Source organism: Streptomyces johnsoniae (assembly GCF_031845565.1).
Lineage (GTDB): Bacteria > Actinomycetota > Actinomycetes > Streptomycetales > Streptomycetaceae > Streptomyces > Streptomyces johnsoniae.
On record NZ_JAVREV010000008.1, the window covers coordinates 285,842 to 373,560 of the forward strand.

70 protein-coding genes, 3 pseudogenes, 1 CRISPR repeat array and 4 riboswitches (1 of these 78 cut by a window edge) are annotated in these 87,719 nt (G+C 72.9%); of the genes and pseudogenes, 36 read left to right on the forward strand and 37 right to left on the reverse strand.

Going from position 1 to position 87,719, the window contains the following annotated elements:
* Positions 1-49, reverse strand: partial view of a multidrug effflux MFS transporter gene (locus RM779_RS16770; RefSeq protein WP_311618501.1) — the beginning only. Its footprint begins 1,271 nt before the window's first position; the window shows 49 of its 1,320 coding nt (coding positions 1-49); it begins with the start codon at positions 47-49; the stop codon falls past the left edge of the window.
* A 426-nt stretch (positions 50-475) separates the two neighbouring features.
* On the opposite strand from RM779_RS16770, the gene RM779_RS16775 reads away from it, so the two are divergent.
* Positions 476-1,327, forward strand: a complete 852-nt coding sequence (locus RM779_RS16775; RefSeq protein ID WP_311618502.1) for a PhzF family phenazine biosynthesis protein — start codon at positions 476-478, stop codon at positions 1,325-1,327.
* Here RM779_RS16775 and RM779_RS16780 read toward each other — a convergent pair.
* The 7 genes from RM779_RS16780 to RM779_RS16810 form a co-directional block, all read right to left on the reverse strand.
* A complete protein-coding gene (locus tag RM779_RS16780; RefSeq protein ID WP_311618503.1) occupies positions 1,317-1,586 on the reverse strand; it encodes a DUF1876 domain-containing protein in 270 nt (89 codons plus the stop codon). The two genes, RM779_RS16775 and RM779_RS16780, sit on opposite strands and share 11 nt — an antisense overlap.
* A gap of 20 nt (positions 1,587-1,606) precedes the next feature.
* Positions 1,607-3,109: a polysaccharide deacetylase family protein gene (locus RM779_RS16785; RefSeq protein WP_311618504.1), complete on the reverse strand. Its 1,503-nt coding sequence runs from the start codon at positions 3,107-3,109 to the stop codon at positions 1,607-1,609.
* Between the two features lie 97 nt (positions 3,110-3,206).
* On the reverse strand, positions 3,207-4,613 hold the full coding sequence (locus RM779_RS16790; RefSeq protein WP_311618505.1) for a glycosyltransferase family 2 protein: 1,407 nt from the start codon (positions 4,611-4,613) through the stop codon (positions 3,207-3,209).
* Complete coding sequence (locus tag RM779_RS16795) at positions 4,610-5,872, reverse strand: nucleotide sugar dehydrogenase (RefSeq protein WP_311618506.1); 1,263 nt, start codon at positions 5,870-5,872, stop codon at positions 4,610-4,612. The genes RM779_RS16790 and RM779_RS16795 overlap by 4 nt, the downstream gene beginning before the upstream one ends.
* A gap of 129 nt (positions 5,873-6,001) precedes the next feature.
* On the reverse strand, positions 6,002-6,358 hold the full coding sequence (locus tag RM779_RS16800; RefSeq protein WP_311618507.1) for an Asp23/Gls24 family envelope stress response protein: 357 nt from the start codon (positions 6,356-6,358) through the stop codon (positions 6,002-6,004).
* Positions 6,355-6,954 (reverse strand): Asp23/Gls24 family envelope stress response protein, encoded by a 600-nt coding sequence (locus RM779_RS16805; RefSeq protein ID WP_311618508.1) that lies wholly within the window; start codon positions 6,952-6,954, stop codon positions 6,355-6,357. The genes RM779_RS16800 and RM779_RS16805 overlap by 4 nt, the downstream gene beginning before the upstream one ends.
* On the reverse strand, positions 6,945-7,505 hold the full coding sequence (locus RM779_RS16810; RefSeq protein WP_311618509.1) for an RNA polymerase sigma factor: 561 nt from the start codon (positions 7,503-7,505) through the stop codon (positions 6,945-6,947). Before RM779_RS16810 ends, RM779_RS16805 begins: the two co-directional genes overlap by 10 nt.
* Positions 7,506-7,632: 127 nt before the next feature.
* On the opposite strand from RM779_RS16810, the gene RM779_RS16815 reads away from it, so the two are divergent.
* Positions 7,633-8,148, forward strand: coding sequence for an Asp23/Gls24 family envelope stress response protein (locus RM779_RS16815; protein ID WP_311618510.1), 516 nt, complete (start codon positions 7,633-7,635; stop codon positions 8,146-8,148).
* 126 nt (positions 8,149-8,274) lie between these two features.
* The gene (locus tag RM779_RS16820; protein WP_311618511.1) at positions 8,275-9,267 is read left to right on the forward strand and encodes a YihY/virulence factor BrkB family protein; all 993 of its coding nucleotides are present in this window, start codon (positions 8,275-8,277) and stop codon (positions 9,265-9,267) included.
* 13 nt (positions 9,268-9,280) lie between these two features.
* Here RM779_RS16820 and RM779_RS16825 read toward each other — a convergent pair whose 3' ends face one another.
* The 4 genes from RM779_RS16825 to RM779_RS16840 form a co-directional block, all read right to left on the reverse strand.
* Entirely contained in the window at positions 9,281-9,916 is a 636-nt protein-coding gene (locus RM779_RS16825) for a ScbR family autoregulator-binding transcription factor (protein ID WP_311618512.1), read from the reverse strand.
* 187 nt (positions 9,917-10,103) lie between these two features.
* Positions 10,104-10,874, reverse strand: coding sequence for an SDR family NAD(P)-dependent oxidoreductase (locus RM779_RS16830; protein WP_311618513.1), 771 nt, complete (start codon positions 10,872-10,874; stop codon positions 10,104-10,106).
* A gap of 259 nt (positions 10,875-11,133) precedes the next feature.
* Positions 11,134-11,823 carry a ScbR family autoregulator-binding transcription factor gene (locus tag RM779_RS16835; protein ID WP_311618514.1) on the reverse strand — a complete coding sequence of 230 codons (690 nt, stop codon included), beginning with the start codon at positions 11,821-11,823 and terminating at the stop codon, positions 11,134-11,136.
* 333 nt (positions 11,824-12,156) lie between these two features.
* Positions 12,157-13,482, reverse strand: a complete 1,326-nt coding sequence (locus RM779_RS16840; protein ID WP_394813313.1) for an FAD-dependent oxidoreductase — start codon at positions 13,480-13,482, stop codon at positions 12,157-12,159.
* 522 nt (positions 13,483-14,004) lie between these two features.
* Here RM779_RS16840 and RM779_RS16845 point away from each other — a divergent pair.
* The gene (locus tag RM779_RS16845; RefSeq protein ID WP_311618515.1) at positions 14,005-15,501 is read left to right on the forward strand and encodes a helix-turn-helix domain-containing protein; all 1,497 of its coding nucleotides are present in this window, start codon (positions 14,005-14,007) and stop codon (positions 15,499-15,501) included.
* Between the two features lie 442 nt (positions 15,502-15,943).
* On the opposite strand, the gene argS is transcribed toward RM779_RS16845, so the two are convergent.
* Both argS and RM779_RS16855 read right to left on the reverse strand, forming a co-directional pair.
* On the reverse strand, positions 15,944-17,707 hold the full coding sequence (gene argS, locus RM779_RS16850; RefSeq protein WP_311618516.1) for an arginine--tRNA ligase: 1,764 nt from the start codon (positions 17,705-17,707) through the stop codon (positions 15,944-15,946).
* Between the two features lie 170 nt (positions 17,708-17,877).
* A complete protein-coding gene (locus RM779_RS16855; RefSeq protein WP_311618517.1) occupies positions 17,878-18,549 on the reverse strand; it encodes a TetR/AcrR family transcriptional regulator in 672 nt (223 codons plus the stop codon).
* A 101-nt stretch (positions 18,550-18,650) separates the two neighbouring features.
* On the opposite strand from RM779_RS16855, the gene RM779_RS16860 reads away from it, so the two are divergent.
* The 3 genes from RM779_RS16860 to RM779_RS16870 all read left to right on the forward strand — a co-directional run bounded on the left by RM779_RS16860 (position 18,651) and on the right by RM779_RS16870 (position 22,340).
* Positions 18,651-20,114: an MFS transporter gene (locus RM779_RS16860; protein WP_311618518.1), complete on the forward strand. Its 1,464-nt coding sequence runs from the start codon at positions 18,651-18,653 to the stop codon at positions 20,112-20,114.
* 226 nt (positions 20,115-20,340) lie between these two features.
* Positions 20,341-20,598 carry a hypothetical protein gene (locus RM779_RS16865; RefSeq protein WP_311618519.1) on the forward strand — a complete coding sequence of 86 codons (258 nt, stop codon included), beginning with the start codon at positions 20,341-20,343 and terminating at the stop codon, positions 20,596-20,598.
* A gap of 335 nt (positions 20,599-20,933) precedes the next feature.
* Positions 20,934-22,340, forward strand: coding sequence for an ABC1 kinase family protein (locus tag RM779_RS16870; protein ID WP_311618520.1), 1,407 nt, complete (start codon positions 20,934-20,936; stop codon positions 22,338-22,340).
* A 10-nt stretch (positions 22,341-22,350) separates the two neighbouring features.
* Here the strand turns inward: RM779_RS16870 and RM779_RS16875 are convergent, their stop codons facing one another.
* Positions 22,351-23,409 (reverse strand): polyprenyl synthetase family protein, encoded by a 1,059-nt coding sequence (locus RM779_RS16875; RefSeq protein WP_311618521.1) that lies wholly within the window; start codon positions 23,407-23,409, stop codon positions 22,351-22,353.
* Between the two features lie 349 nt (positions 23,410-23,758).
* On the opposite strand from RM779_RS16875, the gene RM779_RS16880 reads away from it, so the two are divergent.
* The 9 genes from RM779_RS16880 to RM779_RS16920 all read left to right on the forward strand — a co-directional run bounded on the left by RM779_RS16880 (position 23,759) and on the right by RM779_RS16920 (position 35,829).
* The gene (locus tag RM779_RS16880) at positions 23,759-24,787 is read left to right on the forward strand and encodes a terpene synthase family protein (RefSeq protein WP_311618522.1); all 1,029 of its coding nucleotides are present in this window, start codon (positions 23,759-23,761) and stop codon (positions 24,785-24,787) included.
* 950 nt (positions 24,788-25,737) lie between these two features.
* Positions 25,738-26,649, forward strand: a complete 912-nt coding sequence (locus RM779_RS16885; RefSeq protein WP_311618523.1) for a phosphotransferase — start codon at positions 25,738-25,740, stop codon at positions 26,647-26,649.
* 21 nt (positions 26,650-26,670) lie between these two features.
* Positions 26,671-27,570, forward strand: coding sequence for a bifunctional helix-turn-helix transcriptional regulator/GNAT family N-acetyltransferase (locus tag RM779_RS16890; RefSeq protein ID WP_311618524.1), 900 nt, complete (start codon positions 26,671-26,673; stop codon positions 27,568-27,570).
* A 453-nt stretch (positions 27,571-28,023) separates the two neighbouring features.
* Positions 28,024-29,304 carry an MFS transporter gene (locus RM779_RS16895; protein WP_311618525.1) on the forward strand — a complete coding sequence of 427 codons (1,281 nt, stop codon included), beginning with the start codon at positions 28,024-28,026 and terminating at the stop codon, positions 29,302-29,304.
* Entirely contained in the window at positions 29,301-31,118 is a 1,818-nt protein-coding gene (locus tag RM779_RS16900) for an alpha/beta hydrolase family protein (RefSeq protein ID WP_311618526.1), read from the forward strand. The genes RM779_RS16895 and RM779_RS16900 overlap by 4 nt, the downstream gene beginning before the upstream one ends.
* Positions 31,119-31,123: 5 nt before the next feature.
* Positions 31,124-31,246: a hypothetical protein gene (locus tag RM779_RS16905; protein WP_290443918.1), complete on the forward strand. Its 123-nt coding sequence runs from the start codon at positions 31,124-31,126 to the stop codon at positions 31,244-31,246.
* Positions 31,247-31,338: 92 nt separating this feature from the next.
* Entirely contained in the window at positions 31,339-33,300 is a 1,962-nt protein-coding gene (locus tag RM779_RS16910; protein WP_311618527.1) for a RiPP maturation radical SAM C-methyltransferase, read from the forward strand.
* 24 nt (positions 33,301-33,324) lie between these two features.
* A complete protein-coding gene (locus RM779_RS16915; RefSeq protein WP_311618528.1) occupies positions 33,325-33,984 on the forward strand; it encodes a DUF5825 family protein in 660 nt (219 codons plus the stop codon).
* Between the two features lie 177 nt (positions 33,985-34,161).
* Entirely contained in the window at positions 34,162-35,829 is a 1,668-nt protein-coding gene (locus RM779_RS16920) for a serine/threonine-protein kinase (protein ID WP_311618529.1), read from the forward strand.
* A gap of 25 nt (positions 35,830-35,854) precedes the next feature.
* Here the strand turns inward: RM779_RS16920 and RM779_RS16925 are convergent, their stop codons facing one another.
* The gene (locus tag RM779_RS16925; RefSeq protein ID WP_311618530.1) at positions 35,855-38,911 is read right to left on the reverse strand and encodes an AfsR/SARP family transcriptional regulator; all 3,057 of its coding nucleotides are present in this window, start codon (positions 38,909-38,911) and stop codon (positions 35,855-35,857) included.
* A gap of 400 nt (positions 38,912-39,311) precedes the next feature.
* Between RM779_RS16925 and RM779_RS16930 the strand changes: the two genes are divergently transcribed.
* The gene (locus tag RM779_RS16930) at positions 39,312-40,643 is read left to right on the forward strand and encodes an alpha/beta hydrolase (protein WP_311618531.1); all 1,332 of its coding nucleotides are present in this window, start codon (positions 39,312-39,314) and stop codon (positions 40,641-40,643) included.
* Here the strand turns inward: RM779_RS16930 and RM779_RS16935 are convergent.
* Entirely contained in the window at positions 40,630-41,295 is a 666-nt protein-coding gene (locus RM779_RS16935) for a maleylpyruvate isomerase N-terminal domain-containing protein (RefSeq protein ID WP_311618532.1), read from the reverse strand. The genes RM779_RS16930 and RM779_RS16935 overlap by 14 nt on opposite strands.
* 185 nt (positions 41,296-41,480) lie before the next feature.
* Positions 41,481-42,158, reverse strand: a complete 678-nt coding sequence (locus tag RM779_RS16940) for a lytic polysaccharide monooxygenase auxiliary activity family 9 protein (RefSeq protein ID WP_311618533.1) — start codon at positions 42,156-42,158, stop codon at positions 41,481-41,483.
* A 448-nt stretch (positions 42,159-42,606) separates the two neighbouring features.
* Here RM779_RS16940 and RM779_RS16945 point away from each other — a divergent pair, with 448 nt between their 5' ends.
* The gene (locus tag RM779_RS16945) at positions 42,607-43,854 is read left to right on the forward strand and encodes an MFS transporter (protein ID WP_311618534.1); all 1,248 of its coding nucleotides are present in this window, start codon (positions 42,607-42,609) and stop codon (positions 43,852-43,854) included.
* Positions 43,855-44,081: 227 nt separating this feature from the next.
* Here RM779_RS16945 and RM779_RS16950 read toward each other — a convergent pair whose 3' ends face one another.
* Positions 44,082-46,406, reverse strand: coding sequence for a rhamnogalacturonan lyase family protein (locus tag RM779_RS16950; protein ID WP_311618535.1), 2,325 nt, complete (start codon positions 46,404-46,406; stop codon positions 44,082-44,084).
* 717 nt (positions 46,407-47,123) lie between these two features.
* Between RM779_RS16950 and RM779_RS16955 the strand changes: the two genes are divergently transcribed.
* The 12 genes from RM779_RS16955 to RM779_RS17010 all read left to right on the forward strand — a co-directional run bounded on the left by RM779_RS16955 (position 47,124) and on the right by RM779_RS17010 (position 60,943).
* On the forward strand, positions 47,124-47,273 hold the full coding sequence (locus tag RM779_RS16955) for a hypothetical protein (RefSeq protein ID WP_311618536.1): 150 nt from the start codon (positions 47,124-47,126) through the stop codon (positions 47,271-47,273).
* Positions 47,274-47,604: 331 nt separating this feature from the next.
* On the forward strand, positions 47,605-47,748 hold the full coding sequence (locus RM779_RS16960; protein WP_311618537.1) for a hypothetical protein: 144 nt from the start codon (positions 47,605-47,607) through the stop codon (positions 47,746-47,748).
* Between the two features lie 757 nt (positions 47,749-48,505).
* Positions 48,506-48,871, forward strand: a complete 366-nt coding sequence (locus RM779_RS16965; RefSeq protein ID WP_311618538.1) for an alpha/beta hydrolase — start codon at positions 48,506-48,508, stop codon at positions 48,869-48,871.
* An 86-nt stretch (positions 48,872-48,957) separates the two neighbouring features.
* Positions 48,958-49,383: a hypothetical protein gene (locus RM779_RS16970; RefSeq protein ID WP_311618539.1), complete on the forward strand. Its 426-nt coding sequence runs from the start codon at positions 48,958-48,960 to the stop codon at positions 49,381-49,383.
* Positions 49,380-50,903, forward strand: a complete 1,524-nt coding sequence (locus RM779_RS16975) for a family 43 glycosylhydrolase (RefSeq protein WP_311618540.1) — start codon at positions 49,380-49,382, stop codon at positions 50,901-50,903. The genes RM779_RS16970 and RM779_RS16975 overlap by 4 nt, the downstream gene beginning before the upstream one ends.
* A 179-nt stretch (positions 50,904-51,082) precedes the next feature.
* A riboswitch (cobalamin riboswitch) is annotated at positions 51,083-51,283 on the forward strand.
* A gap of 69 nt (positions 51,284-51,352) precedes the next feature.
* Positions 51,353-52,393: an ABC transporter substrate-binding protein gene (locus tag RM779_RS16980; RefSeq protein ID WP_311618541.1), complete on the forward strand. Its 1,041-nt coding sequence runs from the start codon at positions 51,353-51,355 to the stop codon at positions 52,391-52,393.
* Entirely contained in the window at positions 52,390-53,433 is a 1,044-nt protein-coding gene (locus tag RM779_RS16985; RefSeq protein ID WP_311618542.1) for a FecCD family ABC transporter permease, read from the forward strand. The genes RM779_RS16980 and RM779_RS16985 overlap by 4 nt, the downstream gene beginning before the upstream one ends.
* Positions 53,430-54,236, forward strand: coding sequence for an ABC transporter ATP-binding protein (locus tag RM779_RS16990; protein WP_311618543.1), 807 nt, complete (start codon positions 53,430-53,432; stop codon positions 54,234-54,236). Before RM779_RS16985 ends, RM779_RS16990 begins: the two co-directional genes overlap by 4 nt.
* Before the next feature lie 6 nt (positions 54,237-54,242).
* Positions 54,243-54,336: riboswitch (cobalamin riboswitch) on the forward strand.
* A 49-nt stretch (positions 54,337-54,385) separates the two neighbouring features.
* A complete protein-coding gene (cobN, locus tag RM779_RS16995; protein ID WP_311618544.1) occupies positions 54,386-57,994 on the forward strand; it encodes a cobaltochelatase subunit CobN in 3,609 nt (1,202 codons plus the stop codon).
* On the forward strand, positions 57,991-58,746 hold the full coding sequence (gene cobF, locus RM779_RS17000; protein ID WP_311618545.1) for a precorrin-6A synthase (deacetylating): 756 nt from the start codon (positions 57,991-57,993) through the stop codon (positions 58,744-58,746). The genes cobN and cobF overlap by 4 nt, the downstream gene beginning before the upstream one ends.
* A complete protein-coding gene (locus RM779_RS17005; RefSeq protein WP_449657299.1) occupies positions 58,743-60,227 on the forward strand; it encodes a cobyric acid synthase in 1,485 nt (494 codons plus the stop codon). The genes cobF and RM779_RS17005 overlap by 4 nt, the downstream gene beginning before the upstream one ends.
* Entirely contained in the window at positions 60,224-60,943 is a 720-nt protein-coding gene (locus tag RM779_RS17010; RefSeq protein ID WP_311618547.1) for a cobalt-precorrin-6A reductase, read from the forward strand. Before RM779_RS17005 ends, RM779_RS17010 begins: the two co-directional genes overlap by 4 nt.
* A gap of 239 nt (positions 60,944-61,182) precedes the next feature.
* Here the strand turns inward: RM779_RS17010 and RM779_RS17015 are convergent, their stop codons facing one another.
* The 4 genes from RM779_RS17015 to RM779_RS17030 are packed head-to-tail and all read right to left on the reverse strand — an operon-like array spanning position 61,183 to position 67,247.
* On the reverse strand, positions 61,183-62,127 hold the full coding sequence (locus RM779_RS17015; RefSeq protein ID WP_311618548.1) for a cobalamin biosynthesis protein: 945 nt from the start codon (positions 62,125-62,127) through the stop codon (positions 61,183-61,185).
* Complete coding sequence (locus tag RM779_RS17020; RefSeq protein ID WP_311618549.1) at positions 62,124-64,589, reverse strand: cobyrinate a,c-diamide synthase; 2,466 nt, start codon at positions 64,587-64,589, stop codon at positions 62,124-62,126. The genes RM779_RS17015 and RM779_RS17020 overlap by 4 nt, the downstream gene beginning before the upstream one ends.
* The gene (gene cobO, locus RM779_RS17025; RefSeq protein ID WP_311618550.1) at positions 64,579-65,193 is read right to left on the reverse strand and encodes a cob(I)yrinic acid a,c-diamide adenosyltransferase; all 615 of its coding nucleotides are present in this window, start codon (positions 65,191-65,193) and stop codon (positions 64,579-64,581) included. Before cobO ends, RM779_RS17020 begins: the two co-directional genes overlap by 11 nt.
* Complete coding sequence (locus RM779_RS17030) at positions 65,193-67,247, reverse strand: VWA domain-containing protein (protein ID WP_311618551.1); 2,055 nt, start codon at positions 67,245-67,247, stop codon at positions 65,193-65,195. The genes cobO and RM779_RS17030 overlap by 1 nt, the downstream gene beginning before the upstream one ends.
* A gap of 60 nt (positions 67,248-67,307) precedes the next feature.
* A riboswitch (cobalamin riboswitch) is annotated at positions 67,308-67,459 on the reverse strand.
* Between the two features lie 33 nt (positions 67,460-67,492).
* Here RM779_RS17030 and cbiE point away from each other — a divergent pair.
* On the forward strand, positions 67,493-68,740 hold the full coding sequence (gene cbiE, locus RM779_RS17035) for a precorrin-6y C5,15-methyltransferase (decarboxylating) subunit CbiE (protein WP_311618552.1): 1,248 nt from the start codon (positions 67,493-67,495) through the stop codon (positions 68,738-68,740).
* On the opposite strand, the gene RM779_RS17040 is transcribed toward cbiE, so the two are convergent.
* The 6 genes and pseudogenes from RM779_RS17040 to RM779_RS17065 form a co-directional block, all read right to left on the reverse strand.
* Positions 68,709-69,500 (reverse strand): cobalt-precorrin-4/precorrin-4 C(11)-methyltransferase, encoded by a 792-nt coding sequence (locus tag RM779_RS17040; protein WP_311618553.1) that lies wholly within the window; start codon positions 69,498-69,500, stop codon positions 68,709-68,711. The two genes, cbiE and RM779_RS17040, sit on opposite strands and share 32 nt — an antisense overlap.
* Positions 69,497-71,074 (reverse strand): precorrin-2 C(20)-methyltransferase, encoded by a 1,578-nt coding sequence (locus tag RM779_RS17045; RefSeq protein ID WP_311618554.1) that lies wholly within the window; start codon positions 71,072-71,074, stop codon positions 69,497-69,499. Before RM779_RS17045 ends, RM779_RS17040 begins: the two co-directional genes overlap by 4 nt.
* Positions 71,071-71,736 carry a precorrin-8X methylmutase gene (locus RM779_RS17050; RefSeq protein WP_311618555.1) on the reverse strand — a complete coding sequence of 222 codons (666 nt, stop codon included), beginning with the start codon at positions 71,734-71,736 and terminating at the stop codon, positions 71,071-71,073. The genes RM779_RS17045 and RM779_RS17050 overlap by 4 nt, the downstream gene beginning before the upstream one ends.
* Positions 71,733-72,593 (reverse strand): hypothetical protein, encoded by an 861-nt coding sequence (locus RM779_RS17055; RefSeq protein ID WP_311618556.1) that lies wholly within the window; start codon positions 72,591-72,593, stop codon positions 71,733-71,735. Before RM779_RS17055 ends, RM779_RS17050 begins: the two co-directional genes overlap by 4 nt.
* Before the next feature lie 57 nt (positions 72,594-72,650).
* Positions 72,651-72,836: riboswitch (cobalamin riboswitch) on the reverse strand.
* A gap of 141 nt (positions 72,837-72,977) precedes the next feature.
* A pseudogene (locus tag RM779_RS17060) lies at positions 72,978-73,406 on the reverse strand (DUF6069 family protein); the annotation flags it as partial.
* A 40-nt stretch (positions 73,407-73,446) separates the two neighbouring features.
* Positions 73,447-74,653: a CRISPR direct-repeat array (repeat unit 37 nt; unit sequence GTTGCGATCCTCGGCCGTCCCGGAGGACGGCCGCCAC).
* A gap of 632 nt (positions 74,654-75,285) precedes the next feature.
* Positions 75,286-75,449 (reverse strand): annotated as a pseudogene (locus RM779_RS17065) (hydrolase); the annotation flags it as partial.
* 100 nt (positions 75,450-75,549) lie between these two features.
* Here RM779_RS17065 and RM779_RS17070 point away from each other — a divergent pair.
* Positions 75,550-76,044 (forward strand): MarR family winged helix-turn-helix transcriptional regulator, encoded by a 495-nt coding sequence (locus tag RM779_RS17070; RefSeq protein ID WP_311618557.1) that lies wholly within the window; start codon positions 75,550-75,552, stop codon positions 76,042-76,044.
* 182 nt (positions 76,045-76,226) lie between these two features.
* Positions 76,227-76,340: pseudogene (locus RM779_RS17075) on the forward strand (5,10-methylene tetrahydromethanopterin reductase); the annotation flags it as partial.
* Positions 76,341-76,891: 551 nt separating this feature from the next.
* Here the strand turns inward: RM779_RS17075 and RM779_RS17080 are convergent.
* On the reverse strand, positions 76,892-77,389 hold the full coding sequence (locus RM779_RS17080) for a carboxymuconolactone decarboxylase family protein (RefSeq protein WP_311618558.1): 498 nt from the start codon (positions 77,387-77,389) through the stop codon (positions 76,892-76,894).
* Between the two features lie 166 nt (positions 77,390-77,555).
* Here RM779_RS17080 and RM779_RS17085 point away from each other — a divergent pair, with 166 nt between their 5' ends.
* The 3 genes from RM779_RS17085 (at position 77,556) to RM779_RS17095 (ending at position 79,913) form a co-directional block, all read left to right on the forward strand.
* On the forward strand, positions 77,556-78,563 hold the full coding sequence (locus RM779_RS17085) for a pirin family protein (RefSeq protein WP_311618559.1): 1,008 nt from the start codon (positions 77,556-77,558) through the stop codon (positions 78,561-78,563).
* On the forward strand, positions 78,560-78,898 hold the full coding sequence (locus RM779_RS17090; RefSeq protein ID WP_311618560.1) for a GNAT family N-acetyltransferase: 339 nt from the start codon (positions 78,560-78,562) through the stop codon (positions 78,896-78,898). Before RM779_RS17085 ends, RM779_RS17090 begins: the two co-directional genes overlap by 4 nt.
* 151 nt (positions 78,899-79,049) lie before the next feature.
* Positions 79,050-79,913: an SCO6745 family protein gene (locus RM779_RS17095; RefSeq protein ID WP_311618561.1), complete on the forward strand. Its 864-nt coding sequence runs from the start codon at positions 79,050-79,052 to the stop codon at positions 79,911-79,913.
* 688 nt (positions 79,914-80,601) lie between these two features.
* On the opposite strand, the gene cas2 is transcribed toward RM779_RS17095, so the two are convergent.
* The 7 genes from cas2 to RM779_RS17130 form a co-directional block, all read right to left on the reverse strand.
* Positions 80,602-80,892, reverse strand: a complete 291-nt coding sequence (cas2, locus tag RM779_RS17100) for a CRISPR-associated endonuclease Cas2 (RefSeq protein WP_311618578.1) — start codon at positions 80,890-80,892, stop codon at positions 80,602-80,604.
* Entirely contained in the window at positions 80,892-81,929 is a 1,038-nt protein-coding gene (cas1c, locus tag RM779_RS17105; protein ID WP_311618562.1) for a type I-C CRISPR-associated endonuclease Cas1c, read from the reverse strand. The genes cas2 and cas1c overlap by 1 nt, the downstream gene beginning before the upstream one ends.
* On the reverse strand, positions 81,926-82,591 hold the full coding sequence (gene cas4, locus RM779_RS17110) for a CRISPR-associated protein Cas4 (RefSeq protein WP_311618563.1): 666 nt from the start codon (positions 82,589-82,591) through the stop codon (positions 81,926-81,928). Before cas4 ends, cas1c begins: the two co-directional genes overlap by 4 nt.
* A complete protein-coding gene (locus RM779_RS17115; RefSeq protein WP_311618564.1) occupies positions 82,588-83,571 on the reverse strand; it encodes a type I CRISPR-associated protein Cas7 in 984 nt (327 codons plus the stop codon). The genes cas4 and RM779_RS17115 overlap by 4 nt, the downstream gene beginning before the upstream one ends.
* Positions 83,572-83,619: 48 nt before the next feature.
* A complete protein-coding gene (gene cas8c, locus RM779_RS17120; protein WP_311618565.1) occupies positions 83,620-85,410 on the reverse strand; it encodes a type I-C CRISPR-associated protein Cas8c/Csd1 in 1,791 nt (596 codons plus the stop codon).
* A 5-nt stretch (positions 85,411-85,415) separates the two neighbouring features.
* Positions 85,416-86,237 (reverse strand): type I-C CRISPR-associated protein Cas5c, encoded by an 822-nt coding sequence (cas5c, locus tag RM779_RS17125; protein ID WP_311618566.1) that lies wholly within the window; start codon positions 86,235-86,237, stop codon positions 85,416-85,418.
* Between the two features lie 409 nt (positions 86,238-86,646).
* Positions 86,647-87,555, reverse strand: a complete 909-nt coding sequence (locus RM779_RS17130; RefSeq protein WP_311618579.1) for a helicase-related protein — start codon at positions 87,553-87,555, stop codon at positions 86,647-86,649.
* Positions 87,556-87,719 lie beyond the last annotated feature (164 nt).

Genomic DNA, 87,719 nt, shown 5'->3' on the forward strand with positions numbered 1-87,719 from the left:
GGGCGGTGGAGTCGGGGGCGGCCGTGGCTGTCGGGCCGGGCTGGTTCATGAACCTCTCCGTGCTTGAGCGGGGAACGATCCGATCATCCCATGAATGGCCGGGCCGCCCCCACTCCGTTTCGCCCCCGCCGGCGCCCCGCGGACGGCCGGGAACGGACCCGGCGCGGACCGGTCGTGACGGCCGTGCAGGCGCACGAACCGGGCCCGTGGGCGCCCGGTCCCGCGCCGCCGTTCCGTGTGGAGCCGCTGGTCACGCGCCCGCGGACCGACCGCGTCCGCGGCGGGCACCGCGGGCCGTGGGACGCGGGGCGCGCGCCGTCGCGCGCCCCCCGGGGCGGGCAGGCCCGCGGCGGGCACCGGCGCACCCGGGGGCGCGCGACGTGACCAAGCACACGCCGGGCCGGCGAGCCCACGTTCCCTCGTTCGAGTGACGGAATAACGGAATACCCGTGACCGGCGGCCGGGTTGGCCCGGCATGACTCACGAGGTGCTCAGGTATGCGGCGTTCACGACCGACCCGGCGGGCGGCAACCCGGCGGGCGTGGTCCTCGACGCCTCGGGGCTCGACGAGGCGGCGATGCTGCGGATCGCGGCGGAGGTGGGGTACTCGGAGACCGCCTTCCTCGTGCCGCGGGGCGGCGGCTCCTTCACGGCGCGGTACTTCAGCCCGCGGGCGGAAGTGCCGTTCTGCGGACACGCGACGGTGGCGGCGGCCGTGGCGCTGGCCGAACGGGCCGGGACCGGCGGCCGCACGTTCCTGACCCGGGCCGGGGAGGTGCCCGTGACGGTGACCGCGAACGGCGGCGCGCCGCGCGCCACGCTCTCCAGCGTGCCGGCGCGGCAGGAGCCGGTGGCCGCGGCCGACCTGGCCGGGGCGCTGGCCGCGCTCGGCTGGCGGCCCGGCGACCTGGACACGGCGCTGCCGCCGCGCATCGCCTACGCCGGGGCGCGGCACCTGGTGGTGGCGGCGGCGACGCGGGAGCGGCTGGCGGCGCTCGACTACGACTTCGACCGCCTGGCGGCGCTGATGCTGCGCCTCGACCTGACGACCGTCTCGCTGGTGTGGCGCGAGTCCGCGGCCGTCCACCACGTGCGGAACCCGTTCCCCGTGGGCGGCGTGGTGGAGGACCCGGCGACGGGGGCGGCGGCCGCGGCCCTCGGCGGCTACCTGCGCGCCCTGGGCCTGGCCGCGCCCCCGGCGGTGCTCACGCTGCACCAGGGGCACGATATGGGCCGCCCGTCCCTGCTGACGGTGACGCTGGAGCCGGACGACCCGCGGGTGCACGTCTCCGGCACGGCGGTCGCGATCCAGGGCCCTACGGCTTGAGGTGCCGCACGGGCCGGTGGGTGCGGGACTCGATGTCCTGGACCGTGAGGTGCACCAGCTGATGCGACAGCTCCGACAGGGCACGGGCCACGGCGAGTTCGCGGCCGATGTCGGGAACGTTCGCGTCGCTGGGGTTGGCCCTGGCCGTGCCCTCGCTGACCAGGACGGTGTCCGGCTTGTCCTCCAGCCTGGCCTCGGCCCGCGTCAGCCGGCCGTCGGTGTCGATGGACACCCGTACGTGCCATGTCTCGGTCGGCATGCCCGTCCTCCTTTCCTCGTTCACTGCTCCTGCCCGATTCTTTCGACGCGAAGAGCGTCGATGACCGGCCAGGGGACGTCCCGGCCGGCGCGTGAGGCGGACACGGCGACGCCGCCGGTGCCGGGTGCGGTGTCCGCGGTGGCCGCCAGGCGCACCCGGCCGTCGACCACGACGGTGGTCCGGCCGCCCCGCACGGTCAGCTCGACGCGGTGCGCCGTGCCGCGCGGCAGCCGGCGTTCGGCGCGGGTGCTGCCGTTCTCGACGAGGCGGACGCGGTGGTGGGAGACGCGGACCTGGACCGGGGACCCGCCGCCGACGCGGGCGGCCAGGCCGAACGTCGCGCCGCCCGCGGTCAGGCCCGAGACGTCCGCGCGGACGGTGTAGCCGTCCCAGTCGGCGGTGGCGTGCGGGGCGTATTCGGCGTACTGGTAGCGCCCGGCGGCGGGCCTGCGCGGCCCGCCGCCGGGGAGCGTGCCGGGCGCGGGCGGCCTGCGGTCGGCGGCGATCCAGCGCTCCCGGTCGGCCAGCAGGTCGCCGCCTGGCGGCAGCGGGGTGCGCCTGGCCACTTCGCGCACGAGTGCGTCCGCGGTGGTGCCGGACAGCACTTCGAGGCGTTCGAAGCGCTCGCCTGGCGCGGACCTGCGGCTGGGCGGCAGCGGCCGGCCGGTGCGGTTGGTCAGCGTGGCGGTGAACAGGTCGCGGACCAGGGCGTCGGGGAAGCCGCGGGTCTCGGAGAACGGGTAGGAGAACAGCGCGGGCCTGGGCAGGCCGTGTGCGGCGAACGCGTCGAGCGACCGCCTCAGGTCCGTGCGCACGTCCTGCGCGCCGCCGCCGTCCGCGCCGCCGCCGTCCGCGCCGCCGCCGTCCGCGCCGCCGCCGTCCGCGCCGCCGCCGTCCGCGCCGCCGCCGTCCGCGCCGCCGCTGTCCGCGCCGCGGGTGTGCAGGTCGTGGGTGTGGCTCTGGAAGTCCCAGCGGCCCGAGGCGTGCATGCGGGAGATCTCCGGCCACGACAGGTAGTAGGGGCGGTGGCGGCCGACGCGGCCGGTGATGAGGAACGCCGAGCCGTGCGCGCCGTGCCGGGCCAGGATGCGGTCGGCGTGGACCCACAGGCCGTGGGTGCCGTCGTCGAACGTCAGCAGCACGCCGCGCGGCGGTGGCGGCCCGCCCTCGGCCCAGTCGGCGAACTCCTCGGCGGTGAGGGTGCGGTAGCCCGCCGCGGCGAGCGCGGTGAGGTGCGCGTCGAGGCGTTCCGGGGTGACGGTGTAGCGGTTGCCGGGGTCGTGCCCGATGTCGTGGTAGGCGAGGACGACGGGGGGCGTGCGGTCGGGGAGCGCGGCGCCGAGCGCGCGCCAGGCGGCGGTCGCGGCCGGGTCGGCGGCCGGTGCGGGGGCGGCGTCCTGGGCGGTGACGTCGCCGCGGTGCTCGTGCAGCTGCCAGGCGGCGGCGAACGGGGCGGCCACGACCGCCGCGGCGGCGAGGCCGAGCGCGGCGCGCAGCAGGCGGGCGTTCACGGCAGCGGCCACTGCGGCCACTGCGGCCACCGGCCGCGGCCGAGCACGAGCCCGTAGAGGGCGAGGACGGCGAGCGCGGCGGCGGCCGTCCGCAGGACACGCAGGGTTTTCATGTGGCGCTCCTGGACCAGACGTTGCGCCGGATCGTGAGCAGGGACCAGGGCAGCAGCCAGGCGAGCAGCGTCGCGGACAGCAGGCTCATCAGCGGCCGGTAGCGCCAGCGCGGCGTTCCCGGGTGGTCGATGCGGAAGGCGACGCCCCACACGACGCCCTTGAGGAGGACCCCGGCGAGGTAGAGCGCGGTGAGCGTCCACAGCCCGGCGGCCGGCGCCCACAGCAGGTGCCGCACGGCCATGACGGGCGCGGCCAGGACCCACAGGACGTGCCCGTAGTAGAGCGCGGCGGCGGCCGGGCCGCGGCGCCACATGAAGGTGCCGGTGAAGAAGATGTTGCGGATGAAGCTCTTCTTCCAGCGGATCTGCTGCCGCAGGAACGGCCGCAGCCGGGCGGGCACGGTGGTGCGGACCACGGCGGAGCGCACGTAGCCGGTGCGCCAGGCCCGTTCGGGGTGGTCGGTGCCCTGGACGAACGACGAGCCGGCGTGCCGCGCCTTGAGGCGGCGGCCGAGCCGGAACTGGCCGAGGACGTAGCCGGTGAGCTGCCGGTCGGTGGCGAAGCGGAAGTCGCGGCCGAGGAAACGGTCCTCGGCCCAGGCGGGCAGGTAGTTGTAGACGGCGTCGCGGCGGAAGACGGCGAGGGGGCCGGAGACGCAGGTGACGGCGCCGAATACGGCCTCGGCGGCCTTGGCGACGCGGAACTGCCCCTCGTACCAGACGTCTTGAACGCGGGTGAGGAGCGTGGCGTCGGCGTTCAGGGCGCGGGCGTGGCCGCTGACGGCGCCGAGTTCCGGGTGGCGGACGAGGGCATCGACGCAGCGGCGGAGCGCGTCGGGCGCCAGCTGGCAGTCGGAGTCGGTGAACGCCAGCACGTCGCCTTCGGCATGTTCCGCGGCCAGGACCAGGGCGCGCTTCTTGCCGACGTTGCGGTCGAGGAACAGCAGCCGGACGGGGAGTTCGGCGGCCAGGCGGCGCAGGATCGCGGGGGTGTCGTCGGTGGAGGCGTCGTCCACGACGACGAGGTCGAGTCCCGGGCAGTCGCTCGCCGCCATGGACCGCACGCAGGACTCGATGTGGTCCTGCTCGTCCTTGACGGCGAGCAGGAAGCTGACGCGGGGCGCGGGCGGCAGCGGCGGGAAGTCCGCGGTGGCGGCGGCCGGGCGGCGGCGCACGGTGCGCACGGCCGGGTCCTCGTAGTGGGCGTAGGCGAGGAACAGCATGACGGTGGTGACCGCGAGCACCAGGAAGCCGTAGCCGAGGACCAGCGGGCCGCCGGGCAGGCGCGGGGCCTGGGCGGCGAGCAGGATCAGCAGCGGGAGCAGGGCGAGCAGGGTGACCAGGCGGCGCAGGGCGTGCCGCACGCCGTCGTCGAGGCTGCCGTAGCGGGGGGCGAGACTCATACCAGGTACCGGCCCTTGGGGCTCTGAAGGCGGTAGGTCGCGTCGAGGACCGGCCCGCAGTCCTCCAGCCAGCCCAGGTCCTGGCCCGGGTGGACGGTGTGGACGACGACGAGGTCCCAGGGCCGTTCCGCCGGGTCGGCCCGGTGGTGCAGCAGTCGGCCGCCCACCGGCAGTTCGGGGATCAGCGGGTCGGTGTAGGCGACGTCGGCACCGGCCAGGAGCAGGTCCTCGATGAGGCGGAGCGCGGACGATTCGCGGTGGTCGGCGACGCCCGGTTTGTAGGCGACCCCGGCCACCAGGACGCGGGCGCCGCGGGCGGGGACGCCGCGGGCGGCCAGGATGTCGCGGGCGCGGCGGGCCACGGCGGGCGGGCGGGCGGCGAGCGCGGTCATCGCGGTGTCGACGAGCGGCGCGGGCACGCGGGCGGCGCGCAGCTGCCACAGCAGGTAGTGCGGGTCGCAGGGGATGCAGTGCCCGCCGGCGCCGGGTCCCGGCCGGAAGGGCATGAAGCCGTACGGTTTGGTGGCGGCGGCGTCGACGACCTCGGTGACGTCGAGGCCGAGGTGGCCCGCGATGGTGGCGAACTCGTTGGCGAGTGCGATGTTGACGGCGCGGAAGGTGTTCTCCAGGAGCTTCGTCAGCTCGGCGGTCTCGGGCGAGCCGACGACGTGGACGCGGGCGGCGACGGGCCGCAGCAGCGCGGCCGCGCGGCGGCCGCACTCGGGCGTGGCCCCGCCGACGACGCGCGGGACGGCGGCCTGCGGGCGGTCCGCGTTGCCGGGGTCGATGCGTTCGGGGGCGCAGGCGACGAAGACATCGCTGGCGGGGCCGAGTCCGCGGTCCGCGAGCGGGTCGAGGAGCAGTTCGCGGGTGGTGCCGACGTAGCTGGTGGAGGCGAGCACGATCGTCTGGCCGGCGGTGGCGTGGCGGACGACCGAGGCGCAGGCGGCGCGCAGGGCGCGCGGGTCGGGCAGCAGGTGGTCGTCGACGGGGGTGGGCACGCAGATGACGACCGAGCCCGCGGCGGCCACGGCGGCGGGGTCGCCGGTGAGGGTGAACGAGGGGCCCGCGGCGAGGGCGCGCAGCCGCGCGCGGTCGGCGTCCGGCAGGTCGACGGCGCCGCGCCGGACGGCATCGAGGCGGTGCGGGTCGGTGTCGAGGCCGATGACGCGCTGGCCGGCGGAGCACAGCGCGAGCGCGGTGGGGAGGCCGACGTAGCCGAGCCCGAGGACCGCCACCGGCCCTGGAGACCATCGCATGACTTGCCCATCTGCCGGTGGAGGGTGTCCCTCCGGATCGCTCAGAACATACCGTCACACTCCGGAAAATAAGAACATTTCCGACGGTTGCGTCCGACGGTTCCGCCGGTCAGGACCGCGGGCGGGGGCTCAGGCGATGCCGGTGACCGTCACGCTCACGGTGACGCGTCCCGCCGCCAGGTCCGCGGACCCCGTCTCCTCGCCGACGGCCCGGCGGACCGCGGACCGCACCGAACGCGTCACGTCGAGCGCGCGGTGCCCGCGCAGCGTCGCCAGCTCGACCCCGATCTCCCAGCTGCCCGGCGCGCCACCGCGCCTGACCCGCACCGCGCCCGCGCCGCGCGCTCCCTGGCCGGTGCGGCCGGACCTGCCGCGCAGCAGCCCGCTCAGCCCGGGCCGCAGGAACGCCACCCCCGGCACGGTCAGGACCGCAGCGGCGGCGGCGTCCCGTACCCGCGTTTCCAGATCTGCGGGGCGACCGTTCACCGCGTCCTCCTGTCCAGCGTGTCCACCAGGTCCACGACCGCGATGTCGATGGCCCGCACGTCGAGGCCGATGGCTTCCAGCGCGGCCCGTGCCACCCGTTCCCGCACCGCGTCGGCCAGGCGCGGAACGGTCCAGGTCAGCTCGGCCGTCACCGCAAGGCGTACCCGGACGGGGCCGCGTGATGTGCCGGACCCCGCGCCCAGCGGCTCGATGCGGCAGCTGCCCGCGCGCACGCCGGGCAGCGATTCCGCGGCGGCGCGGAAGGTCTTGGCCGCGGCGGCCTCCACGATCCAGGCGTCCTCGTCCGGCTCGCCCAGCGGCAGGCTGCGCCCCGGGCGCAGTTCGAGCCGCACGATGTCCATGACGCGGGCGGTGACGGCACGTGCGTCGAGCGTCTCCGCCGGCTCCGGCGCCGACCTGCTCTGCTCGACGAACTCGCCGAGCGCACGCAGCTCGTCGAGCGCGGCGGAACAGTGCGGGCAGGAGGCGTAGTGCGGGTCCTCGCCGGTCCTGCCCTCGTCCCAGGTCTCCCAGACGTCCTGCAGCGACCGGCCGCACGGCAGCTCCTCCGCTTCGAGCGGCTCGTCTAGCGCCATGCTTCCATCGCCTCCGTCAGGTAGCGCCTGGCCCTGAAGATCCGGCCGCGCACGGCCTGCTGGCTGATTCCCACCGTATGCGCGATGTCCTCGTAGGACAGCCCGTGGAACTCCCGCAGCACCCAGCAGGCGCGCTGTTCGGGGGAGAGCCCGGCCAGGGCGACGTGCAGCGCCATCACCGCCGCCGTGTTCTCGGCCGTCCGCGCGGGCGAGACCAGGTGTTCCGGCGCGGCCGGCTCGGCCACCGCCTCCAGCGGCGCGGTGGGCCGCCGGGCGCGCAGTTGGTTCAGGCAGCGGTTGGTGACGATCCGGTACATCCAGGTCCTGAACGTGGCGTCGCCGCGGAACTCGGGCAGCCGCCGCCAGGCCTGGACGAACGCCTCCTGAATGGCGTCCTCCGCGTCCGTGCCCCCGCCGAGCAGGTGGCTGGCCAGCCGCAGCAGCACCGGGCCGTGGCGCCGGACCAGCGTCTCGAAGGCTTCCTCGTCGCCCTCTCCGGCCCGTGCGGCCAGCAGTGCGTCGTCCGCCGCGGGCTCCGCCTCGTCGGGCACCCACCAACTCCTTCCGGTTCCCCGGAGAAAACCCGGGAAAAAGTGCGGAACCGCGCGTGACGATTCGCGCCGGCCCGTGTCCAACAGAGTGGCAGAGCACGATCGGGCCCCAACGGGAAGGTATGCCATGGCAACGAAGACAGCACCCGCGTCCGCCGCGCCCGCGGAGGAATCACCCCAGGCAGCCCGGACGGCGGGCGTCTCGTCCGAGGGCGTGACCACCGTGAGCGAGGGCGCCACGGGTCCGCAGGAGCCGGCGGCGACGCGCGGGCAGACGTCCATCGCGGCCGGCGTGGTCGAGAAGATCGCGGGGCTCGCCGCCCGCGAGGTGCCCGGCGTGCACGCGCTGGGCGGCACGCTGTCCAGGACGCTCGGCGCGGTCCGCGACCGGGTGCCCGGCGGCCGGGCGAGCGCGAGCCGCGGCGTGAAGGTCGAGGTCGGGCAGCGGCAGACGGCCGTCGACCTGGACGTGATGGTCGAGTACGGGGTGCCGATCAGGGACGTCGCCCGGGACATCAGGGAGAACGTGATCGCGGCCGTCGAGCGCATGACCGGTCTTGAGGTCATCGAGGTCAACGTTTCCGTCGTCGACGTCCGCCTGCCGGACGACGAGGTGGCGGACGACGAGCCGCGCGTGCAGTGATGTGCCGGGACGCGCGCATGCGCGGTCCGCACTGGGCACAACGGCCCTCCCCCGCCGTGGGGATCATCGCCGTCGCCGTCGCCGTGTGGGCGGTCGCGGTGCTGGGCCTGACGACGAGGTGAATTCATGCGTGACCGAAGGCCGCCCGCCCGGTGGGCGGTGGCGCTGCGGCGGACCCCCATGTCGCTGTGGCGCGACGACATCGACCACTGGGCGGCGGCCCTGACCTACTACTCCGTGCTCGCGGTCTTCCCGACCCTGCTGGTCGCGATGTCCGTGACCGGGCTCGCGCACCCGGCGGCGGCGCAGGAGCTGATCGGCGAGGTGACCTCGCTGCTCCCGGCGGGCTCCGGCTCCGAGGTGCGGGCCGCGCTTCAGGAGCCGGCCGGGCGGCGTTCGGCCGCCTGGCTGGTCATCACGGTCGGTTCGGCGAGCGCCTGGCTGTCGGCGTACAACTACCTGAGCGTCTTCCGGCGGGTGCTGCACGGCATGCACGACGTGGTGGACCGCAGGCCGCCGTGGCGGGCGGTGCCGCGCACCATGCTGACGGCGCTCGGGCTGCTCGGGCTGCTGGTGTGCAGCGCGACGGTGCTGATCCTGACGGGCGGCGCGGTCCGTTCGCTGGGGCGGCTGCTCGGCACGGGCGAGGCGGGCAGCACCGCGTGGAACGTGCTCAAGTGGCCGCTGCTGCTGGTGCTGGTGACGGGCCTGGTGCTGATGCTGTTCCGTACCGGCCCGGCCGGGACGCGCGCGCCGCGCCGCTCGGCGCCCGGCGGCGCGCTCGCCGTGCTGCTGTGGCTGTTCGCGTCCGCGGGCTTCGCGCTGTACGCGTCCAGCGTCCCCACCTACAACCGGCTGTACGGGTCGCTGGCGGGGATGATCGTGTTCCTGGTCTGGCTGTGGGTGTCGAACCTGACCCTGCTCGCCGGGGCGCAGTTCAACGCGGAACTGGCCAGGCTGCCCGCAACGCCCCCGCGGCACGCGGAAGAACGGGCCGGGGAACGGGCCGGCGAACAGGTCGGCGATCGGGCCGGCGAACGGGCCGCGGGGTCCGGGGCCACCGGCGGCCCCGCCCGCGCCGCGCCACCGGTGGCCTCGGGCCACGGCCGGCGCGGCTGATCCGGCGGGGCGCTCAGCCCTCCCCGGCCGCGCGCAGCAGCCGGGGCACCCGCCCGGGCGAGGTGTCGAGTTTGATCAGCACACTCGGCACGGCGATGCTCGGCAGCAGGAGATCGAAGAACTTCGCTATGTCCGTGGTCAGTTCCGGTACGGGGTCGAGCGTTTCCGAGACGAGTCCGACGCCTGTCCAGGCGCCGATGAAGATGCGGCCGGTCTCCGCGGGAATGATGTGCGGCAGCACTTCGCCGCGCTCCTGGCCGGCTTGGAGCAGGCGGGCGGCCACCTCGATCCAGTCCGGCCAGCGGGTGCCGAACAGCGTTCGCGCGTTCTGGTCGACGGACAGCCGGAGCGAGGCGCTGAGCAGCGGCTCGCGCGGCAGCCGGTGGGCGAGCAGCAGGCCGACGTCCACGAACTCCTGGAGCTTCAGCGGCTGCGGCCGTACCCCCTCGGTGGTCACGGCCTCGGCGAGCACGCTGCGCGCCAGGGCTTCCTTGGAACAGAAGTGGAAGTACAGGGCCCCGCGCGTGACAGCGGCACGTTCGAGAATCTGGGCAATGGTGGAGGCGCCGTAACCGTACTCGTTGAAAACCGAAGCAGCCGCTTCCAGAATCACCCTGCGCTTCAGAATCGCACGCGCTTGCCGCGCCAAAGTGTCCTCCCCCGCGCCACCGGCCGTTTGCTCGAAAAAAACCGACCAGAGTGTACCCTCCGCCGCTTCGAGCGGCACGCGCGTTTGTATGTACTCCGGGGCGGAGCCCCGGACTTGCCCCGGCCCGCTGGATTGCGGGCCGGGGACGCCGGGGGCCGGGGCGGCGGCACCGCCCCGATCGGCGGGCTCACTGGTTGACGAACCCCCCGTCCACCGGCATCACCACACCGGTGACGAACGAGGCGCTGTCGCTGCACAACCACGCGGCGGCCTCGGCCACTTCCTCCGGCTCCGCCGTCCTGCCCTGCGGCGTCGAGGCGTGCGCCTGCCGTTCGATCTCCGGGTTGCGCGCGAACCAGTCGTCGATGATCTCGCTGCGCGTCGTCCCGGGAGCGATCGCGTTGACCCGTATCCCCTGCCGCGCGTACTCGTCGGCCGCCGCGCGGGTCAGCCCGATGACGGCGTGCTTGGAGGCGATGTAGGGAGCCGCCGTCGGAATGGCGACCATGCCGCCCACGCTGCTGTTATTGACGATGGCGCCGCCGCCGTGCTCCAGCATCGCGCGGATCTCGTGGCGCATGCAGTTCCACACGCCGCGGACGTTGGTGTCCATGATGCGGTCGTACACCTCGTCGTCCATCAGGTGCAGCGGCGCCCGGTCGCCGCCCACCCCCGCGTTGTTGAAGCAGGCGTCCAGCCGGCCGTGGCGCTCCAGCACGGCCTCCACCGCGCGGGCGGCGTCGCCGGGCCGCAGCACGTCGCACACCACGTGGGACGCCAGGGCCCCCTCGGCTCGTAAACCGGCCGTCAGGGCCGCGAGTCTGTCCTCCCGGCGCGCGGCCAGGACGACCGCCGCGCCCTGCCGCGCGAACACCGCGGCCGCCGCGGCACCAATTCCGCTGCTCGCCCCCGTGATGAGAACGGCCTTGCCTTCTAAATAACGTGGTTCATTCTGCATGAGGAGCAGCGTACCCGGGCACCGGCCGATTCCCGTGGTGCTTTTTTGGACCTAATCCGGCGGCGAATATCGGCCTTTTTTTCTCGGTGCCCCGGCACCGCTGAATCAGTATCTTTTCTCTGATCCCGGGGCGAAGGGGGAATACCCGCGAAAAGACCGGGAGTGGCAGGGAGGGAGCGGGAGGGCCGGGAGGGTAAACGTGCGGGCCGCCGGGGGATTCGGCGGCCCGCACGTCTCCTGTCTCGTCGCGCCGCCGCCGTTACGCCTCGTCCCTGGGCGCGCCGTGCGCGGGCACGCCTTCCGCCGCTTCCGCCACTTCCGCCGCGTACCACGCCGCGGGCGGCACGGTCCGCAGTCCGGCGCGCGCCTCCTCGGTGGCCAGCACGGCCAGCACCAGGTGCCACATCGCCGCCGTCCGGTCCGCCACCTCGATCGCGGGCGTCCCGCGCCAGGCCATCGCCTCGGTGCCGGCGACGACCGCGGCCACCAGCGTCTCGGCGGCCTCCTGCGTCACCGACTCGTTCAGGCAACGCTCCGCCCGCGCCTGCCGCAGCAAACTCCAGGCGGCGGTCACGCACGTGACGTGGTAGTCGATGACGTGCTCCTCCTGTCCGGAGCGCTCCTGGCCGATGCGCAGGCTCGCCCGGACCGCGGGCTCGTCGGACAGCCAGCGGGCGAGCGCGTGCGTCAGGTCGATGAGCGTCTGGAGCGGCGAGCCGTTGACGCCGTGCAACTCGTTCAGCGTCTCGGTGAGCAGTTCGCGACTGCGCTGCTGCACCTGCATGGCCAGCTCGTCCTTGGAGGCGAAGTGGAAGTAGAGCGCACCCTTCGTCACCTGGGCATAACGGCTGATGTCACTCATCGTCGCCTCGGCGTAACCGAACTTGTCGATCACCTCGGCCGCAGCCGCCAATAACCTACGGCGGGTCCGCCCGGATCTCTCCTGCATCGCCCGTCAACTCTCCTTGTCCCGTGCCGATGTCGGAACCTCCCAGAATAAACCGTTCATGCGGTTTGTAAATCCCGCCCCTTCCCCGGTGGAACGGCGGGACCGAATGCCTCGTCCATGCCGCACCGACCGGCTCCGGCGGCATGCACGTGCACAAGCCCCCTCGCTCACCTGCGTACTTGCCTCTTCGCTCCAAACGAGCGCCCCCCGGCGCACGTCCACCGGTACACGCCCGGTGGTCACCGAGTGTCTGTTTCCCCATCCTGTTTTTCTTCACACGTGCCCCGACCCAACAACCGCCGTCTGTTTTCCCGGCGCGGAACGCGGGCGGGATCAGGCGGCCCGCCCCGCCCGGGAGCCGCCGCGCGAGGCGCGGAGCACCCTCCACAGGACCGCGGGCCGCATCAGGGACGACGCCGGGGACACCAGGGCCACCACCCGCAGATAGGCCCTGGCCACCTCCTCGTCGTACCGGGCGGCCACTTGGAGCCGCCGCACATAGGCGTGCCCGAGCCGTACGGCGGGCGGCCGCGGCCCCACCACACCGGGGAAGGCCAGGTCGGCGCTCGTCGTCAGGCGCCACGCCGGGCCGACGGCCCGGCGGGCCAGGTCGCGGAAGTACGGGCGGGGCCGCGGCAGCCGCCCGTCCGCCACGTGGTCGCGGAGGACCAGGGCGCCCAGCGCGGCCACCGTCATGCCCTGCGCGTAGGCCGGGTTGAGGCTGCACACGCTGTCGCCGAGCAGCACCAGGCCGCGGGGGAACCGGCGCAGCCGCTCGTAGCGGCGCCTGAGGTTCGCCGGGAAGCGGTGGCCCACCGGGGGGCCGACGGGGTCGAGGTCCTTGATCGCCTCGTAGGCGTCCGGCGCCTGGAGCGAACGGACGAACTCCAGGAAGCCGTCCGGGTCGGTCGGCGGGTGGTCGCCGAGCATGCCGTTGACGACGACCATGAGCAGGTCGTCCTCGGTCTTGACGCACATGGCGCCGCGCGGGCTCTCCACCGAGGCGACGACGGCGATCTCGCACTCGCCCCGCTCCAGGGTGTCCCGGGCCATGCGGTATTGGCGCGTCGCATAGCCGAGCCGGACGTCGAGCCGGTCCACCGCGGCCTCGGAATAGCCGAATTCCCGCAGCCACACCGGTGTGCGGGAGCCCCGCCCGGTCGCGTCCACGACGAGATCGGCGGGCAGCACTTCCTCCGCGCCCCCGCCGCCCGCGCCCCCGCCCGCCGCCCGGACCCGCACGCCGGTGACGCGGCTCGCGCCCGCGGCGGTCACGAGGCCGCAGACGTCCAGCCGTTCGCGGAACGTGACGTTCGGCAGCACCTGGACCCGCGCCCGCACGTGACGTTCGAGGAACGGCCGGCTCAGCGTCAGGGTCATCAGCCCGGAGGGCGAGTTGCGTATGCGTTCTCCGTCGAATATCAGCCGCACATTCGCCGTCATGTCACCGAGCGGCGCCCCGTCCTTGACCATTTCCTCGGTTATCCCGGGCAGCAGTTCCTCGATGACCGCCAGGCCACGGGCCTGAAGGCCGTGTGCCTGCCGCCCCTGCGGCACGCCGCGCCGCGGCCCCTCCACTCCCGCGAGTACGTCCCGGTCCACCACCGTGACGTCGGTGAACGCGTCGGAAAGCACCCGGGCCGCCAACAGCCCGGCCATGCCCCCACCCATGACGACCGCACGGCCGCCGACATGATTCCCCACTCGGGTCAGCTCCTCGAGTCCGTGAGCGTTTGCTCGGATTCCCCCGCGCATGCCTCGCGCATACCTCGCGCATCACACGCACATAACACGCGGAACGGCCGTGAATACACCTGCGGAATTCGGGCCGGATACGCCGGGGCGACGGACCGAAATGCGCGCTTCGGACCGCCCCGGCCGCGACCGTATCCGGTCCGCGCCGTGACCGGTCGCACGGTCGGCGCCGACGGTAGGCGATTCGCCGGGGCTTGAACGAACATCAAGCGCGCGCAGGCGCGTTATGCATTCCCGCCGGATCGCACTACGCTGCCCCTCCGTAACACGGTGGCGCTGCCGCTCCGCGGAATCCGCCAATCCGGTCCGCATTTCTGCCGGCGGGATTCCGCGGGGACACCGCCGCCCGTGCCACGGAAGGCTTGGCGGCCGGGCCCGTTGCCGGGCAAGCCGGCCGCCGGGGAGGGGGAGGAATTGCAGGGGGGCATGGAGACATCACCGATACCGAACGCGGCAGGGGCCGACCGGTTACTGGGGGAGCTGCGGCGCCTGTCGGCGCACGACCCGCGGACCGTGCCGCAGGCACTGATCGACTGGCTGGACACGGAGACCGGCGCGCGCGTCGCCTGGCTGGACGGCCACGGGCGCATCGTCCTGTCCTCGCCCGGCTTCCCGCCGGGCGTGCTCGATCCCGTCCGCCCGGTGCTCGCGCAGCTCGCCGCGGGGCGTATGGCCGCCGCGGTGACGCGGTCCGGCGCCCTTCAGATGCGCTGCGAAGCGCACGGCAGCGGGCCACTGCGCCCGGTGCTGGTCGTCGCGGGGCCTGTGCTCTCGCGAAGCGCCGCCGCACTCGTCTCGCACGCCGTTCCGCTGCTGGCCGCCCTGGTCGCCGCGCGCGCGGCCGAGACCGCGTCCCGCGGCTACCGCGAGAAGTCGGGCCGGCTGCGGCTCGCCGTGTTCATGGCGCTGATGTCGGGCGACCCGACGCTGGCGCGCCGCATGACGGTCGGCGCCGCTCCCCCGCTGCTCGACGCCGACCGGCTCCGGGTGCGGCTGCTCGCCTGCGCGCCCGGGGACCGCACGCGGCTGACCGACCGCTACCAGGACGCCGCGGGCTACCACGGCCGCAACCTCCTGGTCCGCTGCCCCGTCTACGACGACCACCTGATCTGCCTGACCGCCGAGGGCACCGGCCGCAGCAGCCGCCTCGCGGGCGAACTGCGCCGCCTGGTCGACGACAACCCCGGCTACGCGCTGGGTATCAGCGACCCGCACCCGCCGGCCGAGACCTCCGCGGCGTACGAGCAGGCCCGCCACGCGCTCGCGGTCGCCCGCGGCATGCCGGGGCGCGTCGCCGCGTACCGCGGGCAGGCGCCGCTGGAACGTTTCCTGCCGCGCGAGCCCGCGCTCGCCTGGGCCACGGAGTTCCTCGGGCCGGTGAGCGACGTCCCGAAGCTGACGATCGACGTGACGCGGCTGGCCCTGACGTTCTCCAACTCCGGGGTGGCGCGCCTGCTCGGGATCAGCCGCAACACCGTCGCGGCCCACCTGAAGCGCATCGAGGAGGCGCTGGGGCTCAGCCAGAAGAGCGTCCTGGCGCGCGCCACGCTGGCCCTCGCGCTGTCCATCACGGGCCCGCAGCACCCCGCGCCCCCGTACCCGGGCGCCGCGGGGCGGCGGGACGCGCCCGGTCTTGACGAGCTGCTGCGGACCCCGGCGGCGACCGCCTGGGCCGGGGCGGTCCTCAGCGACCTCGACGATCCGGCCGGCCGGGACCTGCGCGGCACGCTGCGGGCCTGGATCGAGACCGACGCGAACGCGCAGCGGACGGGACACCGTCTCGGGGTCAGCCGCGGCACGGTCGCCGCCCGCCTGCGGGCCGCCGAACGCCTGCTGAACCGCGACCTGTTGACGACGGGCGCCGGGGTGCACGACGTGGTGCACGCGCTGCGCATCAGCGGTGACCTGGCGCGCCCCGGCTGAGCCGACTTGTGCACTGTGCACAGCCCGCGGGCGATTCTGCGCACTGTGAACGGTGGCCCGCGGCCCGGGATCTCCCTAACGTCCTCGGTGAGCGCAGGGCCGCGGAGGAGTCCTGCGACACACGGGGGGGTGAGCCCGTAGGGGCAGGCCGGGGCCGGGGGGCCCGGCCTGCCCGCCCCCGTTCCCGCCCGTTCTCTGCCGTTCTGCCACGCCTTCCGGCCGCACCTTCGAGCACGCCTTCCGGCCGCGCCGGCCCGCGCCGGCCCGCGCCGCGCACGATCGCTGAGCGCGGGCCGGGGCCGCCGGGCGGCCCCCCGACCGCCCGGCACCCATGAGCTTGCTGGTGCGGCGCGACGCGGGGCAAGAGGTGGCGGCCGTCCCGGACAGACAGGACCTGTCCGGCCTGGTCAGCGCCCTGTACGGAACGGCGCGGCGCCCGTTCTCACATGCGGTCCGGTGCCTCGATGCCCAGCAGGGCGAGGCCCTGTGCCAGCGTTTCGCGCGTCAGACCGCACAGGGCGAGCCGGTTGGCGCGGACACCGGTCGGCACGCCTTCCTTCAGGACCGGGCAGGACTCGTAGAAGGTGGTGAACGCCTTCGCCAGGGCGTAGAGGTACGTGGCGAGCTGGTGCGGCTCCAGCGTCTCCGCGACCGCGTCGAGCGCCGCGCCGAACTCGTCGAGCTCCAGCGCGAGCGCGTGCTCGGCCGGCTCCAGGGCGAGGCCGGTGTCGAAGCGGGCGGTCTCGGCGCCCTGTTCACCGGCCTTGCGGATGATGGACGCGATCCTGGTGTGCGTGTACTGGAGGTAGACGCCGGTCTGGCCGTTGAAGCTGACCATGCGGTCCACGTCGAAGGAGTAGTCCTTCGTCCTGGAGGTGGACAGCTCCGCGTACTTCACCGCGCCGATGCTCGCCACGTGCGCGATGGCGTCCAGCTCCTCGGCCCCGAGCCCCGGGTCCTTCTCGGCGACGACCTCGCGCGCCCGCCGCAGCGCGTTGTCGAGCAGGTCGGCCAGGCGCACCGTGCCGCCGGAACGGGTCTTGAACGGCCTGCCGTCCGGCCCGTTGATGGTGCCGTTCGCGGCGTGCACCGCCCGGACCCCCTCGGTGAGCCACCCCGCCCGGCGGGCCGTCTCGAAGATCATCTGGAAGTGCTGCGACTGGCGGGCGTCCACAACGTAGACCAGCCGCGTTCCCTTCAGCTCCCGGATGCTGTACCGGATGGTGGCGAGGTCCGTCGCCGCGTAGCCGAAACCGCCGTCGGTCTTCTGCACCAGCAGCGGCACGGGCTGGTCGTCGAAGAAGACGGCCTTCGCGCCCTCGCTGTCCCGCAGGATGCCCTTCTCGCGCAGCTCGTCCACGACCTCCTGGAGCCACGGGTTGTAGAACGACTCGCCCAGCACGTCGTCGAGGGTGAGCAGCACGCCGAGACGTTCGTAGATCTGCTGGAACGCGGTCTCGGACTCGCCGACGATCTCCCGCCAGGCGGCCACCGTCTCCTCGTCACCGGCCTGGAGGGCCACCACGCGCCGCTGGGCGCGCTGCTTGAACTCGGGGTCGGCGTCGAACTCCTGCCGGGCGGTGCGGTACAGCGCGTCCAGCGCCGAGACCGCGCCCGCGGTCTCGCCCTGGCCGACCTCCTTGCCGCGCCACGCGGCTTCCGGGTGCTCGAACAGGTACTGGATCAGCATGCCGAACTGGGTGCCCCAGTCGCCCACATGGTTCTGCCGTACCACCTTGGCCCCGAGGAAGCCGAGCACGCGTGCCAGGGCGTCGCCGATCAGCGTGGAACGCAGGTGCCCGACGTGCATCTCCTTGGCCACATTCGGCGCCGAGTAGTCGATCACGGCGGTCTCCCCCGCCTGGCCGGCCGGCACCCCGAGCCGCGGGTCCGCGGCGCGGGCCGCGAGGCGGCCGAGCAGCGCCGCGTCGGAGAGCGTGATGTTGAGGAAGCCGGGCCCCGAGACCTCGACGGAGGCAAGCGCCGCCGCCCCGCTCACCCTGTCCCGCAGCTCGCCCGCCAGCTCCCGCGGGTTGCGGCCCAGGCGCTTGGCCAGCGACAGGGCGGCATTGGCCTGGTAGTCCGCCCGGTCGGAACGTCGCACGAGCGGGTCCTGGGTGGCGAGCTCGGGCGGCAGCACCTCCGCCATCGCCGCACGCACTGCCGCTTCCACCTCACCGGCCAGCGGTTGGATCTGCTCAGCCATGTTCGCGAACCACTCCTGTGTCCGAGGGACCGTAGTGCGTCAAGCATGACAGGGCGGCGGAGCCGCGGACGCGCGAGGTGGCGGCAGGCGGCCCCGCGCGGGCCGGGACCGCGGGTCTCGGAGCTCCTACTATTAATAGTAGGAGGTCACGGCGATGCCGCTGCGCGGCGCTACGGCGTCACGGGGGCGAGCCACAGGCCGATCAGTGCGTCGATCATCCCGGTCTCGTACTCGGCCCAGGTCGACCTGGCGGTGTGGGTGCCCTCGGCCAGGGCTCGTTCGCGCTCGGCGAGCATGTGCAGTTGCAGGTGCCGGGCCATGTCGCCGCGTTCGAGGCGAACGGGCAGTGGCAGCTCGGGCAGGCAGCGGTTGAGCCCGTCGACGGTCCGCTCCAGCGAGGGCCCGAAGGTCTCGTCGACCACGATGTCCCGCAGCTGCGGGTCGGTCATCAGCTGGACGACGAACCGCGCGTACCAGGTGGGGGCGCCCAGCTCGGCCAGGTGCCGGGTGCCGGGGCGTACGAGGCAGGACACCCAGTCGCGCACGTCGGTGGAGTCGCCGATCTCGTCGAGCATCGCCACGCGCAGCGTGTCCGTCCGCTCGCCGTGCCTGCGCACGATGGCCCGCAGCAGGTCGGTCTTGGTGCCGAAGTGGTACCCGACGGCGGCGTTGTTGCCCTGCCCCGCGGCCTCGCTGATCTGCCGGTTGGACACGGCGAACACCCCGCGTTCCGCGAACAGCCGCTCCGCGACGGCGAGGATCAGCTCCCTGGTGCCGCCGGCCCGGTCCGCTCTCGCCGACCTGCCGGATGCCCGTGCCGGGGTGCCGTGCGTGTGGTCCATCGTGCGCTCCCTTCGCCACCGGCGGCTCCGGACCAGTGAACGCGCCCTGTTACCTTTACGTCAAGCGCATGACTTAAAAGCCGACACGGAGGTCACCAGTGGTGACGAGTACGCCACCCCCGGCCGCGACGAAGTCCGCCAACAGCATCGTCGCGGTGCTCGCCCTTGCGGGAATCGTCGTGTCCCTGATGCAGACGATCATGATTCCGCTGGTGCCCGAACTGCCCCGGCTCCTGAACGCCTCGTCGTCCGACGCCGCCTGGGCGATCACCGCGACGCTCCTCGCCGGAGCCGTCGCCACCCCGGTGACGGGCCGTCTCGGGGACATGTACGGCAAGCGGCGCATGCTCCTGGTCAGCCTCGCCCTGCTGATCGCCGGCTCGGTGATCGGCGCGCTCAGCGACAGCCTGATACCGATGATCGTCGGACGTACGCTCCAGGGCCTTGCCGCGGGCGTCATCCCGCTGGGCATCAGCATCATGCGCGACGAACTGCCGCCCCACCGGCTCGGCGCCGCCACCGCGCTGATGAGCGCCTCGCTCGGCATCGGCGGCGCGCTCGGCCTGCCCGCGTCCGCCTTCCTCGCCGAACGCGTCGACTGGCACGTCCTGTTCTGGGGCGCGGCCGGCATGGGCGCACTCGCCACCGCGTTCGTGGTGCTCCTCATCCCCGAATCCGGGGTCCGCGGCGGCGGGCGTTTCGACCTGGTCGGCGCCGCCGGGCTGTCCGCGGCGCTGGTCTGCCTGCTGCTCGCGATCTCCAAGGGCGGCGACTGGGGCTGGACCAGCGGGCTCACCCTCGGCCTGTTCTGCGCCTCGGCCGCCATCCTCGCCCTGTGGGTCTCGTGGGAACGGCGCGCGGCCGAACCGCTGGTCGACCTGCGCACCACCGTGCGCCGCCAGGTGCTGCTGACCAACCTCGCCTCCGCCGTCTTCGGCTTCGCGATGTTCGCGATGTCGCTCGTGCTGCCCCAGTTGCTCCAGCTGCCGGAGGCCACCGGCTACGGCCTGGGCGCGTCGATGCTGACCGTCGGCCTGGTCATGGGCCCCTCCGGCCTGGTCATGATGGCCGTCGCGCCGATGTCCGCGCTCATCTCCCGCACCCGCGGACCCAAGGTCACGCTGATGGCGGGTGCCGTCGTCGTCGCGGCCGGGTACGGACTCGGCACCGTGCTCATGTCGGCGATCTGGCAACTCGTCCTGGTCTCCGCGGTGATCGGCGCCGGCATCGGCCTCGCCTACGGCGCCATGCCGGCCCTGATCATGGCCGCCGTGCCCGTCTCGGAAACCGCCGCGGCCAACAGCCTCAACACCCTGATGCGTTCCATCGGCACCTCCGTCTCCAGCGCCGTCGCGGCAGTCGTCCTCGCCCAGATGACCCTCACGCTCGGGGCCGCCACCGTGCCGAGCCAGAACGGCTTCCGCGTCGTCATGGCCATCGGCGCCGGCGCCGCCCTCGCCGCCCTGGCCATCGCCGCCTTCCTGCCCGCCCACCGCCCGGCCGCCCCACCGGCCCAGCACGCACCGCACCCCGCCGCCCCCGCCACCGTCGCGGCCGACGGCTGACGGCCGCCGGGGCCGCCGGGGCGCACCGCTCACCGGGCCAAAGCGGGCCGCGGGAAGGATCATCCGACCGCACAACCCACACGTTCGGGCGATCCGTGGTCTCGCCGCGTGTCGCGGACCTGGCTCCGGGCTAGTCAATGGCTACCCGGCCCGGAAGTCCGACGCCGCCGGAGAGAATCGCCGCGGCGGACAGCGTCGTACCGCGTCTTCCAGAAATGAGTGAGGCATGGCCAAGAGCCTTGAAGAAATCACCAGAAAACTCGTCGGTGATCTCACTGATGATCTGAAAGGTGCATTTGACGAAGTGGCCGCACTCGGCCCGGACAGGGAGGCCGGCGGACCGGGACGTCCCACGGGCCCGGAAGCGGACCGCGGGCCTGCGAAGGGGGACGATCCGGCGGACCGGGTCGCCGCGTTGCTCGGTGCGCTGCGGTCCGTGGCCGACGGGGTCACCGCGGACATCAGGCGAAGGTCACGGGGCTAGGTCGTGTCGTTTGGATCTTCGTGGATCAGGTCGCGTCGTTGGATGCGGTGCTCCCCCAGCCTGGCGGCGGGGAGGTGCCCCCATCGGCGGAGGATCGCAGCTCGTACGTGGGGGCACCTCCCGGACGAAGTCTGGGGGACGTACTCGCGCGATGCGACAACTGGGCCCCTCCTGCCCGGTGGCGGGCAAGGAGGGAGAGGTGCCGTAGCTGGGGTCACCTCCCTGGGGGCACCTCCCGGACGAAGTCTGGGGGAGGAGTCTGGGGGCGGCGCGGCCCCGCGAAGATCCGAACGACACGGCCCAGGCAGGCCGGCGGCGGGCAAGGCGGCCACGGGTTGAGCAGCACGCGGCGGCGAGTGGTGACCCGGGTTCTGGGTGATCTGCTGGCCACGGAGATCAGGAATATCGTCGGGCCACGACGCGGTGGCCTCCCGGCGCAGGGGATCGAGCGCGCACGGAAAGTCCGGGCGGCACTGGAAGATCTGGGCCCTTTCTGGATCAAGGTCGGACAGATTCTGTCGACGCGGCCCGACATCGTCCCTGAATACGTTCTTCCTGAGCTGGCAAAGCTGCACGATCACGCCAACGTCCTCCCGTTCTCTCAGCTGGAGCCGGTGCTCGATGAGGAGCTGGGTCCGGGCTGGACAGCGCGATTCTCCGACATCGATACGGACCAGCCGCTGGGGGCCGCCTCCCTCGCGCAGGTCTACCGGGCGGATCTGCCGGACGGCAGGGCCGCGGTGGTGAAGATCCAGCGGCCCGGCGTCCGGGACGTGATGCTGCAGGACATGGCACTGCTGCGCAGGACCACCCGCCTCATCGGCCGGGCGGCGCCGCGGTTCAGTTCGCTCATCGACGCCGAGGCCATGCTCGCGGTCATTTTCGATGCGATGCGGCCGGAGTTGGACTTCACCAGCGAAGCGCGCAATATGAAGAGAGCCCGCGAGCTGGCGAGCGGATTCGACCACCTCGCGGTTCCCTATGTGTACACGGCAACCCCTCGGGTCCTGGTGCAGAGCCTCGCCCCCGGCACGTCCATCCGCCATGCCGATCCGGACGCCTTCACGACGGACGAGCGCATGGCCATCGGCCGGGACCTGCTGTCGCTCCTCTTCCGCGGATTCTTCGTCGACCGCTTCTTCCATGCCGACCCCCACCCGGGCAACGTCTTCGTCGCCCCCGGGAAGCCGGCCACCCTGATCGACTGGGGCATGGTGGGCCGTATCGACCGTCGCACGGCGATGCTGCTGGTTCTCATCCTGCTCAACCTCGCCCAGAACGACGGCCACGGACTGGCCACGGCGTGGGCCGAGCTCGGCCATGCCACCCCCCGGGCACAACAGGCCGCCTTCATGAACGACATGGCCATGCTCGTGCCCAAGATCGCCGACGCGTCTTTGGGAGAGCTGGACTTCGGCATCACGCTGACGAAGATCGTCACCTGCTCCACGAAGCGAGGCATCAGCACGAATCCCGCAATCTCGCTGCTGGGGAAGGCGTTCGGCAATGTGGAAGGCTCGGTGCGCTGCCTGGCCCCTGAGCTGTCGGTGGTCGATGTCTTCCGCGAGGAGCTGATCACCGTGCTGCGGGCCCTCGTCGCGGAGACCACCTCCACCGAACAGATTGCCCGCACCACCATGGAACTGCTCATCGGCATCCCCACGGTGGCCGGGCAGGTCCGGGGCCTGCTGCGGGGCCTGGCCGGCGGCGTGGCCCCCAGGAGAACTTCCGGCGCCGGCTGAGCTTTCACGGTCAGGAGGTCCGGCTGACGAGGTACTCCGACAGAGCGGTCAACTCCATCCATGTCCGCGGGAGCAGGGGCACGTCCGCCAGGGCCTGGTGGGCGCGGCCGAGTGCCCGCTGTCCCTCGGCCATGACCAGGTCCCGTCCTCCGGCCTCTTCGATCAGCGCGGTGGCAGCCGCCGTGTTCTGCTCGTCGAACTCCGTTTCCGTTTCCAGCAGGCTGGCCAGGCGCCGAGCAGGGGCATCGCCCCTTGCCAGAGTCACCAGCACCGGCAGCGTCTTCTTCCGGCGTCGCAGGTCGCTGCCGACCGGCTTCCCGGTCTTCCGCGGGTCGCCCCAGATGCCGAGCGCGTCGTCGATTGTCTGGAAGGCCATGCCGAATTCCTGTCCGGCCGTGGCGAATGCCTCGACCATCCGTGGCTCACCGCCGGCCAGCAACGCGCCCAGGGCCGCCGCGCCGGCGAAAAGCGCGCCGGTCTTGCCGGCGACCATCAGCCAGTATTCCTCCGGCACGACCGCGTCCGGCCCCTGCCATGGCCGGTCCTCGAACTGGAGGTCCTGAGCCTGCCCGCGCATCAGCCCGGACAGCGCCGTGCACAGCAGGCGCAGGGCCTGCGGACACCGGTCCCCGGCCGATGTGCTCACCACCTCCACGGCGAGAGCGAGCAGCGCGTCCCCGGCCAGTACGGCGGGACCGGTACCGAAGGCCTTCCACACGGCGGGACGGTGCCGACGCCACTCGTCCTTGTCGATGATGTCGTCGTGAATCAGGCTGAAGTTGTGGATCAACTCCGCGGCGACCGCCGCGGGAATGGCCGACTCGGCCCGGCCGCCCACCGCCTCGCCGGCCAGGACCGCGAAAGCCTGCCGCACGCCCTTGCCGCCCGATCCCTCTTCCGTCGCTCCGGAGGCTCCTCCATTGCATGCGTAGAGCGCCAATTGATGTGTCGAGGGAGGCAGTCGGTCGATGGTGGCCATCAGGGCCGGCCGAACGATGCCGCGGCATCGCCTCAAGGTCTGTTGGGCGGAAGAGATTTGCTCGACAAGGGATGCGGAGGCAGGTACCACGCAGGTCTCCTCTCATCAGTCTCCCGACCCGACGAGCTCAGGCGCACCGGCCTGGAAAAGGACGGCGCCTCTGACTCCGCCAGGCAGTATCCGCAATTGAAAATCAGTAGCGCCGCATGAAACAAGACCCGGAATCAGCCGTTCACCCGAACGGGCGATGAGCGGACGATCCGGAAATCAACTTGCCGGGCATGCGACACCCCTTCGAGTGAAACGGGGGAAACCAACGATTAACCGGGCGGAGTTCGCCGAAATTCTTCTTGGAGAGTGCGCGAGATTCGCCACGCCAGGGAGGTCACCTGTGGTCACATCCGGGACCGACTTCGAAGTTCCTCCGATCTACTGCCCCGTGGAGCCCGCCATCCATCCCCGCGTCCAAGAGATCGAACGCAGGGCCAATATCTGGATCAGGCGTTCACAGATGTGCGCGACGGATGACGAATACCGGTGGATCACGGCCACTCACAGTGTGAACTTCTATGCTCGTTTCGCCCCCTTCGCCGATGACGACCGCCTGCTCGCCACCGCCCTGTGGGTTTATTGGGGGTTCGCATTCGACGACGCCCGCTGCGACAACGGCCCACTGAGCAGCCGTCCCGACCAGTTCGCGATTCTGGCCGGCCGCGTGCAGCGCGCCGTGGAGGCGCCCTCGGCGTCCGACACCAGGGAACGTCTCATTCCGCCACTGCAAAAAATCGTCGGCACCTTCCGCACTCTCGGCAGCCCCGTTCAGGTCAGACGTTTTGCGCTGGCTCATCGGGCCTGGCTCTCCGGAGTCGTCTGGCAGATCGGCAACGAGGCGGCCGGTACCATCCCCGATCTGGACGAGTATCTGGGCATGCGCCTTCTGGCCGCCGGTGGCGAACCGACCTTCGCCATGCTTGAGTTGGCAAACAACGCAGAAATTCCGGCGGGAGAGCTGGACAGTCCGCCCGTTCGGGCACTCACCGAAATGGCGATCCTTGTCGCCGCACTCGACAACGACCGGCACTCAGCCCAAAAAGAAGCCATGCGAGGCCATACCGGCCAGAACATCTACACGGTCCTCATGCGCCACCATCGCCTGTCGCTTGCCGAGGCCCTCGTCTCGGCGGCCGCTCTCAGGGACCGCGTGCTCGACCGCTTCCTCCAGCTTGCCGCACGCGTGCGTGCGCGGGCCAGCATGGAACTGCGCACCTATCTCCAGGGGCTCGGCCACGGGATTCGCGGCAACGCGGAATGGGGCCTGCGGGTCCCCCGTTACCTCAGCCTCGGCCAGGTGCCCGACCCGCTGGACAGCTCGACATCCCTGCACTGGGCCGAGAGCCCCACCGACCCGCGCGCCGCGCCGGGTGTCACGCCGAGCATCGCATGGTGGTGGGACGAGAACCTGGCCTGACCGGGCTGATCGACGGCCCGGGCCCGCGCCTTCCGATCGGAACTGCTCGATGCCGCACGCGCGATGTCAATCCGCGATCATCGAACTTCGTTCCCGGCGCGGCCGAAAACGAAGCCGACAACGGCGATGCGGAAATACCGGGAACGCGCCAGGTCAATATGTAAATACCTTTAACGGAAGCCCTCTTGCCCTCTCCCTGATAGCGGCTTTACGGTGGATGCGTATGACAAAGGACGCGTCCGTGCCTCCAACTTCCTGGAAGAGGCAGCGGAAAGGACTAATGGCGTGGCAAAGAGCCTGACCAACACCGTGAGGGATTTGGTGGGCGACCTCACCGATGACCTCAAGGAAGCGTTCGACGATGTTGTCGACCACAGCGGGCGCAGGCAGTGGCGGTCTCGCTCGCCCTGGGGCCCGTTTCCGCCCGTCGCTCCTCCGCCGCCCTGGGGAGCGCTCGTCCCGCCTACCGGCGGCCCGCCGCCTCCCTGGAGCCCACTTCCACCGCCCTGGGGGGCGCCGCCCCCACCAGGCCCGCCTCCCGGCGGCCCTCCGCCGCCACCTCCGTGGGCCCTTCTCCCACCCCCCTGGGGACCGCCTCCGCCACCGGCCCCTCCGCCACCAGGCGGCGGTCCGGGCCCGCTGGCCGAGGCCGGCGGCCCGCAGAGCCGCACTGACGGCAACGACGCCGGGGGCGGCGGCGTCCCGGCACAGCGGCACTACGGCGACAGATGGGACGCCCTGGCAGACCAGATGAACTCACTGGTCGAGCTTCTGCGTTCCCTCAGCGACCAGGAGGGGAAGCCCGGAGACCCGGGCCGCTGATGCCACCGGATGGCCGTGATGCGGGCCGCTGTTCACGGCGGCCCGTCCGCACGGGAGTTGCTCCGCACCTGCTGGTGAGCCTCAAATGGTCTCGGCGACCGGCACGATGAGGGGCGGAGGCTGCACACATGGACGACGTCGAGCTGGACGAGCCCGGCCTGCGTGCCCTCCTGCGGGCTCAGCACCCGGACCTCGCCGACCTCGCCCTCCGCCCGGCACCCCTCAGCTGGGACAACCAACTGTGGTGTCTCGGCGAGGAGTTGGTCGTACGCCTGCCCCGCACGGAGCGCGCCCCCGACCTGCTCCGCAAAGAGCACACGTGGCTCCCACGTCTGGCCCCCCGCCTGCCGCTGCCGGTGCCGGTCCCCCTGCGGTTCGGCGAGCCGACCGCGCGCTTCCCGAAGCCCTGGACCATCGCCGCGTGGGTACCGGGCGAGCCGGCCGACCGCGCGCCGATCAGCCGGGGCCACCACGCGGCCGACGCCCTGGCGGGCTTCCTGCGGGCCCTCCACCAGCAGGCGCCGCCCGACGCGCCCACCAGTCGGCTGCGCAGCGTTCCCCTCGGCACACACATCGCGGGCATGGACACCCAGTTCCGGGACGTCGCCTCCCGCGTGCCGCGCGCCGTGCTCGACGTGTGGCACGACGCCCTCGCCGCGCCCGGCTGGGCGGGGCCGCCGGTATGGCTGCACGGCGACCTCCACCCGGCGAACGTCGTCGTCGCGGACGGAACGCTCGCTGGCATCGTCGACTTCGGCGAACTCTGCGCCGGCGACCCGGCGGCCGACCTCGCGGCCGCCTGGCTGCTCCTGCCCGCGGGCGCGAACAACCGCTTCTTCGAGGTGTACGCGCCCGCGGACGAGGCGACGATCCGCCGCGCACGGGGGTGGGCCGTGCTGCTCGGAGTGATGCTCGTCTGCATCGGCCAGGCGGGCGAACGCGGCCTCCCCGGCGGCAAGCCGACCTGGGCACCAGCCGGCACGAAGGCACTCGACCGCGTGCTCGCGTCCGGGGGCGGGGCGGGGGCGACACACCGATAGTTATCTGACTAGAGTCAGAGAATGGATGCAGCGCAGATCGGCCAGTTGCGGCGGTTCAACCGCACCGTCACCGCGCGCGTGGGTGTGCTCCACGACCGTTACCTGGGCCGCGACCGGCCCGTCGGCGAGGCCAGGCTGCTGTGGGAGATCGGCGAAGAGGGCCGCGATGTGCGGCAGTTGCGGGAGCGGCTCGGGCTCGACTCCGGGTACGTCAGCCGCCTGCTCCGCGCCCTGGAGACCGGCGGCCTGGTGACCGTGGTGACCCGGCCAGGGGACCGGCGGGTGCGGACCGCGCGGCTCACCGAGGCCGGCCGCGCGGAGCGCGCCGCGCTCGACGGCCGCAGCGACGACCTGGCCCGTTCGCTGCTCGAACCGCTCAACGCGGACCAGCGCGCCCGGCTCGTCGCCGCCATGGCGGAGGTCGAACACCTGCTGACGGCCGCCACCGTGGCCTTGGAGCCCACCGACCCCGACCACCCCGACGCCCGGCACTGCCTGCGGTCGTACTTCGCCGAGATGCAGGCGTGCTTCGACACCGGTTTCGACCCGGGCCACAGCCTGCTGCCCGACGCGGGCGCCCTCAGGCCCCCGCAGGGCCTGTTCCTCGTCGCCCGGCTGCACGGCGAGCCCGTCGGCTGCGCGGGGCTGAAACTGCCGCCCGACGCCCCGGCGGAGATCAAGCGCATGTGGGTGGCACCCCGCGCGCGGGGCCTCGGCCTGGGGCGCCGCTTCCTGGCCGATCTTGAGACGCGGGCCGCCCGGGCGGGACACACCGTGCTGCGCCTGGACACCAACAAGGCACTCACCGCCGCGATCGGCCTGTACCACTCCGCCGGCTTCCGCGAGGTGGCCGCCTTCAACGACGAGCCTTACGCGCACCACTGGTTCGAGAAGCACGTCGCGGCGCCTCCGGCGGGGTGACGACCGGCCCGCCCGCGGGGCGCGCGGCTCAAAACGGTGGCCGGAGGAGCGTTATCCGGCCAACCGCCGCCGCGCGGCCCGCCCCGCGCACACCGGACGGTGATTCGCTGACGAGAACGCCTGCCGCCGGGGCCGGGTGCGGGCGAAACGGACGCGCCGTCGCCTCGCGTTCCCCGTGAACCCCAGCAGGTCCCCCACCTCCCGCGGCCCCGAAGCGGCGCGAACGCACCGCCGCACGCGCCGCACACACCCCCTCGCCGCCGAGCGGCTCACGGAAGCAAAGGCAGCGGCGGCACCGCGGGACCGCGCCACCCTCCCCGAACGCGGATTTTTCACATCCCCCCTCAACTTCTGCACACATCCGAGGAGGGCGAGGCCGCGGCTCTACGCGCGTCCTTGTGGCCCTCCACCGCCTCTCCTAGCATCCGGTGCTCTCACATCGGAGGAGGTGGCATGACAGGTCCCCACAGAAGACACACGACGTCATCACATGACTTCCGGCTCCTGTGGACCGCGTCGGCCGCCGACTCCCTGGGCACCCAGGTCTCCGGCGTCGTCCTCCCGCTGTTACTCCTCGCCGCCGGGCACTCCCCCGCACTCGCCGGCGCCGTCGTGTCGGTGTCCCTGCTCGCCGGACTGGCCGCGGGACCGTTCGCCGCCGTCCTGGCCGACCGCGGCGCGCGCCGCCCCCTGATGATCTGCGCGGCGCTGACCGGCGCCGCGGCCATGGGCGCGGTCGCGTTCCTCGCCACGGGCGACCGGCCGCCGCTGGGCGCCCTGTGCCTGGCGGTGACCGTGGAACGGATCGCCACCTGCGTCTACGCCGCCGCCGCGCAGGGGTGGGTGGCCGCGGTGGTGGCGCCCGCGGGGTATCCGCGGGCGGTCTCCCGGCTCCAGGCCGGCGAACAGGGGGCGCTCGTGGTCGGCCCCGTGCTGGGCGGGGCGCTGTTCCACGCCGCCCGCTGGCTGCCGTTCGCCGTCGACGCGTTCACCTACCTCCTCGCCGTGGTGTGCGTCCGCGGGGTCCGTACCGATCTGTCGCTCGGCACCGGCCGGGGGCCAGGACGGCGGGGGGCGGCCACGGTGCTCACCGACCTGCGCGAGGGCCTGCGGTTCGTCGGCGGCCGGCCGTTCCTGCGCGGGGTGCTGTGGTGGATGACCGGCGTCAACGGGGTGCTGGCCGCCCTGTACTACGGGGCGGTCTTCACCCTGGAACGGAACGGCGCCGGCACCGTGGCGATCGGCACGGTGCTGGCCGTGGCCGGGGCGGCGGGCGTGGCCGGCGCGCTGATCGCGCCGCGCCTGGCGCGGCGGGTGTCGGCCGCGCGGCTCACGGTGCTGGTGTCCTGGGCGGTGGTCGTGGTGGCCGCGGGGCTGGCTCTCGCGACCGGGGCGTGGGCCTACGGCGCGCTGTTCGCGATGGTGTCGCTGCTGGTGCCCACCCTGGCCGTACTGCTGGCCGCCAGGGCCATCGCGGTCACCCCGCCCGATTTGCAGGCCCGGGTCGGCACCGTGCTCAACACCGTCTCCGGGATCGCGACCACCGCCGCGCCGCTCGTCGCCGGCGCCCTGGTCGCCGTGGCCGGCACCGCGGGGGTGGCGGTGGCCGGGGCCGGGGTGATGGCGCTGGTGGCGGTGTACGCCTCGCGGGTGGTGGCCCCCGCCCTGCGGGCGTCGGAGGACGGCGCCGCCGCGGCGGCCCTGCCGGACGCGGCACGCGAGGAGGCCGGATGAGCGGCGCGGGGAAGATCAGTACGGGGACGAGCGGCGCGGACGCGGGGCAGTTCACCGTCTCCCGGCCGGTCCTGCCGTCGGTCTGCCGTGACAACCCGGCGTGGATGGCGTTCGTCGGGGACGCCAGGGGGCGCTGCGAGATCTTCGCCTGGCACGCGGGCCGCCGGGAGGCGCGCCAGGTCACCGACCGGCCCACGGGAACGGTGCGGTGCGCCATCGATCCGCACGGCGTGATCTGGTGGTTCGCGGAACGGGCCGACGGCACCGGGGAGTGGCAGACGCAGGACTTCGCCGGCGGCCCCGACGTTCCCGCGTTCGCCGGCGTCGTGCCTCGGGGCCGCCCGGCCGGGCTGATCCTCCCCGGGGGAACGATGGCCGCGGCCGGTCTCGCGGACGACGAGGGCCTGACCGTGCGGATCGGCCGGCGCGGCGCGCCGCCCCGGCACGTGCTGCGCTTCCCCGGCCGCGCGCGGCTGGCCGGGTACTGCCCGCAGGCCGGGCTGCTGGCCATCGCCCGCGCCCCAGGGGACCACGAGGCGGTCACCGTCCTCACCCCGCGCGGCCGGGCCGCCGCGGTGCTGTCCGGCCGCGCGGGCCGCGTCTGGCCGCTCGGCTTCGCCCCCGGCCACACGGAGCTGCTGCTGGTGCGCGAACACGCCGACGGCTACCAGGTGGTGACCTGGCGCGCCGACCGGGGCCTCACCGCCCACCCGGGGTGCACGTTCGACACCGAGATCACCGCCCAGTGGTACCCGCGGGGGCGGCGGGTCCTCATCCGGCAGGAACGCCACGGCCGCAGCGTCCTGACCTCGGCCGACCTGGACCGTGCCCGCACCCGGACGGTGCCCACGCCGCCGGGAACGGTGCTGGACGCCACGGCAGAGGCCGACGGCACCGTGCACTGCCTGTTCACCGACACCACGACGCCCGCCCACGTCCTCTCCTTCGGCCCGACCACCCGGCACCTGCCCCCGCCGCCGCCCTCCCCACCGCCGCTGGACGCCGAGGTGCGGGAACGGTGGACCGACGGGCCCGACGGGCCGGTGCACACGCTGCTCGCGCTGCCGCCCGGGCGCACCGCGCCGGGACCTGTCGTGTTCCTCGTGCACGGCGGGCCCGCACGCCACGACAAGGACGCCTACGACCCGGCCGTTCACTCGCTGGTCGCGTCCGGTCTCGCGGTCGCCCGGGTCAACTACCGCGGTTCCACCGCCTACGGCCCGCGCTGGCGCGCGGCCTGGAGCCGGGGCGTGGGATGGACGCAGATCGCCGACCTGGCGGCGGTGCGCGCCGACCTGGTCGCCGCGGGCATCGCCGATCCCGCGGCGGTGGGCCTGTGGGGCACCTCGTGGGGCGCGTACCTGGTGCTGCTCGCGCTGGGGCGCCAGCCCGCGCTGTGGCGGGCCGCGGTCGCCGTCAAGCCCCTCGCCGACTACGTCACCGCCTGGCACCTGGCCACCCCGGCGCTGCGCGCGCTGGACAGCGAACTGTTCGGCGGCACCCCGGAGCAGGTGCCCGAGCGCTACGCGCGGTCCTCCCCCCTGACGTGCGTCTCGTCGGTCCGCGCGCCCCTGCTGGTCATCGCCGCGACCCGGGACGCCAAGTGCCCGCCGGAACAGGTGCGCAGCTACCTGAACGCGCTGCGCGAGGCCGGCGGGCATTGCGAGGAGTTATGGCTGGACTCCGGCCACGACGGCCTCGACGGCGCCGACCACGTGCGCGTGCTGCGGCACGGCCTCTACTTCCTGGCCCGTGGACTGCGCACACCACGGGCCGGGTTGGTCCCGCCCCACCGGTCCCCCGAGAGGAGGTAGCCCCCATGGAGAAGGACGTCATCGAGAACGACCCGCTGGAGCACGAAGCCGAAGGCCGTTCGCCCGCGGTCACCGTGACCATCACGGTCCCGCTGATGAGCCCCGAGGACGAAGACCTAGAGGTGTGACACGCCGCGGCCGGCCCGGCCACGGGCCGGCCGCGGCGCCCCGCCCCGCCCCGATTTTCCTCACCGCAGCTCAACTCCCGGAGGGAGCAGCCGTGCGCGTGCTTCTGATCAACATGCCGTGGTCCCCCATCGACCTGCCGTCGCTGGCCCTGGGCATCCTCACCCGCAGCGTGAACGAGAAGGTGCCCGGCGCGCGAGCATCGGTCGTCCACGGCAACCTCGACTACTTCGACTGGCTCACCGCCCAGCCCGGATTCGGCGACTTCACCGCGGACGACTACGGCTACTACGCCCTGTCCTCCTACTTCCTCGGCTGCGGCGACTGGGTGTTCTCCGCCGCCCTGTACGACGATCCCGGCCGGCGCGTCGAGGAGTTCGGCCGGGCGATGCGCCGCCCGCTGGGCGAGGAGCGCCTGGCGCAGGCCATCACCCTCCACCGGGGGGCGGGCGGTTTCGTCCGCCGGCTCGCGGAGGAGGTCGTCGCCCAGCGGCCCGACGTCGTGGGGTTCACCTCCACGTTCCAGCAGAACACCGCGGCGCTCGCCGCGGCCCGCGCCGTCAAGCAGCTGGCGCCCGGCACCGTCACCGTCATGGGCGGCGCCAACTGCGACAGCGCGCAGGGCGAGGCCGTGCACCGCAACTTCCCCTTCGTCGACTACGTCGTCCGCGGGGAGGGCGAGGTCGCGTTCCCCGCGCTCCTCAACGCGCTGCGCGACAGCGGCGACCTGGCCCGCATCCCGGGCCTGTGCTGGCGCGACGGGACCGGCAGCCGCGTCAACCCCATGGCCACCGCCCCGCTGCCGCCGGCGGCCATCGTCTCCCCCGACTACACCGGCTACCTGGAGCGGCTCGCCGCCTCGGGCGCCCGCCACATGATCGAGCCCAAGCTGGTGATCGAGGGCGCCCGCGGCTGCTGGTGGGGCGAGAAGCACCACTGCACCTTCTGCGGCCTCAACGGCTCGTTCATGCAGTTCCGCAGCAAGTCGCCCGACGCGTTCTACGAAGAGATCGTCGGCATGGCCCGAGAACACCGGGTGCTCGACATGTACATCGTCGACAACATCCTGGACATGAACTACGTGACGACCCTGCTCCCCCGCCTCATCGACAGCGGCTACGACCTGCGCATGCACGTGGAGATCAAGGCCAACATGCGCCGCGAGCAGTTGCAGACCCTCGCGGACGCGGGGCTGGTGTTCGTCCAGCCGGGCATCGAGAGCCTCAACACCCGCGTGCTCGGGCTGATGGACAAGGGCGTCACCGGGTGCCAGAACGTCCGGATGCTCCGCGACGGCGCCAGCACCGGGCTGTCCGTCTCCTGGAACTACCTCTACGGCTTCCCCGGGGAGACCGAGGCCGACTACGAGCCCGTCATCGCCCAGCTGCCGGCCCTCGAACACCTCAATCCCCCGACGGGCCTGTCGGCGCGCATCGCCATCGAACGCTTCAGCCCGTACTTCAACCGCCCGGAACTCGGCTTCGACGAGCTGCGCCCAGCCGAGCCGTACCGGCTCACCTACGACCTGCCCGAGCACGAACTGTTCGATCTGGCCTACATCTTCGACGCGCCGCCGCGCGGCATCACCTCCCGCACCGCGAAGCAGCTCAACCAGGCCCTGAGCACCTGGATGGCGGCCAATCCCACCAGCCGCCTCGTCCAGCACGACCTGGGCGACCGGATCGTCCTGCTCAACCGGCGCCGCACCTTCTCCTGGACCACCCATGTCCTCGACGACCCGTTCGAGTTGGCCGCTTTCCAGCTGCTCGAACAGCCCCGCACCCCGCGCACCCTGATCCGCAAGCTGGACGAACGGTTCCCGCGGGCCGACGCCGCCGCGCGCGTTCCGCTCCTGCTCACCACCTGGCACGGACTCGGGCTGCTGTTCACCGACGCCGGCCATCACGTGCACGTGGTCCCCACCGCCGTCAACGACGACATGCTCCGCCTCGGCTTCATGCGCAACGTCACCACCGCCGCCGCGGAACGGGGCCCCGACACCGACACCGGCCCCGACACCGTCGCCGGGCGCAGCCCCGCACCGCAGCCCGCCTGAGCCCGCAACCCCGCGAGGAGACCTATGGACACCCCACCCGTGCTCCGCGCCTGGCGCGACTACGACGCCCGCGTGCTCGACGCCCCGGGCATGTACCTCGGTGACATCCCCCTCACGGGCTCCGCCCGCGCACTCGTCGACCGCCTGTGGGATCTCGGCGCGCGTTACGTCGAGATCCCCGCCCTCGTCGACCTCGGCGACCCGGCCGGCCCCGCGGAGCCGGAGCGGACCGTTCACCTCCTCTCGCTCGTACGGGATCTCACCGCGCAGGCCATCTACACGCAGTGGCACCTCCGGCTCCCCGCCGGTCCGCGGACCGTTCCCTCGTGGACGCCCTTCAGCCACCTGCACCCGCCGACCACCCTGCTCGGTGTTCCCGACGCCGGCACGCACCTCGCCCGCTGGCGCGCCACCCACTACCTGGGCAAGTGCCAGTGGCGCCGCGGACCCGGCTTCTACCAGCTCCGCGACCGCCGTTTCGGCGGCCTCCGCCGCTACACCCTCACCGATCCGGCCTACCGCAGCGCCGTGGACACCCTCATCCCCGGCGCCCCGGCCGAGGCCGTTCCCGAGCCCGTCCTGACCGCCCTCACCGCCGAACACCTCGCCCACCCCGTCGGCACGCACGTCTGCTGGCTCCCCTACGCCACCCGCCGCTGGACCCAGAGCGCCATGCTCATCTGAGGCGGGCCGCGAACTGGCCTCGGGCAGGCGGCAGTTCGGGGCGACAGGGCTGTGACGGGGCTGTTACCCGGTGCGGACACGGGCCGCTTCTCCCGGTGCGGGCCGGAGCCTACGATACGTAGGGAGTTGCCGCGGGCACGCTGGGCGACGAAGCGAAGGGCTACGGCGGGGGTAGACATGGGGGAGCACCGGGACGCGGCGGGCTGGGCACCGGCCCCCGTCGCGCCGCTTCAGTCGTGGGACCCGCGGGACGTCTCCGGCTACCAGCTCCAGGGGCGACTCGGCTCCGGCGGGATGGGCACGGTGTACCTCTCGCGGAGCAGGGGCGGGCAGCCCGTCGCCCTGAAGGTGGTCCACGCGGACCTCGCCGGGCAACCGCGGTTCCGCAAACGGTTCCAGCAGGAGGTGCATGCGGCCCGCCGGGTGCGCGGCCGCTACCTCGCGCCTGTCGTGGACAGCAACACCGAGGGCCCCGTGCCCTGGCTGGCCACCGAGTACATCCGCGGCCCCGCCCTGTCGCAGGTGCTGAACGCGGGCGACGGCGGACTCGATCCGCGCACGGTGCTGCGGCTCGTCGCGGGCATCGCCTCGGCGCTGGCCGACATCCACGCGGCCGGGGTGATCCACCGGGACCTCAAGCCGGGGAACGTGATGCTGGCGGGCGACGGGCCGGTCGTCATCGACTTCGGCATCGCGCGGGCCGCCGACGCCACCTCGCTGACGGGCACCAGGACCCGGGTGGGCACCCCCGGTTTCATGGCCCCGGAGCAGGCGGTGGGCAGCGAGATCACCGCGGCCACCGACGTGTTCGCCCTCGGGCTGACGGCCTGCGTCGCCGCCGCCGCGCAACACCCTTACGGGGACGGCCCGCCGGACGCGATGCTCTACCGGATCGCGCACACCGAGGCCGATCTCGACGCCTGCCCCGCCGAGCTGCGCGGGCTCGTCGGGCCCTGCCTCCGCCGGGCGGCGGCGGACCGGCCCTCGGCCGCCGAAGTCCTGGCCCTCTGCCGGGAACTGGCCGCGGAGTGGGGCCTGGACGACAGCCCGCTGCCCGCCGCCGGCTGGCTCCCGTTCGCCGTCCGGGACCCGGTGCCGGACGCCCCCACCCTCACGGGGCCGCCGCCCCCGCCGGCGGCGGTGCCGCGGCATCCGGACGTCCCGCGGTTCCTGCCCGCGCCGGTTCCCGCGCCGTTGCACCATGCCACGGTGCCGGGCCCCGGCACGCCGCCGCCCGCGGCCGGGACGCGGCGTGACAGCCGTTACTTGCTGGTCGCCGCGCTTGCGGTGGTACTCGTCGCAGGGCTGGGCGTCGGCGCTGTGCTCGCAGGCGTCTGGAACGGCGGGGACGACGGTCCGGGCGGCCAAGTCGGCGGCGAGTACCCGGCGGACGGCGGGACGGACGACAAGGACGGGGCCTCGGGCGGCGGAGAACCGGACACCCAGGAGCCCGACACCCAGGAACCGGACAACGAGGAGCCGGACAACGAGGAGCCGGAGGGCGGGACCGCGGCGGGCGGGATTCCGGACTTCTTCCTGGGCACGTGGACCTCCACCCCCGTCTGGGACGGCGAGGAGCACACCCGCGTCATGGAGATCCAGCAGGCGGCGCCCGGCGAAACGGCGATGACGCTGACCGCCGACGGGCCGGGCTACCACTGCGAGTTCGCGGCCGACCTGCTGACCGTGGCCGGGGAGACGGTCGAACTGACCGCCAGCGAGGTGACGGTGGCCGAGGGCGCCTGCCAGCAGGGCGACCCGACCGTCCTGGTCCCCGTCGGCGACCAGCTCCGCCGCGACAACACCGACGGCCAGGCCCCACTGACCTACACCCGCACCGGGTAACCGCCCGGCCCCGGCTGCCCCGGCCCTACCTGCTGACCTCCCCGCCGGGCTCCGCTCGTTCCACTCCGTCCGCTCCGTCCGCTCCGTCCGCTCGTTCCGCCGCGGCCAGTCGGGCCCGCACGTCGGCCGCCTGGGGCAGGTCGAGTGCCTCGTAGTGGCCGAGCGCCAGGTGCCAGTGCGCGCGGGCCTCGTCGTGCGCGCCGAGTCCGGCGTGAACGGCGGCGGCGCCCGCGTGCGTGTCGGCGAGGCTCTTGCGCTGGTCGGCCTCGGTGGCCAGGGCCACGGCCTCGTCGTACAGGCGCAGCGCCGCCGCCGGGTGCCCCGCGGCCGCGTGGGTGGCCGCCAGCTCGTTGCTGGTCTCGATGAGCGAACCCGCGTCGCCCACGTCGTGCGCGAGCGTCAGGGCCTCCTGGTGCAGAGCCAGCGCCTGCTCGTGATCGCCTCGCTCGCGGCAGAGAACGCCGAGCAGGCGCAGACAGTCGCCCTCGACGCCCCGATAGCCCGTCTTCCTGGCCATGGCCAGGGCGCGGGTGGCCTGTTCGCGCGCCTGCTCCCCGCGTCCCATGAGCGCGCACAGCTCCGCGAGGCCGGCGCGCACGTTCGACTCGTTGGTCTCGTCGCCGTGGCGCCGGCAGAGTTCGAGGGCGTTCTCCATGTGGCCCAGGGCCTCTTCGTACCGGCCGAGGCCCTTGAGGGAGACGACCATGTTGACCGTGGCCGCCCGGCGCAGTGTCCACGGCCCCGTCGGGCCGTTCCGCGCCAGGGCCAGCTCGAAGTGGTCCAGGCCCTTGGACAGCTTCCCCCGCCGCACGTTCGCGATGCCCAGGTTGTTGTGCGCGATGGCCTGCAACTCCGGCTCCCCGGCCTGCTCGTAGGCGGTCAGGGACTGCTGGAGATGGCTGATCGCCTCCTCGTGGTCCCGGCCGAGCCGGCTCAGGGTCAGGCCGAGGCGGCCGCGGGCGTGGGCCTCCGTGAGCAGGTTGCCGACGGCCCGGGACTCCCGGAGTTCGCGGACGGACAGCGTGATCAGTTCGTCGAGGTAGCCGCCGATGTCCAGGTAGCGCCAGATGGTCTCCGCCATGTCGATGGTGAAGGCCGCGTCACCGTGCCTGCCGATCTCCAGCAGGTTGTCGCGTTCGGCGTCGAGCCAGCGCAGCGCATGGTCGTGCGAGGCCAGCGGGGGCGCCTCGCCTCCCCAGGCGGGCACCTTCGGCCGCCGATAGGACTCGTACGGCGTGACGGCGTCCATGGCGGCGGAGGCGGTGGACAGGTAGAAGTCCAGCAGCCGGTTCAGGGCGGCCTCGCGGGCGGCGGCGCCGTCGGTGGCCGCGGCGAGTTCGGCGGCGTAGGCACGCAGCAGGTCATGCGGCTGGTACCGGCCGCCGGAGACCTGGTCGACCAGGTGGGCCCGCAGCAGTACCGTCAGCGCGCGGCGCGCCTCGCGCGGCCCGAGGCCGGCCATGGCCGCGACCGCGTAGGCGTCCGTGTCGTGCCCCGGGTGCAGGCCGAGGAGCCGGAACACGCGGGCGACGTCCTGGCCCAGCCGCCGGTAGGACCAGGAGAACACCGCACGCACGGCCGTGTGCGGGTCGCCGTCGGCGTCCAGCAGGTCAAGCGAGCCCTGCTGGTCCGCGAGTTCGTGGGCCAGATCGGCCAGGCAGCTGGCGGGCCGCGACCTGGCCAGCTCGGCGGTGATCCGCAGCGCGAGGGGCAGCCGCGCGCACCGCTCTATCAGGGCGTCGGTCGCCGCCGGCTCGGCCGCCACCCGGGCGCCGAGGGCCTCGCGGAGCAGATCCCGCGCCTCCCCGCGCGACAGCCGCTCCAGGCTGACCCGGTGGGCGCCCTCGCGGGCCACGAGCCCGGCCAGCGCGTCCCGGCTGGTGACCAGCGCGAAGCACGCCGGGCTGCCGGGCAGCAACGGTCGCACCTGCTCCACGCTGCGGGCGTTGTCCAGCACGACGAGCATCCGGCGCCGGTCCACCAACGTGCGGAACCGCGCCGCCCGTTCGGCCGTGTCCTGGGGAATCGCCGCGCCGTCCAGGCCCAGCCCGCGCAGGAACCCGCCCAGCGCGTCCTCCGGGGCCACCGGCTGGTCCGGTCCGTAACCACGCAGGTCAACGTACAGCTGGCCGTCGGGAAAACGCTCCCGCACCCGGTGCGCCCACCGCACGGCCAGCGCCGTCTTCCCCACCCCCGCCGTCCCGGTCACCGCCGAGACGACCGCGGGACCGGTGCCCGACAACAGCCCGTCCAGCTCCGCCAGTTCCGCCTCGCGCCCCGCGAACCCGGTCACGTCGCCGGGCAGTTGCGCGGGAACGGCCACCTGCGGCTGCCCCTCCCCGCCGACGTTCACCGGCTCCCCCGCCAGCATCCGCCGCTCCAGCTCCCGCAGTTCGGGGCCCGGCTCCAGACCCAGCTCCTCGACGAGCGTCTCCCGCGCCTCGCGGTACGCCGCCAGCGCCTCGCTCTGCCGCCCCGACCGGTACAGCGCGATCATCAGCAGCCCGTGCAGCCGTTCGCGCAGCGGATGCTCCCGGACCAGACCGGTCAGCTCACCGATGACCGCCGCGTACGCGCCGCACGCCACCTCGGCCTCGCAGAGGGCCTCGTGCGCGACCAGCCGGCGTTCGGCCAGCCGGTGCGCCCAGTCGCCGAGCGCCGGGACATCCGTCTCCGCGAACGGGACGCCGTGCCACAGCGCCAGCGCCTGCCGTAAGACGCCGACCGCCCGCCGCGGGTCGCGGCCGGCGAGGTCCACACCCTCGCCGACGCGTGCCTCGAAGCGCTCCGCGTCCACCTCACCCGGCAGCACCCGCAGCCGGTACCCGTCCGGACCGAAGGAGAGCCGGTCGGGCTCGCCGAGCGTGCCCCGCAGCCGGTGCACGTGAAGGTGCAGCCGCTGCCCGGCCCGCGCGTCCGGCCGCTCCCCCCACAGCGCTTCGGTCAACACGTCCACCGGCACCGCCTGGTTGGCCCGCGCCAGCAGCACACCCAGCAGGACGCGCTGCAACCGCCCCGTCACGGGCTCGCCGCGCCCGTCCGCCCGCCGGATCTCCGCCGGCCCCAAAACGACAAACTCCATGAACTCCCGTCCCCCCGTTCGGCAATCACCCACAGTGTGACGCACCTGTCACCGAAGCCGTGCGCGCCACGAAAGCGAGATGAAAGCGCCGCCGCCATTCTTGTCGGGTGCAGGGGCACTGCCGGCCGCCAACCGGCGTATGCGCCCCTCGGGGGAGACGGGCCGGCGGCATCACCACCGCCGGCCCGCCGAGCGCGGGAGCGGAAAACACCGGACAGCACGGATGGAACGGGCGGAACGGGCGGAACGGACAGCGGCCCGGCGCTGGGGGCATCCCCATGGCGGCAGGTGGACCTGCCACCACCTCGGATCGGTGGGTGGACCCACCGCGCGGAACCGGCCTGACGACCAGGCTGAGAACTCCCGAACCAGATCGATCCAAAGGGAAGCACGAAATCCGATGCGTACCCCCGTCATTGCCGCGTCCTGCGCGGCGCTGCTGCTGACTCTCACTCCCGCCGCGGCAGCCGTCGCGCCGACCGCCGCTCCCGCGGCCCTCGGCGCCCCCGCCGCCCCTGCCGCCCCCGCCACCGGGCATGAACGGCACCACCGCGGCGCGCTCGTCTCCGCCGAACTGCTCTACACCCTCGACGGCCGTGCGGACGCCGCCGCCGAACTGGCCGCCGCCGGGTTCGACGGCGGTGTGGCCCGTTACGGCGTCGACGCGTACCGGCTGGTGTACCGGACCGTCGACGCGGCCGGGCGGCCGACCACCGCCAGCGGCCTGCTCGCGCTGCCCCGCAGCCGCCACGGCGCGTTGCACCCGGTGTCCTTCGCCCACGGCACCGGCGTGCACAAGGAGGACGCGCCGTCGATGCAGCGGCAGAACTTCGTCAGCGCGGCGACGATCAGTTACGCGGCGGCGGGCTTCGCCGGGATCGCGCCCGACTACCTCGGCATGGGGCTCGGTCCTGGCGTTCACCCGTGGATGGACGTGCCCTCGGAAACGACGGCCTCGCTCGACATGTTGCGCGCCTCCCGCGCCTTCGCGCCGGGCACCGGCCACACGCTGCGGCGGAACGTGCTGGTCACCGGCTTCTCGCAGGGTGCCTCGGCCGCGCTCGGCCTGGGGCGTGCCCTCCAGGAGGGCGAGGACCGGTGGTTCCGGGCGGGCGCGTTGGCGCCGGTGAGCGGCGCGTATGACTTCGTCGGCACGACACTGGCGTCGCTGCTCGACGAGGACCGGGTCGCGCCCGAGTACGGCGCGGTGTACTCGGCGTACGCGCTGGTGTCGGTCAATCGTCTGCACGGCGGCGTGTACCAGGACCCGGCCGAGGTGTTCCGATCGGAGTATGCCGATTCCGTCGAGGAGTTGTTCGACGGAACGCACACCGGCCGGGAGATGATGGACGGCCTCCCGGACTCGGCCGAGGAACTGCTGACGGAGCGCGGCCGCCAGTTGCTGGCCGCCCCCACCGGATCGTTCGCCACGGCCCTGGCGGCCGCGGGCCGCGTGTGCACGGACTGGGCTCCGCGGATGCCGACGCGGCTCTACATGGCGACGGGCGACGAACAGGCCGTCGTGGAGAACACCGCGTGGTGCCGCGCCGAGTTGCGGGCGAACGGGCGGGACGTGCCGGTCGTCGATCTCGGCGCGGTGGATTACCAGGGGTCACGGCACCTCGGCTCCGGCGTCGCCGCCACCGCGGCGACGATCGACTGGTTCCGCGTCCTGACCGGCCAGGACGGCAGCGCGGCAGCGGCCGCGGGCCTGCCGCTCAGCCGACGCTGAGCGGCAGCCTCGCGGCGAACGCGCCCAGCGCGGCGCTCTCCGCGTCGGTCGGCGTGCGGCGCCCGGTGCCGATCAGCAGCGCGTCCTTGTCGGAGAACGAGGCGGGGAACGAGGTCCCGGCGATCCTTTCCAGCAACGTGCGTGCCGCCGCGAGGGTCTCGGCGGGCGGCTCGGTGGGCGGCTCGGCGGCCGATGGCAGATGCGCGATGAGGTCGAGGTGGTGCAGGGTCCATTCGAGCACGTACGCGGACAGGAAGTCGCCGACGGTCAGCACCTCGTCGCGGGTGCTGACGCGAACGGCGGGGTCGGCGAGTCCGGCGGCGCGGCCCGCGGCGGAACCGACGTCGTCGAAGTGGAACTTCAGCCACCGCGGCTCGCCGTATGCGGCGGCCAGCCGGAGGATCAGCGCATCGAGCGGGTCCTCGCCGGTCGGGGGCTCGACCAGGCCCCAGTAGGTGACCGCGTCCACGGTCGGTTCGCTTTCGGCGGGCGTGACCAGGGTGATCAGGACGTCCTGCGCGCCGATGATCAGGTGGCACACGAGGTCCCGCACGAGCCAGCCGGTACAGCCCGATGGCCGGTCGAAGTCCTCGTCCGGGGTTTCGGCCACCGCCGTGCGCAACGCCGTCCAGGAGCGCGAGAAGAGATTCACCGGGGAACGGTAATCGCCTGGCCGGACGGCGGACAAGCGGATTCGGACGGCCTGCCCGCGTTCCCCGGCCGGCGAATCCCCTGCCCGGTCGAGAGGGCGTCGGCACGGCGCGACGGCGCCGCCCCACCGGGCCCCTGACGGGGACCCGGTGGGGCGGTACGAGCTCACCGGCCGGCTGGCCGGGCTCAGCCGAAGTTGACGTCGCTGCAGATGAAGTACGTCTGGTCCAGGTGTGACGCCTGCCAGATCGTGTAGACGATGTGGTGGCCGCTGCGGCCGGGGGCGCTGACATCGAAGGTGATGTCCTGCGCCGGCGGGTAACTGCCGGTTTCCTCCACCAGTTCGAGGTCGTCCCAGCCCAGGGCCTGGGTGGTGGGATCGAAGCCCTGCTTGGTGACGTACACCTGGAAGTAGTCCGCGCCGTGGCTGGCCGTGTCGTACAGGTGGACGCTGAAGTTGCTGCTGACGTCCGTCGTGGTCCACGGGCCCGGGTTGTCGAGCGAGCTGGCCAGGCCGCCCTGGGCGTCACCGGCGCTGCACAGCTTCCCGTTGGGGATCGACCCCTGGAAGTTGCCGGCCAGGTTCTCCCGGAACAGGCTCATCCAGTTCCACATGGTGTTGGGGTTGGCCTGGAAGGCCTGCCAGCACATGGGGTCTTCCTGCTCCATGGCCGGGTTCATGTGGTCGCTGCCCCAGCGCTCCCAGCAGCCGTAGTTGCGGGAAGCGGGGTCCACGATCGAGCCGTGGGCGCTGGCCGAGTCGGTCCAGGGGCTCATGAACAGGGCGAGCAGGCCGACGACACCGGCAAGCACCGGTGCGATCACCCGCAGCGTCCAGCGGCGTGTGGGGGTATCTGCGTACATTGTGCGGTCTCCGTCTTCCGGAAGAGGGGGGTCGGGGTGGTTCCGGTGTGGGAGCGCTCCCAAGATTACGGGAACCTTACCCGCCGACACACCACCGAAACAGCCCTCGCGCACGCCGAGTTCGCGCCCCCACCCGTCGTCGCCGTGGCGGCCCCGGCCAACTCGCACCCCCGGGCGTCGCGTGTCCCGGCCGGGCAGGTGGTGGCTGCCGGCCTCGGGAACGTCCTTGTGGCCCTGCTAGCGTTGCCCCCGGTCGCCCGGGCCCGCCCTGGTCGGGGCCCGACGTTTCTCCTCCGCCCGGTGTCGGGGTGGCGGTGAGGGTGCGTGTCCCGCCCCGCCGCAACTCTGGACGCCCCCAGGCGGGCCGGGGGCCGCGCCCTTCCGCACCACCCAGGCGCCGGCGGCCCCAGGCGGCCCGCCCCGCCGGGCGGCGATGAAGGACATCCTCATGCCCCGCGCCGCCACCGGCTACCGTCCCCTGCTGCGCACTCCCGGCGCCGCCGCCTTCTTCCTCACGGCTGCTGTCGGCCGCGTCGGCATCGCCATGACCGGCCTCGGCCTGGTCTGGTTGCTGCACGCCCGCACCGGCTCCTACGGCACCGCCGGCCTCGCCACCGCCGGGTTCGCTCTCGCCGAGGCCCTGCTCGGCCCGCAACTGGCCCGTCTTACCGACCGGTTCGGCCAGTCCCGCGTCCTGCCGTTCTCCGTACTCGCCCACGGCGCCGCCATCGCCGGTGTGCTGGCGGCCACCACCCCCGCCGCCGCGATCACCGCCGCCACCTGCGCCGGTGCGGCCGTTCCCCAGCTCGGTGCCCTGTCCGCGGCCCGCTGGGCCCACCTGCTGCGCGGCGAACGGGCCGACGAGCTGCCCGCCGCCTTCTCCCTGGAATCTCTGGCCAACGCCACCGCCTTCCTCCTCGGGCCGGTCCTGGTCACCTCGCTCGGCGCGGCCGACGGCACGGCCCTGGCCAGCACCATTGCCGCGGCCCTGATCCTCGGCGGGGCGGGGGCGCTGGCCACCCAGGGCCGCACCGCGCCCCCGCCCAACCGCGAGCACACCGAACGTGCCCGCACCGGCAGGACCCTGCGCCGGCCGGCGTTCCTCCTCCTCGCGCTGCTCAACCTGGCCATCGGGCTGTACTTCGGCACCATGGGGGTCGCCGTGAGTGCCTTCGCCATCGGCCACGGGACTCCCGGTGCCGCCGCGCCGATCATCGCCGCCGCCGCGCTCAGCGGGCTGCTCGCCGGCTGGCTCTACGGGCTGCGGCGGCACCCGGCCCCGGCGCGCCGCCAACTCGTCATCGCCGCCGCCTGTCTCACGGGGGCGGCGCTGCCGCTTCCCCTTGCGCCGTCCGCCGTCTGGCTCGGCGCGGCGGTGGCCGCCGCGGAGGCGGCGGTTCCGCCCACGCTCGTCCTGCTGAACGTCCTCACGGAACGGACCGTTCACCCGGCCGTCCTCACCCAGGCCCTCGCCTGGAACAACTCCGCCAGTGCGGCCGGTTCGGCACTGGCGGCGTCCCTCGCCGGGCGCGCCGCCGACGCGTGGGGGGCCTCCGCCGCCCTCGCGCAGGCCCCCGCGGCCGGGCTCGTCCTCCTCGTCCTCTCGCTCGTCCTTGCACGCGTCCTCTCAACGGCCGCTCGGCGGTCGGGCGGGGCGCCCGGGGCGGGTGATCCGGACGAGAACCGCGCCGCGTAGTGCCGTGGGGCGGTGAGGCGCCCGGAACGGTCACGCCTGGCATATCGAACGCCGATCGGCCGCCGGACGCTGCGGACTGCAGGCGTTCCGCTCAAGACGCGACAGACAGCCCCGGTCCACGGGCCGCCACCGGTCGGTCGGGCCGAAACGGAGCCGCCGAACGGCCGGGGGGCCGTCTCCCGCAGGGGGAGACGGCCCCGTTCACACTGCTTCGCGATGGGATGCCGTCAGCGAAGGTAGACGTTCGGCTGCGGCGGGCGGGTCATGCCGGCCCCCAGGAAGTAACTGGGGTGCGGCGGTTGGTTGTAGGCGGTGTTCTGCCAGGCCAGCGCGACCCGGTACTGGGCGTCGTGGGCCAGGGTGTGCAGCTTGACGTCCGTCGCGGTGCTCGTGGCATAGATCCGCAGAGCATTGTTGCCCGAGTGCCGCCAGATGACCTCCTCGCGCCAGTCGCCGAACAGGTCACCCGACAGAACGGGGGTGGACTTGGTGCCGTTGCTGGCGGCGACGCCGCTGGCGGTGAGCAGGCGGGTGTCGCCGCCGGTGCCGTACTTGTCGATCTGGGTGCCGTTCAGCAGCTCCCGCACGGGGTCGGCGTCCCACCAGGCGAGGAAGTTCGCCGAGGAGGGGTTACGTCCCACGTTGCCGCCGGAGGAGTTGCGCAGCTGGTTCATGTTCGGGCCAGAACCCCAGAACTCCGCGCCGGGGTTGCCGGCGTAGATGTCCGCGGCCACACCACGCCCCGGTCCCTCGGAGCCACTGGTCGGGGTGCGGTGGATGTTCTGGCCGGTGCGGGCGTCGTGCAGGTCGGAGCCCGGCTGGTTGCCCGACTCGTGGATGGAGAAGACCTCGAGCCCCGAACGGGAGGGCACGAAGTCGCCCACGTGCAGGGCGTCACCGTGGCCGTAGCCCGTGGAGTACATCAGGCGGCCGTTGTCATCAATGGTGGCGGCGCCGTAGACGATCTCCTGCCGGCCGTCGGCGTCGACATCCGCGATGGACAGCTGGTGGTTGCCCTGCCCGTAGGCGGCACCGTTGCCCGAGGCGTTGGAGTCGAACGTCCAGCGCCGGGTGAGCTGCCCGTCCCGGAAGTCCCAGGCCGCGATGACGGCGCGGGTGTAGTAGCCGCGCGCCATGACCAGGGAAGGGCGCTGGCCGTCGAGGTAGGCGGTGCCGGCCAGGAAACGGTCGACCCGGTTGCCGTAGTCGTCGCCCCAGGACGGGACGCTGCCCCGCGGAGGTTCATAGGTGACGGTGTCCATCTCCGCGCCGGTCTGCCCGTTGAACATCGTCAGGTACTCGGGGCCGCTCAGGATGTAGCCGCCGGAGTTACGGTGGTCCGCGTTCGCGTTGCCGATCACGCCGCCCTGCCCGTCGCGGGTGCCATCGGCTGTCTTCATCGCGACCTCGGCGCGGCCGTCGCCGTCGTAGTCGTAGACCTGGAACTGCGTGTAGTGCGCGCCGGCCCGGATGTTGCGGCCCAGATCGATACGCCACAGCCGCTGGCCGGTCAGCTGGTAGGCGTCGATGTAGACGTTGCCGGTGACCCCGGACTGGGAGTTGTCCTTGGCGTTGTCCGGGTCCCACTTGACGATCAGCTCGTACTGACCGTCACCGTCCACATCCCCCGGGCTCGCCTCGACCGGCGTGTACCCGGAGCCGGGCCGCTGGAGGGGAACGTCGAGGTAGTTGCCGCCGGTGAAGCGGAGCGAGCCTTCCGACGGTTCCTGCTCGGTGCCGTCCACCACCGCACGCACGGTGTAGGAGGCGTCGGCGGGAGCGCCCCGGTCCAGGTAGTTGGTGGAGTCGGTGATCGGCGAACCGTTCACCTTGGTCGAACCGCGGTAGACGTTGAACGCCGTGTCGTAGCCTTCGGTGCCGAGCAGCCGCCAGGACACCAGGTTCCCGTCACCCGAACGGACCGACACCAGGCCACGGTTGAGGTCCTCCATCTGCAGGGCCTCGCCGGTCGGCGGGTCGGGGTCCGGGTCCGGGTCGCCGTCGACCGGGACCAGCTGCCACTGCTGATTGGCACCGTCGTTGTCGGTGTACTGGGAGACCCGGGCGCCGTCCGCCGTGGACCGCTCCCACACCTCAAGCGCCTTGCCGCTGCGGCGGTTGATCAGCTGCACGTAGCCGCTGTCGGTGTCCACGACGCGGAACTGCTGATTGGCGCCATTGCTGTCGGGCCACTGGATGACATTGGCCCCGTCCGCGGTGGAGAGCGCCTCGATGTCCACCACTTGACCGCTGAGCGCCGACTTCAGGCGGTAGTAGCCGCCCCCCGAGTCGACGAACTGCCACTGCTGCCAGGCCCCGTCGTCACGCGACCACTGAACGATCGGCGCCCCCTCGGCAGTGGCCGCGTCGTTCACGGACATCACCTTGCCGCTGTGCCGGTTGACCAGCACGTAGGACGCGTTCGTGTCGATGACCGCGGCCTGCGCCGCGGGCGCCGGAAGAGCGACCAGCGACACCGCGGCCATCAGCACGACCAGCACCGAGGCCAGCAATCCACGGGTACTTCGGAATCTGCGAAGCGAGAGATACATGACGGCTCCTTCGAAAGCGATTACCGAGCCACGCACCCACCGAGCAACCAACGATGAAACGATTCATGACCACGGCGCACGAACAGCCCGTGATCAGGTCGAGCGGGGTGTGGGAGCGCTCCCGCAGCGTAGAACCGCCGCTTCCGGAACCGCAAGACGCGTGCGCCGAATACATTCAACCGACGAGCGGCGGCCGCGTAGCAGCCGCACGCGCAGCACCGCGAAAGGCCCCGGATAGAAAGCGCGTTCGCCTGGCCAACCCGACCGGGCCGCGGCCCAGGCCCCGGCCCGGAGCCCGCCCGCCCGCCCGCCCGCCCGCCAACTCGGCTTGCCGCCGACCGGGGTGACCAACGCCCAGGCGCCCCGCGCACCATCAGCTCGCCCGCACGCGAAAAGGTTCGCCACTCCGGGCACTTGATGAATCAACCGCAGGGGAGCGCTCATGGCGCTCCGGAACGCCCGCCCGCCGTCGGGGGCGACGCGCCGTCCCCCGGACCCGACGCCCAACTCGCCTTGATACGACGTCACTGCGACACCGTGATCAACCTTTCACACACTGCCCAGCCGTGCGCGGCGCATCATTCTGATCGATTGTGATTGCACTCGATGCGATCGGGTCCATTCTATTGACGCCTGTTCATCTCTGTTCAATGATGCGAATCGATGGTCGGCCCTGGACACCGGCACAGGTAAGTGGCTGACGTGGAGGAGGACTTCATGCGGCACGAGGATCGACGGCGCACCGTCCGATGGCGATGGGACTCGTTGGAGGACGGCAGCGTCCACGGCGGCCGCTGCCGCATCGCGGGCATGGCGCCCTTCCGGCCAAGCACGAGGGCCGACCCGCCGGACATCAGCTGGACCTGAGCCGGGGCCAGCGGCTGGAGCCGTCGGAGGACAGCAGCGCAGACGTACCGGACGGAGAGTGCGCGTGCGTGCTCGGGCGTGGTTCCGGCATCACACCGGATGAGGAATCGATCCGGCTGCTCAGACGAAGTCCGTGAGGGAAGCGGGGGCGCGACCCGAAGGATACGGATGATGGAGTGCACCAACGGTTCCGCGCGCGGGCGTGCGACGTGAGGGTGCTGAAGGACTACGGCGGCGGGTGCCGCAGGGGTCGTGCGCGGCCCGCCGCTGCCGTGGGCAACCGGCAGCGAGCAAGCCCGGCTCCGATGCCTCGGGCTGGACAACTGTCGGCATGCCGAGCCCGAGGGTCCCCTGGCTCAAGACGTTCATCGACAACGACACCCGCTGCACCCGGTCCCTGTGCCCGGACCCGGCTGACTGGAACGGCATCTCCGGCTGCCAGAACGCAGGCCGGTACGAGCCGGCGGTCGAGTAGGCGCCCGGCCACGGCTCGGCAAACACCCCCCTCCGCCCCGCCCGGATCTTCGCTGAGACCTGTGAGGTCACCACCTGTGAGGTCACCAACGGCAGAACAAGTCGCCATGGGCGCCTACCGCCCGGTCCTGACGCCCATCTGAGCCGCACACCGCCCCCGCGGAAAACCCCTACGAAGAATCCCCCACACAAGGAGTCATCAATGACGATGCGACGGCGTACATTCCTGGGCCTGAGCGCGGCCGGCGCTGCGGGCGTGGGCGCGTCCCTGCTCGGTGCCGGGCAGGCGCTCGCCACCCCCACCCGTCACCTGCTGGACGCGCCGACCGAGCCGTTCGCCGTAGGCGTGCGTGAGTACGCCTGGACGCGCGGCGACCGCCGGTGCACCACCTTCGTCTACTACCCCGCCACCGGCACCCCCGGCGGGAACCCCGTCACCGACGCTCCCGTAGCCGAGGGCGCCTTTCCCATCTGCAACTTCACCCACGGCTACGGCTCCAGCCCGCAGAACTCCGAGTTCTTCATCCGCCCCCTGGCCGAAGCCGGCTTCGTCGTCCCCGCGCCCCACTTCCAGTTCAACTTCGACGACGTCTACAACGGCAACCAGTCCAAGGACGTCTCCGAGATCCTCACCCGGACCCTTGCGCTGAACGGGTCCGACGACCCTCCCCCAGGCCTTGGGGGCCTGGGAGGTACCCCCATGCGGCCACATCGACGCGGCTCCCGGTGTCGGCGTGTCCGGTCACTCGATGGGCGGCATGACCACCCACGGCATGCTCACCGCCTGGCCCGACGACCGGATCACCGCCGCGATCCCGCAGTCAACCGTGGACATGGGCGACCCGGCCAGCGCGGTCGCGGCCAACGTCCTGTTCGTACACGGAGACCAGGACCCCACCTGCCCCTACGACGAAGGCCGCCGGGCCTACGAGGAACTGCCGGCCCCCAAGGCGTTCCTCACCTACCTCGGCGGAAACCACACCAGCTTCTGGGGCGACGACCGGTTCCCCGCCACCTGCGTGGACTGGATGCGCTGGAGCCTGTACGGCGACACCGCCGCACGCGACCGCCTCCCCGAAGACGCCAGTGGCGACGACACCGCCTGGGAGTTCGTCCAGGAGTAGGCCCATCGATGCGGAGGCCGTGTCAGAACCGGCTTCTGCACCGCCTCTGCGCGATTCCGAGCGATTCCGAGCGAAAGGAAAAGATCATGACCCATACATCCCGTGCGAATCCGTGGCGATGGCGGCTGCTCGTCGCCGCGTCGTTGTTCGCGTTGGTAACCGCGCCGCTCTCGGCAAGCGGTCCCGTTGCCGCGGCGGAGAGCACGGCCGGCGGCGAGGCTGAATCAACCGATCCTCTCGTCGCGCTGTCCGAGCACGTTTCCCCGCACTCCGCCGCGGACTTCACGGCCGGCTCCTGGGCACCCTTCGCGTCGGCCAGGGACGCCGCCGTGCAGCTGATCGAACGGGGAGAGGCAACCGCCGCGGAGCGTACCGAGGCGCGCGCGGCGCTCCAGGAGGCCACCGATGACCTGGTGATGGTCCGCGGCCTGACGACTCTGGTCGCCGACTACGAGACAGCGTCCCCACCGACTACACCGCTGCCTCCTGGGCTCCCTTCGCCGAAGCGTTGACCACCGCGGCCGATGTCGCAGGCGACCCGTCGGCGACCGTGCCGGACGTCGCGGCCGCCAAGACGGACCTGCAAAGTGCCGCTTCCGAACTGGAACCTTTGCAGGGGTCATTCGAGACCATCACGAACGACGCCTTCTGGAACGACACCGATGGCAATCCCATCTACTCGCAGGGTGGTGGCGTTTTCCGGTTCGGCGACACGTACTACTGGTACGGCGTGCACTACGCCGGCGCCGAGTCCTACCGAGCAGATCCGTCGAGGAAGTACGACAACCAGGTCACCTTCGTGTCGATCCCGGTGTACTCCTCGCAGGACCTGGTGAACTGGACTTTCGAGAACGACGTCGCCACGACTGCCACCGGCCTCGGCGACCTGGGCGGCAACCTCGGCGACGCCGGCTGGGTGGGGCGTCTTGGCGTCTCGTACAACGAGAACACCGGCAAGTACGTGCTTCCCGTGCAGATGTGGCACCCGGCGCACGACCACGGCGTTCTGTTCCTCCAGGGCGACTCGCCCACCGGCGACTTCGCCTTCGGCAACTTCCAGACCCAGGTGCAGAACTCGCCGACCACGGGCACCGGGGACCAGACCGTCTTCACCGACGAGGACGGGCAGGACTACCTGATCTTCTCCAACCGGGAGGGACGCTCCCGGGCTTTCGTCTCCAAGCTCAGCGAGTCCGACTCGCTGAGCGCGGAGCCCGCGGTCGAGGTCGGCTACAACGCCGATGGCCGCGAAGGCAACGCCATGTTCAAGCTCGACGGCAGCTACTACCTGGCGGCCTCGGACCTGCACGGCTGGAACTCTTCGGTCAACCATGTCATCGAGTCCACCACCGACGACATCCAAGGTGATTACTCGGACGAGTACACCCTCCCGGGTACCGAGATGGACTACAGCCACGTGACCCAGACCGGGTTCTTCGTGACGGTCGAGGGAACGGAGCAGGACACGGTGCTGTATGCCGGCGATCGCTGGGCCGACTTCGCGTGGAACGGCATCGGCTACAACCAGTGGATGCCGATCAACCAGAACGAAGCGGGCGAGCTCCAGTTCCATTCGATGAGTCAGTGGCAGTTCAACGCCGCAACCGGCCAATGGCGGGTCGGGCCGCAGAACAACTACATCCTCAACCCCGACTTCCAGGCCGACCGGATCATCGTCTCGGACCTGACCGGGTGGACCAACACCGGCGGCAGCGTGACCAACGTCGAAGGCGGCGCGAACTCCAGCCGGTTCGCGTTGCAGGTCAGCGGCGGCGGCACGCAGCAGGAGATCGACGTGCCCGAAGGCGCCTACGCCCTGTCCCTGTCCGCCAGGGGGGAAGCCGGCGAGGTCGTGGTCACCGACGCCGACGGCAACGACAACGTTCTGGAGGTCCCCTCCTCCGGTGGCTGGTCCGAGCACGAGCTGACCGGGATCGAACTGCCCGCCGGGCCCGTCACCGTGACGGTCCGCTCCTCGGGGTCCGGCGGCTTCACCGTCGACGGCCTCTCGCTCGTCCGGCAAACGGGATAACCGGCCCCCGAGCCGTCCCGTTGACGTACCGCCGGTGCGGGCGGTCTCCCCTGCTCGCCAGCAGCCGTCTCCCGCGCCGCTACTGATCGCTTCCCGCACCGGTCAGGGGCGGCCGGGGCCTGGCCTGGGCGGGCCTGGCCGGGCCTGGCCTGGCCCGGCCGGGGGGGAATGACGCGCTGTGATAGCTTGCCGGGGCCAGTCGAACCCACACGTGCGTGGGTCAGGGAATCCGGTGCGAATCCGGAACTGACGCGCAGCGGTAAGGGGGACGGGCGGGGCAGCGGCCACTGGACCACGATCATGACCACGATCACGGTCCGGGAAGGCGCCTCGTCCGGGTGATCCCGAGTCCGAAGACCTGCTGGCGGCCTCCGCGCCCGGCGTCGTGCGGCGGAGGGACACCGTCCGACAGGGTTCCGCGTTCGAGCCCTCGACACCCGGGGAAGTGCATGCCGGTCGCGCAGTTCGTCCGTCCTTCCGTCCTGGTCCTCTCGGGAGCTCTGCTCCTGACCGCCTGCGGTGCCGACGCGTCCTCGCCGCCCTCGTCATCGCAGCCAGGGGAGAGCGGCTATCCGCTGACGCTCGACAACTGCGGGCGGACGGTGGAGATCGCCGCCCCGCCCCGGCGGGCGGTCTCGCTGTCCCAGGGCACCACCGAGATCCTGCTGTCCCTCGGTCTCGCCGACCGGATCGTCGGCACCGCCACCTGGACCGACCCGCTGCCCGAGGCGCTGGCGGAGGCCGGTGCGTCGGTGCCCCGGCTCGCCGACAACGCCCCCTCCTTCGAACGGGTCCTGGACACCGAACCGGACTTCGTCTCCTCGTCCTTCAGCTCCCTGCTCGGCACGGGGGGCGTGGCCACCCGCGAGCAGTTCGAGGAGCTGGGGGTGCCCACGTACCTGTCCCCCGCCGACTGCGTCGGCAAGGACAACAGCGGCGACGGTGACGGGGTGCGCACCCAGGCGTTCACCATGGAGACGGTCTACGGCGAAGTCCGCGAGCTGGCCAGGGTCTTCGACGTAGAGGAGCGCGGCGAGGAGCTGGTCGCCGAGCTCGAAGCACGCGCGGCGCGGGCCACCTCCGGCATCGACGCGTCCGGGGTGTCGTTCCTGTACTGGTTCGCCAACTCCGAGGCCCCCTACATGGCGGGCTGCTGCGGCGCTCCCGGCGTCATCACCGACGCGTTCGGCGCGGAGAACGTGTTCGACGATACCCACGAGGAGTGGCCCCAGATCAACTGGGAGACGGTCGCCGACCGCGATCCCGACGTGCTGGTGATCGGCGACCTCGCCCGCGACTCGCAGACGGCCGAGAGCGCGGCGGAGAAGATCGCGTTCCTGGAGTCGCACCCGGTGACCCGGACCATGACGGCTGTCCGCAACGAACGGTACGTCCTGCTCAGCGGTCAGGCCATGGACCCGACCATCCGCACCGTCGAGGGCATCGAGCAGGTGGCCGCGGCGCTGCGCGAGCACGGGCTCGCGGAGTGAGCCACGGCATACGTCCGGCCACCCGCGGGGGTCTGCTGTGGGGGGCCGGACTCGCCGCGCTGTGCGCCTCCGTCGCCGTGACCGTCACCATCGGCCCGGCGTCCATCGGCGTCGGCGACGTCTGGTCCACCATCGCGGCCCGCCTGGGCTGGGGCACCTCGGATCTCCCCAGGCTGCGGAACGAGATCGTGTGGAACCTACGGCTGCCGCGCGTCCTGCTGGCGGCCGTGTGCGGCGCGGGACTCGCGGTGTGCGGGGCGGTGATGCAGTCGCTGCTGCGTAATCCGCTCGCCGACCCCTTCGTCCTGGGCGTCTCCTCCGGGGCCTCGACCGGGGCCGTCGTGGTGGTCGTCCTCGGCGCCGGCGGCGGCGCGCTTTCGGTCTCCGGGGGCGCGTTCCTGGGGGCCGTCTGCTCCTTCGCGCTGGTGCTGCTGCTCAGCCACACCCTGGGCGGCACCCCGGACCGGGTGGTCCTCTCGGGGGTCGCGGCGATGCAGCTCTTCTCCGCGCTCACCTCCTTCGTGGTGATGACCGGCGCCGACGCGGAGACCACCCGCGGCGTGCTGTTCTGGCTGCTCGGTTCGCTCGGCGGGGCGGGCTGGACGGACGTGTGGCTGTGCCTGGCGGTGCTGCTCGCGGTCCTGGTGGTGTGTCTCGGGTACTGCCGGACCCTGGACGCCTTCGCCTTCGGGCAGGACGCGGCGGCCTCGCTCGGGGTCTCCGTCGCCTGTACCCGGCTGGTGCTGCTGTGCGCGACCGCGCTGCTGACCGGCGCGCTCGTCAGCACGGCGGGGGCCATCGGCTTCGTCGGCCTGGTGCTGCCGCACGCCGCCCGCGCGCTGACCGGTCCTGGCCACGGGCGGCTGCTGCCGGCCTGTGCCCTGGCGGGTGCCGTGTTCCTGGTGTGGGCCGACACGCTGGCGCGCACGGTTCTCGATCCGCAGGAGGTACCGGTGGGGGTGGTGACCTCGCTGGTCGGTGTCCCGGCCTTCGTCCTCGTCCTGTACCGCACCCGCCGCGGCGTCAGGAGCGCGGCATGACGCTGCACGCCGAGGGGGTCTCCCGTTCCGCGGGCGGGCACCTGATCCTGGACGGTGTCGACCTGGCCCTGCGGCCCGGGCACACGACCGGCGTGCTGGGGCCGAACGGTTCTGGCAAGTCCACGCTGCTGCGCCTGCTCGCCGGCCTCCTGACCCCCGCCTGCGGGCTGGTCACCCTCGACGGGGACCCGATCGGCGAACTGCGCCGCAGAGCGGTCGCCCGGCGGGTGGCCGTCGTCGAGCAACAGGCCGACACTCAGGTCGAGTTGACCGTCGCGGACGTCGTGGGCCTCGGCCGGGTCCCGCACCGGCGCCCCTGGGCCCCCGGTTCGCCGGACGACGAGCAGGCCGTGCGCACCGCCCTTGAGCAGGCCGGACTGACCGGCCACGCGGAACGCGCCTGGCACACCCTCTCCGGAGGCGAACGTCAGCGCGTCCAGATCGCCCGCGCCCTCGCCCAGCAGCCCAGGGAACTCCTGCTGGACGAGCCGACCAACCACCTGGACATCCAGCACCAGCTCGATCTGCTGGCCCTGGTCGCCGCCCTCCCCCTCACCACGGTCGTCGCCCTGCACGACCTGAACCTCGCCGCGATGTACTGCGACGACCTCCTGGTGCTCGGGCGAGGGCGCGTGGTGGCCCGTGGCACGCCCGATGAGGTGCTCACCGAGGAACTCATCGCGCGGGTCTACCGGGTACGCGCCGAGGTCACCCCTTCCGGACCCGGAGGGCGCCCCCACATCCGGTTCCTCGGCACGCTCCCGCCGCCCCGGCCGCCCGAAGGCGAACGTCGCGTAGGCTGACCGTCGCCCGCGGTGCCAGGAACCCGGTGAGATTCCGGGGCGGTTCCGCCACTGTGACGCCGTCGCCCGTTCGACGGCGCAGCCAGATACTGGCCGCGGGCCCGTCCGACCGTCACACGGGGCGAGAACCCCGGAGGAGGAACTTGGCGATGGCCGAGCCCGCCAAGCGCATCGCGCTGCTGTCCACGTCCGACACCGATCTGCTCTCCGCCCGTGCCAGCGGCGCGACGTGGCGCCTGTCCAACCCGGCGCGGGCCGGCGACGCCGAGCTGGCCACCACCGTCGCCGGCGCGGACCTCGTCGTCGTCCGGCTTCTCGGCTCGCCGGGCGAGCTGTGGAACGGGCTCGGCGCCGTCCGTGACCGGGGCACTCCCCTGGTGGTCCTGGGCGGGGAGCAGCAGCCGAACGCCGAGCTGATGGAGCGCTCCACGGTGCCGATCGGCGTCGCGGCCGAGGCCCACCGGTACCTGGCGGAAGGCGGCCCCGCCAATCTGGCCGAACTGCACGCGTTCCTGTCCGACACGGTGCTGCTGACCGGCGAGGGCTTCGAGCCGCCGATCGCGATTCCCGAATGGGGGTTCGCCGCCCGGCCGGCGGCCCCCGGCGGAGGGCTCCCCCGGGTCGGCGTCCTGTACTACCGGGCCCACGAGGCCAGTGGGAACACGGCTTTCGCCCACGCCCTCGCCGACGCGATCGACGCGACCGGCCGGGCCGTCGGGGTCCCCGTCTTCGCGGGTTCCCTGCGCTCGGCGCCCGACAGTCTCTACGACGCCCTCGGCGCCCTCGACGCGCTGGTCGTCACCGTTCTGGCGGCCGGGGGCACCATTCCGTCGAACGCGAGCGCGGGCGGCAACGACGAGGCGTGGGACGTGCGGCGGATGGCGGCGCTGGACATCCCCGTTCTCCAGGGCCTGTGTCTCACGTCCAGCCGAGCCGAGTGGGAGGCGTCGGACGACGGGGTCACGCCGCTGGACTCGGCGAGCCAGATAGCGATTCCGGAGTTCGACGGCCGGATCATCACCGCGCCGTTCTCGTTCAAGGAGTTCGACGCCGACGGGCTGCCCCGCTACGTCGCCGACGCAGAACGCTGCGGCCGGGTCGCGGCGCTCGCCGTCAACCACGCTCGCCTGCGGTCGACGCCCAACCGGGACAAGCGGATCGCCGTCGTGCTCTCGGCGTATCCGACCAAGCACGCGCGCATCGGCAACGCCGTCGGCCTCGACACACCGGTGTCGGCCGTCCGGCTGCTGCGCCGGCTCCGGGACGACGGCTACGACCTGGGCGCGGACAATGCCGTGGTCCGCATCCTGGATGCAGGACACACCGACACCGAGGCGGGCGACGCGCTCATCCACGCCCTCGTCGCCGCGGGCGGCCAGGACGAGGAGTGGCTGACGTCCGCGCAACTGACCGACGCCCATGTCCGCATCGGCGCGGCGGAGTACGAGGCATGGACCGCCGACCTGCCGGCCGGCCTGCGCGCCGCGATGGCCGAGACGTGGGGCGCCGCGCCTGGCAGCCTGTTCGTCAACGACGCCGGCGAGCTGGTGCTGGCCACCCTGTCCGCCGGCAACGTCGTTCTGCTGATCCAGCCCCCGCGCGGCTTCGGCGAGAACCCGGTCGCGATCTACCACGACCCCGACCTGCCGCCGAGCCACCACTACCTCGGCGCCTACCGCTGGCTGGAGCACGGCTTCGGCGCCCACGCCGTCGTCCACCTCGGCAAGCACGGTTCGCTGGAGTGGCTGCCCGGCAAGAACGCCGCGCTCTCGGCCGCCTGCGCCACCGACGCGGCACTCGGCAACCTGCCGCTGGTCTACCCGTTCCTGGTCAACGACCCGGGCGAGGGGGCGCAGGCCAAGCGCCGCGCCCACGCCACCATCGTCGACCACCTCGTGCCGCCGATGGCGCGGGCGGAGACCTACGGCGACATCGCCCGGCTGGAACAACTGCTCGACGAACACGCCAACATCGCCGCGATGGACCCGGCGAAGCTGCCCGCGGTCCGGGGCGAGATCTGGACACTGATGCAGGCCGCCCAGCTGCACCGCGACCTCGGTCTTGAGGCGCGCCCGGGGGACGACGAGTTCGACGACTTCCTCCTGCACGTCGACGGCTGGCTGTGCGAGATCAAGGACGCCCAGATCCGGGACGGCCTCCACGTCCTCGGCGAGGCCCCGACCGGTGCGGCCCGCGTCAACCTGGTGCTCGCGATCCTGCGCGCGGCCCAGGTGTGGGGCGGCGTGGGCGACGCCGTTCCCGGCCTGCGCGCCGCGCTCGGCCTGAAGGACGCCGCCACGGCGAGCACGGCCGAGGTCGACGGCTTCGAGGCCGAAGCCCGCGAGCTGGTCGAGGGGATGGAGGCGGCCGGCTGGGAGCCCGCGGCCGCGGCCACGCTCCACACCGCCCAGGAGGTCCGGCGGGTACTGGAGTTCGCCGCCGTCGAGGTCGTGCCGCGGCTGGCCCGCACGACCGGGGAACTGGCCGCGGTCAGCCACGCCCTCGACGGCGGCTTCGTTCCGGCCGGTCCTTCGGGGTCCCCGTTGCGCGGCCTGGTGAACGTGCTGCCGACCGGGCGGAACTTCTACACCGTCGACCCCCGCGCGGTGCCCTCGCGGCTCGCCTGGCAGGCCGGCCAGGCGATGGCGGACTCGCTGCTGCGGCGCTACCGGGAGGAGACGGGCGGCTACCCGCGGTCCGTCGGCCTGTCCGTGTGGGGCACCTCCGCCATGCGCACCTCGGGGGACGACATCGCCGAGGTCCTGGCCCTGCTGGGGGTGCGCCCCGAGTGGGACGCCGAGTCGCGCCGGGTCGGCAGGCTCGCCGTCGTCCCCCTCGACGAGCTGGGCCGGCCCCGCATCGACGTGACCGTGCGCATCTCGGGGTTCTTCCGCGACGCGTTCCCGCACGCCGTCGCGCTGCTCGACGACGCGGTCCGTCTTGTCGCCGCGCTCGACGAGCCTGACGAGCGGAACTTCGTGCGGGCCCACGCCCGCGCCGACCTGGCCGAGCACGGCGACGAACGCCGGGCGACCACCCGCATCTTCGGCTCCCGGCCCGGCAGTTACGGAGCGGGCATCCTGCAGGTGATCGAGTCCGGGTCGTGGCGCGACGACAAGGACCTGGCCGAGGTCTACACGGCGTGGGGCGGCTTCGCCTACGGACGCGGCCTCGACGGCGCCCCCGCCGACGACGACATGCGCGCCAACTACCGCCGGATCAAGGTCGCCGCCAAGAATGTCGACAGCCGCGAGCACGACATCGCCGACTCCGACGACTACTTCCAGTACCACGGCGGCATGATCGCGACCGTCCGTGCCCTGACCGGCGCCGACCCCAAGGCGTACGTCGGCGACTCGACCTCGCCCGACGCGGTGCGGACCCGCACCCTGGCCGAGGAGACCTCCCGCGTCTTCCGGGCCCGCGTGGTCAACCCGCGCTGGATCGCTGCGATGCAGCGGCACGGCTACAAGGGCGCGTTCGAGCTGGCCGCCACGGTCGACTACCTGTACGGCTTCGACGCCACCGCGGGCGTCGTGCACGACGGCATGTACGAGGAGCTGGCCAGGCAGTACGTCCTCGACGAGACCAACCAGCAGTTCCTGCGGCGGTCCAACCCCTGGGCGCTGCGCGGCATCGTCGAACGGCTCCACGAGGCGGTCGAGCGCGGCCTGTGGGCGGAGCCGGACCCCGGCCTGCTGGCCGCGATGCGGCAGGTGTACCTGGAGGTCGAGGGCGACCTGGAGGACGAAGGGTGAGGATTCGGGTCCTGGGTATTGGCATGGGTCCGCAGCATGTGACGCCCGAGGTGGCCGAGGCGCTGCGCGGGGCCGACTACGTGCTCGCGGCCCGGAAGTCAGGGGAGGACCGGCTGCTGGACGTCCGGCGCGCGGTCTGCGAACGGTACGGCGTCGCGCTCGCCGTCGTACCCGACCCCGCGCGCGACCGCGACGACCCTGCCGACTACCAGGCGGCCGTCGCCGCCTGGCACGAGGCCCGCGCCGCGGCGTACGAGCGGGTGCTCGCGCGCCGCGGCGGCACCGCGGCCATCCTCGTATGGGGCGACCCGTCGCTCTACGACTCCACGGTCCGCCTGGTCGAGCGGCTCGCCGGCCGGCTGCGGGCCGACTGGGACGTGCTGCCCGGCATCAGCGCGCCCCAACTGCTCGCCGCCCGGCACCGGATCGTGCTGCACGAGGTCGGCAGGCCCGTCCACGTCACCCCGGCGCGCCGGCTGCGCGAGGCGGTCGAGGCGGGGCAGGAGAACATCGTCGTCGTCCTCGGCGGCCGTTCCGGGCTGTCCGGGCTGTCCGAGCTGTCCGAGCTGTCCGAGCTTCCCGGCCTGGCCGACTGGACGATCTGGTGGGGCGCCAACCTCGGCGGCCCGGGCGAGGAGCTGGTGCACGGCCGCGTCGGCGACGTGCTGCCCGAACTGGCCGCGGCCCGCGGGCGGGCCAGGGCCGCCGCGGGCTGGGTCATGGACGCCTACCTGCTGCGCCGGGCGCGCTGATGGCGGGCCTCCTGGTCGCCGGCGCCACCTCGGACGCCGGGAAGAGCGTCGTGACGACCGGCCTGTGCCGTGCGTTCGCCCGCCGGGGCGTCCGGGTGGCCCCGTACAAGGCGCAGAACATGTCCAACAACTCGATGGTGTGCCACGGCCCCGACGGGCGGCCCGCCGAGATCGGCCGCGCCCAGTGGGTGCAGGCGCTCGCCGCGGGCGTGCGCCCGGAGCCCGCGATGAATCCCGTGCTCCTCAAGCCCGGCAGCGACCGGCGCAGCCACGTCGTGCTGCTGGGATATCCCGCCGGGGAGGTCACCGCCGGCGACTTCGCCACGGGGCGCCGGCACCTCGCCGAGGCCGCGCACGCCGCGTTCGACGGGCTGGCCGCGCGGCACGACCTGGTCGTCGCCGAGGGCGCCGGCTCGCCGGCCGAGATCAACCTGCGGTCGAGCGACTACGTCAACATGGGCCTCGCCCGGCACGCCTCGCTGCCGGCCGTCGTCGTCGGCGACATCGACCGGGGCGGTGTCTTCGCCGCCCTGTACGGAACGGTGGGACTGCTGGAGGCGGCCGACCAGGCGCTGGTGGCCGGTTTCGTGGTGAACAGGTTCCGGGGCGAGCCGAGTCTGCTCCGCCCCGGGCTCAAGAGCCTTGAACGCCTGACGGGCCGCCGGGTGTACGGCGTCCTGCCGTGGGCCCCCGGCCTGTGGCTGGACTCGGAGGACGCCCTCGACCTGGCGGGCCGGCGGTCGGCAGGCGACCGTGCGCGGCGCGTCGTGGTCGTCCGGTTCCCGCGGATCAGCAACTTCACCGACGTGGACGCGCTCGGCCTCGAACCGGATCTCGATGTCGTGTTCGCCGCCGACCCGCGCGACCTCGCCGACGCCGATCTGCTGGTGCTGCCCGGCACCCGCGCCACCCTCGCCGACCTCGGCTGGCTGCGGGCCCGCGGGCTCGACCGCGCCGTCGCCGACCACGTCCGCCGGGGCAAACCGCTCCTGGGGATCTGTGGCGGCTACCAGCTGCTCGGGCACCGCGTCACCGACCCGCACGGCGTCGAGGGCGCGGCCGGCTCGGACGTCGCCGGGCTCGGCCTGCTCGACGTGCGCACCGAGTTCGCGGCGGAGAAGACGCTGCGGCTGCCGACCGGAAGGGCGCTCGGTGCCCGTGCCTCGGGCTACGAGATCCACCACGGCCGCGTCACGATCGGCCGCTCCGCCCCGGAGTTCCTCGGCGGCGTCCGGGCGGGCAACGTCTTCGGCACGCTGTGGCACGGCGCGCTGGAGGGCGACGAGCTGCGTTCGGCGTTCCTGGCCGAAACCCTCGGCCTGGCCCCCTCCGGGGTGAGCTTCGCGGCGGCGCGTCAGCGTCGGATCGACCTGATCGCGGACCTGGTCGAGCGGCATCTCGACCTCGACGCGCTGCTGGCGCTGGCCCGGGAGGGAGCACCCCCCGGTCTGCCGGTCCTGGCGCCCGGGGGTGGCGCATGAGACTGCTGCTGCTGGGTGGCACCTCGGAGGCCCGCGCGCTCGCGGCGCGGCTGATCGAGGAGGGTGTCGACGTCACGACCTCGCTGGCCGGCCGGGTGGCGCGGCCGCGGCTGCCCGTCGGGCGGGTCCGCGTCGGCGGCTTCGGCGGCGTGGCGGGGCTGCGGGCCGCGCTCGCCGGGTACGACGCGGTCGTCGACGCCACCCACCCGTTCGCGGTGGGCATGACCGCGAACGCGGCGGCCGCCTGCACCGACGTGCCGCTGCTGCGGCTGGAGCGGCCAGGGTGGGAGCCGCGTTCCGGGTGGCGGTACGCCGACACGCACGAGCAGGCCGCCGGTCTTGCCGCGGCGCTCGGCGCCCGCCCGTTCCTGACGGTGGGCCGCCAGGAGCTGGCCCGCTTCGTGCCGGCGCTCGCCGATCGCGCCGTGCTGGCCCGCGTGGTCGACCGGCCCGCCCTGCCCCTGCCCGGGCGATGGCGGCTGGTCACCAGCCGCGGTCCTTTCCACCTGGACGGCGAGCTGGACCTGATGGACGGCCACGCCGTCGACGTGCTCGTCACCAAGGACTCGGGCGGCACCTACACCTGGCCGAAGCTGGCCGCCGCCGAACGGCTGGCCGTGCCGGTGGTCGTCGTCCGCCGCCCGCCAGGCCCTTCGGGCGTCCGAACGGTCCACGACGTTCGCGAGGCGGTTACGTGGGTCCTGCGGCTGCGGTGAGAGCGCCCCGGCGGGGCGGGCCGTCGCGTCCTTCTCGTCCCCGCGGCCGGTCGAGGCACGCGGGACCGGGACCTCCACCGGCCCGCCCGGCGGCCACCGTCACCGGTCGCGGGTGCGGGCGCGGCGCCCGTACCCGGCAGCGCCGCCCCCACACCGACCCGCCTCGCCGGCACGGGCGACCCGCCGGTACCCATGACCAGGCCACACCAGACCGGCCACACCAGACCGGTCCCTCCCACTCAGCGTCGCACGGAGCGCCCGCCGGCCAGGGCGGCGCCGGCCGCCAGCAGCGCCGCCCCCGTGCCGACCCGCCTCGCGAGCAGGACGGCCCGCGGAACGTCGGCGCGCCGGGCCCTGCGCCCGGTGCCCAGGACCGGGCGGTGCTCGGTCCTGGTGCCGTAGCGGTTGGTGCCGCCGAGCCGGACGCCGAGCGATCCGGCGAAGGCCGCCTCCACGACGCCGGCGTTCGGGCTGGGGTGGGCGGCGGCGTCCGCGCGCCAGGCCGCCAGCGCCTGGCGCGCGCGGGTCGGCGCCGCAGCCGCGGCGAGGGCCCCGCCGAGCCGCGATCCCGGCAGGTTGAGCAGGTCGTCGAGCCGGGCCGCGGCCCAGCCGAACCGCTCGTGCCTGGGGGTGCGGTGACCCACCATGGCGTCGAGGGTATTGGCCGCGCGGTAGCCGAGCAGCCCGGGGACACCGGCGAACGCGCCCCACACCAGCGGCGCCACGACGGCGTCGGAGGTGTTCTCGGCGACGGACTCGACCACGGCCCGCACGATTCCGGCTTCGTCCAGGCCGCTGGTGTCGCGCCCGACCAGGTGGGTCAGGCGCAGCCGTGCCGCGGGCAGGTCACCGCGGTCGAGACAGGCGTGGACGGCGAGCGCCTCCCGCTCCAGGGAACGGCCGCCGAGCACCGCCCACGCGGCGGTCGCGGTGACCGCCGCGTGGGCGACCGGGCACCGCTCGGCGAGGCGGTCCGCGGCGCGCCCGGCCAGGGCCGCTCCCCCGACGAGCGCGACGGTGTACGCCAGGCCGCGGGAACGGCGGTCGGCGTAGATCCGCCGCTCCAGGGCCGATGCCACCGCGCCGAAGCCCGCCACCGGGTGGTGGCGGCGCGGATCGCCCAGCAGCCGGTCGGCGGCGAAGCCGAGCAGCAGCCCGGCGGCTCGGGAGGCGCCGGGCGTCATGGGGCGGCCACCGCGGCCACCGGCGGGGGGAGCGGTGCGTCCAGGGCGGCGAAGAGCCGCCGGGTGCGCTCGGGCGGCCGGGCCGCGACGCGGACCCAGTCGCTGCCGAGACCCGGGAAGGTGTCGGCTCGCCGTACCGCGATGCCGCGGGCCCGCAGCAGCGGGTGCGTGCCATCGCCGAGGCGGGCGAGGACGAACGGCGCCGAGGACGCGATCACTTCGAAGCCCCGTTCGCGCAGCCCGTCCGCGAGGTAGTCGCGCCACCGGACGAGAGCGCGGGCCCGGTCACGTCCTTCGGATGCCGCCGCGGCGGAGCAGGCGGCGACGGTGGCGTCGACGGCCGTCGTCGAGACCGACCACGGCGGCTGGTGGGCGGCCAGTTCGCGGATCACCCCGGGGTCGGCGACCACGTACCCGGCGCGCACGCCGGGGATGGACCAGTGCTTGGTGAGGCTGCGGATCACGGCGACCCCGGCCAGGCGTTCCCCGGCCAGCGACTCCCGCTCGCCCGGAACGGCGTCCATGAACGCCTCGTCGACGACGACAAGGCGCCACGCGCGCCGCAGGCCGCGCACCACCTCGGCCGGGTGGAGCACGCCCGTCGGGTTGGTCGGGTTGCCGATGACGACGAGGTCGGCCTCCTCCGGCACGTCCGCCGGGTCCAGCCGGAATCCGCGGTCGGGACGGCAGAGAACGGGGGTGACGTGGTGGCCCGCCTGTTCGAGCGCGGCGTGCGGCTCGGTGAACTGGGGGTGGACGACGACCGGCCGCTGCCAGTCGCGCAGGCGCGCGACGAGGGTGAACGCCTCGGCGGCACCGGCCGTGGGCAGCACCTCGTCACCGTGGCGTCCGTGGCGTTCGGCCACGGCGGCCCTGGCCGGCGCCGGATCGGGATAGTCGGCCACCCGGTCGAGGCTTCGGCGCAGCGCCCGGTCGAGCCACTCCGGCCGCCCGCCGTCGTACACGTTGACGGCGAAGTCGATCAGTCCCGGGCCCGTCTCGCGGTCCCCGTGGTGGCGCAGCGGGTCCGGCACCGGCTCGCTCGGGGCGTGGGGCACGGCGGCGGGGCGGGGCGTGACGTGCCGTGCCGCGGCGTGCGGTGCCGCGGCGTGGACGGCGTCGGCGAAGCGCTGCGCGAGCCGGGGGTGGCCGGCCCAGTGGACGTGCAGGTACGAGGCGTGGCACGTGGCCGACGCGAACCCCGTGGCCTCGCCGTCGATCCGCCAGGCCGGAACGGTGCCGGCCGCGGGCGTGGCCTGCGTGCGGTGGAACTCGTGGCCGGTGACCCGTTCGCCGGCCCGGGTGACCAGGCTGTCGGCGGCGGCGGTCGCGACGGCGTAGCGCAGGGTGAGCCGGTCGGTCATGGCGGTCGCCGTCGGCAGGACCCCGGCCATCTCGGCGCCGTCGAGCGACGCGGCGAGGTAGAGCAGCCCCGCGCACTCGGCGACGGTGGGGATGCCGCGGCGCACGGCGGTGCGCAGGTCGTGCAGGAGGGCGCCGTTGGCGGCGAGGTCGGCCGCGTAGACCTCGGGGAAGCCGCCACCGAGATAGATCCCCCGGGTGCCCGCGGGGAGTTCGGTGTCGGTGAGCGGGTCGAAGGTGACCACCGCGCATCCGGCCGCCGTCAGCAGTTCCTCGGTCTCCGCGTACCGGAACGTGAAGGCACGGCCGCCCGCGACGGCGACGACCGGCCGCCGGTCCCCGGCCGCGACGACCTCGCGGCCCGGCTCCCAGGGCTCCTCGGTGCCGAGGTCGGGGGCCGCGCGGGCGGCGGCCAGGAGCGCGTCGAGGTCGAGATACCGGGCCAGCCGCTCGCCGAGGCGCGCGATCAGCCGCGCCGGGTCGTCGCGTTCCGCGGCCGGAACGAGACCCAGGTGGCGCGACGGCGCGGACAGGCGGTCGTCGCGGGGCACGACCCCGAGGACGGGGAGCCCGGCGCGTTCCAGCGACCGTTCGATCTCGGCGGTGTTGCGGGCCGATCCTGCCCGGTTGAGCACGACCCCGGCCACGTGGACCCCGGGGTCGTAGGCGGCCATGCCCGCCGCCACCGCGCCGACCGATCTGGACTGCCCTGCGACGTCCATGACGAGCACGACGGGCGTGCGGGTCAGCGTGGCGACGTGCGCGGACGAGGCGAAGCCGTCCGTTCCGAGCCGGCCGTCGTGGAGCCCCATCACGCCCTCGATCACGGCGATATCGGCCCCCGCGGCGCCGTGCAGCAGGAGCGGGGCGACGCGGCGCTCGCCGACGAGGTGCGGATCGAGGTTGCGGCCCGGACGGCCGGTGGCCAGCGCGTGGTACCCGGGATCGATGTAGTCAGGGCCTGCCTTGTGGCCGCTCACCTCGTGCCCGGCCGCGCGCAGGGCGGCCATCAGGCCGGTGGCGACGGTGGTCTTGCCCTGTCCCGAGGCGGGCGCGGCGACCATCAGCCGCGGCAGCCGCACCCCCGTCTCACCACTCAATGCCCCGCTGGCCCTTCTGCCCCGTGTCCATCGGATGCCTGACCTTGGTCATGTCGGTGACCAGATCGGCGGCCTCGACCAGCCTCGGGTCGGCCCGGCGCCCGGTGATGACGACGTGCTGGTGGCCCGGCCGCCCGGCCAGCGTGCGGACGACGTCGTCGACGTCGACCCAGCCCCAGGCCATGGGGTAGGTGAACTCGTCGAGCACGAGCAGGTCGTGGGTCTCCGCGGCCAGGCGCCGCTTGATCTCCGCCCACCCCTCGGCGGCGGCAGCGGCGTGGTCGGCGGCGTCGCCCCGCTTCCTGGCCCAGGACCATCCCGCGCCCATCCGGTGCCACTCGACGGGCCCGCCTTCGCCGGTCTCGGCGTGGAGCCGGCCGAGCCGCTCCAGAACGTCCTGCTCGCCGACGCGCCACTTCGCGGACTTGACGAACTGGAAGACCCCGATGCGCCAGCCCTGGTTCCAGCCGCGGAGCGCGAGGCCGAAGGCGGCGGTCGACTTGCCCTTGCCCTCGCCCGTGTGGACGACGACCAGGGGGCGCCTGCGCCGCTGCCGCGTGGTCAGGCCGTCGTCGGGAACGGTCGGGGGCCGGCCCTGCGGCATCAGGCAGCCCCCCTCAGGCCGCCGGTGCGGTCGCGGACACTCCCGGCGAGCGCCTCGGCGCTGACCTCGGTGACCGGCAGGTGTTCGGCGCCGAGCCGGTCAGCGAGGTCGGCGGCCAGGCCGAGCCGCAGCGGGCCGGTCTCGCCGTCGACGACCACGGAGGTGACGCCCGACGCGGCGACGTACTCCGCCGCCTGGCGCGACCGGGCGACCGCGTCGGGACCGCCCGTGGCCCGGCCGTCGGTGACGACGACGAGCAGGGGGCGCAGGCGCGGGTCGCGGAGCCGTTCCCGCCGCAGGACGCGGGCGGATTCGAGGAGGCCCTCGGCCAGCGGGGTCCGGCCGCCGGCCGGCAGTTCGTCGAGGCGGCGGGCGGCGATCTCGACCGAGTGGGTCGGCGGCAGGACGAGTTCGGCCTGCCGGCCCCGGAACGTCACCAGGCCGACCTTGTCCCGGCGCCGGTAGGCGTCGAGCAGGAGCGAGAGGATCGCGGTCTTCACCTGCGTCATGCGTTTGCGTGCGGCCATGGAGCCGGACGCGTCGACGCAGAACATCACCAGGTTGGCCTCGCGGCCCTCCCGGACGGCGTGCCGCAGGTCCTCCGGGCGCAGTTCGGGCCGGCCGCCGGCCGTTCGGCGCGCGGTCCTGCCGCCGCCGGCGGCGGCACGCAGGGTCTCCACGAGGTCCAGGGACCCGGACGTTCCGTCGGCGCGGCGTGCGCCGACCCGGGCGCCGATGGCGGCGCGGGCCCGGCTGCGCCGCCCGGCGGCGCCGTCGCCGAGACCGCGGACGGTCAGCAGCCGGGGCCGGTAGGGCGCCGAGGCCGGAACGGCCGGGTGGCCGGCGTCCGTGTCGGGCGCGGTGGCCGCCGGAGCGCCCGGCGCGTCCTGGCCGGGGCCGTCACCCGGCGGGCCGTCACCGTGGCCGGACCCGTCGCCCGCCCCGTCATCGCTGCCGTCGCCACGATCCGGCGGCGTCGGGTCCTCGGGACCTTGAGGCGGTTGCGCGGGCGGGGGCGGCTCGGTGTCGCCGAGGAGCTGGTCGAGCAGGTCCTCGTCGAGGCCGGGGGCGTCGAACGGCTTGCGGCGCCGGCGGTGCGGCAGCGTGAGGATCGCGGCCCGGCGGATGTCCGCGCGGGTCACCTCGTCGCGGCCCTCCCACGCGGCGTGGGCGACGGCGGCGCGGGCGGTGACGATGTCGGCCCGCAGCCCGTCGACCTCGAAGGCGGCGCACACCTCGGCGATCTTGAGCAGCGCAGGCTCGCCCAGGCGTACCTTCCCGACCCGTTCGCGCGCCGCCGCGATCCGCGTCGTGAGCGCGGCATCGGCCGCCCGGTAGCGCTCGGCGAACGTGCGGGGCTCGGTGTCGTAGGCGATCCGCCGCCTGACCACCTCGGCGCGCAGGCGCGGGTCCCGCGGGGCGGCGACCTCGACGGTCAGCCCGAACCGGTCGAGCAACTGCGGCCGCAGCTCGCCTTCTTCCGGGTTCATCGTGCCGATGAGCACGAACCGGGCGGCGTGCTCGACGGAGACGCCGTCCCGTTCGACGGTGGCGCGGCCCATCGCGGCGGCGTCCAGCAGCAGGTCGACGAGGTGGTCGTGGAGCAGGTTGACCTCGTCGACGTAGAGGATGCCGCGGTGGGCGCGGGCGAGCAGGCCGGGCTCGTACTCGACCTTGCCGTGCGCCAGCGCGCGTTCCAGGTGCAGCGAGCCGAGGACGCGGTCCTCGGTGGCGCCGACCGGCAGTTCGACGAGGCGGACGGGCCGCGTCTCGGTGGCGGCGTCCGCAGGGAAAGGGCCGTCGGGCGAGGCGGCCCCCGGGTCGTTCGGGTCGGTGGCGAAGCGGTCGCCCGCCACGACGTCGATGGGCGGCAGCACGGCCGCGAGCGCGCGCACCGCGGTCGACTTGGCGGTGCCCTTCTCGCCCCGGACGAGAACGCCGCCTATCTCGGGGGCGACGGTGGTGAGGATCAGCGCGAGACCCATGTCGTCGAGTCCGTCGGGGTGCTCGGTGTCGCAGCCGAGAACTGCGGAAAAGGGGTACTGCGCCGGCATGTGAGGCTCCCGCTCGCTTCGCCATCCTCTGGGTCCTGTCCAGACCCAAGTGCTCGGGCGCGAGGCCGGTCTTCGGACTTGCCGGGTCCCTGCTCGTCGTGAGCGGGCTCGGTTCACCGCAGCGGGCCTGTGCCGGAGTCTCACCGGCTTCCCAGATTCTCCCCACCGGCCTTCCCCACCGTTTCCGATGGCTGGGCCACTGGGGCACCTCGTGCCTTCCGGCGTTCACGATAGCGTCTCGTTCCATGGTGAACGCCACGGGAGTCCCCGCGGACCCCGCGCTCAGGCCGCGGATCACGGTGGTCGGCATCGGCGCGGACGGCTGGGACGGGCTGCCCGAACGGCTGCGGGGCGTCGTGCGCGGCGCCGGCGTCGTCCTGGGCGGCAGCAGGCATCTGGGCCTGGTGCCGCCCGTGGCGGGGCAGCGGCGCGAGACCTGGCCCTCGCCGCTGCGGGCGGGACTGCCGGCCCTGCTCGACTCGCTCGGCACCGCGCCGGTGGTCGCCCTCGCCTCCGGGGACCCGATGGTGTCCGGCATCGGCACGACCCTGGTGGAGGTGCTGGGCGCCGGGGCGGTCCTGATCGAGCCCGCGGTCTCGTCCGTGGCCCTGGCGCGGGCCCGGATGGGCTGGTCGGCCGAGAGCAGCGAGGTCGTCACGGTCGTCGGCCGCGACGCGCACCTGCTGCTGCGTTCGCTCGCGCCGGGCCACCGCGTCCTGGTCCTCTCCGCCGACCGGTCCGCCCCCGGCGTGGTGGCGGGTCTCCTGGCCGGCGCCGGGTACGGCGAGAGCACGGTGACGGTCCTCGGCGACCTCGGCGCGGCCACGGAGTCGCGCACGGCGGCGACGGCGAACGGCTGGCTCGCCGACCCGCCGTCCGGCGTACCGGCGTTGCACGTGCTCGCCCTCGACCTGCGCGGCCCCGGCGTCAGCTGGGCCACCGGGCTGCCGGACGAGGCGTACGAGCACGACGGTCAGCTCACCCGGCGCGACCTGCGCGCGGCCGCGCTCGCGCGGCTCGCACCGGCGCCGGGGGCGCACCTGTGGGACGTGGGCGCGGGGGCCGGTTCTGTCGGCATCGAATGGCTGCGCACCCATCCCACCTGCCGGGCGACCGCGGTCGAGACGCGCGGCGAACGGGCGGCGCGGGTCCGGCGGAACGCGGCGCGGCTCGGCGTTCCCACGCTCACCGTGGTCGAGGGCACGGCGCCGGAGGCGCTGGCGGGCCTGCCGGTGCCGGACGCGGTCTTCGTGGGCGGCGGGGCGACCCGGCCCGGGGTCCTCGACGCCTGCCTCGGCGCGCTGCGCCCGGGCGGGCGGCTGGTGGTCCACGGCGTGACGCTGGAGACCGAACGGGTGCTCGCCGACGCCTACTTGCTGCACGGCGGCGAGCTGTCCCGGCTGGCCGTGGAGAGCGCGGCGCCGCTCGGCGCGTTCACGGGCTGGACACCGGCGCGGACCGTCACCCAGTGGGCCTGGACGCGCCGTCGTTGAGGCCGGTGCGGTCGTTGAGGCCGGTGCGGTCCCGGGCGCTGTCGTAGAGGTACGACTCGCCGCCTTCGCCTCCCAGGGCCCGCCCGACGAGGATGACGGCGGCCTGCCGCAGCCCGGCCCGTTCGACGGCATCGGCGATGGTGGCGACGGTGCCGCGCAGGACCAGTTCCCCCGGCTGGCTGGCCCGGTGGACCACCACGACGGGGCAGTCGCCGCCGTATTCGGGCTCGATCTCGGTCATCAGCGCACGGATGCGGCGGATCGCCAGGTGCAGGACCAGCGACGCCCTGGTCGCGGCGAACCGGCCGAGCGACTCGCTCTCCGGCATCGCCGTCGAACGGGCCCGGGTGCGGGTGAGCACCACCGACTGGGCGACGAGCGGAACGGTCAGTTCCCGGCCGACGAGCGCCGCCGCGGCGGCGTACGCCGGCACGCCGGGCGTGACGTCCCAGGCCACCCCGGCGGCGGAGAGCCGGCGGGTCTGTTCCGCGAGGGCGGAGTAGAGAGAGGGATCGCCCGACGTCAGGCGGACGACCTCCCGGCCCGCGGCGGCCCCGCGGGCCAGGAGGTCCACGATCCGGTCGAGGTCGAGGTGCTGGGTGTCGACGAGTTCGGCCCTGGGGCCGCAGTGGGCGAGCACCTCGGCGTCGAGGTAGGTGCCCGGGTAGAGGACCAGGTCGGCCGCGGCCAGGAGGCGGGTCGCGCGGACCGTGAGCAGATCGGCCGCGCCGGGGCCCGCGCCGACGAAGTGGACGGTCATGACACGACCCACCTCGGTGTCCAGACCCGGCCGGCGGGACTGACGCGGGTGGCGGAGGCGCCGACGACGATCAGGCACTTCATGTCGATGGTGTCCGGTTCGAGCTGGCCCAGGGTCGTGACGGTGAGGGTCTCCCCGGCCCGGCCGATGTCACGGCCGACGACGACGACCGTCTCGGGCTTGCGGTGCGCCAGCAGAACGCGCCGTGCCTCGGCGACCTGGGTGGTGCGGGAGCGGGACGCGGGGTTGTAGACGGCGAGGACCAGGTCGGCCTCGGCGACGGCGCGCAGCCGCCGTTCGACGACCTCCCAGGGCTTGAGCCGGTCGGAGAGGGAGACGACGGCGAAGTCGGCGCCGACCGGCGCCCCGGCCCGCGCGGCGACCGCCTGCAGGGCGCTGACGCCGGGCAGGACGCGGATGGGCACGTCGGCGTAGGCGGGGTCCTCGGCCGCCTCGAAGACGGCCGCGGCCATCCCGAACACCCCGGAGTCGCCGCCGGAGACGACGGCGGCCTTCTCGCCGTCGCGGGCCAGGCCGAGGGCGAACCTGGCGCGGTCGGCCTCGACGGTGTTCCCCGAGGCGTGCCGTGCCAGGCCGGGGCGCCGGGGCACCCGGTCGACGTAGGCGCGGTAGCCGACCACGTGGTCGACCGTGGCGAGGGCCGCGGTCGCCTCCGGGGTGAGCCACTCCTGGGGTCCTGGCCCGAGGCCGACCACGAGCAGTTCGGCCGGCGCCGACGGCTTCGGCGGCGCCGTCGTGCCGGTCTCGGCGGTCGTGCCGGTCTCGGCGGTCGTGCCGGTCTCGGCGGGGCGCGCCGCGGCCTTCGTGCGCGAACGGCGGCCGTTGCGGCTGTCGCCGGTGACGAGGATGAGGGAGAAGTAGGGAACGGTCTCCGGGGCGACCTCGACGACCGGCAGCCGGCGCTCCCCCGGCATCGAGGCCCGTTCGATGTAGAGCGCGTGGTCGAGCCGCCCGGCGGTGGCCAGGGCGCGGCGCACGGCGGGGAAGGTGCGGCCGAGCTTCATGATGACTGCGCCGTCGGTGTCGGCCAGCCGGCGGGCCAGTTCCGCCTCGGGCAGCGTGCCGGGCAGCACGGTGAGCACGTCCGTCTGCCGCACCAGCGGGGAACCGGCGGCCACGGTGGCCGCGGCGAACGCCGGAATGCCCGGCACGATCTCGGCGGCGTAGCGTTCGGCGAGCCGGTCGTGCATGTACATGTACGAGCCGTAGAACAGCGGATCGCCCTCCGCCAGCAGAACGACGTTCCGGCCCGCGTCGAGGTGCCCCGCGAGCCGCGCCGCGGAGGTCTCGTAGAAGTCGGCCAACGCCCCCTCGTAGCCGAGCGGATGGTCGGTGGTGCCGACGGTCACGGGGTAGACCAGTTCCTCCTCGACGGCCGTGGCGGGTATCAGGTCACTGGCGATGCGGCGGGCGTTGGACCGCTTGCCTGCGCCGGAGTGGTAGGCCACGACATCGGCGGCGGCGATGAGGCGTGCGGCCTTGAGCGTGATCAGTTCGGGGTCGCCCGGGCCGACGCCGACGCCGTAGAGGCGGCCCTTCGTCGTGTCGTTCACTCCGCCTCCTGTGCCAGCGCGTTCAGGGCCGATGACGTCATGGCGGAACCGCCTCTGCGTCCGCGCACGGTGGCGTACGGGACGTCGATGCCGTGGTCGGCGGCGAGATCGGTCAGTGCCTGCTTGGACTCGGCCGCGCCGACGAAGCCGACCGGGCAGCCGAGGATCGCGGCCGGCCGGGGCGCGCCGTCGAGGAGCATCTCCAGCAGGTGGAAGAGTGCCGTGGGGGCGTTCCCGATCGCCACGACCGCACCCGCGAGGCGGGGTTCCCACAGCGACACGGCCGCCGCGCTCCGCGTGGTCGACCAGTCGCGCGCGAGCGCGGGCACCCGCGGGTCGTTCAGGAAGCAGAGCACGTCGTTACGGGCGGGCAGCCTGCTCGCGGTGACGCCCGTGGCGACCATGGTGGCGTCGCACAGGATCGGTGCGCCCGCCTCCAGTGCCTGCCGTGCGGCCGGGACGAGCCGGGGGTGGACGACGAGGTCGTCCACCAGGTCGACCTGGCCGCTGCCGTGGATCATGCGGACGGCGAGCGTTTCGGCCTCGGCGGGGAGCCCGTCGAACCGCGCCTCGCGCCGGATGGTCGCGAAGGAGTCGGCGTAGATCTCCTGGCCGTTGTCGAGATAGTCGTAGTGGCGCCGCGGGCGGCCGAGGACGTTCATGCGGCGACCTCGGCAGCGGGGACCAGAACGCCGTGCCACGGCGTGACGACGAGATCGACGCCGTGGGCGAGCAGTTCGTCCGCCGGGCCGCGGGTCAGCGTGCCGTCGGCGATCCCGACGTGCCGCCCGCCGGGGACGTCGCCGTACGGGAGGGGCGCCCTCGCGCGTGGCAGGGCCGGGTCGGGCGCGGTCGGCGCGGCGAGGGGAACGGCCAGCTCGCGCACGTGCCACGGCGCGGCCGGTCCTTCGCCTCTGGCGCGCAGGAACGCGAGGGCGAGTTCGGTGACCGCGTCGGCGGCGTCGCCCAGCGGCACCACGGGGCCCAGGTCCGCGCCGACCCGCAGTTGCGCCGTCGTGCCGTTCAGCGCCACGAGACCCAAGTCGCAGGGCCGGTCGAGGAGATCGCCGCGGCCGTCGTCGAGTACGAAGAGGAAACGGCCGGGGAGGTGCGCGAGACGGGCCTGCGCGAGCAGCGCGGCGTCGAGTCCTGCGGCGACACCGCGCAGGTCCGCCCGCCCGCCGGCCAGCCCGGTCTGCGGGGAGACCATGATGTTTCGGACCAGTTCGTGCGACCGCGAGGGCAGCAGCCCGGTCGCCTCGATCGCCGCCAGCACCTCCGGGGTGAGTGCGCCATCGTCCGAAGGCAGCCCGCGGACCTGCACATTGGCGCGGGAGGTGAGGTGGACCCGCCCGTCGCCCCACCGTTCGCTCAGCGCGAGCAGCGCTCGCAGGCCGCGGGCGGGGAGCCTGCCCCCGATCAGCCGGAGGCGGACCAGCAGCCCGTCGTCGGCGGGCCAGGGACGCAGTGCGCCGGGGCACCGGTCACGTCGATCGCGCACGGCGGGAGAGGTCGGCACTGGCACGGTCCTTCGAGGTCAGGGGCGCATACGCGGGGCCCGCGGTCGACCTGGCGGCGGTCGCCGCTAGGGCCAGCAGGTCTTCGGACTCGGGATCATCCGGTGCGCGGCGCCTTCCCGGAGCGGCACCGCTCCAGTGGCATGTCGCCGTGCCCGTCCCCCTCACCGCTGCGCGTCAGTCCCGGATTCGCACCGGGTTCCCTGACTCCACGGGGGAGCTCGACTGGCCGGACCAGACTACGACGCACCCGGCACGCACACGGCAAAGGGGCCCCACGGCGGACTGCGAGCAGGCGCCACATCTCACCGAAGGCCCGGTGGCTGGTGATCGCAGTACGCGTCACGTTCCCCACCACGCGCCCGTGATCAACGTTCACGAGCTCGTCAGGCCGGCCCGCCCGCATCCGGTGCTGTCCGCGGCGTACTTGGTGCCGGCCGTGCCGCCGCGGCGGCGGCGTACTTGGTGCGCAGGCCCGGGACCAGTACCGCCGCCACCGCCAGGTGCATCAGGGCCGGCGCGGCCCGGGTACCGCCGTCCATGCCGTCGCCGGTCAACGGCAGGAAGGACACGGCCAGTACGGCGACGGCCACCCCGGTCCAGACGGCGCGGGCGTGCCGTACCCCGAACCGTTCCAGGGCGGCCAGCCCCCAGCCGGCGAGGGCCGTCAGCAGCGCGACCACCACCACCGGCACCGCGCCGATGTCGAGTATCTGCTCACCGTCGATGATCCGCAGCCGGTGCCCCAGCACCGGGTCCGCGACCAGCCACACCAGGACAGGCGCCAGGACCGCGAGGCCCGAAATCCTCAAGCGTCGTCTGCGCGCGCTCCACGAGGCCGAGCGCCGCCGCGAGGTTGCGATCCTCGGCCGTCCCGGAGGACGGCCGCCACGTGGAGTAGGGCAGACGCTCGCCCTGACCGTTGTGGTTGCGATCCTCGGCCGTCCCGGAGGACGGCCGCCACCCGGGGCCAGCGACCGCGATGCCCGCAGCGCCCTCGCCGTTGCGATCCTCGGCCGTCCCGGAGGACGGCCGCCACCGCGCACGTCATGCTGCGGGCCCACGACTCCACCGCGTTGCGATCCTCGGCCGTCCCGGAGGACGGCCGCCACCGCGCACGTCATGCTGCGGGCCCACGACTCCACCGCGTTGCGATCCTCGGCCGTCCCGGAGGACGGCCGCCACCACGTTGAGTCTGCCGAGCTGTTCGGCGTACTGGGTGTTGCGATCCTCGGCCGTCCCGGAGGACGGCCGCCACCATAGACGATGTGCGGCTCGTCAGCCCTCGGCGGATGTTGCGATCCTCGGCCGTCCCGGAGGACGGCCGCCACATTTCGACGGCTGCCACACCATGGCCACCATCCTGGTTGCGATCCTCGGCCGTCCCGGAGGACGGCCGCCACCCCCGGGCGCCTTCGGGGGCCAGACCGGGCCATCAGGTTGCGATCCTCGGCCGTCCCGGAGGACGGCCGCCACCCCCGGGCGCCTTCGGGGGCCAGACCGGGCCATCAGGTTGCGATCCTCGGCCGTCCCGGAGGACGGCCGCCACCCGCTGACCGGGCCGCCCCGCCCTCGCCAACAACAGGAGTTGCGATCCTCGGCCGTCCCGGAGGACGGCCGCCACTCGCCTCCGAGCTGCCCGCAGCCAACGTCATCACGTCGTTGCGATCCTCGGCCGTCCCGGAGGACGGCCGCCACCGTCGGCGCAACGCCCACCTCATCGCCACCTGCACCGTTGCGATCCTCGGCCGTCCCGGAGGACGGCCGCCACCGTGCGGGGGTGCGGGCCGGTTTGTGGCAGGGGTCACGTTGCGATCCTCGGCCGTCCCGGAGGACGGCCGCCACGTCAGCTCCCATGCCCAGTTCTCGGCGCGGATCATGTTGCGATCCTCGGCCGTCCCGGAGGACGGCCGCCACCGGCACACACGCCACCACACGATCCACAGCCGTGATGTTGCGATCCTCGGCCGTCCCGGAGGACGGCCGCCACCAGGAGGCGGAGGAGACGCGCACCCAGCTCGCGGCGTTGCGATCCTCGGCCGTCCCGGAGGACGGCCGCCACGGCCTTTGAGCTGGGGTGATAGCACACAGTCGACCGACCATCACCTGCATGCTGGCCGACATCACGCCCATCTCCGACATTCGACTTCGGTGCGACCCGCGTGTCGCGTGTGTGCTTGAGGTTCCGAACCACCACGGCCCGGCGTCCAGTTGCTCGGTGTTGAGGTGGCCTTACAGACTCGATGGACTCTATCCCGGTCGCCCCGCGCTTATCTCCAGCGGGCATTTGTCCCCGGTGCGCACGACCACCATCCGGCCACTTCGACCATAGCGTCGACGTCCATGACGGTCAGCCCTGTACGGGCAACGCGATCAGGCATCGCGACGGCCCGTCATCCAGAGGCGGCAACCGGACTCAGCGGACCCCCTGACGCAACAACTCCTGCGCGCTTCGCAAACGCGGCGGCGCCCGGAAGGGGGGCGAGGCGCGTCGAGCGCCTCCCGCAGCGGCACGAAGCCATTGACCTTGCGCTCTGCCGTGACCTGCGGCGCGTGTGTGGTACCTGCCATGGATGCGGACCGGGGCACGGCAGCCTCCCGATCAGCTGGGGACGCGTGGTGCCGACACCAGCACCACCCCGCGGCATCGATCCGCCTTCACACCTGGGCGCCGGTGTTGTCGGGGCTGGCAACGTCGGTGCGGACCCAGTCGCGCTGGAACTCGCCGTTGATGGCCGACCTGGTGATCGGGACGATGCTGGCCTGGACCATGCGGCGTCGGGCTATGTCGTGGGCCTTGGCCGACCCACCACCGAGGCGTCGGTGACGGCGTAGACGCCAAAGCCCTCGTGGCGGGCCCCAGAACCTTGCCCGCGGCCACGAAATGGGGCGTGAAGCCGCACACCACAGCCGAGCAGATAGGTGATCAATCAACCATTTATCGCTATACTCGCCCGCATGAACGAGACGCCGCGCTGGCTGAGCCCAGCTGAGCAGCGGGCCTGGCGGAGCTTTATCGACATGCACCTCAAGCTCACCGGTCGGCTCGCGCGCCAGCTCCAGACCGAGTCCGGCCTCTCCGCCCCCGACTTCGCGGCCCTTGTCGCCCTCACGGACGTGCCCGACGGCCGACGCCGCCTCCTGGACCTGGCCAAGTCGGTGGAGTGGGAGAAGAGCCGGATGTCCCACCACATCACCCGCATGGCAAAGCGCGGGCTGGTGACCCGGGAGGAGTGCGCCGAGGACGGCCGGGGAGCGTTCGTGGTCATCACCCCGGCGGGTCGCGAGGCGATCGAGGCCGCGGCTCCCCGGCACGTCGAAGCCGTTCGCGACCTGTTCCTCGACCACGTGACGCCGGCCGAGCTGGGTGTGCTCGCCCAAATTTCCGAACGCATCCTGACCCGGTTGGACGATGCCCCTTCCCCGGACCAGCAGGTAGCGGCGGACGCCTGATCGCCGCCGGGCGATCTCGAAGTCAGCCGCTCCTGTTCCGCCGCCCCAAGGGGCGATCGTCGGCGACGCGAGGCCGCCTCACACGGCCGGGCCACGGGCCACGGAGGTGGCGACGGAGAGCCGGATGAGGGTCACAGGAGTCAAGGTGTTGATCCGAGTGTCCGGGCAGCGTAGTCGCCGACAGCCCGCAGCAGGTCATCGACAAGACGCTGCCCTTCCGCGAATACGCGGGCGACTACCAGCGCCACCTTTCCATCGTGGACGGCAGCGGTGTGCCGCTGAGGACCGTTCTGAAGTAGATCGACATCCTCGGCGAGGAGGTTACCCCCGACCACGCCGCCCGTGTCGTCGCCACCTGGGACGCCACCCACTCCGCCGACGACCGTGCCGCCGAGGCAGCGGCCCGAGACGCCCCGAGGAAAGGTGTCGCGTCCGCGACCGATACATCAACGGCCGACTGCGGAAAAAGCTTTCATGAGCGGCAACTTCAACGGCTATGGGCGGAACGGCGAGCCAGCTCCCGGCCGTTGAGCTTCCACCCGCCATCTCTTCGCCAACAGCGCGGGCGCGCGGGAGCGCGCCACGCTGCCCGTCCGCGCCAAGGACTACGCCAAGGAAGCCGCCCGGCTCCTCGCCGCCGTCGCGGAGGAGGTTCCGCAGCAGGGTGATCGCCCGCGACCGGGTCGACGACTGCGCCTGCCTGGTGCTGGGCCGCATCCTGGAGCGTCAGGGACGCGACGAGGAAGCAAAGCCCTATCCGCGGACAGCCGCCGCCTTTCAGGGAGATGACGCGGAGCCCTGCGGCGACCTGGTCGCAGCCGAGAGGCAGGAGGGCCGAAGGCGCGGGTCACCTCGGTGGCTGCTGGGAACTCTTGCGCACGGGGTGCCTGCTCATGATCGAGACCCTGTTGAAGGCGTTGATGGTGACCGCCACCCAGATCGCCGCGGATATCTCGTCGTCGGTGAGCGCCTGACGGGCGGTGGCGTAGGCGGCCTCCTGGACGGCGTCGTCCGCGGGTTGGGTGGTGGCCTCCGCCAGGGCGAGGGCGGCGCGCTCGCGCGGCGTGAACAGGTCCGTGTGCCGCCAGGCGGCCAGCACGCCGAGGCGTTGGGTGGTCTCGCCGAGGCGCAGCGCGGCCCTGGTGTGCACGTCGAGGCAGTAGGGGCAGCCGTTGATCTGCGAGACGCGGAGGTTGATCAGCTCCACGAGCGTGCGTTCCAGGCCCGCGTCGGCGGCGGCAGCGCGGACCGTTTCGGAGGTCCGGAGCAGCGCGCGATAGGGCTCAGGGCTCTGCTTGTCTATGAAGATCCGCCGAGCCGCGGGATCAGGGGTCGTGTCGCTCAATCTGCGCTCCTTGTTCGGGCTCTTCGGGCCGCCGGCGGCCGCGCTCGTTCCACCGTGTCGCGGTGCGGTGGGTCAGGGTGTACATTCAACCCACCCAATAGTAGTTGACACGTAAACTAGATGTCGATTGAGTAGATCGAGTAGATCGAGTGGAAGGCGGTCAGCGGTGAGCAACGTCGAGACGGAGCCGGCCGTGCTGCGCTGCGGAGAACCGGCCGACGGCGAACGGGGAACACCGCAGCCGCAGGTGCCGCGGGTGGAGGTCCTGGCCCCGCGTGCGGTCCCGCTGGGCGGCCCCCGGGCGATGACGGTGCGGCGCACGCTGCCGCAGCGGGCCCGGACGCTGATCGGGGCCTGGTGCTTCGTCGACCACTACGGCCCGGACGATGTCGCCGCCACGAGCGGGATGGATGTCCCCCCGCACCCGCATACCGGCCTGCAGACGGTGAGCTGGCTGTTCAGCGGGGAGGTCGAGCACCGGGACAGCCTGGGCAGCCATGCCCTGGTCCGGCCCGGAGAGCTGAACCTCATGACGGGCGGACACGGCATCGCCCACTCCGAGGTCTCCACGGCGCGGGCCACCGTGCTGCACGGCGTCCAGTTGTGGGTGGCACTGCCCGAGGCACACCGCCACGCCGCCCGGGACTTCCAGCACCACATCCCCGGCCCCCTGCGCCTGGACGGGGCCGAGGCCAGGGTCTTCCTGGGCTCCCTCGCCGGGGCCACCTCCCCGGTGCGGACCTTCACTCCCCTGCTCGGCGCCGAGATCATCCTCCGGCCGCACGCCACGGTCACGCTCGCCGTGGACCCCGGCTTCGAGCACGGCCTTCTCGTCGACCACGGCCAGGTCCGCATCGCCGACACCCTGTTGCGCCCGGCGGAGCTGGGCTACCTCGACACCGGGAACGACACCCTCACGCTGACCAACGCCTCCGACCAAGCGGCCCGGACGCTCCTGCTCGGCGGACCGCCTTTCGAGGAGGAGATCGTCATGTGGTGGAACTTTATCGGCCGCAGCCACGACGACATCCTCCAGGCCCGCACCGCCTGGCAGGACGGCACCGACCGCTTCGGCACCGTCGAGGGCTACCACGGAGACCGGCTACCCGCCCCCGCCCTGCCCAACGCCACCATCAGACCGCGAGCGAACCCACCCCGGAAGGGCACCCGATGACACAGCCCGGCACCACCCCGACCGTCGAACGCAACGACACCAGGCACCGCTACGAGATCCTGCTCGACGGCACCCTCGCCGGCTTCACCGCCTACCGCGACCACGACGACCAACGAGTCTTCCACCACACGGAAATCGACGACGCCTTCGCCGGACAGGGCCTGGCCTCCCTCCTCGTCCAGCAGGCACTCACCGACACTCGCACCGCCGGCAAGCGCATCGTGCCGGTCTGCCCCTACGTCGCGAAGTACCTCAAGGGGCATGACGAGTTCAGCGACATCACCGACCCCGCAACCCCCGGCATCCTGGACTGGCTGAAGACCGAACGGGCCTGATCACACCGGAGAAATCCGTTGTGGGCCCGATTCGTTCCTCGGAACGAATCCACCGGCTGCCTGCGGCACGAATGACCGGATCGAGCAAACCACAGGATCTTGGTGGGTTCCGGTATACCGAGCATGACCACCTGTCGATAACGTGCGGCCCATGGCCACTCTCCCCGCGCTTGCCGCTCGGCGCTGCTACAACGTCCTCAACCAAATTCACGCCGCCATCTACTTCTCCCCCGACCTCGGCGAGGAACTCGCCAAGCTGGGTCTGAAAGACACCGCGGCCGCCTACTTCGTCGGACGCGCGGCACCGCTGGGACGAGTGGGCGCGGGCACCGTCACCGCGACCTTCTTCAACTTCGACCACGAGCTGATCGCCCGTCTCATTCCGGCCGCATGGGACGTGGTCTCCCCCGAGGCCGTTCTGGAAGCCCGGCTGCGGGCCACCGACTCGATGCTGCGGCGAGTGCTGGGCGAGGAGGTCACAGCCTCCAAGGAGGTAGCCGAGGCCGCGGAGTTGGCGCTGCACGCCACCGAGGCGTGTACGCGCCAGGCCCGCCCTCTGTACGCGGCCAACGCCGATCTGCCCGTCCCGGACGCCCCGCACCTGGCGCTGTGGCACGCCGCCACACTGCTGCGCGAACACCGTGGCGACGGCCACCTGATGACCTTGGTCGGCGCCGGGCTCGACCCGGTCGAGGCGCTGGCCTCGCACACCGCGACCGGTCAGGGCATGTCCACCAAGTGGGTCCTGCGGACCCGCGGCATCAACGCCGAGGAATGGGAGTCGGGCCGACAGCGGCTGCGCGACCGCGGGGTGCTCACCGCCGACAACGAGCTGACGGAGGCGGGCAAGCGGCTGCGCAAGGACCTTGAGGCCGAGACCGACCGCCTGGACGCCGCCCCGTACGAGCACCTGGGCGCCGAGGGTGTGGCCCGGCTGACCGAGCTGGCCACCACCCTCAGCACGACCGCCCGCAAAAACGGCGCCTTCCCCGCGGACCTACGGAACAAGATCTGACAGTGACGGCTGCACCCGGCCGCCCCTGACGAGCCGGGACACGACGCGACCATCGCGCTCGTCGGCCGCCCCGGAAGGTGACCGCCACGAAGTAGCCGAGCTGATGGCCGAGGTGTGGGCAACGTTGCGATCCTCGGCCACCCCGGAGGGCGACCGCCACCAGGGCAAAAAGCGGACACGGCAAGTTGGCGCTAAAGTGGCGATCTTCGATCGCCCCGGAGGACGACCGCCACCACCCCCTCGGCCCGTACCGATCGACCGGGAGCGCCCATGTTGCGATCCTCGGTCGTCCCAGAGGGTGACCGCCACGCCCGCTCGGCGGCTGCTGCGGGAGATCCGACTGGGGTTGCGATCCTCGGTCGTCCCGGAGGGTGACCGCCACTCTGGCCCGGCGGCCCGGGCGACGCACAGCGAGCAGTTGCGATCCTCGGTCGTCCCGGAGGGTGACCGCCACCTCGTCGGCTACGTCGACCGCCTGGCCGCGGTGGCTGTTGCGATCCTCGGTCGTCCCGGAGGGTGACCGCCACGGTATCTCACCTGGGGGGATGGCGAAGGGTGAGAGATGCACTGCACTCACCCCCCCTGAATATCACTCTCATCTCCGACATTTTCCTTCGGTGCGACCCGCGTGTCGTGTGTGCGCTTGAGGTTCCGAGCCTCAAGCGCACCGGCCGCACGTCCCTGCTTCTCACAGAACGAGGTCGTCCCGGTGGGACTGTACTTGTGCGATGCCGAGGGTTTGGACGTCGGCGAGGCCGTTATGAGGCAGGCGGTAGATGCGGATGCTGTCGCGCTCCGCGTCGATGATGTCGTCGATGCGAGCCAGGAGGCGGAGCAGGTCGGCCTCGTCGGTGACGATCTCGAAGACGGACTTCTGCACGCGCAGGCCGTAGCCCTCGCAGAGCTTCGCGACCCGTCGCAGCCGCCGCGCGCCCTTCGCGCTCGTGGTGTCCACGTCGTAGGTGAGCAGCAGGTCCATCACGCCGTCGCCTTCCACGGCAGGTAGCCGGGGAGATCGCCGCGTAGGTGGCGGGCGAGGAGGCGGGCCTGCATCACGGGGAGGAGGCCGGCGGGGACCGCGCGGCCGGCGAGCCCGTGCTCCCACGGTTGTTGGCGTGCCTCCTGCCACGCCTGGATAACCACGCTCCTGCCGTCCTCCGTCAACCGGACCGCGCCGCCCGGCAGTTTCTCGAAGTGGTCGGCGCGCAGCTGGCGGCGGTTGAGGAGGGTGAGTGCCAGCCGGTCGGCGAGGACGGGACGGAACTCCTCCATCAGGTCCAGGACAAGGCCGGGCTTCGCCGGTCGGATGCCGTGGAGGTAGCCGACGTACGGGTCGAGGCCGACCTGTTCCGCCGCGCCGTGGACCATGCCCCGCACCAACCCGTACAGGTAGGAGAGCAGTGCGTTGACGGGGTCCGTGGGTGGTCTGCGGACTCGGCGTTCGAAGGGCGGGATGCCCTCGGCCGACCGCAGGGCGTGGCGGAACGCGGCGAAGTGGAGGCGGGCCGAGTCCCCTTCGATGCCCCGGAGGGTGTTGACGTCTCCCGCCGAGGCGACGGAGTCGACCTTCTCGGCCAGCGTCGCCGCGCCGACGCGCATCGCCTCCCTCGCCGATGGCGAGGCATCGCGGGCGGCCCGGAGGATGATCCAGCGGCTATTGCGGATCTTGCCGGCGACGACGTTGCGGGCGATCTCCAGGCACACGGACTCGTCGGCGAGCGCGCGGTGTTGGGCCTGGCGGAGCAGAACGTTGCCGCGTACGGCGCCGTCGAGGCGGCCGAGGAAGCGTCCGCCGCCACTCATCCAAGTGATCGGGCGGGCGTCCTGGGCGCAGCGAGTGATGAGTTCGGTGGAGAGGTTGACGTGTCCGTAGACGACGATGGCGTCGATCCGGCGTAGCGGCAGCACGCGGCGCGTGGTCGCTTCGGGAAGGCGCACGCGCACGGAGTCCTCCTCCAGGCGAAGGTCCGCGCCCTGGGTCTGGACGTAGAGGGTGTTGAGGAGTTCGGCGGTCACGCGTTCTCCGGTTCGGGGGCGATGCGGTAAAGGTCCCGGAGGGCCTGTCGGTAGCTGCGGTCGTCGGCAAGGATGCGCGGCATACAGGAGTTGGCCATGGAGCAGCGGCGACAGCGGCCGTCGGCGACCGGTGGCGGGAGGCTCTCCGAGGTGAGCATCCGGCGAACGGCCTCGGTCACGTTCGCCACCTGTTCACGCAGGGCCGTATTGACAGTGATCAGGTGGCGTCTGCGGTCGGCGGCCGAGTAGATCGCGGCCTGTTCAATGGTGGTGTGGAACATGGCCTCCAGGCACATGGCCTGCCCTGCCGTCTGGAGGTCGGCCGGGCCGCCGGGTCGGTAGCGGCCCGACTTGTGCTCGACGGGCAGGATGCGGCCGTCTGCGTGAAGTTCGACGGCGTCGCAGATGCCGACCAAGCCGAGGGCGTCGTTCCAGACAGGCAGGGCGTGGAGGGTGCGAACGGAGCCTCGGCCCCGGTTGCCCGGGGTGTCGACGCGCTGGTGGAGGAGGGTGCCGCGCACGGTTGCGGCGTCGTCCTCGAAGGCGTCCTCCAGCAGGATCAGGCCGCTCTGCCGGGGGCAGTAGGCGAAGTGTTCCAGGGCGGAGAGGGGGACCTGGAGCGGGCCCCCCTCCCGTGAAGCCGCCCGGTGGTCGGTGATCACGCCGGCGCGGGGATGGTGATGGTGGGCCGGGCGGGCGTAACGGCCGGTTGCACGAGTGTGGTCAGCGCGACGCCGTCGGGCAGGTCGCTGCCGGAGGGGGAGGAGAGGTCGTAGTCGGTGATGCTCCGGGCCGGGGTGTCGCTTCGGAGGGTGGCGGTGACGAGGTCGGTGAGGGTGTGCGCGGGGACCCTGCCGAACGCGTCGTCGTGGCTGAACACGTGCAGGGCACGCAGGGTCAGCCCGGTGCGGGCGGCAGCGCGGTCATGCTCGAACATCAGGGTCAGCGCGCGCCAGAACATGGCGAGGTCGTCGCTGGTGACACCGGTCTTCGCGGCAAGCGGCGCGCTGAAGTGACCGCTGCCCCGGTACAGGCCGTAGGGCACGATGTGCTTGGAGCCCATCTCGGTCTCCTTGGCGTTGACCTCCTTCTTCTTGTTCTTGTCCTTGTCCTTGCCGCCCTCGCCCTCGGGCTGCGGGTTGTTCCAGGCCGCGAGGTCCTCCTCCCGGGTGGGGGTGACCCTGGTGATCCCGATGTCGAACGGGGTCACCGGGTCGATGCTGCGGGCGAACCCGAACTGCACGGGCCCCTGGACCCGACCGGCCCAACGATCGCGCCTGCCGGTGGTCATGACGGCACCGAACATCCGGACGTCGAAGAAGTTACGGCACATCCACTGCTGGGCGGTGTCCTTGTTGGCGGCACCGCCCTCCACGTAGGCGCGCTCGTGCTGGGCGTTGAGCGCGGTGCCGGCCTCGACGTAGATCTCGTAACCGGGCCTCTGCTCTACCGAGTTGAACAGGGCGACGGTGTTGCGGATCTTCCGCTTTATGGCGACGTCAGTGATCAGCCCCTGGCCGGTGACCACATCGGTGCGGGGAAGGCCGCCGTTGTCGGGATCGCCGTTGGGGTTGGAGTCGAGCGCCTCGATGAGGAGCACGAAGTCGTGCTTGCGCGTGGGGTCCAGGTGCGGGTCGGTCATGAGAGTTCGTTCCCTCGGGAAGACGGTGATGGACGAGAGGGGGGCTGGTTACGCCAAGGGTTGGGCGGGCACGGGCGATTGGCTCTCGCCGCCGGCCGCCGCCTTCGCCTCGGCGGCGGCCTCGAAGTCCGCTTGCCGCTGATGGTGGTAGCCCATGAAGAAGTCGCACTGCCCGATCAGATTGAGGTGCTGCGGGAGGGCGCCGCGCGGCATCCGCCCCAGGAACCCGTTCAGCCGGGTCTCCAGCGCCACCCCGGCCCCGGCGTTGTCCCGGCGCAGCCGCTTGAGGTGCCCGTTGGCGTTTTTCAGTAGCTGGGTCATCGTCGGGCTGGGGGCCGCGGCGGCGGTCGGCAGATACTTATCGCGCAGGCTGGTGTTGAGTCCGGGGACCGCCAGGCGCTGAATCTGTTCCAGCACGGCGAAGATCCGGCCCCACAGATAGACGGGGTGATTGTCCGTTTCATCGAGGGCGGCGGGCATCTCGGGCTTCCTGTAGTGGTCGGTTCGGTTGAGGGCGAGGCGGATGAGCGCGGCACGGGGGGCGTCGATGTTGCGGTCGGCGTGCACGCGCTGCACCAGCAGCGGCAGCAAGCGCGCGGGGAGCCGGCCGCCGTGGAGTGCGGCGAACATCAACTCCGTCTCCAGGCCGAGCGGAGCGCTGTCCCGCGCGTAGCGCTCCCCGTCCCAACGGCCGCATGCCAGGGCCATCTGCCACATGGGGACGTGACGGATGCGGCGCTTCCAGCCCTCATGCACGCCGTGCTGCTGGTACCACAGACCGAGAGTGCGCTTGATCTCGGGAACCGGCACGTCGATCCAGTCACGCACCACGATGCGCGCGTTGTTCAGCCCGATGGTCAGGCCGTAGAAGGCGTCAGGTCGGACGCGGCCGACCGCGCGGGGAGTCGGCTCGTCGTTAAGGCTGTCGATCAGCCGGGCGATGGTCGCTTCGTCAGGCCGGTCCAGGAGCACCGGTGTGAGGTCGGAGTCTTCCCCCGCCTCACGGGTCCACCACACCAGGGAGCCGAAGTCCTTGAACCGTCTGCGCTGCGTCGGGGAGGCCAGCAGATGGTTCAGGGCGGCCATGGCCCGGCCGCCGCACCGGTGGCAGATCGGGGTGTTGGCGAGCTGCTGGATTCCGTTGCGGCCTTGGGCGGCGGTGTTGATGGAGACCAGCTGGCCCTCGTTGCTGCCGCCGCTGGTCGGCACCGAGCCCTTCTTCACCGGCTCGGGGATCGTTCCGAGCAGCGCACCCTGCTCGCCGCACACCAGGCACAGCCCCGACCGTTCGTCCTTGCCACCCTTGCGTTTCCGCACCACGTCGCCCCAGAGCCCCTGCGCGGAAGCGAGGGCGTGCAGCCAACGAGTGCCGACCCGGACGGCGACCATCTCCTTGTGGTCGACTCCGTCAAGCGCCGGCCTGGTCACATCCAGGGCTGTCAGGTAGGTCCGCAGAGCCGCCGCGGCCGGGTCGTCGGGCACGGAGTCGGCCCACCGCAGGGCCAGTTCGCGGTACGCGGCATGACGCCGTTCGGCCTCGGCCCGCGCCTTCTCCGACGGGCCGTCCGTACTACTCTCCTTGGGCACGCCGAGCACGAACTCCGCAGTGTCCACCAGCAGATACGGCGGTACCTTGGTCCCGGAACGCTGAACGTGCGGAACGTACTCGACCAGCGCCTCCGCCCGCAGCTTGACCGGCTTGCGGCGGTCCTCAAGCTCGGCGCTCCTGCCATCCTCCGAAAGGCGCAGCACCCGATCGATAACCTTTGCCCGGTGGTACTCGGCGGGCAGGTCCTCGGCCGCGCGCTCGGCGTACTCGCGCAGTCGTTGCAGCAGCATCTCGGCTACTCCCCGTCCGGGCCCGAGCCCGCATCGGCGCGCCAGGAGGTGGCCGCCACAGCGACCGCGCCGTCGGGCAACGGCTCCTCGGGAACGATCAGCACACCCTCGTTCACCGAGGCGCGGAACCAGCGATAGCGCTCGCCCTGTGGCGTGTACGCGATCGAGTGCAGCATGACGCCCAGCTCGTCGTTCCAGCCGGTCTGGCACGGCCGATCGGTGGCGGGGCCGAAGGAGGCGGTGAACTCGCGGCAGCCGAAGAACGGTTGCGAGAAGCACGCACCGCGCTCGACTCGACGCCGCAACTGCTCCCGGTACTTCTCCTCCGAGGCCGGCGGGAATCCGTTGCCGCCCGCCCGCGCCTTCGCCGAGACGGCGATCTGGGCGTGAATCCGATACCGGATGTCCCGCAGCGCGGTGGTGCCGCGCTGGTCGCGATCCGCCTCAACGTCATAGCGGCGACGCCGATCCTTCTGGAACGCCGCCACAGTGGAGGCGTTCGGCACGGACGCCACCTCGTTGCGCCGCACCCGCGCCCAGCGCACCGGGCTGAGCACCTCGATCCGCCGGATCACGTACCGGAACTCCGGCTTCCAGAACACCGCCTGGAGCAGACCGTCGGCGGCCGAAGGCGTCATCAGCGGATAGCTGACGCGCTCCGACTTCAACTCCGGCCGGGTGAAGCACGCCAGCTCTCCCCACGTCTCCACCACGAGATCGGGAAACGCCCACCCATCGTTCCCCCTCGCGAGCCGCCGCGCACCGGCGGTCGTCGAACCCATCTGTTTCCTTTCCTTTTCCCGGCTAAGGCACGGCAATGACACCATCCCAAACCGAAAAAATTTGCGCCATGTGAGTGAAATAAGACCCGTCAGCGCGTCACGATACAGCAGCTGCCGCCGCCACGAACTACGGTCTCCAAAATCTCCAACTACGCTAAGGCGAAGGCGCCATGGAAACCGTAATCGCGATGCTAATCGCACTAGTAGTAGCCCGCACCCGCGTGACCGTAACCGTCGAATTGCGCTAGGGACGACGGCTGGGCCCTGCCCTGCGAGGGGAAAGCTCGCAGGGCAGGCACAGATCCCGAATTACTTCAAATCGCCATCGTTCGCCAAGCCGTTGCGATCCTCGGCCGCCCAGATGAGAGCCTCATCCAGAAGGCCGCCACCGCCCAACAGGGCTACTCCATCCTGGCATATCCGACATGCCTCCGCTTGACTACCAGAAAGCGGCTCAGACCAGAAAAGCAGCGGTGTCCTCCAACTTCTCGCCGTCCAATCCCCGAAGCGGGTCGTAGAAACCGCGCCACACCACCAGGTCGCCGACGACCGGATCGGCGAGGCGGTTGCTCAGCGCCTCCCGGACCTCGTGGCGCGGCAGCGTCGCCGTGTGGGGCTGGAGCCGGCGCCACACCTCAGGGCCCGTGGGATACGGGTCGCCGAGACGCTTGATATCCGCCTCGATCAGGTCGCGCTCCGCCTCGGTCAGCTCCGGTCGGATCACGACCACGGGCTGGGAGTAGGCGTCGTCGATCATCTGGAACGACCTGGCCACCTCCGGGAAGTCCAACTCTCGCCGCAAATGCTGAATCTCCTCCCCGAACGCTCGCCCATCGCTCCCCTGGGCCGCATACCGTTCGGCGTAGTACGACGACAGGGCAACGAGGTCGTCCGGCGCTGCGAGTTCGGGGCCGAAGAAGCGCTCGGACGCGGCCTTCGCAACCTGGTAGGACTCACTTCGCGGGTCGCCACCGTCCACCGGGCGGAAGATGACGACCCTGCCGTCGTCGTCACGCCCGTCCCGGTTGCAACGACCAGCCGCTTGTTGCAGGGACTCGGCGGGAGCCATCGCGCGGTAGACGCATGGAAAGTCGAGATCGACTCCCGCCTCGATCAAACTCGTTGACACGACGAACGTCGGCCGCCGTTCCGCCAACCGCTTCCGGACCAGATCGATCACTTCGCGCCGATGGCCGGCCGTCATCCTGGTCGACAGGTGGAGGACCATCGGTTGTTCGGCCGCCTCGCCGGCATCGCCCATGTCGTCGTCGACGAGGAGGCGGTGGAGCGTGGAGGCGTCGCGGGTCGTGTTGACGACGGTCAACACCCGTGCCCCGGGCTCTTCGAGAATCTCCCCGGCGATGGTTTCCCAGGAATCCCCCTCGTCCGACCGCCAGTAGTAAGACCGTGTCCTACGTGGTGAGCCGGTCGTTGGTTGGGCATGGGGAGTTCGCGGTGGGGTTGGATCGTTCCGGAGGGCCTGTGGGAGATCGCGCGGCCGTTGCTGCCGCCGTCACGGGGGCGTCC

Excerpts from the sequence above, each read along its gene's own strand:
- RM779_RS16960 (WP_311618537.1), top strand. The coding sequence starts at position 47,605 with ATGCCGAGCCCGAGGGTCCCCTGGCTCAAGACGTTCATCGACAACGAC.
- RM779_RS16950 (WP_311618535.1), bottom strand. The coding sequence starts at position 46,406 with ATGTATCTCTCGCTTCGCAGATTCCGAAGTACCCGTGGATTGCTGGCC.
- RM779_RS16905 (WP_290443918.1), top strand. The coding sequence starts at position 31,124 with ATGGAGAAGGACGTCATCGAGAACGACCCGCTGGAGCACGAAGCCGAA.
- RM779_RS17040 (WP_311618553.1), bottom strand. The coding sequence starts at position 69,500 with ATGACCGTCCACTTCGTCGGCGCGGGCCCCGGCGCGGCCGATCTGCTC.
- RM779_RS17050 (WP_311618555.1), bottom strand. The coding sequence starts at position 71,736 with ATGAACGTCCTCGGCCGCCCGCGGCGCCACTACGACTATCTCGACAAC.
- RM779_RS16890 (WP_311618524.1), top strand. The coding sequence starts at position 26,671 with ATGGATGCAGCGCAGATCGGCCAGTTGCGGCGGTTCAACCGCACCGTC.
- RM779_RS16790 (WP_311618505.1), bottom strand. The coding sequence starts at position 4,613 with ATGAGTCTCGCCCCCCGCTACGGCAGCCTCGACGACGGCGTGCGGCAC.
- cas8c (WP_311618565.1), bottom strand. The coding sequence starts at position 85,410 with ATGCTGCTGCAACGACTGCGCGAGTACGCCGAGCGCGCGGCCGAGGAC.
- RM779_RS16820 (WP_311618511.1), top strand. The coding sequence starts at position 8,275 with ATGCGTGACCGAAGGCCGCCCGCCCGGTGGGCGGTGGCGCTGCGGCGG.
- cobN (WP_311618544.1), top strand. The coding sequence starts at position 54,386 with ATGGCCGAGCCCGCCAAGCGCATCGCGCTGCTGTCCACGTCCGACACC.
- RM779_RS16970 (WP_311618539.1), top strand. The coding sequence starts at position 48,958 with ATGACCCATACATCCCGTGCGAATCCGTGGCGATGGCGGCTGCTCGTC.
- RM779_RS16885 (WP_311618523.1), top strand. The coding sequence starts at position 25,738 with ATGGACGACGTCGAGCTGGACGAGCCCGGCCTGCGTGCCCTCCTGCGG.
- RM779_RS16835 (WP_311618514.1), bottom strand. The coding sequence starts at position 11,823 with ATGCAGGAGAGATCCGGGCGGACCCGCCGTAGGTTATTGGCGGCTGCG.
- RM779_RS16900 (WP_311618526.1), top strand. The coding sequence starts at position 29,301 with ATGAGCGGCGCGGGGAAGATCAGTACGGGGACGAGCGGCGCGGACGCG.
- RM779_RS16915 (WP_311618528.1), top strand. The coding sequence starts at position 33,325 with ATGGACACCCCACCCGTGCTCCGCGCCTGGCGCGACTACGACGCCCGC.
- RM779_RS16840 (WP_394813313.1), bottom strand. The coding sequence starts at position 13,482 with ATGGCCGGGCTGTTGGCGGCCCGGGTGCTTTCCGACGCGTTCACCGAC.
- cas5c (WP_311618566.1), bottom strand. The coding sequence starts at position 86,237 with ATGGTGTCATTGCCGTGCCTTAGCCGGGAAAAGGAAAGGAAACAGATG.
- RM779_RS17010 (WP_311618547.1), top strand. The coding sequence starts at position 60,224 with ATGAGACTGCTGCTGCTGGGTGGCACCTCGGAGGCCCGCGCGCTCGCG.
- RM779_RS16795 (WP_311618506.1), bottom strand. The coding sequence starts at position 5,872 with ATGCGATGGTCTCCAGGGCCGGTGGCGGTCCTCGGGCTCGGCTACGTC.
- RM779_RS16930 (WP_311618531.1), top strand. The coding sequence starts at position 39,312 with ATGCGTACCCCCGTCATTGCCGCGTCCTGCGCGGCGCTGCTGCTGACT.
- RM779_RS17015 (WP_311618548.1), bottom strand. The coding sequence starts at position 62,127 with ATGACGCCCGGCGCCTCCCGAGCCGCCGGGCTGCTGCTCGGCTTCGCC.
- RM779_RS16980 (WP_311618541.1), top strand. The coding sequence starts at position 51,353 with ATGCCGGTCGCGCAGTTCGTCCGTCCTTCCGTCCTGGTCCTCTCGGGA.
- RM779_RS16965 (WP_311618538.1), top strand. The coding sequence starts at position 48,506 with ATGACCACCCACGGCATGCTCACCGCCTGGCCCGACGACCGGATCACC.
- RM779_RS16925 (WP_311618530.1), bottom strand. The coding sequence starts at position 38,911 with ATGGAGTTTGTCGTTTTGGGGCCGGCGGAGATCCGGCGGGCGGACGGG.
- RM779_RS17095 (WP_311618561.1), top strand. The coding sequence starts at position 79,050 with ATGGCCACTCTCCCCGCGCTTGCCGCTCGGCGCTGCTACAACGTCCTC.
- RM779_RS16815 (WP_311618510.1), top strand. The coding sequence starts at position 7,633 with ATGGCAACGAAGACAGCACCCGCGTCCGCCGCGCCCGCGGAGGAATCA.
- RM779_RS16865 (WP_311618519.1), top strand. The coding sequence starts at position 20,341 with ATGGCCAAGAGCCTTGAAGAAATCACCAGAAAACTCGTCGGTGATCTC.
- RM779_RS16775 (WP_311618502.1), top strand. The coding sequence starts at position 476 with ATGACTCACGAGGTGCTCAGGTATGCGGCGTTCACGACCGACCCGGCG.
- RM779_RS16920 (WP_311618529.1), top strand. The coding sequence starts at position 34,162 with ATGGGGGAGCACCGGGACGCGGCGGGCTGGGCACCGGCCCCCGTCGCG.
- RM779_RS16990 (WP_311618543.1), top strand. The coding sequence starts at position 53,430 with ATGACGCTGCACGCCGAGGGGGTCTCCCGTTCCGCGGGCGGGCACCTG.
- RM779_RS16945 (WP_311618534.1), top strand. The coding sequence starts at position 42,607 with ATGCCCCGCGCCGCCACCGGCTACCGTCCCCTGCTGCGCACTCCCGGC.
- RM779_RS17030 (WP_311618551.1), bottom strand. The coding sequence starts at position 67,247 with ATGCCGGCGCAGTACCCCTTTTCCGCAGTTCTCGGCTGCGACACCGAG.
- RM779_RS17115 (WP_311618564.1), bottom strand. The coding sequence starts at position 83,571 with ATGACCGACCCGCACCTGGACCCCACGCGCAAGCACGACTTCGTGCTC.
- cas2 (WP_311618578.1), bottom strand. The coding sequence starts at position 80,892 with ATGGACCTGCTGCTCACCTACGACGTGGACACCACGAGCGCGAAGGGC.
- RM779_RS16830 (WP_311618513.1), bottom strand. The coding sequence starts at position 10,874 with ATGCAGAATGAACCACGTTATTTAGAAGGCAAGGCCGTTCTCATCACG.
- cobO (WP_311618550.1), bottom strand. The coding sequence starts at position 65,193 with ATGCCGCAGGGCCGGCCCCCGACCGTTCCCGACGACGGCCTGACCACG.
- RM779_RS16805 (WP_311618508.1), bottom strand. The coding sequence starts at position 6,954 with ATGGCGCTAGACGAGCCGCTCGAAGCGGAGGAGCTGCCGTGCGGCCGG.
- RM779_RS16955 (WP_311618536.1), top strand. The coding sequence starts at position 47,124 with ATGCGGCACGAGGATCGACGGCGCACCGTCCGATGGCGATGGGACTCG.
- cbiE (WP_311618552.1), top strand. The coding sequence starts at position 67,493 with ATGGTGAACGCCACGGGAGTCCCCGCGGACCCCGCGCTCAGGCCGCGG.
- RM779_RS16845 (WP_311618515.1), top strand. The coding sequence starts at position 14,005 with ATGGAGACATCACCGATACCGAACGCGGCAGGGGCCGACCGGTTACTG.
- RM779_RS16895 (WP_311618525.1), top strand. The coding sequence starts at position 28,024 with ATGACAGGTCCCCACAGAAGACACACGACGTCATCACATGACTTCCGG.
- RM779_RS16855 (WP_311618517.1), bottom strand. The coding sequence starts at position 18,549 with ATGGACCACACGCACGGCACCCCGGCACGGGCATCCGGCAGGTCGGCG.
- argS (WP_311618516.1), bottom strand. The coding sequence starts at position 17,707 with ATGGCTGAGCAGATCCAACCGCTGGCCGGTGAGGTGGAAGCGGCAGTG.
- RM779_RS17070 (WP_311618557.1), top strand. The coding sequence starts at position 75,550 with ATGAACGAGACGCCGCGCTGGCTGAGCCCAGCTGAGCAGCGGGCCTGG.
- RM779_RS17090 (WP_311618560.1), top strand. The coding sequence starts at position 78,560 with ATGACACAGCCCGGCACCACCCCGACCGTCGAACGCAACGACACCAGG.
- RM779_RS16940 (WP_311618533.1), bottom strand. The coding sequence starts at position 42,158 with ATGTACGCAGATACCCCCACACGCCGCTGGACGCTGCGGGTGATCGCA.
- RM779_RS16780 (WP_311618503.1), bottom strand. The coding sequence starts at position 1,586 with ATGCCGACCGAGACATGGCACGTACGGGTGTCCATCGACACCGACGGC.